Genomic DNA, 115,343 nt, shown 5'->3' with positions numbered 1-115,343 from the left:
GTTTATCGATTTGCGTGATAATTACGGCATAACACAAATTGTCGCCGATCCGGATTCACCGGCGTTTAAAATTGCCGAGATGGTAAGAAGTGAATGGGTTTTGCGAGTTGATGGTGAAGTTCGGGCACGTTCCGATGATACCATCAATACCAATCTTCCGACCGGCGAAGTCGAAGTATTTGCCAACGAAATTGAAATTCTATCAAAATCGGACGAATTGCCCTTACCGGTATTTGGTGAACCGGATTATCCTGAAGATATTCGCTTGAAATATCGTTTTCTGGATTTGCGTCGCGAGACATTACATAAAAATATTCTGCAAAGAACAAAAATAATTGCAGCTATCCGTCGTCGTATGCAGGAAGCCAAATTCACTGAATTTTCGACGCCGATTTTAACTGCCTCATCACCGGAAGGTGCGCGCGACTTTCTTGTGCCGAGTCGCATCCATCCCGGAAAATTTTATGCTCTGCCACAAGCTCCCCAGCAATATAAACAGCTTTTGATGATGTCGGGGTTCGATCGCTATTTTCAGGTTGCACCATGTTTTCGTGACGAAGATCCTCGTGCCGACCGGCTTCCCGGGGAATTTTATCAATTGGATATGGAAATGAGTTTCGTCGAGCAGGAAGACATCTTGCAGGTCATGGAACCCATCATCCGTGGTATTTTCGAGGAATTTTCGAACGGTAAACCGGTAACGCAAAAATTTCCTCGTATTCCATATAACGATGCAATGAGAAAATACGGTTCTGATAAACCGGACTTGCGCAATCCGATTGTTATGGAAGAGGTAAGCGAACATTTCCGTGGTTCAGGGTTCAAGGTATTTGCCAATATATTGGAGAGTGATGCAAAAGCAGAAGTCTGGGGTATACCTGTCAAGACCGGCGGTAGCCGCGCTTTTTGTGATCGCATGAATTCATGGGCACAAGGCGAGGGGCAACCGGGACTGGGCTATATCTTCTGGCGTAAAGAAGGTGATCATATTGAAGGTGCAGGTCCGATCGCTAAAAATATCGGGCCGGAACGGACTGAAGCTATACGCAATCAGCTTAAACTTGCGGATGGTGATGCCTGTTTCTTCGTAGCGGGAGACCCACGTAAATTTGCGCTTTTTGCAGGGGCTGCAAGAACACGGGCGGGCGAAGAGCTTAACCTTGTTGACCGTGACCGGTTTTCACTGGCCTGGATTGTTGACTTCCCGTTCTTTGAATGGAACGAGGATGAAAAGCACATCGAATTTTCCCATAATCCGTTCTCTATGCCACAGGGCGGGAAAAAAGCTTTGGACACCGAGGAGCCGTTGAATATCAAGGCTTATCAATATGACGTGGTTTGCAATGGCTTCGAGCTTGGTTCTGGTGGCATCCGTAACCATTCGCCGGAGACTATGGTGCGTGCTTTCGAGATTGCCGGTCTGGCGAAAGAAACGGTTGAAGAGCGCTTCGGTGCACTCTATCGGGCTTTCCACTATGGCGCTCCGCCACACGGTGGCATGGCCTGTGGAATTGACCGTATGGTCATGTTACTTCTTGGTGTCAAGAACTTGCGCGAGATTTCGCTGTTCCCGATGAACCAGCAGGCGTTGGATCTTTTGATGGGAGCTCCTTCGGAGGTGACAGCTGCACAACTAAGCGAGCTATCGCTTCGTATTGCACCTTTAAAAAAAGATAATTGAATAAAAGACAGTTAAACAAAAAACCCGGCTAAAGTCGGGTTTTTTCGTGAAAGATTTCGACTATTTATTCGCTTTCACTTTCAATTTTAATATAAATTTATTAACTTAACGTCGGATTTCTCACCAATTGCGGCGATAATATCCGCAGGGATTGTTTTTCCCAGTGACACGCTGACGGTCAGTGAAACGGGATTTTCGAGAAAATTACCTAATTGTTCGGAAGTATTTTGGACAAATTCTGGGTCTTTAATTTTTGTTCCCATCAAAGGTAGCCTCGACTTGATTTGTGTTCTCAGCGTCTCGCGTGTCATCCCGTTTTTTCCGCATTATAATCCAAGGCCCTGATCACGAAGCCCCTATCATCATACCGGATAGTCATATCGCCGATTTTTAATTGATCGCCAATAAGATCGAAAACAGGCAACGTAGCAAGCGGATTGACTTCGTTTTGTACAAGAATGAAGTGTTTCATCATAATTTTGGTAATTCCACCGAAATTCATGCGGATCTTGCGGTTTCCAATATCATCAAGCTTGATCCCATTATGATTGCTAACGAATTTACCATTATCGATATCCCCATTTTGCATGGAAATAGAAAGAAGCTGAATGTTATAGGGCAACAACTTGGACGTTGTAAGTTCGTTTCCGGTTTCGTCTTTCGATATATTGACTTTACGGTAAAGTTTTTAAATATTCGTTTTCGCCCGACATTCCCCAAAAAAAATATCCAAGTTAAGAAATAAAATAACTTGGATATGCTGCGAATTTTTCGCCTAAGGCGATTTATTATTTATTAGCGTCTACTTTAATTTTGAACAAATCTATAAATTTTGCACCCGAGGTAACCGCGGCCATATAGGCAATCGGTAATGGAACTGCTGCTTCCGGTGTACCACTAATAGAAAGTGATTTTGGATTATGAAGAAAAATTTCTATTTGTTCCGACGTAGATTTTATAAATTCGGGATCATCAACTTTAGCACCGATCAGCGACCAACTTTGCAGAATTTGTTTTATAAAATCATCACGCGTTACGGTGTTCTGTTTTGCGTAGTAATCAAGTATCCGGTTAACGAGTGAATTATCTTCATAACGTAGGTTTATATTACCAATTTTTAGTTGTTGGATAATTCCTAAGAGAATCAACGTTTCAGCGTTATCATCGTCTGTCTGATTTGAAGTCTTTTGCTGTTTTGCATTTTGCATTTTAGAGACGTTGTTGATAAAATCTTCGGTAATTCCATCCAGATTTATACTGAATTCCAATTTCCCGGCGTTATCGATCGTAATCTCGTTATGGTCGGCAACAAATTTACCGTTATCGCTATCCCAATTTGCATGAAAATTTAAAGAACCGGATAGTTTGTCATATCCAAGGTCTTTTATCCATTTATACTCAACAGGTTTGTAGATCTTATCAGGCTCGTAACTGAACGATTTTACGCTGTGAACGAGATCCATACGTTTTCTGTCGGGTTGCCAAAGATATATTGCCTTGAGAGCTTCGACATTCAGAAATATCTGATCTTGATAGGCCGAATAAATCTGCCCGATAGCCAAGCTTTCATACGGGAAATATAAAAATAAAGGATCTTTGTTTTTTCCCGATACAAGCCTGATTTTATCAATAGAAATATCTTTTAGATTGAATGTAACCTCGGAGATCGTGCCTTTGAGCGCAGGGATCGAAACATTTTCTGCGTAATAATTTCCGTCCTGATCCTCTGTTACATTTTTAAAACGCAAGCTGTCAATTTTATCAAAAACTATGGCAGCAGTAGGGCTCACATTTTCGTCCGGCTCTTTTGATTGTTTGTCCGAAGGAGAAGATTGGTCAGTTTGTTCTCCGATATTACGTTCTCCCTGAACCTTTATTGTTACATCGCGCAAAACAATATCATTGCCGTCTGCTTCAGACTTTGTTGAAGAAATCGATAGACCTTCGGATTTTGCACTCTCTTCTAAACGGGAAGTGAAAGCATTCGGATCGACGGCCCAAGCCGATATCGGAACTGTCGTCATTGTTAAAAGAGCTAATGTCGATAGTGTTAATGCACTTTGAAATCGTCTCATCAGAAGACACCTTTTTTATTCAGTCATTCGGTTTGGCTTTTACCGATCAGTTGGTAATCGTTATCATACTTAAGTAAAAACGAAAACAAGTCCACGGCTTGCGGTGGATTCACCAAATTGCTATTCAACAACTATGTCAAGTAAAGTGATTCGATTATCCGAAAAAGATCATATTGAACCCATAGAACTGCGCTCTGCTTTGCAAGAGCGCTATTTGGCTTATGCACTGTCGACAATTATGGATCGCGCTCTTCCCGACGTACGTGACGGGTTAAAACCTGTTCATCGTCGTATCCTCCACGCAATGCGCCTGTTGAAGCTCAATCCGGATCAAGCTTATGCAAAATGCGCACGCATTGTCGGCGATGTTATGGGCAAGTTCCACCCACATGGCGATTCGTCTATTTATGACGCGCTTGTGCGCTTGGCACAGGATTTTGCGGTTCGTTATCCGCTTGTAGACGGGCAGGGCAATTTCGGCAATATTGATGGCGATAATGCGGCTGCGATGCGTTACACAGAAGCACGTATGACAGCGGTCGCGACATTGCTTCTTGATGGTATAAATGAAAATGCGGTTGATTTTCGTCCCACTTATAATGAAGAGGATGAGGAACCAGTCGTATTACCTTCTGCTTTTCCAAATCTTCTGGCGAATGGTTCTTCAGGTATAGCCGTCGGAATGGCAACGTCCATTCCACCCCATAATGTTGCCGAGCTTTGCGATGCCGCGACATATCTGATTGCACATCCCGATGCGACGAATGACGATCTCGTCAAATATGTAAAGGGTCCGGATTTTCCGACCGGAGGGATTCTCGTCGAGCCTCAAGAAAGCATCCGTGAATCTTATAAGACCGGACGTGGCGTTTTTCGATTGCGCGCGCGTTGGCACAAGGAAGAGGGAAGCCGTGGCACTTATTCTATAGTTGTTACAGAAATTCCCTATCAGGTGCAAAAATCTAGGCTTATCGAAAAGACGGCCGAACTATTGCTTGCCCGTCGCTTGCCGATGCTTGACGATATACGCGATGAATCGACAAAAGATATCCGTATTGTTCTGGAGCCGAAAACAAGAACTGTCGATCCGGAATTATTGATGGAATCCATTTTCAAGCTGACAGATTTCGAAGTGCGTGTGCCGCTTAATCTGAACGTTCTAACTCTCGGAAAAATACCGAATGTCCTTTCTTTGGGGCAGGCACTACAACAGTGGCTTGACCATCGGAAAGACGTTCTCGTTCGTCGGTCCAGATTTCGTCTTGACGAAATTAAGCGGCGTCTCGAAATTTTGGAAGGCTATCTTATTGCTTATCTCAATCTGGATGAGGTTATCCGGATTATTCGCGAAGAAGACGAGCCCAAGAAAAAGTTGATGACGAGCTTCTCGCTAACGGAAAATCAGGCAGAAGCAATCCTGAATATGAGATTACGCTCGTTACGCCGACTTGAAGAAATGGAAATTCGCAAAGAATTTGACGCTTTAAAAGCCGAAGAAAGCGATCTAGATGCTCTCTTGCAATCCAATACAAAGCAGTGGAAAGCAATAGCTGGAGAAATTGCAAAAGTTAAAAAATTCTTCGGTCCTGACACAGCTTTAGGCAAAAGGCGCACCACATTCGAAGATGCTCCCGATCATGATATTAAAGACATAGAACAGGCAATGATCGAAAAAGAGCCGGTAACGATTGTTATTTCCGAGAAGGGCTGGCTAAGAGCACTAAAGGGGCATCTTTCAGATTATTCTACCCTTACCTTCAAAGAAGATGACAGGTTGAAAATTGCATTTCCTGCGATGACAACCGATAAAATTATTGTCATGAGCACCGGCGGGAAATTTTTCACCATTGCTGCCAATTCACTACCAGGTGGACGGGGGCATGGTGAACCTATCCGCATCCTAGTCGATATGGATAATGACGAAGATATCTTGACGGCATTTGTTCACGTGCCCGATCGAAAACTTCTGCTTATTTCTTATCAGGCGAACGGTTTTATCGTTTCTGAAAATGATGTCATTGGAACGACGCGGAAGGGTAAGCAGGTCATGAATGTAAAATTGCCTGACGAGGCAAAATTATGCCTGCCCGTTGACGGTGATCATCTCGCGATCGTTGGCGAGAACAGAAAAATGCTTATCTTTCCTCTTGAACAGATATCGGAAATGACACGCGGTAAGGGAGTGCGCTTACAACGCTATAAAGATGGTGGAGTGAGTGATGCAGTTACCTTTAAATTGGAAGATGGTCTCACATGGCATGATACTGCCGATCGGACCTTTAGCCGTAGTGCAGCAGATTTGATAGAATGGCAAGGAACGCGCGCCGGAGCAGGGCGGATGGTACCGAAGGGCTTCCCGAGATCCGGAAAATTTTCCGGTTAGCTCCAGAATAGTTCCAAACCTTCTATTCATTAAGTGAAGACGGAAAAATGTTATTTTTCTGTCTTCTAGAACGTTTTTTAAAGTTATTTATCAACCACGACCACGATAATTGGAAACGTTCTGCTCGGGAATCCAAACGTCCTCAGGCGTTTTTCCTGTTTGCCAGAAGACATCAATCGGTATGCCACCACGAGGATACCAATACCCTCCGATGCGCAACCAATGGGGTGACAAAAGTTCCACGAGGCGACGTGCTATCGTGACCGTACAATCTTCATGAAAAGCGCCATGATTACGAAAAGACCCCAAATAAAGTTTTAGCGACTTGCTCTCGACCAGCCATTCATGGGGCACATAATCAATCATCAGATAAGCAAAATCCGGTTGGCTTGTGATAGGGCAAAGTGATGTAAATTCAGGTGCTGTAAAGCGGACACAGTATTTTACATCGGCCTGAGGATTGGGAACACGCTCCAGTACCGCTTTTTCAGGAGATTCCGGAAAAGGTGTCTTTTTTCCTAATTGCTTTAGATTCTCGTAAATTGAATGATCGGATGCCATTGAATTGTCCTTGCGACAAAATTAATTTGTAAGGGATGTTAACGAAGCTTTTTCGCTTTGTTGCGATTGACTGCTTCAATCCAGAATGAATTGTCCTCATATATTGTAGGATCGTCTACACCCGCCAAGGCAAACGCCTCCCGTCGTTCAACACATGTTCCGCAACGGCCACAATGATGTTCGCCTCCTTTATAGCATGACCAGGTATCGGCAAAAGGCACGTTATATTTCACTCCATCTTTTACAATTTCCGACTTATCCTGATCAACATAAGGCGTTAGAAGTTGACACTGCCCTTCCAGAGATAATTGTTCCATTTTATTGAATGCATCAATAAAATCCGCACGACAATCGGCGTAAATAAAATGATCTCCACCGTGTACGGCTATCGCGACGCTATCTCCGTGTTTTGCCGCTGCAATAGCAAAAGCTATCGAGAGGAAGACCGCATTTCGATTGGGAACAACAGTCGATTTCATGTTTTCTTCGGCGTAATAACCATCAGGAACGGCGATATCATCCGTCAGTGACGACCCGGAAAGATTTTTTCCAATTGCCGATATATCAATCGGATAATAGTCGGCTCCAAGCCGTGAAGCACATTTTTGAGCGAAAACGAGCTCTTTCTTATGCCGCTGGCCATAGTCGAAGGAGATTACGCCTTTGAGGCTTTGTTCATGGGCAAGGCGATAGGCAAGTGTGACGGAATCCAGTCCGCCTGAACAGATAAGATAGGTTTTCATTTTGTCCCTTGTTTTAAAAAACCGGGTGGGCTGCGACCGGTATATGCCCTTGCTACCAAAGGCGCCGAGAACTGTAAAGCCCGTCAGTTTTTTCCGTTTTTTATTCTTTCCATAAAATGTTCAAACCGCGCATAAACTTTAAGATTTTTCTTTGTATTGACCGAAGGAAAGTAGGTTCTAACCTTCAAAGCGGATTTTTCAGATATACCGTCTATTATAACAACTTCTTCCTTGCCGTTGCGATAAGCCAGAACCAAATTCCAGGGGTTAAGGTCATATAAAACGACATCGGTTTGTTTCACCCAATTCTCGAATTCATCTAAAGCAGTGCGGATCTTACTAACATCTTCAGCGAAAGCCGCAACCGGTTTAGCGTAGTCGTTGTTCTTGTCCTTTTCCGCTTTAACAACCAATCCCCAACCAAGATCGGTTTGCTGGAGTGCGACGACTGTAAACATGTGAGGCTGAATGCTTTCCGCATGGGGATTGATGCGCACAATTTCAAACAATTCATGCATGTTGACAGAATTAGCGCCCAAAGGCTTGAACCGCTTTTTCCATTCCGGTACTTGCTTTGTTTTCGCTATCCATTCCGGCCGCAAAACCTTCACCAGCAAATCGGGGTTGTCGGGATGAATGAAGACCAGGCGTGCATTCCCCTTGAATTTCGGTTCACGCCCCTTCAGTTCAATCATCTCGTTCAGCATATGGAGTTCCTCGCAGGACTAACTTTTCCCTACTCTTTTGTTAACTTCCAGCCGCGAGATGTCAAATGTTCTTGGGGGTGATAATGCGATTTATAGTTCATTTTTCTCGCCCCCTTAACCCAATAGCCAAGATAGACATAAGGAAGACCAAGTCGTTTTGCCCGTTCAATGTGATCCAGAATCATAAACACGCCAAGAGAAGACCGTTTTTCCTCCGGTGAAAAAAATGAATAGACCATTGATAATCCGTCTTCTACTTTATCGGTCAATGCACCGGCTAGTAGTCCGGCCTTGTCATCTTCTCCGTTAGACGGCTTCCGCCTATATTCAATAAGCGATGTTTCGACTTCCGTGTCTTCGACCATCATTTGATAGTCCTGAAATGTCATCTTACTCATTCCACCATCGTCATGGCGTATTTCAAGATAATGTTTGAAAAGCAGATATTGCTCGGCCGTTGCCTTGGGAGGACAGACCTGACCAACCAGTTCACGGTTCTTCTTGATAATTCGTTTCATCGTTTTGTCTTGGATGAAATCTTTCACAACAATACGAACAGACACGCATGCATTACAGCCATCACAAACGGGCCGATAAGCAATATTTTGCGATCGCCGAAACCCGCTTTGCGTCAAGACAGTATTTTTTTCTATCGAATACGGGCCAACAAGATAGGTAAATACTTTTCTCTCCAAACGTTCGGCCAAATACGGGCAGGGCGCCGGAGCTGTCAAAAAAAACTGTGGTTCGTCTTTATCGCTGGTTGTCATGTTTATCGCATTACAAAAACACCACAAAACTTTTTATACTGAAAATTATAAAGCTTGCCTCTATCCTTCATCAAAACAAAAGAGCTTGTCAAATAACAACTCTAGCGTAATTTCTAGACAATCATTCCATAAAGGTCATAATCATCAGACTGTTCGATTTTTACCGTTACCAATTCTCCGGTCCGGATTGGACGACGAGATGTCAAATGTACAACGCCATCCACTTCAGGAGCATCATATTTTGTACGCCCGATGCCTTTATGTCCATCACTTTCGTCGACAAGCACCTGTAACCGTTTACCGATTTTTTTCTTCAGTAGCTGTGCGGAAATTGTTTTTTGATGTGCCATAAAACGTTTCCACCGACTTTCCTTAATTTCCTCAGGAATAATTTCCAATCCTAGGTCGTTAGCCGCTGCACCTTCTACAGCCTCATATTTGAAGCAGCCTGCACGATCTATTTTTACCTCGCTCATCCAGTCCAGAAGCAATTGAAAATCTTCTTCCGTTTCGCCCGGAAAACCAACAATGAATGTTGACCGCAAAGCAATATCCGGACAGATAGAACGCCATTTTTCAATGCGTTTATTAATTTTTTCAAGATGTGCCGGGCGCTTCATATTACGAAGAACCGTAGGAGAAGCATGCTGGAAAGGAATATCGAGATATGGCAGTATCTTGCCCTCGGCCATGAGTTCAATGACATCATCAACATGGGGGTAGGGGTAAACATAGTGCATACGGATCCATACACCCAGCTCTCCAAGTTCTTTGGCAAGATCATAGAAACGAGCCCGCACTGAATGATCTTTCCAGACACTTTCGCTATATTTCAGATCCTGCCCGTAAGCACTGGTATCTTGAGAAATGACCAGTAATTCCTTTACACCAGCTTGAACCAGTCTTTCTGCTTCTCGTAAAATATTAGACGCTGGTCGCGAAACGAGCTTTCCTCGCAATTGGGGAATAATACAGAAGCTACAATGATTGGAACAGCCTTCGGATATTTTTAAATAAGCATAATGACGCGGTGTCAAACGAACGCCTTGCGGCGGAACAAGATCAACAAAAGGATCATGAACGGGTGGAGCGACCTTATGGACCGCTTCCATTACGCTTTCATAAGCTTGTGGTCCGGTTATCGCCAAGACATTCGGATAAGTTTTGGTCACCACTTCCGGCTCTGCACCAAGGCAACCAGTCACTATGACCTTACCATTTTTGTTCAAAGCGTCACCAATATTGGCGAGCGATTCATTACGTGCAGAATCGATAAAGGCGCATGTATTGACGATCACCAGATCAGCCCCATCATGCTTGGGCGCGATCTCGTAACCTTCAGACCGTAATTTTGTTATGATGCGCTCAGAATCGACAAGTGCTTTAGGGCACCCCAAAGATACAAAACTGACACGTGGAGCTGACATATTATTTCCTGCAAGTATCCGAAATTCCAAAATACGTTTTGTGGTGGCCTAATCTCTTTTATCAAAAAGGCAAGCCCCTAACGCTGAAAACACTATAAACATCACGGTCAAAAACAATCAGTCCTTGTTATTGGACATCACGACATCACCGGACTGCCACAAAGACGCATAAATTGGTACCAAATTTCAAGCTTTTTTGCCAAATTTCAAACTTTTTTGTTTGAGCAACCAATTTGTCATAATTCCTGAATGAAACGTCATCCCTGTGTGAAACATCACTGTCAAAACCGGTCATTTTAAACCGCTTTGACAATCCTTGATATAAAACTTCCGACAATCATCAATATTAAACAGTGTGTGCCAGATGGCGTCGTTAATGAGCTGAATTATGATAATCGATGTCGCCTTATCAAACCGTCAATAGCGTCGTATCAACCCGACGAGTTTCCCTTGAATTTTGATACGGTCAGGACCGAATATTCGTGTTTCATAAGCAGGATTGGCTGCTTCAAGAGCAATTGAGGCGCCTTTTCTTCTATAACGTTTCAACGTTGCTTCCTCGTCGTCAACGAGGGCAACAATAATTTCTCCCGGATTTGCGGTGTTTCCACGTTTGATTATCACCGTATCGCCATCAAAAATTCCGGCATTGATCATGGAATCCCCTTTAACTTCAAGAGCGTAATGTTCACCGCTACCAACCATATCCGGAGGCAATGAAAGCATGTTGGTCTGGTTTTGAATGGCCGAGATAGGAACCCCTGCAGCAATACGCCCCATAACCGGAACATTTACATTGGCTGCCGGACCACTTTCGCCGTCATTAAGCTCTTTCGCAATAACATTTTTAAAGGGTTTGTTTTTCGTGCCTTCTATGACATTTGGAGAAAATTTACGCACAGTATTTATAGGAGGAACCATGGATTCAGGCAGTTTCAGAACTTCCAAAGCACGTGCGCGGTTGGGGAGGCGACGAATGAAACCACGTTCTTCCAAAGCTGTAATCAACCGATGAATGCCCGACTTCGATGCTAGATCCAATGCTTCTTTCATCTCGTCATATGAAGGGGGAATACCGGTTTCTTTTAGGCGGTTATGAATAAACAGAAGCAATTCATACTGCTTGCGGGTTAACATAAAACTCTCCAATAACACGAATCAATGAGAAACAAAACCAGAACATACACTATATGTTCTATTAATGTTCTACAAGCATTTAAACATTTTTCACGCGCGATAATTTATAAAGTGGAAGTTTGTCCTGAAATAACTGGCTGGTTTTATCCATAATCCAATTGTTTTAACTTCAAATGGATAGACGATATAAACGGTCATAAATAAGCAAATGCATTAGTGTGCAATAAACTAAAATGTTTGGTCGAAAGTTCTGTTTGAATAGGATTTCGCTCGACGCCGATGAGAATTTCACTCTCCAAAGCGTCTTTCGTTGTGCATTTAGATATCCTCTTAACAAAGATTGCTCAACTGATTGATTTTTCTATAAAATAGAGCCTGATATATCGTGTCGAGCTGCGAGCGATATACGGATTGTCTTTTTATTGAAAAACCTTGCAAGCCCAATTGATCAGAGGCCCGCCTAGGTAATTTCATGCCGACGAGTTTTTACTCCTCAGATCAGTCAATTGAATGTCCTGATGGGCAACTGGCGACGAGCAAGTCTGAAATAATTGCGCCTGAACTACCTAGAATAATAAGTTTTAGCACAGCTTCGGTTTAGTCTCAGCTAATCCGCTTTGTTCATTCCAAACTTCAAAACAAAGTGTTTTCTGCCGATCGGCAATCTTTGTAAGACCAAACCTCGAAAATGGTCGGTTCTTACAGTTATGTAAAATTAGGTTAAATGCTAAAAATTCCTGCCTTCAAACGTCATAATTAAAACTTGATGCGCATGATTTTCGAAAGGTCTAAAGGGAAGGGGGCAAACGTCAGTTCGTATCAAAAGCTCGTCAAACACTCAATTATTAGCACCCCTATCTTCTATTTCCAGCTTTATATATCAAAAAATCATCTGTCTATCGCTCATACCCACCTCATCGAAGGTGGATAGTCTCATTGCCGATTTTCATCGTATTTTTTGCTTGCAAATTTATAATTGTTCGAAATTACGGTCTTCAAGAGTTCGGACATTAATTCACGGATCAAGCCGCATTGATTTGTTATTGGCGTTGCTGCAAATTTTTGAAGAATCTGAAATGTGTTATAGGCAATGAATACCGTGTCCTAATCATAATCGCGGATTTGTAGAGCATCTACCGTTACGTCCTCCAACATTTGGCCCTGGCGGTGCGTTCAAACAGCGATGCCGATAACGCATCGAATTATCTTTGGTTGGTCCAAATTCTGTTACATGTAAAATTCACATAAAGTGCCAATCTGTCTTTGTCGCCCCGGTTTTCGTGAACGTCGAAATCGGCGTTCAACATAATCGGTTATGCCTGATAATCCAAACTTCTCAAAAATTAATGAGAAACAAAATTATCGTGTAATTTGCCTTATTACCGTGCATTTACCTTGTATCTTACATCCCGATTTCTTACACAAAACCTGAAAGAGCTTTGAGACGGGCACAGCGCGTAAATTTGTGGCGAGATGGTAATCAATAAAAAGCTCAATTATTTTCGGGGTTTTTATTGCAGATTTGATCAACAATCAGCTACCCCGGCTCTCGCATCTTATAAAAAAGTTCCATAATATATCTTATGCAATAAACAGACAAACAAGAGAACAATCTTCTGGCACATAGTGATTACAGCACGTTGACAGAAGCCGCGTAGTTATTACGGCTGTTTGATAAGCCAAATAATGGTTCCGACATGTCAATAGCAATTGCCAGATAAATCGGAAAAAGCCACAACGACGTTTCATAACGACGTGATTATGTTGGCATGACAAAAACATCAGAGTACCGAACCTACATTTTTTCTAATATACAATGGTTACTACCGCAACATCCGTATAAGTTCCCTCGGCGATTTTTTTACTAGGCTGAGGTTGCACCTGCCCTGTAAAAATGATCCATTGCGCCAGTGTGTGCCCAGCGAATTTTATCGGCTCTTGCTCAATAAAGATTTCTCCCGCGTCAGAAATTAAAAATAACTCATAGGGTATATTATATCCCGGAGCCGATTTCATTCGGCGCTTTCCATCTAGTCCATTTTGTCCCATGTTGAATGTAAGAGTATAAGATATGGGGGAATTTTGTAGACTATTGAAGTTATTAATAATAATCGACCCATTATATGTAAAAAAATCTATTATCGTAATATAAATAAACGATATGAATATTGACAATTTCTGTTTTTTCGAAAAGAGTAAAACAAATGACAATGCGCCATAATACAAATTCTCGAATGTTGTTTTTTACAATAAAAATTTTAAATGTAATTCATAACAATGAAATCGCGGCACCCTCACCCCATCTTTATCGGAGTATAACTGTAACATTCAATATCTAAAAAACCGGGTAATCTTGAAAACATAAAGTCCGTTTTCGGTCGGTTATATTAGCTAGCAAGGCACTGCTAAATGGCAATTTTCTAAAGGCTTGAGCCTATTGCGTAATGCAGCCGGATTGATGTCGACCATGGAGGTTCGCAAGAAGGAGAGCAAAAATATTCGACAGTCTCCCGAATGAAGATGCAAAATATGACTTAAAATAACCACGAGATCTGAAACAGAATTGGGACGGTGGGTGTTATTTTTCTGCAGAGGTTAATTGGATGACTTTTACTGCTTTTAAATGAATTTACGAAAAACCTTTTCATCAAGCAATCGGTAATAACAATCGAAATATTGCTATCAAGGGACATAACGAAAATATTGGCGTGTCAGTAAAAGCCTTATTTATAGAACAAGACCTTCTTCTGACCGATCTAACAATTTGCAATTTTATTGTTCGCAATTTATATGCGTGCAATCCAACATCGAGATTACGAAAATGACACTTCGATCATTCCAGAGATCGACTCCTATGGCGCTCCTTTCAGCACGTGAAGCGATTATGGAGTATCTCCGGCCGCATTTGAGGAATTTCAATCTAACAGAACAGCAGTGGCGCGTGTTGCGAACCTTAACGGCAGTCGATGAAATTTCTACCACCGACTTGGCTGACGCTACTGTCATTCTGGGTCCTTCGCTCACACGCATTTTACGTGATCTTGAAGACAGGAAACTGATAAAAAGGTGGACTAGCCCAGAAGACGGACGACGTTCAATGGTAATGATAAGCAAAACCGGTTCCGACCTCATCGGGGAAGTCGGGGTTGGTTCCGAAGTGATATATAACGAAATAAGTCGGGCTTTCGGCCGAGAGAATTTGTCAGAATTGCATAAATTGCTTGGTGAATTTATAGAAAAAGCTAAACTGGCTGGTACCATTATCCATAAAATATTGGAAGAAAACGCTGGCCAGCCCGAAGAAAAGTAGCTTACCGATTTTGAGTTTTGTTTTCCGACAAGGAAATATCGTTAATCCAGTCGGTAGTCATCCTCTTTCTCGTATCTGACTGGTTCTTCAACTTCTATTAGTCAAGCGACATAACGGCATTTACCTGCCCTGTTCCGGAAATAGCAAAGAGTTCGGTAACAAACTCCGCTTTCCCTTTGTCGTTTTCTCCACCTAATACACCGAACATCATAGACGCGTCGTGCATAAAACCTTCACCAAAGGAAACAAGAGAACAGTGAGCTGCTTTCGCAATAACTTTAAGATCAACCGGTGAAATCACATCAATAGACTTGAGATTTTTGGTAGCTCTCAAATATTTTTATTTATTTTCGTTCGGAAATTTCATCAAGAATAGAAAGGCTACCCAATATAAGTGCACGAATGCCAATGGCATATTCATCATCTATACCCGGAATGCCGAGGCTTGATTGATAACGGGTTAAATCCTCTTCATCTGTATTATCCGGCAAAACGCTATCAGCTACCGAAAGTGTATGATAACAAATGGTAAAAGCGAGCCAATGCGACTGAATGAACGAAAGATGGTAGGTTTCAGCGAGTTTCTGTTGATGTATAAAAATGCGCTGTTCGATTGCCGGCGTAATCATATCGCGCCGCAGCAGATAAGGCGTTATACCTTGGTGGGTTTCGACGAGTTTCCACAATGAAGAAGCAAGTGTTACAAGATAATCATGCAAACTAACGTTTGACGTTATCTGAGGTAATTTCCACTTCAAGAAAATGGTTTCTGCAGCAAGAGTTTTTAAAGCCTCCAATCCGTTAACGTGATTATAGAGAGCCATATGGCTCACACCTAATTTTTCAGCAACGCCAACAAATGTAATTTTGGGGAGCCCAATTTCAATAGCGGCTTCCAGTATTCTATCTTTGTTGATTGTAGGCGGTCTTCCCCGTGAAAGTTTTTTGGGCGGTTCAGTCATTAGAGCCAATTTTGTTCGAGTTTTAAGAAAGAAATTCGAAAAAATATATCACAAACAATTGAAGGGGACAATTAATAGGTTTTCGAGCCTAACAATTTTTGTCTTTAAATTCTGCATCTTATGTGACGTAAGCAGTTTTAACGAGTGAAAATTTATTGAGGCGAAACTGCCCAACCAATATGCACCCATTATGTATCGTCATCACATTTGTTTTAATGGTCTTGTTACCCGAAACTCTGGGCTAGCTAACTTAATTAGGCAAGCCGCTCAAGCATTTTAGCCAACTCAATGAACCAAAAGAAATAGTGCTACGGTTTATGCTTCCTGTATAATGTTTGGGAACATATATCTCATTCAATAAATGGCTAACAAAAAAGCCATATAGAACGCTATATGGCTTTCTCGTGATTTGACTAGTCAATATGTAATAACGACCATTAAAATTTCATTTTCAAACCAACATCGAATTCACGTGGTTCGGTAACATAAGCTTGAATGCCAGCTATACGATCGCGATTTTTTTCTGTCGGAACACGTTCATCAAACAGATTTTTTGCATAGCCAAATATTTCCATATGATCATTCGGTTTATATGATAGCTGCATATTGGCAATTGCATAGGATCCCACGCGTAAAGCCGGATCATTATCATCTGTTGAATAGTAGTCATCTGTGTAGCGCACATCGCCACTCCAACGAAGGTTTTCGATGATATCCCAATCAGCACCGACATTGAACATGTAACCCGGTGCTTTTGCAAATTTCTTACCATCAAACACATTGCCGCGTGTGTCACCGAATTCACTTGTATCGGTATGGAGAAGCCCGAGGCCTCCGCGCAACAGAAGATTGTCAAGCAATTGATAATCGGCTCCCAATTCCGCACCGTAAGTTTTTGCTTCATCGGCATTGACGATGATTGAACCGAATTGTTTGCCGTTCATGTAATCGGTGACAGAACGTTGGGAATCTGTGTAGCGGGTGTAGAAAATATTCGGAGTAATAGAGAGTTTGCTGTCAAGCACGGTGATACGCGAGAAAATTTCATAGTTCCACGCTTTTTCAGCATCAAAATCATAATACCGCTTACCGGAAAAATTAAGCCCGGTTCCGCCCGGCAAATAACCGCGAGAAGCCATAACACCAACAGTTATATCGTTGCGAATATCGTAAGAGAGTGAAATTTTCGGAAGTACAGCATCAAAACTTTCATCATAAATGTGGCGAACACCCGGAACATAGCTTGCAACACCGTCGTGCCGGATACCGTCATATTGATAACGCAAACCTCCGGTCAACGCCCATTTTTCAGCAAAACGATATGTCAGTTCGCTGAAAACACCGACACTGTCCTGATCGACGGTAAAATCGGTTGATGCAAAGTCGTGCAACATATGGTTGTCCGAATTGCTTTTTGAATAAAACACGCCGCCAAGACCACTTAAAGTCGTTGTTTCGTCGCCAAAATTGACGCGAAATTCGTTCGAAACATTATCATAGTCTTTTGAAGCGGTACCGTTAAACGAACGACCGAAGTTATAATCATAAGTGCCGTTTGAATATTGTAACTCGTTAAACAGAATAACCGTGTTTCCCAGATCGTATTTCATGTCAAAAATACCGGCATCGGTTTTGGTCTGGATATTGTCTGTACTATCACGTGTATCGTGAAGTTGGTCATAAGGGTGTGAGGCAATTTCGAAAGCAGGCCGCCGTGAATCCATGTGTGAATAGGTAAGCTTGCCTTCCAATCCAGGTATTTCGGAAGGTTGCCAAAGCAGCTTTACACGGCCGTTGACATTACGCGGGTCGTTATCCATATCCGAATCCAGAAACTGGGGATTGGTATATTTGATAAACGTATCGCGCCCGCTATAATCCAAAGCGATACGACCAGCGAGTTCTGGTGTTATAGGCCCCGAAGCCATAAGAGAGCCGCGTTTTTGTTGTCTGGTGCCATAGAGAGTTTGTATTTCTGCCTCTGGCGTAAAAGTAGGATCTTTTGTCTTGATAACAATCGCACCGGCGATCGCGTTTGCCCCTTGGGTTGTCGTTTGCGGACCGCGGAATACTTCAACAGATTCGACATCCCAAATCGGTGCAGCGCCAATACCGAATTCGCCCGCACTCAGATAACGTCCATCTACGCTGATTGTCGCACGGGGAATTGGGTTGGCCAAATAGGCATTACCTTTGATCAACGGACCTTTGGTATCAACACCGCGGATAATCGGTGCATCACTGTCATTTGTATAAAGAACGTTCGGCGTTCCTTTGAGAAGATCGGTCAGCGTTGTTACAGCGGGCCGTTCTTCGATACGATCACCGCTGAGCACCGTTACCGAACTTGCGGTGTGTTGAAGCGATCGCAAAGATTTTTCACCGCTAATGACCACTTTTTCCAATACAGTACTATTTGACGTTGTTTGTTTCTGATCCTCTTTTTCCTCGGCAAAAGCAGAAGGAACTGCAGAAGATAATACAATCAAACCACAAATGATCTGATAATGGGCTGACGATAGGAAAAACCGGTTTTTCGATAGCGTTTTTGACATCAGATGAGACCTTTTAGGGAAAACGAAGAAAATATGAGTTTATTACTCATGATATAAATTAAGTCAATAATTATTTTATATAGTGAAACAAAATATCCTCATTTTGTTTTGGCCCATTTTCTCACTTCGCCCAGCGTGTAACGGGCACTCAAAAAACTGGGCGTAAAAACCTTTGAGCCATCAAGATAAATGACACGTCCCTTACGCGCCGGTTTCATATAAGTTGCCCACCCTGGTACCAGTTTATTCAAAGCTTCGTTTGTCGCTTCAACGCTTTTGTCAGGAGCGCCCCAGTTAATGATTACAACAAGAATATCCGGATTAAGGGAACCGAATGTTTCTGCACTGATTGGCAATACTATTTTTGGAGATCCGTCTGAATGGGTCTTGTCGTTCGAAACTTCAAAAGGTTTCATCCCCAAATCATTAAGAGGTTGAGAAACGCCAATCCCCTCTCCCACAATGTTGATCTGATCCATTATGATGACAGGTAAATATGTCTTGTTTTCGAGACTTTCCGGAAGCTGTTTTTTTGTTTCCTGAACATCTTCAAGATATTTTGCTTTTAGAGTTTGGAATGCGGTTTCTTTACCGAAAAGTTTTGCAAGGTTTTCTTCAATGACAAAATTATCAAGATGGCCGGTTGTGTAATGCTGCATATAGACGGGCGCAACGGTGGAAAGCTGTTTGACCTTATCGACATCGAACTCCGTACCAATAATAAGATCCGGTTTCATTGAATAAAGTTTTTCAAGATCAACTTGACGGTTATTCCCTATTCCTTGAGGTTTTTTCTGGTTCGGCCCGAACAGAGTATCAATGAAATCGGCACCAACCTGATATGTGCCGTCATCGGCGCGGCCAAAACTGCCAATCGGATTGACGCCAAGCTCGATCATCGGAATGGCGATTGCTGGCTCACTCATTACAACGACCCTCTCGGGATGATCCGGAATATCGACTGTGCGCCCCATAGTATCAACGACTTCCCGAGCCTCGGCGGTTGCGGAAATTGCCAGTAGAACAGTGCTGATTAACAAAGTTGAATATTTGATATGCATGAAATATTTCCTTATTTTTGAAAATACTGACGAAGGGTTTTTAGGCGTAAAACGATAATGAACAACGGAACACCGATAATGGTGGTTGTTAATCCCAAAGGCATAGCAATGGTTGTTGCGTTTTTCGAAATGATGTCGGCCCCGATGACGAGATTTGCCCCCACAAGACCCGAAAGATAAAGTCTGGCACTTCCGTTCGCACCACTCATGAATTGTGCAAGTTGCGGTGCCAGAATGCCTAAAAAAGCAAGCGGCCCCACAATTGTTACAGAAGCGGCACTTAACAATACAGCGAATAATAATAATAGGGGACGGGAAATGATAACCGGTTCACCGAGCGATTGTGCAAGCTCGTTTCCCAAGTCGTACCGGTTGAGAGAATGTCCTGAGAGAAAAATTCCGACGAGGCTGAACACAAAAAGCGGTAGAAATGCCGAAACGCTTAACCAGTTGGCCTGAAAAAGAGAACCGGCCATCCAGCTCGATGCATTGTAGGAGGCTTCGGTTGGCAGATAAAGTATCAGGAAAGAATTGATTGAAGCAAGGACCGTTGCAACGGCAATCCCCATTAAGAGAATGACCAGACCGCCTGAATGCCGGTTACCAACCAGAGCAAGCAACACCAATGCCGTGCCCAAGCCTCCGGCAAGAGAAGCAAATGTAATGAGAACACGGGAGGCTGTAGGAATGAAAGCAAGCAAAACAATTGTCGTTGTCAAGGAACCGTGACTAATACCGAACAAACCCGGATCAGCCAAAGGATTACGGGCAATCGGTTGTAGAATAGCTCCGGAAACTGCCACACTCCAGCCAATCAAAAATGCCAAAGCCAAACGTGGAAGGCGCACATCCCATAAAGCAAAATAGGATTGGTGATTGATCTCTTCGCCCGAGACAAGTTTCAAGAAATCGTAAAGGCCGGTATCGATTGTCCCCAAATTCAAGGAAATGAGAAAAAGAAAAAATGCGGACAATAAAAGCAAAATCCCGACCAGGAAATTGCGGATGACAAGCTCTTTTCCATTTGCAAAGCGGATCGAAAGCCGTTCGTCAAGTGTGCGCGATATCTTCATATGTCGTTCCTGTTCTTTGGAGAAACATAGAATTTTCGGATCAATAAAATGAAAACGATACCGCCGAACAGATCCAGAATAATTCCGCTGTTGACGACATAGGGTTGAAAAGCATTTTGCGAGATAGTACTCGCCAAAAGACAAAGGGTTGCTCCCGTTAATGCGGAAGCCGGTAAAGTTACTTTAAAATCTTGTCCGACAAGCGGTTTTATCATATGTGGAACAATCAGACCTATAAAACTGATTGGTCCGCAGACCGCTACGGCAGAACATGAGGCGACAATTGCACATGCCAGAGCGAAGCGGGAAACAGCGACCGTTCTTACCCCCATTGAAGAAGCTTTCTCGCTGCCAAGGAGAATGAGGGTTAGTGGCTTCGACAACATAAAAATCAATGCGAGCGCCAAGATACCAATCCACCAGAATTGATACAGCCGATCAATATATGCATGGTTGATATTACCGGCAATCCATGACAGGAATTCGCCTCTTCTATCCGCATAAGACAATAAAAGCGCATTACTCAGGCCGATGAGCAGCATGGATACAAGCGAGCCGGATAGAATAAGCATGAGACCGGTGGTCTTTTCATTGCCACCGGCTATACGTGCAATAATTGTACAGAGAAGAAAACCGAACAGGCCACCACATAAAGCGGCCAACCCCTGCTCTGCCAGATTTGCACCGAAAACGAGCGCGCACCCCACGACAAAAAGCGTCGCTCCCGCATTGATTCCGAGTGAAGAAGCCGAAGCGAGCGGATTACGGATAAGCCCTTGAAATACCAATCCCGAGCTTGCCATAATAAGACCTGCATAAACAGCAATAATGGCGCGTGGGAGGCGCTGGTAAAGGATGGATGCCTGACCATAATTGTTCGGCTCTCGCCATATCAGAACTTGAAAAACATCAGACGGCGAAGAAAATGTACCACCCCAAGCTATTCCAAGATAGAAAACAAATAAAAAAAGAACAACACTCCCGGTCCAGAACTTGGAAAAAATCATTTTATTCTTCCATGTACCGAACAGACTGGGCCGCGTCGGGATAAGGCTGACAAATGAGATGCCCGTTATGGACATACAATTCTGCCGGAATTCCGAAGACTTGCTGTAAATTTTCTTCCGTTACAACGTCTTGCGTTCGGCCGTGAGCATGAATTTTGCCCGCTTTCACCATCACAACATAATCGGCAAAATAGGTCGCCAGATTGATATCGTGCAAAACAACGATGACAGTCTTCTTCAGTTCGCAACTCAATTCGCGAACGAGCTTCAAAATAGCGTACTGATATTTGACATCGAGATGATTGACGGGCTCGTCAAGCAATATCACATCGGTTTTTTGCGCCAATACGAGCGCGAGCCAGGCTCTTTGCTTTTGTCCGCCTGAAAGAGAATTAACTGGTAAATGCGCCTTGTCAGCAAGCCCGACAATCTCGAGAACTTGGTGGAAATATTCGCGATCTTTCGCTGAAGGGCCGGAAAATAAAGAATTACGTGCATAAGAGGAGAGCTCGATAAGTTGTCCCAATGTCAGGTAATCGGGACAAAAACTCTCCTGAGGAAGATAAGAAACGAGTTGCGCAAGTTTTTTCCGATGAAAACTTCTGATATCGCGTCCATCCAAAGTGATCTTGCCACCTTGAAGATCCAAAAACCCCATGATCGCCTTGAGAAGCGTTGATTTGCCACAACCATTTTGACCGATAAGAGCTGTAACTTCACCAGGAACAAAATTGACGGAAATATCATGCAAGATTGTCAACTTGCCATATCCGGCTTTTACGTTGTGCAAGTCCAGTTTCATATCGCCCTCAATTTATTTTAGGGCGTAAACTATATAAAATTTCTCAAGTTTGCAATCTCAAAAAATAAGGGAATATTTCCGGATATTACCTGTTTTCTATAAGATCATACGGATATTAAGTCGAGTAGACACCGTCATGATAAAATTGAGCGCTCCACCTGCCCCTGTTGTGGTTGCGGAAATGCTAACAAGTCCGACATTTTGAACTAATAGATTTCCGTATGTGATGAAGCTAACAAATTATTTTGCTATCCACTTTGGTAACCAGATAGCTAATCAATCAATAATACCCATTCGATATGCCGAATAATGAGTTAAAACCCAATATTCCGAATTTGTCCGGCGCACTCTTCAGTTTTTCAAATTCATGATTTCCGCGGACAAAAAACCGACAAGGAGACCAATTTCAAAGCTGTTTGTTAACTGGAGTCATTGATTAGTCGCCAGGATTTCGGGCTCATTCCAAAACTGGGAAGTTTTCACAGTGCCATGTAATCATCACCGTAATATGTGATTATATTACCCGACATCTTGCAGAAAAAATGCCGACATCTGGATGTTTTTTAACCGAGAATATTGTGCCGGCATTTTTATTCAATGGGCCTATTTTGCATCGACCTCGAAAGTTAGTCCTTGATAGGCTGGTTCGACATTGTCGGGTGTATATTTCGCCACCTCGTCATAATCCAGAGCAATATGCATATGTGTCAAAATAACCCGCTTGGCATTGAGTTTTTTACCCCATTCAACCGCTTGGTCGACGGAAAAATGACTTGGATGAGGGCGATATTGCAGAGCACCGATAATCAACACATCAAGGTTTTCGAGATATTGTGGTGTCTCTTCAGGAAAAGCATTCACATCGGTACAATAGGCGACGTTATCCAACCGGAAACCGAGCGAGTGGATATCCCCGTGTATTTGTAAAACAGGCATAAGGGTTATCGGCCCGCCCGCACCCACTATCGTGAATTTGTTGTAAGGGGTGATTTTTATACGATTTAAAATCGGAGGATAATTCGACCCTTCCGGCGTTTTGAAACAATAGCCGAATGCTTCGTCCAGTCTTTGGTATGTCTCGTCATCGGCATAGATATTCATAAGATGATGTTGGCTTATTGCATAAGTCCTCAAATCATCAATTCCGTGAATATGATCTGCATGAGGATGAGTATAGACGACAGACGTTATTTCATGAACATGATGGTCAACCATCTGCGAACGGAAGTCCGGCCCTGTGTCGACAACAACAGTTGTTCGATCTCCATTTTCCTTGATACGTTCAACCAATATCGATGCCCGATAGCGATAATTTTTCGGATTATCGGGGTTGCATGCCCCCCAATCACCATTAGCACGGGGAACGCCCGGCGAGGAGCCGCAACCAAGTATTGTAAACTTGTAGCGATCTTGCATAAATCTTGTCCTATTTCATCTTGGAGAAAATACGGTAAGCATTCTCCGTGGTGTGCTTGGCTATTTCATCAAACGGGACACCAAGAACATCAGCCAATACTAACGCAGTCTGTTTGACAAAGGAAGGTTCATTTGTCTTGCCCCTGAATGGCACCGGCGCGAGATAAGGTGAATCGGTTTCGACCAACACTCGTTCTATTGGCACGGTTTTGGCAATCTGGCGGACATTTTCAGCATTTTTGAACGTCAATATGCCTGAAAACGAGATATATCCGCCAAGTTCCAGTGCCGTTTGTGCAAGCTCATCTCCGGATGAAAAACTATGAAGGATGAAAGGAAATCTTCCCTTTTTTGTTTCTTCAACTAGAATGTCGCGCGTGTCATTGTCGGCATCGCGTGTATGGATAACGAGTGGCAAAAGGCTTTCGCGGGCTGCAACGATATGTTCGTGAAAATTACGTTTTTGCTCCGCGGGTGTAGCATCGTCATAATGGTAATCGAGCCCCACCTCGCCTATCGCCACGACTTTCGGATTTTTTGCAAATTCCAGAAGTTTTTCGGCTGTCGTGTCATTTTCGTCATGAGAAGAACTCGGATGTGTGCCAACCGAGCAATACACATCCTCGAACCGCTCTGTTATATCGAACAGCTTGTCCATATCCCGAACAAGCGTGGAAATAGTGATCATCCGAGCCACGCCGGCCTGATGAGCACGATCGACGACATCATCGAGCTCTTTGCTGAAAGTCTCGAAATCCAGATGGCAATGTGTATCGACAAGCATGGTCAATCTTCGTCTTCTGTGGGAACGTAACGTGGAAATACCGGCTCTGGTGCCGGCAATTTCGTTTCCGGAACAATTTTCCGGCTAACTATATCATCAAGCATACGTTCGTTTTGATCAATTGCCAGCAAATCAAGGAGTTTTGAAGCTGATTGCGGAATGAAAGGACAAAGCAAAATGCCAACTTCTCTCAGTACTTCAACTGTTACATAAAGAACCGTCGAGAAGCGTTTGAAATCCGTCTTTTTTAGTGCCCACGGTTCTTCGCCAGCAAAATAACGATTCGCATCCGAAATAACTGCGAAAATGGCACTTAAAGCCAAATGCGGTGCTTGCTTTGCCATTGTTTCACGAGCTGTTTGAAGCGCGTTTTTGCATTTATCCAAAAGCTCGCTATCCTGCTTAAGAAATTTGTCAGGAACCGGTACAAGGCCATCACAGTTTTTCATAATCATCGAAAGTGATCTCTGCGCGAGATTACCAAGATCATTGGCGAGATCAGCGTTTGTCCGATTGACAATAGCATCGTGACTATAACTTCCATCCTGCCCGAACGGCACTTCCCGCAGAAAGAAATAGCGCACCTGATCAAGGCCGTAATGTTCAACCATCTTGAACGGATCAATAACATTTCCGACTGATTTCGACATTTTTTCCCCACGGTTCAATAAAAATCCGTGTGCAAAAACACGCTTCGGAAGCGCAATCCCCGCCGACATTAAAAATGCCGGCCAATAGATTGCATGAAAGCGAATAATATCTTTACCGATGATATGGGCATTCGCAGGCCAAAAATCCGACCTTGGCGTATTCTTGTTCGGAAAGCCGGTGGCTGTCAGATAGTTTGTCAGCGCATCGACCCACACATACATGACATGTTTGGGGTTACCCGGTACCGGTATTCCCCAATTGAATGTTGTACGGGATATAGAAAGGTCTTTCAGACCGGATTTCACAAAACTGATAATTTCGTTCCGGCGCTCATTCGGACCAATGAAGTCGGGATTTTTTTCGTAAAATTCCAATAAACGATCTTCATATTTAGACAGACGGAAAAAATAGCTTTCCTCTTCATTCCATTCCACCGGTGAACCGACTTCTTTTTCCCGCCGGACTCCATCTTCCCCTACTTCAGTGTCGCTCTCGTCATAGTAAGCTTCCTGACGCACAGAATACCAGCCCGAATAACGATCAAGATAAATGTCGCCGTTTTCTTCCATCAACTTCCAGATGGCCTGACAGGCATCATAATGGCGCTTTTCGGTTGTGCGAATAAAGTCATCATTCGAGACATTCAATGTCTTGAGCATTTTTTGAAATACGGCGCTGTTACGGTCCGCCAGCTCCAGTGGTGTCAATCCCAGTTTTTCGGCAGTCTGCTGCATTTTTAAACCATGCTCGTCGGTGCCGGAAAGAAAAAACACATCCTTGCCATTGGCTCGTTCAAAACGTGCCATAGCATCTGTTGCAATAGCGTTATAGGCATGACCTATATGGGGATTGCCATTCGGATAAAAAATCGGTGTTGTTATATAAAATTTTTCACGCATCGGATATCCAACTATATCAATATCAGCTTTTCATCTGACATAGCGATAGTTGAGGCACTTGTCACGGAAAAACCAAATAGTCAGACATCTTCCGCAATCAATTTATGAAGTTTATAAAGAACATTAATCACAAATTGTTTTTTATCCAGATTAAATGCTTCTGTTTTTGCGATCTCGTCAGCAACATTTTTCCAAGCATCGGCATAGCGGTTACTTAGCAACGAATTCCCGCCAAGCCCTGCTTTCATCGCTTTTGATGAGATAATAGAAAGCAAATTATCGCAAAACTGGTGAAATTGAATGATAGCGTCGCGCCCCGATAAGGCTTGTGCAATTGTCTGAGCTTTAACGACATCAAAGACCGACCCATTCAATATTTCCCGTTGAACACGGATAATTTCCATTCCGCCATAACATATCAATAGAGCTGCTTTTCTGACACTTCCCTCGGATTCTGCTATGATTGCGTCCAATTCAGATGTCTGTGGTAACTGGTTTACCAGAATATGGTGGAGCGCTTTTTCCATATTATCGTAATCAAGTGGACGAAATTTGACGAGATGACAGCGCGAACGGATTGTCGGTAATAAACGTCCCGACGAATTCGATATAAGAATAAAAAGCGTTTTTTCTGGTGGTTCTTCAAGGGTTTTCAAAACGCCGTTTGCGGCAGCCCTATTCATATCGTCAGCGGTATCGATGATCACGACTCGCCAGCCACCATTATAGGAGGTTTGACCTAAAAACCGGTTGATTTCTCTTATATCGTCAATCGTTATACCGGTATTGAAGCGTTCTGTTTTGTTGTCATATCGCCTTGAAATATGGATAACGGAAGGATGACTGCCCTGCGCAATTTGCCGCCAAATCGGCGAGCTCTCCTCGGGTGCTACAAAATCTCCGGAAGCCGAGGAAAGAATGTTCCATGTTAGATGGTAAGCTAATGTTGCCTTTCCGATACCAAGCGGGCCTTCAAACAACAGGGCGTGATGGAGACGCCCCTCTTTGCGCATGCTGCCGAGCGAGCTTATTACGCCATTATGACCAAAGATATGTGTGTTTTGCGAAGGACGGATAACGCCATCAATGTCATCATATTGTCTTGGCGTTTCAAGTGCTGGCATCTTTTTTCCTGTCCAAAAAAAGCAAAGTTATATTTTCTATTTTTTTCGCGATGTCATTAATATCCCGGGTTGCATCGATAACATAACATCTTTGCGGTTCTGCTTCCGCTATCTTCAGGAAAGCTTGCCTGCGAGCTTCTTGAACCGTAAGAGCATCTTTTTCAAAACGGTCTGCATTCGTGCCCTTTCCACGCCGTTTATCAGCTCTTTCCATACCTGCTTTTGCCGGCAAATCCAGTATAAAGTGATATCGGGCATATGTCCATGAATTGCCGATTTCTCGAGTATGTCGAGATATTGGTTAATATTCTCGCCGTTTGCCCCCTGATAAACTCTCGTCGAATCAATGAACCGGTCACACAAAACAATTTTTCCTTCTTTTAATGCCGGTTCGATGACTTCGTTTACGTGATCAATGCGTGCGGCGGCAAAAAGTGTAGCTTCGAAAAGTTTACCGGCTTTCAAAGCACTTCCCGAAAGAAGGACATGCCTTATCGCCTCACCACCTTCAGTTCCACCGGGTTCACGGGTAACAACCACGTCATAACCCTTTTGTTTAAGGAAATGTCCTAATAGACTGATTTGAGTAGACTTTCCTGCACCCTCTCCACCCTCGAATGTAAAAAAATAGCCACTCACTTTGAAATCCTGAATATTATTTATGACAGATCAAATATATTTTCTTAGCCAACCGATTGTCAGTTCATATAAGGCATCTTTGGCTTTTCCGACAAGTCCTGTCTCATGAACTTCATCAGCAGTAAAAACCGGCTTTTCCAGAAGGACGGTTTTATTCGCCAATATTTGTAATTTACCGACTTCAACATTAGGCGATATAGGCGCGTCCAGTGGTCCATGATAAACAATCCTGGCCGATATGACCGGTTTTTTTTCGACATTCATCAAAATGTCGACAGGTTCCTTGACTGAAAGCGGGACAACCGGCTTCACGCCGCCAAAAACACGTGCGTAACCAACAATCACATCTTTCGGAAAAACCTGTTTGAATTCGAACGCATTCATTCCCCAGTTCAATAATTTCGCGGCTTCGGTTGGCCTATCTTTTTCTTTTTTAATACCGTTTAAAACCAGAAAAAGTTGTCTGTTATTATTCTCGATAACTGAAGATATAGAAAATCCTGAATTGTCGCTATAGGCATTTGCAAAGCCTTGAGCACCAATATCCAAAGCAAAAAGGGGATTTTTATTACGTTGGGTAATTCTGCTCCAGGTTATTTCCGGCTCGGAATAAATTTTGAAATATTTCGGATAATGCGTCGCTATATATCGTGATAATCTTACAATATCGCTGGCGGTGGTATATTGGCCATTTTGCGGTAATCCGGTTGCATTTACAAAATGGCTTGAATTCAGCCCCAATTCTTTGGCTCGTTCATTCATAAGATCAGCAAATTTTTCTTCACTGCCGGAAATACCTTCCGCCAAAGCAATTGCCGCATCATTGCCGTTTACGATGATCATGCCGCGCAGCAAATCAAGAACGCTTATATCACTATTAACCGGAGCAAACATTGTATTTGTCCGCGATGGTGCACCTCCGGTCCTCCACGCGTTAATGCTGATGTGAAAAAGCTGGTCTTCACATAATGCGCCACTATCGAGCAGATGAAAAACCACTTCCGCAGTCATCAGTTTGGCAAGAGATGCAGGTTCAAATTTCGTGTGAGGGCTTTTCTGATAAAGTATCGACCCTGTCTCACCGTCAATCATGATCGCTTGAGTGGCTGAAACTTCAAAATTTTGACCGAAAGATTTCGACGTTACAAAAGCGAAAAGAATGGACAATAACAGTTTGATAAGGGTTGAGCGCATCATTGATCTCCGTGATTTGTTTTCAGCACAAACCAGCGGTTCACTCAAGTGCTTAACGGACACTAGCAAAACTGAAAGCTTCACTCACACCTGTTGCCCAAGCCAGTTCAAGACCATGATCCGGTGTTCCAACGGCTGCTTTTCCACGTCTTGCCGTCGACTTTACCTCGGCTTTCGCAAATCTTTTCCAACAGTTGTTTTTGTGCTCTCTTTCATGTCGTTTTTGTCGGCCGGTTTTCCAGCTTTATTTGCAGAAGAGTCCTTCGAAACAGGAACAGAGTTTAAATTGTCATTGTGATTGAGAACGGTATTGAAAACGTCATCTTTAGAGTTCTTGATCGCCTGATCAGCAAAGGCCACCAATTGGGAGTTTTCCGGCTTGAAAGCAGGAAGAGGTCCAACGTCCGGTAAATTCGGGTAAGTCGTTCCAATTGTCGTCTGCTCATTAAATTGTGGAGCAGCTTCTATGTTGGAATTTTCCGATGCATTCTGTGTCGTCGGCAAATTAAGGTTTACCCCGGCCATAGCGAGCAATGTCTCGGGAGTGATATTGCCTGGCTTGTAAGACGCCATAAGAAACTCGTTATCATTCCCTTCAATGGGAGCCCGCCCGACATATTCCACTTTTACGTCAGCCAAACCGTCATCTTTATAATCGAGCATTGTTGCTGCTTGTTTAGAGAGGTCAATAACCCGATCAGCTGCAAAAGGCCCCCTGTCATTGACGCGAACAATTATAGAAGCGCCATTTTCCAGATTTGTTACGCGTGCGTAACTCGGAAGAGGCATTGTCGGGTGGGCGGCCGTCAAATTATGCATATCATAAATCTCGCCATTCGCCGTCAAACGGCCGTTGAAAGCTGCCCCATACCATGAGGCACGACCGACTTTTTTATATGCCCGTTCGGCTGGTGAAAGATAGGCTACAGGCTTTGCAGTCTTGCCTTCTTTATAGAAGCTATTTTCGGCCTGTACTGCTTTTCTCAAATGCGGTGTTGCCGGTTTTGCAGCAGGTATTACTGTATAAGCTTTGACTTGGCTGCTTTCCGGTTTGACAGGCGTTGTGTCTGCTACTTCTTTTGCGTGATTGGCACACGCTGAAAGCATTATTGCGACGATTGAAACAAAAAAACCATGAGCAAAAACCTTGCTTTTGTTCTTTGTATTCTTTTCAACTTCTAACAGCATCAACTAACCCGTCTGATTTAACCATCAATAAGAGAAGGTGACGTGAGGCGGTCATTAACCTTGACATATTTACCCACGTTCCCGAGCCTTATCGTGTTGGATAAGATTTCATGCCGTTTCGATTAACACATCTTTAATAATTCTTTAAGAAGTGTATACGCGCGTGAGCCGACTTTCTTAAAATATCGTTAACAAACGCGCTTTTCCAATCCGGTCGCCCTTCTTAATTTTGCAATACCGACCAATGTGAAAACGAGGCTGACGGACAAGCGGATAGCGCGTAAAAACAAGAATTTGGAAACCTATCCAGACCGGGTGGATTTAAAGAACTAATTTTGTTAACCGGAAAAGAATGTAAATCAGGCCAGCCATATAAAACAAACTTCATGATGAACTGGTGAGCGCGCAGGGATTCGAACCCTGGACCTACTGATTAAAAGTCAGTTGCTCTACCGGCTGAGCTACGCGCTCTTTCACTAAGGTGATTACCTGATGAAAGTGGGCGGAACATACGGGCGAGATCGCGTCAGGTCAACACCTTTTAGCAAAAAATTTTCAACTCGTTTAAAAATTCTTGCTTTTCCCGACATAAGTACACCAGCTAACTACATATTTTTGCTGATCCCTCAAACGCCAAAAAGCGCGATCTTGTTTGACTTTTTACGGTACTGCCGAACGTTGATTGCCAATAATTGTCTATTGTAACGGAACAAAAAGCCGGTTTAACCGGTTTCCGGTTTATCGTTTCGGTGAATTAAAACCCATATCGTAAATTCGCTGTCGCGATGCAGATTCTAACCATCAATCGTTCATCGCTTTGTTCAATGTCTATTCTTGCGAATCGCAAACATCTGATTGCGGTGACTTTATGGTTGCGAGCCGATCTGACACAGATTCTAATCGGCAAATGATATAACTGATGGCTAACTGCTTGATATGGAGGGTAAAAAAGGATTACAAGGCACAATCAAAATTTTTGGAAATTTAGGAGCTTGGTATGTCGCTTCCGGATAAAGCTTTTCCCGTAAGCTGGGATCAATTTCATCGTGATGCACGCGCCTTGGCGTGGCGTATTGCTGACCAGAAAAAGGAATGGCGTTCTATGGTTGCCATCACCCGCGGCGGTTTGGTTCCCGCTGCTATTATCTGTCGTGAACTTGGGATTCGCCTTATAGAAACTGTATGTATTGCATCTTATCACGATTACCGACACCAATCGGAAATGGAGATACTTAAGGGAATTAGCGACAACGTCAAAGTCGATGATGGAGAAGGAGTTCTCGTTGTCGACGATTTGACTGACACGGGTAAAACAGCAAAAATCGTCCGTGACATGATTCCGAAGGCCCATTTCGCAACAGTTTATGCAAAACCGAAAGGCCGCGCACTCGTTGACACTTTTGTGACCGAAGTCAGTCAGGATACATGGATCTATTTCCCGTGGGACATGGGATACGCGTTCCAAAAACCGATAGCCGATTCACATGCAGGTTAATGGCAATCTAAAAAAAGATTCATCCTATCTCTTTCTAATCCGATTTGTATTACAAATCACCTTGATGGATTGACCCGACATAGGCTCCAGAAAAAACAAATTCTGGAGCTTAATTTATTTGTGCCTTACGACAACTGTCCTGACAGAGAAGAATAGACATGCAGATCGATTTTAAAACCTGTTTTCTTAACGGGATGGGCTTTTTAGAAAACCGTTAGCGTGTCTTCAATTGGAAGCAAAATCGGCTCAACAAAATCGAGCACATGCCCGCCCCCAAATACTTTTTCACTTTTCGTTGCCACTCCACATTTCCTTGCCAATTGAGCTTTTATTTAATTCAACAATTAGTCGGCGGAGCTTTATACCCGAACCTTCAAGCCGAAAACACTCGATCATTCGACAGCATTTGAGGCTTTGAGGCTTTGAGGCTTTGAGGCTTTGAGGCTTTGAGGCTTTGAGGCTTTGAGGCTTTGAGGCTTTGAGGCTTTGAGGCTTTGAGGCTTTGAGGCTTTGAGGCTTTGAGGCTTTGAGGCTTTGAGGCTTTGAGGCAAACTCGAATTGGTTATCTATTAGTTAAATAATCTATTTTTCAGGCAAAATAAAAGGCCGCAAGCGGCCTTCTATTATTTGAATGAAGAGTGAAGCATCAATTGCCGGACTTGGCTTTTTCCTGTTCGGCGCGCATTTTGTCTTCAAACTGTTTTTCCTTGGCTTGAACGGCTTTCTGGAGCTTCATCTGTTCAGCTTCAAAATCTTTTTCCTGCATACCGGGACCAGTATAGGCAGCGCTGAAACCGTCTAGCGAAATTTCAATCGGGTTAGGAGTGCCGCGGAAGTTGATGGTTGTTACCACCAATTTCTGGCCGGTCTTCATAGCATTGATGAGTTTGTCATCAAATGTATCATTAGCAATACAGCTCGGGCCGTTGCAGATAACATAAGGTATCTTCTTCACAGGGCCATCACCGACCTGAATGTGAACGCCTTCAGGAATAAAACGGCCTGTCGGTACCTGAATACCGATACGCTTTTCGTTCTGCTTTCCTTTGACCTCAACCAAATTTACAGCCGTCAGCGGTTGTCCGGTGTTAGAAACAACGGTATTCATTGTGTTACAAACATCAACATCCTGTTGCTTGCTGCAAACCTTATACCACCCCTGAGGCATGCCCTGAGCATTGGCGATGCTATGTGACGCAACGAGTAGAGCAGCAGCGCCAGCCAATGCGGAAATAGCAGCGTAGGTTCTTTTATGGGACATGATCAGGCAAATCCTTTCAATGCGCAAATAAATAATCCCGAAAGGTAAATATCAACCTCTTTAATAACAGCTCTACGCAGAATTAGGGCAACAGGATGACGTTTCCTTCCTTTACAGCCGCATTTACACAAGATTAATCAAAAAATCCAGCGTTAGAAGCGAACAAATTATAAATTGCACCGATCTTTGTGTTTTTCCAATCACACTCCATTTAATGAACCACGGTTAAAAATGGTATTTTTTATTCTAATTGATTATAAATCACACCCAAATAGTCGCTGACAGGTTAAAACTGGGCGAATCGGAATTATTCGGCTCCCAAGGGTTTCACATGAACATTGTCTATAAACTCGGTCTGTTCTTTATGATTCTCTGTTTGAGTTTCGGGCAAAATTGTCAGGCAAACGAAAACGGAATAGCAATGCACGGAACGCCCGCTTTACGTGCCGGTTTCGATCACTTTCCCTATGCCAATCCCGATGCTCCCAAAGGTGGCAAGATCACATACGGAGTGGTCGGTACATTTGACGGACTCAATCCTTTTGTTATTCGCAGTTTCCGGACAACTGCACGCGGTTTATTTGCCGACGAGCAATTTGGCGGTCTCGTTTACGAAAGTTTGATGGTTCGTACGCGTGATGAACCATTTACGCTTTACGGTTTAATTGCTGATAACGTTATATTGAATGACGATCGTACCGAAATAACATTCCATCTCAATCCCAAGGCCAGATTTTCAGACGGTACTGCAATTACGGCAGACGATGTCTTATTTACAGTCGATCTCTTAAAAAATAAGGGACGACCACCTTTCGACCGCTATATGAAGCGCATCGAACATATTGAAAAGCTCGACGAGCAGACAGTAAAAATGGAATTTCCACATTCGAAAGATCGTGAATTTCCTTTTATTTTGGCAAGCAGCATGCCTGTTCTTCCAAAACATGCAATCGACGTAGAAAATTTCGAAAAAAATGGTCTTACCCCTATTCCGGGAAGCGGCCCCTATATCATCTCCCATATTGATGCAGGCGAGCGCATAATTTACGAACGTGACCCCAATTATTGGGGAAAAGATTTGCCAGTAAACCGCGGTTTGAACAACTTTGATACGGTTCAGATCGAATATTTCCGTAATGACAATACCCGTTTCGAGGCTTTCAAAAAGGGGATTTTGGACGTTTTTCTTGAAGAACCGGCCAATCCGAACCGCTGGCGGTTGTCCTACAATTTTCCGGCTGTGCGTCATGGCGACGTTATCAAAGAAAGTTTTAAAAAAGGAACACCGGCCGATATGATTGGCTTCGTGTTCAATACCAGAAAGCCTATTTTTAAAGATCGTAAAGTAAGGCAGGCACTTTCGCTTGTGTTTGACTTTGAATGGGTCAACCATAATCTCTTTAACGATGTCTATAGCCGCACGGAAGGTTTCTGGTGTGGGTCGACACTTTCTGCCGTTGGACGGCCGGCGTCAGACAAGGAAAAACAACTTTTAAGCCCCTACCCTGACGCCGTTTTACCCGAGGTCATGGACGGAACATGGCATAATATGAAAACCGACGGTTCCGGCATTGATCGTGCCTCTGCCGAAAAAGCCTGGCAGTTATTGCGGGAAGCAGGTTATAAACTGCAAAATCGGCAAGCAATCGGCCCGGACGGTCAACCGCTTCACTTTGAAATTATGACCCAGTCATTGGAAGAAGAAAAAATCGCACTCGCCTATCAGCGTTCACTGGTGAGAATTGGTGTCGGGGTGGACGTGCGAACGGTTGATGATACGCAATATCAAAACCGGTTAACCTCTTTTGACTACGACATGATTGTCGGAAAATTAAAAGCATCACTCTCGCCCGGTAATGAGCAGCTCAATCGTTGGGGCTCTTCTTCCCGCGACCTTGAAGGTAGTTTCAATTTTTCCGGAACATCCGATCCGGCAATTGATGCTATGATTTCAGCTTTGCTCGATGCCCGCTCGAATGAAGATTTTACGGCAGCCGTCAGAGCTCTTGATCGTGTACTCATCTCGGGGAGTTACTATCTTCCGCTTTATCATTTGCCCGACCAATGGGTTGCACATTGGTCGCGTATAGAATATCCGGCCTATACCCCGCTTTATGGATATCGCTTACCGGCCTGGTGGCATCGCTAGAGGAAAAATACAGTGAGTTCTCCAACAATTTATATCAATATGATCTCGGATCTCGTTTGCCCTTGGTGTTTCATTGGACGCAAGAGACTTTTCAAAGCAATAGCAGCACTACCGGAAATCACGATAAAACTATCATGGACGCCATTCCAACTTTATCCGAATATGAAGCCGGAAGGCATTCCCTATCCAATTCATATGAAGAAAGTCCTGGGCAACCAGAATGCAATTGACGAGACCGAGAGGACGTTAATTGAGCTTGGTAAACAGGAAGGTATCGAATTCGATTTTGCTGCTATCAAAACAGAGCCTAATTCTCTTGATGCCCACCGCGTGGTTTATTGGGCTTCTCAGGATAAAAAAGGTATACAGGAGAAGCTCATTGCCGAACTTTTTTCCCGCTTTTTTGAACAAGGGCAGAATATTGGTGATCACGCTATATTGGTTGACGCAGCAAAAAGCGTGGGAATGCGTTCCGACGTTGTAGAAAAATTGCTTGAGACGGATATTGATAAAGATACCATCAAACAGGACAGCGCCCATTCCTATTATATCGGTGTACGTGGTGTGCCATCATTTATTATCGACAAAAAATATGTGGTTATGGGCGCGCAACCAACCGAGGTATTAATCGACACTATTGAACAAATTGCCGACGGCTATGAACCGGGAGCAAGTGAAGATCGCTAACATAGGGTTCAGTTGTAATCCCACAAGTCCTTTTAATTAAATAAAATTCAAAAACATTTTAATGCGGGATCAACAACACCGGTAAATCACGGTTGGAATAGCTTACGAATGAAGACGCAAAGTCTATTTCTTTGCGCCTTCTTTTGAAAGTTTTACGAGTTGGGTCATGACGGTTGCAGCGCCGTTCAAACGCTGATCGGCATTCGGCCAATCACGAATAAAGACCACGCTTTGGTCAGGACGTATTTTGGCCATGCTTCCCTGCTCGCCAATCCATTTGATGAGTCCGACACCGTTAGCAAAGTTGTTTTCTCTGAACTGGATAACAACGCCTTTCGGACCGGCATCCAACTTTTCAACATTGGCTTGCCGACATAGAGCCTTGATATAAACGACTTTGAGCAAGTGCTGTACAGGAACAGGCAAGGGGCCGAACCTGTCAATCAGTTCGGCACCAAAAGCATCAATATCACCCAAATCTTCGATTTCTGCGAGCCGGCGATAAAGCGAAAGGCGCAATGGAAGGTCGGGAACATAATTATCCGGTATCATAACCGCCGTCCCTACCGAGATCTGCGGTGACCATTGGCTTTCACTCACAGCCGTACCGTCTTTCAATTCGGCAACCGCTTCTTCCAACATTTGTTGATAAAGTTCGAAACCGACTTCTTTGATATGCCCTGATTGTTCTTCACCAAGAAGGTTGCCGGCACCCCTTATATCCATGTCGTGACTTGCAAGCTGGAAACCGGCTCCAAGACTATCAAGAGATTGCAAGACTTTCAGCCGCCGATCGGCACCCGGTGTCAAAACTTTCTGGTTGGGAAGCGTGAACAAAGCATAGGCTCTTTGCTTTGAACGCCCTACCCGCCCACGTAATTGATAGAGAGCGGCAAGACCGAACATATCGGCACGATGGACGATCAATGTATTGGCCGAAGGAATATCAAGACCGGATTCAACGATACTGGTTGAAAGTAACACGTCATATTGCCCGTCATAAAAGGCATTCATAATATCATCAAGCTGGCCTGCAGGCATTTGACCATGAGCTGCTGTAACTTTCAGTTCGGGAACGTGGTTGGCAAGAAATTCCTGAACATCTTTCAAATCCGAAATTCGCGGGCAAACATAGAAGCTCTGGCCCCCGCGATAATGTTCACGCATCAACGTTTCGCGCACAATCAGTGGATCAAACGGCGAAACAAAGGTTCTTACCGCCATACGATCAACGGGTGGCGTTGAAATAAGGGATAACTCTCTGACACCGGTCAAAGCCAGTTGTAGAGTACGCGGAATCGGAGTTGCCGAAAGGGTGAGCACATGAATATCTGTCTTCAGTTCTTTCAGACGTTCTTTCTGTTTAACGCCAAAGTTCTGTTCCTCATCGACAACCAACAAGCCAAGCCGTGAAAACTGCATAGTCGACCCAAGAAGTGCGTGCGTTCCGATAACAATATCAACTGTACCTTCACGCACACCATTTTTAACGGCTGCAAGCTCTTTGGCTCCCACTAGCCGCGATGCTTGTCCGATTTTTACAGGTAATCCCTGAAAGCGGGCTTGGAACGTTTTATAGTGTTGGCGCGCCAACAGCGTTGTCGGCACCACAACGGCAACTTGATAACCATTTAATGCAGCAACAAATGCGGCTCTGATTGCAACTTCTGTCTTGCCGAATCCGACATCACCACAAATCAGCCGATCCATCGGTTTTCCGGCTGCAAGATCGCCAAGAACCGCATCAATAGCACGCAATTGGTCATCCGTTTCATCATAGGGAAAACGGGCAACAAATTCGTCATAGCTACCGGTTGGCGGTACAAGAACAGGGGCATTGCGCATCTCGCGCTCGGCCGCGATGTGAATAAGCTGACCGGCAATTTCGAGCAAACGTTTTTTAAGTTTTGCTTTTCTTGCCTGCCATGCAACGCCGCCTAGTTTATCAAGAACAACATTTGTTCCCTCACCGCCATAACGTGACAAAAGTTCGATATTTTCAACAGGAAGAAAAAGCCGGTCTTCATCAGCATAGTGAATTTCCAGACAATCGCGGGGAACTCCGGCTGCTGTAATCGTCTTCAAGCCGACAAAACGACCAATACCATGATCAACGTGAACAACAATATCACCACTATTCAATGTGGTCATATCCGAAATGAAATCGGCATTGCGTTTGCGCCGACGTGCAGAGCGCACAAGCCGGTCGCCTAATATATCCTGCTCGGCAACAACAACCAGATCGTCTGCAACAAATCCGTGTTCGACAGTTACCACCGCTGCAGTGATATGATCGCGGGGAGTGACTTTTACGGAATGAAGAGATGTAACCTTTTCTATTCCTTTAAGGCCATGTTCATCAAGCACCTGTAACAGGCGCTCCAACGATCCTTCACTCCAGCCGGTAAGGAGAACCTTGTGACCCTTCGAGCGGAGTTCCGCAACATGATCGACAACGCTTTCAAATAAATTCTTGTTTTCGGAGGTGCGTTCTTCAACAAAATCCCGCCCGATCGTAACATTGCTATGAAGGACCAGATGACCTGACGATTCCGGTTTGTTAAACGGCGTAAGGTCAATCCGGTGTCGCACTTTTTCAGACAATGAAGCAATATCTTCAGGCGTCAGATAGAGCTCTGCCGGTTTTACCGGATTATATGGTGTCGAAGAGTCTTTCGGGTCGTGTTGTTCCAAGCGGGCCTCATAATAATCTTCGATAAGCTTATTACGCTCGACCATTGCCTCTTCGGCAAGATGATCAAACACCACTGGAATATCACCAATATAATCAAATATCGTATCAAGATGATCGTAAAAAAGGGGCAGCCAATGTTCCATTCCGGAAAACCTTCGGCCTTCCGAAATTGCTTCATAAAGCGCATCATTCGGACTGGCTGCGCCGAAAGATCTGATATAATTTGTGCGGAATTTGCTAATCAATTCGGGCGTTAAAGTTATCTCGCTCATCGGCTCCAGCGAGAATTCTTTGAGCGTTTGTGTTGTTCTTTGGCTTGCCGGATCAAACGCACGTACTGTTTCAAGCGTATCACCAAAAAAATCCAGTCTTACTGGTGCATCACTTCCCGGTGCAAACAAATCGACAATTCCGCCTCTCACAGCAAAATCGCCAATTTCACGCACGCTCGATACCCGTTCGAAACCGTTATGCTCGAGGTGATGAACAAGTTTGTCCATGTCGAGATTTTGTCCGGGCCGCGCGGTAATCGATTGGCCTTCAACCATTGAACGCGGAGGCAGCTTCTGCATAATTGCATTGGCAGTAGTCAGGATAATTGCCGGATGAGGGTTTCTTAACAGAGCAGAAATATTTGTAAGCGCCGACATCCTCTTTGCCGAAATTGCAGGATTTGGCGAAACACGGTCATAGGGAAGACAATCCCATGAAGGCAATTGCACCACCGGCATCTGTGGCTCGACAAAACTCAAAGCATGCGTCAGATCATCAAGTTTCTGCCCGTCGCGCGCAATATAAAGAATTGGCCCCTTTTTGCCGATTTCCGCCGCTATTTTATATATCGCAAATGGTTCGTATCCGGAGACGACGCCATCAAAACTCAGATATTGTGGTAAATTTTCAGTAGCGAAGTTTTTCTTAAATATCGACATAACTTAAGCGTTAAAATCCATGCGCGTGCGGTAATCGAGAATATCGCGGAAAAGCGGCGAATCGACATCATAAGGCACAGGCACTTCACCTGTTACCCAGGTCAATAAATCCCTGTCTTCAAAGGACATGATATATTCAAGCTCATCCATGGCTTTTTCATCAAGTTTCATAATATGGGCATCAACATATTGTCCGAAGACCAGATCCATTTCACGAATTCCGCGATGCCATGCACGAAACACAAGCCGGCGTTGCCTTGCATTGAGCTTACTGTTATCGACTTTCGAGCCTGTCATCACATCCTCCGGTTCAACACAATATGGGAATTTGTTCTATATTACGCTTGCGATCAGCTTTCAATAATTCGTTGTTTGACAATAGTCCAAATATGTAACATGTATATGAAGACGTCATTTCAAAAGACGTTGAATATGAATTGAGTCTTTGAACGATGGATAAAAGCCACTGGCGTCTTTTCAAACAGGGTGTCGTTGCCTGCATTCCGACCTTGCTCGGATATTGGGCAATCGGTTTTGCTTGCGGCGCTATCGGCGCAGTGTCCGGCTTTACGATTTTACAGATTTCCTGTTTAAGTACATTTGTCTATGCGGGTTCCGCGCAATTTCTGTTTTATTCAATGGCGTCCACAGGTGCGGGATTAGTGCAAATCGCATTAGGTGTATTATTCATCAATATGCGTTATCTTTTAATCAACACCTATATGGCGCAATATTTTTCTCACGCCAATCGGCTTGAAAAGCTAGTTGGCGGCTTTCTGATGACCGACGAAACCTTTGGCGTTGCGTCACAATACGCACGTACTCACGATAATGTTCTCCCGTTTTCATGGTTATTGGGACTTAATATCACAGCATGGCTAAGCTGGATTGTTGCAACACTTGTCGGAAGCATATTTGCAGCATCCCTGCCCGATTGGTTAAAAGACAGCTTGAGTTTTAGTCTTGTCGGTATGTTTATCGGTCTTCTATTGCTTGGATGGTATGCAAGCCAGACCAAAAAATTCGATATTGTTGTGATTATTGTTGCAATGGCAATTGTTACCTTTTCACACGGCATAATTGCGGCAAATCCATCGTCAATTATCGCTACCCTCATTGCGGCAACAATTGGCATGTTTATGCTTCTCAAGTCGGGGAGTAACAAAATATAATGATGGAAAATATCGGATTGGGAATTGCAGTCGCAACAGCAGTTACCGCGCTCATCAAAATTGTGCCGATCATGGCATTAGCTCACAGGCCATTTCCCAGACTCTTTCGTTATTGGCTGAATTTTGTTCCGGCGGCTGTGCTATCTGCTATTATCGTTGCCGAAATTCTTGAAAAACCGGAAACGACCAGTTTCGGTATTTCGGTCGCTCTTTTGAGCACAATTTTTTCGCTCATTGCGGGTATGCTAACACGAAGCCTTTTTGTGACAGTCGTCGTCAGTATATTAGCTTATCTCTTATTCCAAAACATTTAACGATATTTCAGTTTCAAAAAATATATAGATATTATGAGCTTATGAAGATAACTTCAAGGAAGCTCGATAATCTTGCCGGCTTTAAGAGTTATGCGCCGGTCCATTTGTTTTGCAAGTGACAGATTGTGCGTCGCAATAAGAGCAGCGAGCCCAGATTGGCGAACCAAAGCAGCCAGTGCTTGAAAAACATATGCCGAGGTAACAGGATCGAGGTTTCCTGTCGGTTCATCTGCCAAGAGAACTGACGGTGCATTGGCAACTGCTCGGGCAATAGCCACACGTTGCTGCTCGCCACCGGAAAGCTCCGATGGCCGGTGTTTGGCACGATGCCCCACGCGCAGGTAGGTCAATAATTTCAATCCCCGGTCAGCCGCTTCGGAACGCTTAAGTCCGGCGATCATCTGCGGTATCATCACATTTTCCAAAGCTGTAAATTCCGGCAACAAGTGATGGAACTGATAAACAAAACCGATGTCGTTACGACGTATTGCAGTACGATCGTTATCAGACAAATTGGAACAGGAATGCCCACGTAAAACGACATCCCCGCCATTAGGCCGCTCAAGAAGTCCGGCGATATGCAACAAAGTGGATTTACCGGCACCGGACGGTGCAACCAATGCAACAGTCTGCCCCTGCTCGAGTGAAAAATTGGCTTTATCCAGAATGACAAGGGGTTTGTCACTATCCAGATAACGTCTATCAATATTCACGAGTTGTAATAACGAGGCCATTATTCATACCTCAACGCTTGCACCGGATCCAGTTTGGCAGCGCGCCAGGCCGGTATCAATGTCGCAAGGAAAGAGAGAAACAGCGCCATAAAGACAACAATCAACGTCTGTCCCCATTCCAGACGAGCCGGCAATTTGGTAAGAAAGTAAAGTTGGGGATTGAAGACATCGACATTAAATAGCCATGAAATAAAATCCTGAATATGTCCTATATTCTCGCATGTCAGAACACCTAACAAAAGCCCGAGAACCGTACCGATCACACCGATTACCATACCGGTCATAATGAATATACGCATAACTGCACTTTGTTTGGCACCCATAGTACGCAAAATGGCAATATCATGCCCCTTATCCTTGACCAACATGATCAATCCGGAAATGATATTCAGAGCTGCTACCAACACAATAAGCGACAATATGAAAAACATGACGTTGCGTTCAACTTGTAACGCAGAAAAAAACGCCTGATTTCTTGAACGCCAATCAATAGAATAAACTTGCCGCCCGACAGCTTTTTCGATTTCCGGACTTATTTTGTCAACTGCATCGGGATCGTTCAAAAATATCTCGAGTGATTGGACTTTATTGCCTAAATTGAAAAATGCCTGAGCTTCTTTTAAAGGCATAAAGACGAAAATCGTATCATATTCCGACATTCCCACGGTGAAGATAGCAGCGACTTTGTAAGCTTTGACACGCGGGGTTACGCCAAAAGGTGTCACATCCCCATCGGGAGTAACAATGCGGATATCGCTCCCCACAGAAAGGCCTAATTTTTCAGCCATACCGCTACCAATCGCTACGCCATCCTGCTTGTCGAAGTCGTCAAGACTACCGGATTTGATATTTTTTGTAACGGTTGTGAGTTTATCCAGATCTTGCTTACGAAGTCCACGAACCAGTGCTCCGGTCCCGCCTGCGGCTTCTCCTTGTGCCATAGCTTGCCCTTCAATTACAGGAAGCGCAAATTTGACACCGTCGACACCTTCAATACGTGGAATGAGCGTATTGTAATCGGTAAAATCGCTATCAATCGCCTGAATTACGAGATGGCCGTTCATACCCAAAATGCGATCAAGCAATTCAGTTCTGAAACCGTTCATAACGGCCATCACTACGATTAATGCAAAAACGCCAAGCATAATGCCAATCAGCGATATGATCGATATCACCGATGTAAACATCTGTTTCCGGTTGGGAAGCATATAACGAAATGCGATCATCCATTCATAGGACGAAAATCTTAACCGGCTTACACCCTTGGCTCTCGTACTCATCAGGCCTCCGTCAGACGCCTTAAAGCCGCATCGAATGGAAGTATTTCTTTATGACCGGTTTTACGATCTTTTATTTCGACTTCGTTTTGAGCGGCGTTTTTGGGACCAATGATAATTTGTGTCGGAAGTCCGATAAGATCCATTGTCGCAAATTTCGAACCCGCACGTTCTTGTGTATCGTCAAGCAGTGGATCAAAACCGGCATTAATGAGTGATTGATACAATTTTTCACTCAAATCATCACACTTCTGATCGCCGGGCTTCATATTTATGATGCCAAAATCGAATGGCGACATTGCACGTGGCCAAATGATCCCGTTTTCATCATGAGAAGCTTCGATAGCTGCGGCTACCAAACGTGACGGGCCAATGCCATAAGATCCCATCGACACCGGATGTTCCTGCCCGTCAGGGCCCATAACTGTCGCATGCATCGGCAGCGAATATTTTGTACCGAAATGGAAGATATGACCAACTTCAATTCCTCTTGCCGCTATCTGGTCGGATTGTGGAACTTTCGCCCAAAGCTCTTCATCATACATTTCGTCGGTTGCGGCATAGGGTGTGGTCCATTGTTTGACAATGTCAGCCATAGCGGCATCGTCAGAAAAATCGACATCAGCCGGAGGAATGGTCATGTCCAGAAAATGCTTATCGCAATAAACGGCACTTTCGCCGGTATCGGCCAGAATGATAAACTCGTGGCTTAAATTACCACCAATCGGCCCTGTATCAGCGCGCATAGGAATTGCTCTAAGCCCTGTGCGGGCGAAGGTGCGTAAATAGGAAACAAACACACGATTATAAGCGGCTTTTGCGCCTTCATAATCAATGTCGAAAGAATAGCCGTCTTTCATCAAAAATTCGCGTGATCGCATAACGCCAAAACGTGGCCTTATCTCGTCACGGAATTTCCATTGAATATGATAAAGATTTAACGGAAGATTTTTGTATGACTTTACATGAGCCCTGAAAATATCCGTAATCACTTCCTCATTGGTCGGACCATAAAGAAGCTCACGTTCCTGACGGTCCTTGATACGCAACATTTCCAGCCCGTAAGCGTCATAACGCCCGCTTTCACGCCATAAATCGGCCGATTGTATGGTTGGCATCCAAATTTCAAGGGCGCCCGCGCGGTTTTGCTCCTCACGAATAATGGCACAAACTTTGTCAAGAACCTTTTTGCCAAGCGGTAGCCAGGCATATATTCCCGCAGCCTGTTGGCGGATCATACCGGCACGCAACATGAGACGGTGAGAAGCAATTTCAGCTTCTTTCGGGTTTTCCTTCAATATAGGCAAAAAATAACGAGATAGACGCATCGACCATTAAAATCCAACTAAAGCTCTTCGAATCGGAGCAGAATTATCAATATTTATTAACCATAGCGGCTAAACTAACGCTTGAAAATAGAAACAATCCACGATCAAAAAGTTTTCGCAAGAAATATGTTTTCTGTTTTCTCTGGCGCCAATTGAAGCGACCTTTCAATATCGCACATATTTTATTCAAGTGTCATAAAACGGTTGCACAATTCAAATCATTGACGAAAACAATCAATGACCGTCAAAAGTTGACTTCAATTATTACGAATCAGTTTACTTCGAATGATGTATAAACACGGTACAAACCGGCTTTTTACCCCATTTTTCATTAATTGTAGCTCTGATTGAACGACGGACAGCCTCATGAATGACTTCGTCGTCTTTACGTCTTGCACGCGGGATACTGTCAATCGTCGTTTCAATCGTATTCGAAATAATATCGTCAAAAAGCTCACCCTCATCGTCTGTCTCGGGTAAACCGAAAGTAACGACTTCGGGCATTTCCACCAGATTATAATGTTTGTCGAGAAGAAATGACACAGCTACATGCCCTACATAGCTTAATTTGCGGCGTTCGCTAATGCCCATCTCATCCTCATTGCCAATGAGATTTCCGTCTTTATAAATTTGCCCGACAGGAACTTCGTCGATGATTTCGGCCGGCTCGGGGGCAAGTTTAAGCATGTCACCATTGCGGATTTCTGCCACCGTTTTGATCCCTGCCTGCCGTCCTAAAACGGTTTGTGCCGCCAAATGAAGCGCTTCACCATGAACCGGAACCAATATTTTCGGCCTAACCCATTCATACATTTTTTTAAGGTCATTGCGCCGCGGATGACCTGAAACATGAACAAGTGCATCATGATCGGTGATAATTTTCACGCCCATATCAATCAAGCGATTTTGTGTATCAATGATCGACCGTTCATTACCAGGTATACTCCGCGATGAATAGATGACAGTATCGCCGGCGGTCAAAGCGAGTGAACGCATTTCATCACGTGACAATTTGGCTAGAGCTGCTCTTTGTTCGCCCTGACTTCCGGTCAAAACCATGACAATTTTATCACGTGGAATATAGGGATAATCTTCTTCATTCAGAAATGGATCTATACCTTCAAGATATCCTAGTTCTTCCGCTACAGTAACACTGCGTTTTATCGACCGGCCAACCAATAACACTTGTCTTCCGGCTTCTTTTGCTGCACGAGCTATCGAAATAATTCTTCCAACATTCGAGGAAAAGGTTGTAATTGCAACACGCCCCCTCTCGTTCGCGATTATTTCTGTCAGACTTTTTAAAACGTCATGCTCCGTGGGCGAAACCCCTTCCCGCATAGAATTGGTCGAGTCACAGACAAGAGCAAGTACACCCTCATCACCCAATTCGCTAAACCGCTTCTCGTCAGTCGGTGCGCCTAAAGATGGTTCATTGTCTATTTTCCAATCACCAGTGTGAATGACAGTGCCAAGTGAGGTTTTGATTGCCAACGAAACCGGTTCAGGAATGGAGTGTGCAACGGCTATAGCTTCGATTGCAAACGGCCCCAGTTCGAATTGATCACCCGCTTTAAAAAGTGTGACTGGAACATCATAAGAACTGTAATCCAATTCACGTTTTGTTTCCAGCAATCCGGCAGTAAAAGCAGTACAGTAAACGGGTATCTTAAGCTTCGGCCACAAATCCAGTATAGCGCCGAAATGATCTTCGTGGGCATGTGTGACAACCAATCCCAATATATTCGGTCTTTCATTTTCCAAAAATCTTATATCCGGCATTACAAGATCTACACCGGGCAATTCGGGGCCTGCAAAACTGACACCAAGATCAACCATCAACCATTGTCGGTTACCTTCCGGACCAAAGCCATAGACGCCGAGATTCATACCAATTTCGCCTACGCCTCCAAGTGGTAGAAAAACCAGCTCATTATTTTTGCCTGATGCCATTAAAGACTCCCTGATAAACGACTTTTAGGGCCGTAATTGTCTGAATTTAATTCTTTTATCGACCTGCACTTGAAGATGCAACGTTACCGAAATGTACGTCGCCCGCGGAAACCGTTATTTCATCACCTCGATCATTGGTAATAATGCAATTGAATTTGTCGTCGAGGCCTGAAAAGATTCCCGAGATCGTTTGATTATTACCGGTGATTGTCAGCTCTTCGCCAAGATGGGCAGCATAATCGAGCCATTTTTTTCTAATGATTTCCGGTCCTTCGGGAGAAAGAAACAAATCATAATTCAACGCCCAATATTCACTAAGTAACTTGAAAATTGTTGCACTATCAACGGCTATTCCCATGTTTATGAGTGCTTCAGTCGGATAAGGAGCGTCTCGAAACGGGTGAATAATATTAACACCGATGCCAATCACCAATGCATAACTGTTTTCGCTCATCCGCTCCAGTTCAAGCAATATTCCGGAAGCTTTTGCGCCCTTTAACAGCATGTCGTTTGGCCATTTAAGGCGAATAACATCCTCGGTAATTCCATTTTTTCTCAAAAAAGCTGTTACTGCATCGGCAAGAGAAACACCGGCAACAAAACCCAACTGCGCAGCATTCATGGGATTGATATTCCGGGTTAAAAGAAGGCTCGAATAAAGATCACCTTTCGGGCTATTCCATTGGCGCCCGCGTCGGGCCCTTCCCGAAGTTTGTTCTTCGGCAACGACCCAAAGTCGATCCTTGCCTTCATGAGCTTGTGCCAAAGCAACGCGATTGGTGGAGTCCACGCTCACGTAGGACTCCAGCTTATAATGATGTTCCTGAGCAAGAAGAGAAAGTGAAAAATCCATCTCGCTCAGAAGAGTGATGCAGCAGCCTTCTCTGCCAATTGAAAGAGACAACTGCCAAAGAACACATAAAACAAAACAAAAATGCCGCTAATGGTCAATACGAACTTCAGCTCACCTGTGAGTGGCAGAAAGAGCGATTGCTGGGCTTCATCGAACCACATAATTTTTATCACACGAAGGTAATAAAAAGCACTGATAACCGAGGCGATCATACCAACAACCACAAGCGGTACCAATCCGGCATAAACTGCGGCAGAAAAAGCGTACCATTTGGCAAAGAAGCCGGCCATTGGCGGAACGCTTGCCAAAGAAAATAACATAATTGTCATTATCGACGCCATAAATGGTCTGCTTTTTGCTAATCCTGCGAGATCATAGATATTTTCTACATTGCCATCACGTGTCCGCATTCCGAGGATGAATGCAAAAGACCCCAAAATCATTGCGACGTAAACCGTCATATAAAGGATCACTCCGGTAATGCCGAATGATGTTCCGGCGGAAAGACCAACAAGCGCATAACCCATATGGCTGATTGATGAATAAGCCATAAGCCGTTTTATGTTTGTCTGGCCGATCGCGGCGAATGCCCCCAAAACCATAGAAGCAATCGACATGAAAACCAGAATCTGCTGCCAAGCAGCCAGAGCGCCGTGCATACCCGATAGTGGAAGAAAAGCTTCAACAATGACACGAATAATAAGTGCCATGGCTGCAACTTTCGGAGCACTCGCAAAAAATGCTGTAATTGGAGTCGGAGCACCTTCATAAACATCGGGTGTCCACATATGAAACGGAACGACCGAAATTTTGAACGCAAGACCTGCAAGGACAAAGACAATGCCGAAAATGATACCGAGCTGCGGAACCTGACCATTAAGAACCGATGCCAATTCATGAAAACCGATTTGACCGGTAAAGCCATAAATCAAACTAATTCCATAAAGAAGCATGCCTGAAGACAAAGCGCCGAGCACAAAATATTTCAATCCGGCTTCCGATGATTTTACGTTATCCCGATTGAAAGCAGCAAGCACATAAAGAGCCAAGGAATGAAGTTCCAAGCCCATATAAAGTGTGAGCATATTTCCGGCTGAAATCATGAGCATCATGCCGAGAACGGCAAAAAGCATCAGAATTGGATATTCAAATTTGGCAAGCTTATCCGAACGAGCAAATCCGACCGACATAATCAAGGTAAATATTGCGCCGGCGAGCATGAGAACTTTCATGAACCGGGCAAAATCATCAATGATAAGAGCATTGGTAGCAAATGCGCTATCTTTCGGTGACAGAATTATTACAAAAATTGTCGCGATTAAAAGTGCAATGGATAAGCCGGTGATCGTTACATAGGAACGTGCGCCGGAATATACACCGATCAAAAGCAGCACCAAAGCTCCTATAACAATGAGGAGTTCGGGAAATATCAGCGGCAATTGAGCCATTAAATCAGTATGCATGGACCTTCGCCTCTTTAGTGCAGCTGGTTAACAAGAGCTTCTACTGCCGCAGCCGTAGTATTGAGAACCGGCGTCGGATAGAAACCGAAAAATACGGTAAGAACAATCATCGGATATAAGATGAATTTCTCCCGCGGTGACAAATCAAGAAGAGCCTTCAAACTTTCCTTGTCGAGTTTTCCAAAGATAACACGGCGGTAAAGATAAAGCGCATAAGACGCAGACAAAATAACGCCGGTCGTAGCAATGATAGCAACCCAGCTATTGACCTGAAATACGCCGATCAAGGTCAGGAATTCACCGAGGAATCCCGATGTACCGGGAAGAGCTATATTAGCCATTGTGAAAACCATGAAAGCAACAGCATATTTCGGCATATTGTTAGCAAGACCACCAAATGCTGCAATCTCTCTGGTATGGAGCCTGTCGTAAATAACACCGACACACAGGAACAGAGCAGCGGAAACGATACCATGAGATAGCATCTGATAGATCGCGCCTTGAATACCTTGTTCATTGGCCGCAAAAATACCCATTGTCACATATCCCATATGGGCGACAGACGAATAGGCAATCAGCTTTTTCATATCTTCCTGAACGAGTGCAACCAGAGAAGTATAAATAATAGCTATCAATGACAAAGTGAAAACAAAGGGCGCCAGATCGGCCGAAGCAACCGGAAACATTGGCAATGAAAAACGTATGAAACCGTAACCGCCCAGCTTCAACAGGATACCGGCCAAAATTACCGATCCGGCTGTAGGAGCTTCAACGTGGGCATCCGGCAACCATGTGTGAACCGGCCACATTGGCATTTTTACAGCGAAAGATGCAAAGAATGCGAACCATAACCAGAATTGCATATGAGCTGGAAATTTATAGTGCAGAAGCGTCGGAATATCGAGTGTACCAGCTTGCCAGAACATCACCATAATGGCGACCAGCATGAGCACCGATCCCAAAAATGTATACAAGAAGAACTTCAAGCTTGCATAGACGCGCCGCGGACCGCCCCAGACACCGATGATAATGAACATCGGTATCAGGCTTCCCTCGAAGAATACGTAGAACAAGACAGCATCAAGAGCGCAGAAAACGCCAATAACCGCAACTTCAAGAAGAAGAAATGCAATCATATAAGCTTTTAAACGGTCTTTAACTGTTTCCCAGCTTGCCAGAACGCAAAGCGGCATAAGAAAACCGGAAAGGACAACGAACAAAACCGAAATTCCGTCAACGCCCATATGGTAGTTTATGCCACCACCAAGCCAACCGATCCGCTCTTCCATCTGGAATCCGGAGTTATTGTTATCAAATCCAGCCCAGATGATGAGGGACAATACAAATACGAACAAAGTCGTAAAAAGTGCCACATTACGAATATTGCGTTTTGCTGTTTCACCATCGTCCTTGATCAAAAGGATCAGAACAACGCCAACAAGCGGCAAAAATGTGACCGTAGAAAGAATAGGCCAGTCGGTCATCAGTTTAAGCTCCCGATCATCATCCAGGTGATGAGCGCAGCGATACCGATCAGCATCGCGAATGCGTAATGATACAGATACCCAGTCTGCATACGAACCACCTTATTGGTTATGTCTACAACGCGGGCCGCAACGCCATTCGGGCCAAGGCCATCAATAATCTTTCCGTCTCCCACCTTCCAGAAGAAGCGACCAATTACAAAAGCCGAGCGGACAAACACTACGTTATAAAGTTCATCAAAATACCATTTGTTGAGTAGAAAACGGTAAAGGAAGGGAAATGCATTGGCCAATGCCTTTGGAATGGCAGTTCCAACAATGTAAAAGAGATATGCCAATACAAACCCGACAACCATTACTACGAATGGCGACCATTTCACCCATACCGGAACGCCATGAGCGTCATGAAGGATATGATTTTCAGCACCGGTAAATATCGCGCCTTTCCAAAAAGCATCGTATAACTCGCCGGAAAAATATGGCTGGAAAATAACACCGGCAAAAACTGCACCGATCGCCAAAACAATCAACGGCACGATCATCACCGATCCCGATTCATGCACATGGTGCATAATGTCTGCTGTTGCACGTGGCTTGCCGTGGAATGTCAGGAAAATCAGACGCCACGAATAGAAGCTCGTAAACAACGCAGCGATAACAAGCAACCAGAATGCATAGCCGCTAGCGACATTATGAGAAGCAAATGCCGATTCAATAATACCATCTTTTGAGAAGAAGCCGGCTGTACCGAAGACCGTTCCTGGGATACCGACACCGGTCAAAGCGAGCGTTCCGATAATCATCATCCAATAGGTAGTCGGAATAAACTTACGCAAACCACCCATTTTCCGCATATCTTGTTCGTCAGAAACTGCGTGAATGACCGAACCTGCACCGAGAAAGAGCAATGCTTTGAAAAATGCGTGAGTGAACAAATGGAAGACACCAGCACTGTAAGCACCGACACCAAGTGCCACAAACATATAACCCAATTGAGAACAGGTAGAATAAGCAATGACACGCTTGATATCGTTTTGTACCAAACCGACAGTGGCGGCAAAAAATGCGGTTGTCGCGCCGATAATCACAATAACTGTCTGAGCGGTCGGAGCAAGCTCGAAAATCGGCGACATACGCGTAACCATGAATATGCCGGCGGTAACCATCGTAGCGGCGTGAATAAGCGCCGAAACCGGTGTTGGCCCCTCCATAGCATCAGGCAACCATGTATGCAGGAAGAATTGTGCCGACTTGGCCATTGCACCGACAAAGAGAAATAGACATGCAACTGTTATTGCTTTGTTGCCATCAACTTGCCAGCTGAGGAAAGTCATTTGTTCAACGAAACTCGGATCAGCGGCTCGTGAAAAAATCGTATTGAAACTGACCGATTTGAACAGAACGAAAACGCTGAATACACCTATCAGGAATCCGAAGTCCCCTACCCGGTTTACGACGAACGCTTTGATTGCCGCAGCACATGCCGAAGGACGTTGATACCAAAAACCGATCAACAGATATGATGCCAGACCGACACCTTCCCATCCGAAGAAGAGTTGAACCAGATTGTTCGATGTGACCAGCATCAACATCATGAATGTAAAAAACGACAGGTAAGCAAAGAATCTTGGTCGCGACGGATCGTTATGCATATAGCCGATAGAATAAATATGAACCAATGCAGAAACTGTGTTGACAACGATCAGCATCACCGCCGTTAGAGCATCGATGTGCAAAGCCCAATCAAATTGCAAGCCTCCCACTCTAATCCAATGGAATATTGGAACATCAACAGTTTGCCCGCTTCCAATAGCAATATCGAAAAATGCTATCCATGAAAGAACAGCGACAATTACCATAAAGGTACAGGTCACCAGTTCGGCGGCGCGGGCTCCCAGCGTTTTTCCACCCAATCCGGCAATAAAAAAGCCTAAAATAGGTAGGAAGACAATAGCGTAAAACATAACGCGTCAGCCTTTCATCACGTTAACATCTTCGACCGCAATCGAACCGCGATTACGATAGAACACAACCAGAATAGCCAAGCCGATTGCAGCTTCTGCTGCAGCAACGGTCAACACAAAGAGCGCGAATACTTGCCCTACGAGATCGTGCAAGACCGAAGAAAAGGCCACAAAATTTAAATTGACTGAAAGCAATATGAGCTCAATCGACATCAGTATAATAATGACGTTTTTTCTGTTCAGAAAAATGCCAAAGACACCAATTGTGAACAACAATGCAGAAACGGTCAGATAGTGAGCAATTTCAATGTGCATATTATTCTTCCCGTTAAATACCCTTACCAGATTCAACTTTTTTAATTTCCATCGTGTCTTCAGGCATTCTGGCAACCTGTTTCGAGATTGATTGCCTTTTTACGCCTGCACGATGTTGCAATGTCAAAACGATCGCCCCAATCATCGCCACCAGCAATACCAAGCCGGCGAGCTGGAAGTAGAAAACATAATCAGTGTAGAGAATGTCACCCAATGCCTGTGTATTTGTACGCTGTGCCAGACTTGGCATTGGCTCGGTAACATGTTCTGCCAATGTTGGAGAGAAATACGAACTTCCAAAAACGACAATAAGTTCTACAGCTATAATTATTCCGACAAGAGCGCCGATGGGAGCATATTTCAACGCGCCACTTTTCAATTCGGCGAAATCGACATCAAGCATCATCACGACGAACAAGAACAACACAGCGACCGCGCCGACATAAACAACCAATAAGATGAGGCCCAGAAATTCTGCTCCGGTTAAAATGAACAATGCTGCCGCGTTAAAGAACGCAAGAATAAGAAACAACACCGAATGCACCGGATTACGCGCGGCAACAACCATAACTGCGCTAGCCAGCATAATGAAAGCGAACAAATAAAAGAATGCCGCTGCTATACCTGTTAACATTGGTTTCCCCTAAGTTAAACCAAACGATGACGCAAAAAATTACGCCGATTTATCTTCTGCCGCGTCAATAAACGCGACCACACGATTTCTCTAAACTCACCGATAAGGTGCATCCATAGCAATATTTCGTGCTATTTCACGTTCCCAACGGTCTCCGTTCGAAAGCAGTTTTTCTTTGTCATAATAAAGTTCCTCCCGTGTTTCGGTAGCAAACTCGAAGTTCGGACCTTCAACAATTGCTTCAACCGGACAGGCTTCCTGACAAAAGCCACAATAAATACATTTAACCATATCAATGTCGTAACGAACCGTCCGACGGGTGCCGTCATTACGACGAGGTCCTGCTTCGATGGTAATAGCTTGTGCCGGACAAATAGCCTCGCATAGTTTACATGCTATACAACGTTCCTCGCCATTCGGATAACGGCGCAATGCGTGTTCACCACGAAAGCGGGGAGAGACAACTCCCTTCTCATAAGGATAGTTGATCGTCGGTTTTGGAGCGACAAACTGGCGCATCGACAGCCAAAACGCACTCCAGAACTCTAACAGAAGAAGTGACTTGGCAGCTCTAAAAAGACCAGACATATTCTTCACCTTCAACTTACAAGTTTCAAATAAGCTGCCGTAATAACAACCATTGCGAGTGAAATAGGCAGGAATACCTTCCAACCCAATCTCATTAGCTGGTCATAGCGGTAGCGAGGAACGAATGCTTTCACCATGGCAAACCAGAAGAAAACAAAGCATACTTTGAGCACAAACCAGATAATCCCGGGCACCCAGTTAAGCCACCAGACATCGAGAGGCGGTAGCCATCCACCCATGAAAAGAATGGTTGTCAGCGCGCACATAAGGACGATTGCGACATATTCCCCAAGGAAAAACAACATGTAAGGCGTTGAAGAATATTCAATCATATGGCCGGCAACAAGCTCGGATTCCGCTTCTACCAAATCGAACGGTGGACGATTTGTTTCGGCTAAGGCAGAAATAAAGAAGATGATAAACATCGGAAATAGCGCCAACCAATTCCAATCAAGGAACGTATTGAATGGCAGTCCGATATTTGTACCCAGCCCCGCTTTCTGTCCATTAACAATTGTTGTCAGGTCAAGCGAACCGCTCACCAGAATAACAGTTACCAGAACGAAACCTATCGAAACTTCATAAGAGACCATTTGGGCGGTAGAACGTAGAGCACCCAAGAAAGGATATTTCGAGTTGGAAGCCCATCCCCCCATGATCACGCCATAAACTTCAAGTGAAGATATAGCGAGAATATAAAGTAGTCCGATATTGATGCTTGCAACTGCCCAACCTTCACTCACGGGCACAACAGCCCATGCCGATAACGCCAATGTAGAAGAAATAAACGGCGCGAGCAAAAACACGCCCTTATTTGCTCCTGCCGGAATGATCGGTTCTTTAACAACGAATTTGATCAAATCCGCAAAAGATTGGAACAAGCCCCAAGGCCCTACAACATTTGGCCCACGCCGCAATTGAACGGCGGCCCAAATCTTTCTATCGGCATAAAGCAGATATGCGATAATAATCAACAAAACTACCAAAAGCAGTACCGCTTTGCCGACGATAATCAGCAGGGGAAGCAGCCAGGTCATAAAGAAATCACCCATCGTCTTTATTTTTCCTCTCTACCTTCATTCTGCCGCTTCTGTCAGTCGGGCTTTTGCAAGGGCTGAACATTCAGCCATTACAGCCGACGCACGGGCAATCGGGTTTGTCAAATAGAAGTCTTTTATCAAAGAAGAAAAGGTTTGCTTGCCAAGTTTGGCAGTCTGCGAACCGAGCTTTTCAATGTCTTTGATATCCCCGGTTTTAACTGCGTTTATATTGGCCATATGCGGGAAATTTTCGAACAAGTTACGGCGCAATTCTGCCAATGTATCAAACGGCAACTTATGCCCCAAAACTTCCGACAGGGCCCTTATAATCGCCCAATCTTCTTTGGCTTCTCCCGGTGCAAAGGCTGCACGTGCAGTCATTTGAACGCGCCCCTCTGTATTGACATAAATACCGGATTTTTCGGTATAGGCCGATGCTGGCAAAATGACATCCGCATTGAGTGCGCCATTGTCTCCATGGCTACCAATGTAGACGGTAAATCCTCTTTTTTTACCAAGATCGATTTCGTCAGCTCCAAGAAGGAACAATACATCAGAGTTTTGAACAATGTTTTCTGCACCAAGCTGCGAAGAAAAACCGATATCCAACCCGCCTACACGTGACGCTGCTGTTTGGAGAACGCCCAAACCGTTCCATGTCTCCGAGAGTGCGCCGACTTCAACACAAAGCTTGGCAACCGACTTCAACACGGCTTCGCCAGTTTCTCCAACCAAAGCGGCCTGCCCCACGATAATCAACGGTTTTTCCGCTTTTTTCAAAACTTCAAAAAATTCGTTTTTACCGTTGACCACTTGTGCAAGAGTATCGGCACCTGCACCGAGATAAGTATAAGGATAACGTAGTTCCAATTTATCTCCGATAACGCCGATCGGGAAATTCCCCTGACGTTCGCGTTTGCGAATTCTTGCGTTCATTACCGCCGCTTCAAAGCGTGGATTGGAGCCGATAATCAAGAGCGCATCGGCTTCTTCAATTCCGATGATCTTAGGATTGAACATATAGGACGAACGCCCGTTTTCAGCCGAAGGGAAGCTCCCGTCCTGCCGACAATCCACCGCGGTAGAACCAAGAGATTTCAGCAACATTTTTAGTGCATACATCTCTTCTACAGTAGCAAAATCACCGGCAACAGCACCGATCTTGTCAGCCGAAGCAAATTCTACGGCCGATTTGATAGCTCTGAATGCTTCTGCCCAGCTTGCTTCGACCAATTTGCCTTCTTTCCGGACATATGGCCGATCAAGTCTTTGGGTGCGCAAACCATCCCAGATAAAACGCGTTTTATCAGAAATCCATTCTTCGTTAATATCGTCGTTGACACGTGGCATGATACGCATAACTTCCCGCCCGCGTGTATCAACGCGAATGGCACTCCCCAACGCATCCATCACATCGATCGTTTCAGTCTTTGTAAGTTCCCACGGACGAGCGTGGAAAGCATAAGGCTTCGACGTCAAAGCTCCAACGGGGCAAAGGTCAATGACATTGCCTTGCAATTCAGATGTCATGGCTTGCTGAAGATAAGTGGTAATCTCTGCGTCTTCACCACGTCCAATCAATCCAAGCTCCGATATTCCGGCTACTTCCGTTGTAAAACGCACACATCTTGTACAATGGATACAACGGTTCATCACCGTCTTTACCAATGGCCCGATATACTTGTTTTCAACAGCACGCTTGTCTTCTGTATAACGCGAGAAATCGTGACCATAAGCCATTGCTTGATCCTGAAGGTCGCATTCACCCCCCTGATCACAAATCGGACAGTCAAGCGGGTGATTGATGAGGAGGAATTCCATCACACCTTCACGTGCCTTTTTGACCATCGGAGTGTTGGTAAACATCTCCGGCGGCTCACCATTGGGACCAGGACGCAAATCGCGCACGCCCATTGCACATGATGCTGTCGGCTTGGGGGGACCACCCTTCACTTCAACAAGGCACATGCGGCAGTTACCAGCGATCGATAACCGCTCATGGAAGCAGAAACGCGGAACCTCGGCTCCCGCTGCCTCGGCAGCCTGAAGAAGCGTATAGTGATCCGGTACTTCGATCTCTTTTCCGTTAATTTTGATCTTCGCCATTGTTATTCCAGTCCGCGGATAAACCGCCTAACCTTTAAAACTCTAAATTCTCAAACACTGCCGTCTTTATTCTGCTGCTTCCAAAGCAATATTCTTACTCTGAACCGCATTGCGCGTATAATCGTCAATACGTTTTTCTATTTCAGGACGGAAATTTCTGATAAGGGCCTGAACAGGCCAAGCGGCCGCATCCCCCAATGCGCAAATTGTATGTCCTTCAACGTGTTTTGAAACGTCAAACAAAAGATCTATTTCACGCTTTTGTGCCCGTCCTTCGACCATGCGTCCCAAAAGACGCATCATCCAGCCGGTGCCTTCACGACAAGGGGTACATTGTCCGCAACTTTCATGTTTGAAAAACGCAGAAATACGCCAAATAGCTTTGATGATATCTGTCGACTTATCCATTACAATTGCACCGCCCGTGCCGAATGAAGAACCGATTGCCTTCATGCCATCAAAGTCCATTATCGCATCCGGCATTTTTTCTCCCGGTACGACCGGACAGGAAGCACCACCCGGAATAACGGCCAGAAGATTATCCCAGCCGCCGCGAATTCCGCCGGCATGTTTCTCGATCAATTCCCGAAACGTAAGTCCCAAACTTTCTTCAACAACACAAGGTGTGTTAACGTGTCCGGAAAACATAAAGAGTTTCGTGCCCACATTATTCGGCCGGCCAATAGACGAAAACCACGACGCCCCACGCCGCAAGATCGTCGGAGAAACAGCAATTGACTCGACATTATTAACTGTCGTTGGGCAACCATAAACCCCCATATTGGCAGGGAAAGGCGGCTTTAACCGCGGTTGACCTTTTTTACCTTCCAGGCTTTCCAAAAGGGCCGTTTCTTCACCGCAAATATATGCGCCTGCACCATGGTGAACGATGATATCGCATGCATGACCGTGTTTTGTCTTTTTACCGAGAAGACCGGCGTCGTAACATTCGTCAATCGCTGCCTGCAAAGCCTCACGTTCACGAATATATTCTCCGCGAACATAGATAAAAGCGGTATGCGCGCCCATAGCAAAAGTCGCAATAACACATCCTTCGATCAGCGTATGAGGATCGTGGCGTAATATTTCACGGTCTTTACAAGTTCCCGGTTCCGATTCATCAGCGTTGACAACCAGATAATGCGGACGCCCATCATTCTGTTTAGGCATGAAAGACCACTTCATACCGGTCGAAAATCCCGCGCCACCTCTTCCGCGCAAACCGGACGCTTTCATCTCGTTGATGATCCAGTCACGGCCCTTCTCAAGAATGGCTTTGGTTCCGTCCCAACAACCGCGAGACATCGCGCCTTTGAGAGACTTATCTTTTAAACCGTATATATTGGTGAAGATGCGATCACTATCTGCCAGCATTTCTCACCTTTTCCTTCGTTTCAATACCTTATTCAGCTACTTCAGACTGCTTTACCGAAAATCTTCCAACCTTGATTAAACAGTCCAACCTCAACCAATGCCTCATTCTTCTGCCTTCTTTGCGGAAGACTTTTTCTTGGTTGTTTTTTGTTCTCCATCCAGCAATGACGTAAGACCGGTAATCGGTTCCGACGTCTTACGCCCATTTTGTGGGCCTACCGGAATGGTATCACCCTTACCTGCTTCGAATGCGTCAATAATTTCTTCCAAACGCTCTGGCGTAAGATCCTCATAAGTATCTTTAAAGATCATAACCATCGGCGCATTTGTACATGCCCCCAGGCATTCGACTTCTTCCCAAGAAAGAGTTCCATCCTTATTGGTCACAAAAGGAGCTTCATTAATTTTGTTTTTGCAAACTTTAATAAGGTCCCCCGCGCCCCTCAACATACAAGGAGTGGTACCGCATACCTGAACATGAGCTTTTGTCCCGACCGGCTTTAATTGGAATTGAGTATAGAATGTCGCAATTTCCAGCACCCTAATATAGGCCATCGAAAGCATGTCTGCGACATATTCTATTGCCGCACGGGTAACCCATCCCTCCTGTTCCTGAGCGCGCATAAGCAATGGAATGACAGCAGACCTTTGCCGCCCTTCCGGATATTTAGCAATAGTCTTTTCTGCCCATTTTAAATTCTCCTTATTAAAGGAAAATGAGCTGGGTTGTATGGCTTCATTGGCAAGACGGCGCACAGACATCAGCGATCAACCTCTCCAAAAACAATATCAATAGAACCCAGTATAGCGGTAACATCAGCCAGCAAATGACCCCGCGCAAGAAAATCCATTGCCTGCAAATGTGCATAACCGGGAGCACGCAACTTTACACGGTAAGGCTTATTTTTACCTTCCGAAACCAGATAAACCCCAAACTCACCTTTTGGCGCTTCAACAGCAGCGTAAACTTCTCCGGCAGGAACATGAAACCCTTCCGAATAGAGTTTGAAATGATGAATAAGAGATTCCATCGAACTTTTCATCGCAGCTCTTCTGGGCGGAGTGACTTTATGGTCAACGGCCAGAACAGGTCCACTTTTTTCAGTGCTCAATAAGCGTTCTACGCATTGACGCATAATTTTGGCAGATTGACGCATCTCTTCCATACGGATGAGATAACGATCGTAACAATCACCGTTTTTACCGATCGGTATATCAAAGTCCATTTCGTCATAGCATTCATAGGGCTGGCTCTTACGCAAGTCCCATGGAACGCCTGCACCGCGAATCATTACACCGGAAAAACCGCGAATCCATGCATCTTCGATTTTGACAACACCAATGTCGACATTGCGTTGCTTGAAAATACGGTTCGGTGTGACAAGCTCATCAAGTTTATCAAGCGCAACCAAAAATGGATCAATAAATTCACCGATATCTTCTACCAGCTTTTCCGGTAAATCCTGATGAACGCCACCTGGTCTGAAATAATTTGCGTGTAGCCGAGCACCACAAGCACGCTCGTAAAAAATCATCAGTTTTTCACGTTGTTCAAATCCCCACAACGGCGGTGTAAGTGCACCAACATCCATTGCCTGTGTCGTAACGTTCAACAAATGATTGAGAATACGACCAATCTCGGAAAACAGAACACGAATAAGCTGTGCCCGTTTGGGAACTTCCAATCCCAACAATTTTTCGACTGCAAGAACAAACGCATGTTCCTGATTCATCGGGGCAACATAATCCAACCTGTCGAGATAAGGGGTAGCCTGCAAATAGGTCTTCGTTTCCATGAGCTTTTCGGTGCCACGGTGAAGCAGACCAATGTGCGGATCAACACGTTCGACGACCTCGCCATCAAGCTCGAGAACCATACGCAAAACACCGTGTGCAGCAGGATGTTGCGGACCAAAGTTTATATTGAAATTACGGACATTGACCTCAGCCACGATCAACTCCTCTGTCTCGAAATGGTATGAATGTAATGATCTGAGCGTTCACAACGTTAAGCAATGATTGAAAACCGGAATTCGTAACGCTCGACTTTAAACGGGCTGGATAGCAACTCATTTTGCACCCCCAGCTTTTTCGTCACCCGGCAGAACATATTCGGTTCCCTCCCATGGAGACATAAAATCAAAATTACGCATTTCCTGACGAAGCACAACCGGTTCGTAAACAACCCGTTTCACTTCATTATCATATCGGCATTCGACAAACCCAGAAGTCGGAAAATCTTTACGTAAAGGATGACCTTCAAAGCCGTAATCCGTCAAAATACGGCGTAAATCCGGATGACCGGAAAAAAGAACACCGTACATATCGTAGGTCTCGCGTTCATACCATTCCGCACCTGGATATATACTGCATACAGAAGGAACCGGCGTATCTTCGTCCGTACGAACCTTCACACGTATCCGAAGATTGTGACGGGGCGACAAAAGATGATAGACAACATCGAAGCGCTTTTCCCGTTCCGGATAATCGACACCGCATATATCAATCAGACCAACAAATTGACAATGTGAATCATCTTTCAAAAACGACAGAACATCGACAATTGCATCAAGTTTCGATACGAGCGTGAGCTCATTATAGGCAAAAGTTGAATCCTCAATCACCGTTTCCAAGCGTTCGGTAACATAGGATTGCAATTCCTTTAGCGCTTCAGTAGTCATCAACCGCTCTCCCCTCACCGCTCGATCGAACCGGTGCGACGTATCTTTTTCTGTAACAGAAGCACACCATAAAGCAAAGCTTCAGCCGTTGGCGGGCAGCCAGGAATGTAGATATCTACAGGCACTATCCGATCACATCCTCTGACAACAGAATAGGAATAATGATAATAGCCACCACCATTTGCGCATGACCCCATCGAAATCACATAACGGGGTTCCGGCATTTGGTCATAAACTTTTCTCAGCGCAGGTGCCATTTTGTTTGTCAATGTGCCAGCGACCATCATCACATCCGATTGACGCGGTGAAGCACGCGGTGCATAGCCAAAACGCTCATTGTCATAATGAGGCATAGAACATTGCATTAATTCAATGGCGCAGCATGCCAGACCAAAACTCATCCACATTAGCGAACCGGTTCTTGCCCAAGTTACAAGCGCATCTACTGATGTCACTAAAAAACCTTTATCGGAAAGCTCGCCACTTATATTTTGAAAAAATTCGTCATCGGATCCAATCAGCTTTCCAGTATTCGGATCAATTATGCCCTTAGGCTTAGGAGCTACCAATGCCGAATTGTCATGTATCAATCCCATTCTAGTGCTCCTTTTTTCCATTCATAGATAAAGCCGACAGTCAGCACAGCAAGAAACACCATCATCGAGAGAAATCCAAAACAGCCAATCGCGTCGAAAGAAACAGCCCATGGAAAAAGAAAGGCTACTTCCAGATCGAAAATAATAAATAGAATTGAAACCAGATAAAATCTGATATCGAATTTCATACGTGCATCATCAAACGAGTTAAAACCACATTCATATGCAGATAATTTTTCCGGATCTGGGGAACGATAAGCCACAATGTAAGGCATTATCAAAAGTACGCCAGCGATCAACGCCGATACTATGATAAAAATCAATACTGGCAAATAAGAACTAATAAGATCAGCCATGGTTCACTTCTGCCTTTAATTAGGTGCCGAACTAACACAACCAACGTCGGTTAAATCGACGACTTTGCTGGTTGATAAGTTAATCCCGCCCGTGCAGCTTAAAGGGCATGCCGTGCGACAAATCTGCGCTAAGCGTTACCCCACCAAACGCTCCTGCGCAATAGCTAACGCTATCATAAAATCACAAGCTGTGCAAAAATCCAGTATGTTAAAAAAAGCATCAATGTGTAAAACATTCTTGATTATTCAAAAAAACAATTAGAAAACAATGTATTGGTAGGATTTTTACGTATATTATTCGAGATAAAATATAGAAAATTTCCCATTTTATTCATCTGGTCACGTTTTGGCGAGCAACGATATTTACGTCATTGTTGAGCCAAAACGACACATTTTTCCTTTTTTATCGGAAATTTCGAGCATAGCGACGCTTGATCAGATTCTATCATGAAACTTTAAAACGCCGCTGGAGAGCACGAAGGAACAGATTTTACCGGACGGATTCCCGACGGAATATAGAGAGATCTTTTATTATCGGGAGATTTAAAAAATAATGGATATTTTAGGAAAAATGCCAATTCCAACGAGCTTTTAAAAGCTGTTTGAAAATGGCGCGAGTGACGGGACTCGAACCCGCGACCTCCGGCGTGACAGGCCGGCGCTCTAACCAACTGAGCTACACCCGCGCACTTTTCAGTTCAGTCATTGTGACTGTGTGCGGTCGTTTAAGGTGTTCGTCTGCATCTGTCAAGCGACAAGAGTTGAGTTTTTTTATAAAAATTGTTTTTTTCACGAAAAATGGCGGAAAACCGCGATTTTTAATTTTTTCGGTAAAAAAAACTAATTGGACGCGATCTTTCTCTTGCGTTTAGGAAAACTTTTGCCTAAAGAGAGCTGCAGTTGTTACCGACCAAGGTAACGGCGGGCGATTAGCTCAGCTGGTAGAGCGCCTCGTTTACACCGAGGATGTCGGGAGTTCGAGTCTCTCATCGCCTACCATCCTCCTCTTTTGCCATTATAAATAATTGATTTGAATGATTATTTTTTCGGTAAGGGCGAACTATCAAAAGGTGGGGGCATAGAAAACCGTTTTCAACTCTTTTGTAGCTTTGTGATTGCTTCTCTTGCCAAGCGGCGGCGATCATCTGTTTTTGTCTAACGAGACGCCATATTATCCGCTTCCCAACCGAACAGTGATTTCACTTGTGCTGCCGTTGCTGCTTCTTTTGCAGCACGGGTAGCACTGATTTTTCTTACTCCATGAGCCGACTTATTGATTCCTGGTTCATTACAAGCGCGCCTAAAATAATTGCCGAACTTCTCTTTCGTTGATGATTGAACTCGGTCACCACATATAAATGTCGGTTCTCCAGTTCATCCTTTATCAAGTGTCTTCTAAAGAGCTGGATATCCTCTCTTAAGTGATTGAGGATATCTGGAAAGAGCAAATGTGCTTACAAGAATACGTCAGTCGTGAATTCGTAAAAATAGACTCCGACTTTGTAAAAATTGCATCCAACAAAGAATATCAATTAAATAATATAAAGTTTTTGCGTTATATGTTGCTAACGATCACTTGTTCATTGTCTAAAGCCCCCGATTGAATAGTTTCTTCATTTCATTAAATAGGATTTAAAGCCATTAATCTTCTCTATTTAACTTAGGGAAATTGCTCTTTGGAAATTAATAACGGCTGATTAAACGAAATTATAAAATGTATCGGTTTTATCGATATCGGCTTATCGATGAAGGCATAAAACACCCGATAAGCCCACACGCTAAAATTATTTAGCTTGAAATTGATCCCGATCGATCATGATTCTTTGCCGGCTTTTCACGAAACTGGACTATCGGCCATAGGATCAGCGTGCCACCGAAGACAGTGATCAGGCACCTGGTCATTTAACCTGGTCATTTACTTGAATCAATTTTTTCTTGTCACCGACAAAAAGCCATAAAAAGCGCGATAAAGATCTTTTCAATATCAAAGTTTTTCCTATCTGCACCTTTATGGTGTTTTTATATGGAGATGATTTTATGCAAGCGGCTTATCTCAAAAACGACTCTCATTCCCTCAAACTGCCCTTTATTTTTCTACTATTTTCATTTCTTCTGCCCGTCCTGTCCGGATGCGGATTTAATACGATTCCAACCAACGAAGAAAAAGCTCACGCCGCTTGGAGTGAAGTTCTCAACCAATATCAGCGGCGATCAGATCTGATACCGAATCTCGTTGAAACGGTGAAGGGATATGCTCAGCATGAACAGGCTGTATTGACCGGCGTTGTCGAGGCACGTGCAAAGGCAACGCAGACAAACATTAACGCCGATATGCTCAATAATCCCGAGGCAATGCAACAATTTATCAACAACCAGTCCAATCTCACCGGAGCCCTCTCGCGCTTGATGGCAGTGGCTGAAAATTATCCAGATTTGAAAGCGAATCAAAATTTTCTCGCTCTACAATCGCAACTGGAAGGAACAGAAAATCGGATTGCTGTTGCAAGACGTGATTATATAGAAGCGGTTCGTATCTACAACACTGCACTCAAAACCATGCCAACTATGATTTGGACTTGGTTGTGGTATCGCGACGCAAAGCCCATGCCGACATTTTCAATCGACGAAGCAGCCGAGAAAGCACCTAAGGTCGAGTTCAACAAATGAGTCGTTTCCGTTGGCCAATCAACAGAGCACTATTTTTTTCGGATTGGCCTTCATCCTCATCACGCCATTTGTGTGTGCTAACACGTTAGCAGAAGATTCTCTGCCTGCCCTTTCTGGCCGAGTTGTTGATAATGCCAATCTGTTAAGTCCAACGGCAAGAGCCTCTTTAACTGAGAAGCTCGCTTCTCTGGAGGACAAAACAGGCGACCAAATCGTCGTTGCTACATTACCTACCCTATTGGGACACGATATTGAGACCTTTGCAAATTCCTTATTCAGACGCTGGGCACTAGGGCAAAAGCAGATGAATAATGGCGTGTTGCTGCTCATAGCTCCAAGCGAGAGACAAGTTAGAATCGAGGTCGGCTATGGTCTGGAAGGAGTTCTGACTGACGCTCTCTCTTCGACCATTATTAACGCAATTATTTTACCAAATTTCAGGCAAGATAATTTTGAAAAAGGTATTGTTGAAGGAGTTGCCGCGATCGCCGATGTTCTGACAGGTAGCAAAGCAGATTTTGATGCACGCGTTCACAACTACCAACAGATTGAACAGGAAAGAGTTAGGCAACAACAAAAACAGGATATGATTGCGAATACCGTTGCCGTTCTAATATTTGTATTCTTCGTTGTACTTCCCGTACTTGCATCTATCTTCGGTACAAAAGTCGGACCAAGACGTTACCGTTGGCTTGGCATCGTGTTTGTTCTCTGGTTCTTGGGGTCCGGCAGAGGCGGAGGATTCGGTGGAGGCGGATTCGGCGGTGGATTTGGAGGAGGTTCCGGCGGCTTTGGCGGTGGCTTTGGCGGCGGCGGTGGTTCATCGGGAGGCGGTGGAGCTTCAGGGCGATGGTAATGCAAACAAACTCTGCAAATCATACAAATATTCTTCAACGTGATCAAATTGGTGCAGCTATTCACGCTGCAGAAAAGTCGACGAACGGAGAAATTTTCGCGGTTTTTGCAAAAGAAAGTGACAATTATTTTTTCATTTCATTTTTCATTTGGACTGTAGCGATTTTTTTTACTTCAATCATTGCGGCCTATGGAATTCATTGGTTTTGGCATGATGTTCCCCTACATTATTTTACCTCCACCGTCCTTGCCATCCACCTTCTGGGCTTATTTTATTTGTCGATTCTACCGCAGTTACGGCTTCTCATAACACCGGCCGCAATTAAAAATCGCATTTGTCATGCGAATGCAGTGCGGCAATTTCTTGCACAAGATATCAATCATACAAAGAAACGGACAGGTATCCTGCTTTTCATTTCGCAAGCTGAACATTACGCGGAAGTTATATCGGATATCAAAATTGTCGAAAAAGTACCTGCAGAAATCTGGAATGATATCGTCAAAGGAATGATGACCAAGGCAAGGGAAGGTCATTTGACCGAAGCTTATGTAGATGCCATAAAAAAGTCGGGCGAAGTACTGACACACTATTTTCCACGGAACGCAACTACCGAAAACGAATTACCCGATCATATCATCGAAATATAAACGATAAAAATATCCATTATCTTTATAATCCCCCTATCACTAAAAATTATTATAAAACAATTGTATTAAATTGTAATGTGAAATTATTTTTATAACTATGGATAAGGTGTTTATTTTTGTTTGTTTGATAATTTTATCCATTTTAAGAAATTAATTTAATTTATAAAATTTTAAATTAACAATTTTCTTTTTATATCAATGATATATTTTTTAACTAAAATCTTAGCTTTCCCAAGCTTCGTCTTTTCACATAGCCCGACTATTTTTGGCATTCAAGACTGTTTTGGCATTCAAATTTGGCACTAAAATTGGCCGTCGATCCCTGCGCGTTGGCGTGGCGATTGGACTAAGGCTTTACCTTGATTTAATTGAATGAAGCTTATAAATTGCGCAAGTTGAAGTTTTTTCTTCTCAGGATATGATGAATAATAACATACGTCAAAATCTCGATCATATTTTTTTGCCGAGCGTTTCCCCTTCCCATCCGGTTGAATGGGTGGTTAGTGATGGATTGACACCTTACCCCTACGCTCTTCATGAAATGGAAGAACGCATTGCTAAAATTGCTTCAGGTGAAGCGGATGAACGCATCTGGTTGTTGGAACATCCACCTATTTATACCGCTGGAACCAGTGCAAAAAAAAGCGATCTACTCGCCCCCGACCGTTTTCCTGTTTACCAAACGGGTAGAGGTGGCGAGTTTACCTATCATGGCCCTGGACAGCGTGTCATTTATGTCATGCTTGACTTAAAGAGACGAAAGCAAGACGTTCGCGCATTTATCGGAGCTTTGGAAGAGTGGATTATACAGACTCTTGCCGCATTCAACATTAAGGGTGAACGTCGGGAAGACAGGGTTGGCGTATGGGTCGTAAGACCAGAAAAACCATCGACAATAAAAAACGAACCGGCTGAAGACAAAATTGCAGCCATTGGTATCCGTTTACGTAAATGGGTTAGTTTTCATGGAATTGCTCTCAATGTGGAGCCAGATTTATCGCATTATAGTGGTATAGTTCCGTGCGGAATTTCCGACCATGGAGTAACCAGTTTGGTTGATCTCGGCTTGCCTGTCACGATGGCGGATGTTGACGTTGTCCTTAAAAAAACTTTTGAAAAAATATTTGGCCCAACACGTTCTCTAAACCATTAGGTTCAAAATTATGATCTGCGACAATACAGACCAAAAAAAGTTTTTAATTACCACCTCTATTGCTACTGTTTTATTTTATTTCCCACTTGTCATCGGGAGCTATTACTACCGTGATGATTTTGAACGTCTTATCTCACAAAAACCGGGATGGGGCGAATTAGGAAGACCATTCGCAGATATACTCGCATATTTTCTTCGGCTGACTGGCAGTGGGTGCCCGACTCGTCACCCTTTTTCCTGTTGGTTGCTTTGTTTCTAACAATAATCTCAACATGTTTGAGTTTAAAAATACGTGCGATCCCGTTCAATGCGACAACCGCAGTTCTGGTCATCACCTATCTTTTTAATCCTTTTCTTTTGTCGGCTTTTTTCTATCGTTTCGATTGCGTCATTATGGCGATGGGCGTTGCCTGTGGTCTGCTGGGATGGGCCTACTACAATCAATCGAAACTAAAATCAGCGTTGTTGTGCTTTGTCTCAATGGGATTTTACCAATCCTATATTAACATGTTTATTGTTCTTATCGTAATCGAAGCATTATATGCGATTTATAGCGGAAAACCCGTCTATTCCACTGTAAAATTTTTAATCAAAGCATTCGTTTTCGCAGCCCTTATTTGTATCGCTACCTATTTCTTCGACAAATTGTTCATTAATGAATACGCGACCGGAAAAAGCCAGTTTATTTTTTTCGGTGAAAAAGGTGTTTGGAAATATTTTGCAGTTATGATGGAAAACGTTTTTTCTCGCTATTTCGGTTTTCTATCCACTACCGGTAAAATATTGTATTCAGTGTCTATCTGTCTGGCATTTATCCAAATTCAGCTTCACTTTTATAGACATACAAACTTTGATCATCCGGTTTTGAGAGCCACGATTTGTTCAATTGTTTTTTTATTCATGTTACCCATTTCACTCGGTGTATTATACGGAATTGTTGGCGATGGCGTTATTCCCCCGAGAGTTATGCCAGCATCAATTTTCTTTTCTGTGTTGATCGTTTTTCTGCTATCCCGGTTTATCACGGTTTTCCAGCAACCTGAGCTCGTTGAAAAAATCGGAACATTTGCCAATACAAAATTAATTTGGGTGACTTTACTCCTCTTGCTTCTATGTCCGCTTGTGTTCAGTTATATCGTCAACAGCGCAACCCGAATTCAAAATGATTTAAACCGCTTTTATCTGCAACGCATTGCAACTTCCTTGGAACGCTATCCTGCTGATAAACCTGTTGTGATCATCGGCGGGTTAGGAAAATCACTATTTGTTGCACCGACAACGGAAAGAATGCGGCTCGTTGCCGCTATAATTCCTTTTGCCAATTCCTGGGAGCTTTCATCTGAGTTAAAAGAGTTCGGTTATAATAACATTATCAATCTGTCGGATACGCCGAAGGCTCATGAATTAGTAACACAACTATGTGCTAACCGCGCTTTACCAGATACAACTACCCCTTATTACAGGATATTCGATTTAGGAGATTATCTGTTTATATCTCTAGGGAAAAAAAATATGTGCCTTGGGCATTATAATGACAATTACACCGCCGAGACAAAATAATTGGAGGACGGCAATAGCTGTCCGTAGTATCAAATTCTACCAAAGACATAAGACGATTCTGTGGTTTTTATGTTCGGGTGCAATCGCCTTTTGGATTGATTTTTTGACATTCTGGATTTTGCAAACCGCGGGGTTAAACCTTTGGCTCGCACGAGCAGCAGCTTTTATTATTGCTGCTACCTTCACTTGGGTCTTCAACACCAAAATATCATTTCGCGGACGTGAAGCACGTTTTAAGAACCTGAAAGGCTGGTGTACCTATATTGCATTGGCTACAATCGGCGGCAGTTTTAATTATTGCGCAAGTATGGCTGTCATAAAGAGCGTTAGCGAAGTTAATCCTGTAACTATGTTTCTAGCTGTTGCAGCCGGATCTATTGCGGGGTTGTTTGCCAATTTTTTTCTCAATCACATCGTTTTTTTTAAGAAATTATGAAAGTAATTAACAATTTAATTGCTCACATCTCCGAAAACAGCGTTATGATTTTTCATAATTTGGATAAGTTCGTCAGATAACAACAGGTCCAGTTCGTCTAGCCGTTCCTGAGTTATGTGAGCCGAGCGATAAAGGCTATCCTTATAAAAACTACCCTCGGAAAAGCCTTTAACAACGGGATGTATCATTATTTCGATTGTTGCATCTTTCCCACCGGCTTGGCGTGATATCATTGCCAAACTTCTATCGATATCGTCCAAAGTTAGCCGGCAACTCGCGGTCGCCCCCAAAAAGAAATCGGCTGTCTCAAGATGATATTGTTGGGCCAAAGTTTTCATATCATTTGCCCACCACCCCAGCAATTGCCGCCGCAAATTACCTTTCATATTTTCAATTGAAAAAGGACTATAGCGATATCCGATTTCATAAGGGGTGCGAATGTAGCAAACAGAATATTTATTCAGGAGCTTTTCGATAACCCCTTTTAACGGCGGTAAAGTATGGATATGTAAATGCCCATCAATCCTTATCTGCTTATTGTCAAAATGCTTGTAAACGGACTCGATCTGGCAACAGAATTCGTTAAAAATCCACTCCTGAAGCAACTTTGTTTTGGCGAAAACCACAGTTTTCTCAACAAGCCTCCCAAAGATAAACAAAAGAAGTCATCGTCAGTTGTTAATCCGAATTCGCTTCCTCCCTCCGTCAAGGCTTTCCTTCGAGAAGGTTGAGATGTGCGTTTATGAAAACATCGCCCGCCTCGTTCAGTGCGTTGTAACTTACCTGATCTTCACCTCCAGCGAGAACACTTGTCGCTTGAAGTCTTCCCTCTTTTACCGCAGTGATAATGCCATTCGAACAAGATGCGTTCAGTGCAAAATCATCCGCATTCATAAGGCAATATAGCGTCATTCTTCAATTTTTCTTTTTTGGGGCCGTATTCTGCGTCCACACCAATTTGATCACTAATGAGATAACGCGGACGATTTTTGACCTCGTAAAATATTTGGCGCACATAGGCTGAAAGAACGCAAAAACAGGAGAGAATTGCCACGCCTGTTATAAGCACAACCAAAATCAAAGTAGAAAACCCGCCAACCGACTTTCCCATAATTTTAGAAATTAAGGCTTCTCCACCAATCACCGTTGCAAAGATCATGAAGAGAAATGTTAAAAGCCAGATAACAATTAATGGTTTTGCTGAAAAACCCGTTAGAGAATCCACTGCCAGTCTAATTTTTTTCCAAAATGAATAACTACTTTTTCCATTTTGTCGATCAGCTGGTATGAATGAAAGGCTTTTTTGCTTGAAACCAATCCATTGAACAACTCCACGATAAAAAAAGAGTTTTTCTGGCAAAGCGTTCAGCGCAGTGACGACTTTGCGGTCCAGAAGTATAAAATCGCAAGATCCATCGATATCATTTTCAGTAATCCAATGGAAAATTTTATAAAAAAACTTGGCTGCCAACCGGTTGAAAACGATTCTTTCTGACGCTCCTGTTTTACAGCTAAAACAATCTCAGCCCCCTCTTCCCAAAATTTGAGCATCGATTCCATCAATTCTGGAGGGTGTTGCAAATCACAATCAATCGTAATCACTACATCGCTATCAGCCAATGAAAGTCCGGCAGCAATGGCGGCTTCTTTCCCGAAGTTTTTGGCCAAACGTATGCCTAAAAGTTTGAAATTTTCCGGAACAATTTCTTTTAAGCTTGACCAGCTATTATCTTTTGAACCGTCATCAACCATTATGATCGTCAAATCATAATCCAGACCGGCAAAAACATGCGCAACTTTTTCAACAAACAGTTGAAGACCGCGTCCTTCATTATAAAATGGGCTTATCACAGAAACTGTTGTCATTGCTCTATTCCGGAAATATTATAGCCGTGTATATCCTTTCGCACGAATTGATCACAAAGAAAAGTGTCGCGAACATAACACGAACATTCTCGCTTTTTTCGTTAAATGTGTAAAATTCATACGAATCGCATGAACTGACCTTCTGTTAATTATTGGATATATAATCGGGACCGATGGACGAGAAACATAATGACCTTTTTGGCAACTTGCAAAGCCAAACCGAAACCGTAAAAGAACTTGTCAATTCACCTTCGAAAACCGCAAATTCGGGTAAAAAAGATAGGCAAACTTCGAAGTCTCTGAATATCACCACCGACGCCGAAGATAGCTATGATGCGTCTTCGATTCGTGTGTTGGAAGGTCTCGAGCCTGTGCGTTTGCGGCCCGGTATGTATATTGGCGGCACAGATAGCAAAGCGCTCCATCATTTGTTTGCCGAAGTTATCGATAATTCAATGGATGAAGCCGTCGCCGGTTACGCCAATTTCATCGATGTCACGCTGGATAATGAAGGTTACCTCACAGTTACTGATAACGGGCGCGGCATACCGGTTGAAAACCATCCGCAAATGCCAGACAAATCGACACTCGAAGTCATTATGACCCAGCTTCATTCTGGCGGCAAATTCGACGGAAAAGCTTATGAAACGTCGGGGGGCTTGCATGGTGTCGGTATATCGGTCGTTAATGCTTTATCCGATGATATGGAAGTTGAAGTAGCACGTGGACGTCGACTTTACCGCCAGCGTTTTTCACGTGGAATTCCGCAAACAGGGCTTGAGGATTTAGGCGAAGTTCATAATCGTCGCGGCACGCGCGTGCGTTTTCACCCCGATGCAGAAATATTTGGTCCAAAAGCCGCTTTTGACCCCGAATTGATATATAAAATGGCACGTTCCAAGGCCTATCTCTTCGGTGGTGTCGAAATCCGTTGGAATTGCGCTCCGGAAAAGCTCGTAGGGAAAAATGATATCCCCGAAAAAGCTGTTTTTCATTTTCCGGGTGGCTTGAAAGATTTTTTAAGTTCATCTCTCAATGGAGAATACCAAGTTACTTCCGATATTTTTGCAGGGAAAACTGAGCAACGCGGTGGCCATGGCTCGGTTGAATGGGCCATTACATGGTATGGTGGTGACGGCTTTGTCCATTCTTATTGCAACACCATTCCTACCGGTGAAGGCGGAACCCACGAAGCCGGTTTGAGACAGGCGCTGTTGCGGGGATTGAAGGCCTATGCCGAGTTGGTCGGTAATAAACGTGCATCGGTTATTACAACAGATGATGTTATGATATCTGCTGCCGTTATGCTTTCTGTGTTTATTCGAGAACCGGAATTTGTCGGGCAGACTAAAGACCGTTTAGCAACAGCGGAAGCACAAAAGATTGTTGAAAACGCTATTCGCGACCCCTTTGATCACTGGCTAGCCAATTCGCCACAAGAAGCGACCAAACTTCTTGATTGGGTTGTGGATAGAGCCGAAGAACGGCTCAAAAGACGTCAGGAAAAAGAAGTAAGTCGCAAAACAGCGGTTCGCAAATTGCGCCTTCCCGGAAAGCTTGCAGATTGTACACATAATTCTGCTGCCGGAGCCGAGCTGTTCCTTGTGGAAGGTGATTCTGCAGGTGGTTCGGCGAAACAGGCTCGCAATCGCGCGACACAGGCTGTTTTGCCGTTAAGAGGAAAAATCCTGAATGTTGCCAGTGCCGGTCGCGATAAGCTCAGCAATAATCAGATTATTTCCGATCTCATTCTGGCACTGGGATGCGGTACCCACTCGAAATACAAAGAAAGCGACCTGCGTTATGATCGCATCATCATCATGACAGATGCGGACGTTGATGGCGCGCATATTGCTTCTTTGCTGATTACTTTTTTCTATCAGGAGATGCCTGACCTCATTCGTAAAGGACACCTGTTTTTAGCCGTTCCTCCTTTATATCGCATTTCACAAGGCGGAATTGTTGCTTATGCACGTGACGATGCTCATAAAGATGAATTATTGAAAACAAAATTCACCGGACGGGGAAAAATTGAAATCGGTCGCTTTAAAGGCTTGGGAGAAATGCGTTCCGATCAGCTCAAAGAGACAACAATGGACCCTAAAAATCGTACTTTGTTGAGAGTTGATATTGATAGCGAAAGTAATCAGGAAACAAAAAAGGTTGTCGAGGATCTTATGGGCTCAAAACCTGAAGCGCGTTTCCATTTCATACAAGACAATGCCGAATTTGCCGACAATCTTGATATCTGAATAGACAGATTGAAATGTAACGGTCTTTAATTGTCGTTATGGCTTTTTAATTCCCTCTCACGAACAACATCGTTTTTGCAATGGAAATTCCATCTATATAAATTAGTGTTTATTTTGTTCACATATTGAATAAAAATAGATATTTATATTGTTGGTTTTAAAAAGTTTTTTATTTTCGATATAAAGCAGTTTTTAATTATTCAACAAAGTTCCAATAATATATTTTGACAAATTCAGGTGATAAAATATTTCGTCATCGGTGGAAGCTGCACCAAACATTATTTTAGATTGGTTATCACACAAAATGCATGAAAATATCTGCTAATGCCGATATTATTACTTAAATGATCTTTATTATCGGAAAAGAGAATGTTGTTGTTAGATTATAAGACGTTGTCGGCAAGGCCCGATGAACAATATATGTCCCTTTCAACTGAAATTTATGAAAATCATAATAGCTCAATAATTTATTAATTAGGTTCGGCGGCATCGATAACACGTAATTGGGGTAAAGCTTGCCCGTTCCAATAATTGAGGCTCAAGTTACCCGCGATATGGATGTTTTTCCCAAGATGAGCCATTAAAAAATCCCCCAACTCTGTTCCAACTGCGCGGAATGCTATTGCTTTCAACTTTTTGCCTTCAACATTCGAAATGGACATAAGCAAATGACCGTTTCCTACTTCCCTCACATCACTCAAGCGGTGGGAAGGCAATACAAATACCGGCAAAGGGTTCTCTGCTCCGAAAGGTCCTGCTTTTTCAATCATTTCGTAGAGTTCTTTTGTAGCACCGGACGCAGAAATGACACCGTCAATCAAAAGTGTTTCATGGGCATGAATATCGTTAACGCGAGCTGATAATTTGTGCTCGAGCCATGTCCGGAATTCTTGAATTTTACTTTTTGACACCGTAATGCCTGCTGCCATTGCATGCCCGCCCCCCTTCTCGAGAAGCCCGAGTTCAACCGCCTCACGTACGAGCTCTCCAAGATTAATTCCGTTAATTGAACGACCGGAGCCGGTAGCAGACCCATCTTCTTTGATTGCTATTGCAAAGGTGGGGCAACGAAATTTTTCTTTGAGTCTTGCTGCGAGAATACCGACAATTCCCGGATGCCAACCTTCATGTGCCACAACAATTACACCCGGGTTTTGATCAATTTTCATTGACTGTAAATCGCCTTCGGCCTCCAGAAGTTGTCGAGCTTCAATATCCTGTCTTTCTTGGTTGAGAACATTCAGCTCTTCTGCAATAGAGTTGGCATCTCCCTCTGTTTTCGTCGTTAACAAACGTGCGCCAAGCGCCTGATCTCCGATGCGGCCTCCCGCATTAATTCGAGGCCCCAGTAAAAAACCGAAATGGAAAACATTGAGCGGCTCGCCTATTCTGGCAACGCGTGAAAGCGCAGCAATACCGGGATTGGACATCATCCTTGCTACTTGAAGTCCTTTGACAACAAATGCCCGATTGATGCCTCTCAATGGCACAACGTCGCAAACTGTTGCGAGTGCCACAAGGTCAAGATAACAAAGAATGTCCGGATATTCTTTATATCTTCCTTGTTGTTTAAGGTGTTTAAGTGTCCAGGCAACAGCAATAAAAACAAGTCCGGCAGCACAAAGATGCCCCTGCCCCGACAAATCATCAGGACGATTGGGATTCACAAGGGCATAAGCTTCCCGATGGATTTCAGACATTTGGTGGTGATCTAGAACAACGACATCGACACCTTTTTCACGCGCCGCTTTTATCGCCTCCGGACTATTTGCTCCGCAATCCGTTGTTATGATCAAACTGGCACCATCATCGGCAAGCATCTTCATCGCTTGCGGATTTGGTCCATATCCCTCAACGATGCGATCAGGTATATAAATCGTCACGTCGAGACCGAAAAATGTCAGAAATCGAAAAAGAATGGCCGACGAACAAGCACCATCAACGTCATAATCGCCAAAAATAGCGACTTTTTCCTTTCGATTGATTGCTTTGACAATGCGTTGGCTTGCTTTTTCCATATCGACAAAAGTCGTCGGATCAGGTGTCAAAGCTTTCAAAGTCGGGTCGAGATAATTTATAACTTCATCTTCGGAAACCGAACGTGCAGCGAGAACACGTGCCAAAGGTTCGGCAAGACCGAACTTTTGCGACAGAGTACGGGCATTGTTTAGCCCTTCTCTGTCAAGGCTATCAATCCACGTCTGTCCAAGTGCGGAATGCGCCACACCCAGAAAATTTTGTTTTGTCTGTTTCATGATTGATTTGATACAACAAAACAGCACTGAAAGCGAAGGACAAAAATCGGATTAAACTAATCCTGACAGAGTGCAAGATTACCATTTTTGCAAAATTGCTTCGAGCCTTCAGCCCTTTTTATTTATTTACGGTTGAAGGCTAGAATATTCGTAATTGACAGAATTTTCCTGTCAAATCTTATTCAAAGCCTGTTCGATGTCGCCAATAATATCTTTTATATCTTCAATTCCAATTGACAGGCGAACAACATCCGGCCCTGCTCCGGCAGCAATTTTTTGACTATCAGTGAGCTGACGATGTGTGGTGGAAGCGGGATGGATAACAAGGGACCGTGTGTCGCCAATATTTGCAAGAAGCGAAAATAACTTCAGTGACGAAGCAAATTTTACACCGGCTTCATAGCCGCCTTTTACTCCGAACGTGAAGACAGAACCGGCACCTTTAGGAGCGTAGTGCTGCTGCAATTTATGATATTTATTACCGGTCAAACCTGCATAGTTAACCCAGGAAACCTTGTTATGTTTTTCAAGATATTGGGCTACAGCTAAAGCGTTATCACTGTGTTTTTGCATACGTAGCGGTAAAGTTTCCGCACCCGTCAAAATAAGGAATGCATTGAACGGCGAAATCGTCGGACCAAAATCACGCATTCCCAAAACGCGGGCGGCAGTTGCAAAAGCAGCGTTACCAGTTGCTTCGTAAATAACAAGACCGGCATAATCCGGACGCGGTTCTGTCAATTTTTTATAATGTCCCGATTTACCCCAATCGAATGTACCGCCGTCGATGAGAAGACCGCCCATCGAATTGCCATGGCCACCGATAAATTTTGTGAGAGAATGAACAACAATATCTGCTCCGTGTTCTATCGGGCGCAAAAGATAAGGTGTTGCAAGTGTATTATCCACTATGAGAGGAACACCATGAGCATGGGCAATCTTTGCAATAGCCTCAATATCAACAACGATTCCACCCGGATTGGCAAAGCTTTCAATAAAAATCGCACGCGTCTTGTCGTCAATCTGCTTTTCGAAGGATTCCGGATCTTCGCTGTCTGCCCAACGGACCTGCCAGTCAAATGATTTGAAAGCATTTGCAAACTGGTTGATCGAACCGCCATATAATTGACGTCCTGCAACAAAATTTTCACCCGGTTCCATGAGGGTGTGGAATGTGAGAAACTCGGCAGCATGACCGGATGCCGTCGCCAAGGCTGCTGTGCCCCTTCGAGTGCTGCTACTTTTTCCTCAAGAACTGCCTGTGTCGGATTGGTGATACGGCCATAGATGTTTCCCGGTTCTGTCAAAGCAAAACGGTTTGCTGCCTGATCAGCGTCCTTGAACACATAAGCTGTCGTCTGATAAATTGGTGTAATCCGCGCTCCGGTTGTCGGATCAGGAGCAGTTCCCGCATGAACCGCCAATGTTTCTATTCCCGGTGTAACTTTTGTCATTTTCATCTCCATAGAGCGTCGCGCAATATTTTATTTAAAATGAGGCTAGAGGACACCGGGAATGAGTACAAGAAAACAATTTCTTTAATCCCTTAATTATTACTCGTTTCATCTCATAATACCCAGACTTTGGATATTTGTTTTCTCTTCAATTTGTTCCGGCCAAATAGACAAGATTTTAGAAAAATAGAACCGTATCCTAATTTTAGCAAAACCCATCATTCTCGCTCTTTCTCGAAGACAATTATGCATTTCATAATATCAATGAGGCGTATATGATTTATCGGGAAAAATTATTTGTTGCGTGATAAATCATTTTTTGTCTGTGTTTTGCGACGTGAAATTAAAAACCCACGGTCAAGGCTGAAGTTTTCTCTTTTTCCAACCTGACGCGCTTTACTCTGCACTTATGGTCATAAACAAAAACCGCCCCTCCATTTTATTATTTATGGCAATGATGCTGAACTTTTCCGATTAATCTTTTAAGGAAAAAACAGTAATCGGCACCGCTTTGTAGAAAAAGAGGTCAATTTTGTAAAAGCCAGCTAAATGTTAGCTTATTCCATAGTTTGACAACTTGTTAGCGGTTGAACTTCATGCACTCTTCTTCAAGTTAAGATTCAGAGAAATTCTATAAAAACATAAAAACAACCGATAATGATAACAGCCTTTATCTTTTGTTTGTCATGGATCCCCACGCCGCGTCTTTCATAGCGGTTTGAGAATTCATTATTGAATTTCAAGTTCACAACCTCGCCTTCCGTGAAGGCAAAAAGTATTTTACCTAGCTATATCAGTCGGTTTAGCTTTAAATCCATAACAATTGTCTCCTTACAGAATTTACTCCATTGGAAAGCAATCATTTAAAACAGTGGGTCAGCAACGATGGTCATTGATTTCTCTTTGGCCCAATTTCAATCTATCAGCCGCTACACCGAAGCGGGTGCAGACAAATTGACTCAATTACAATATTTCGTAAAAAACCGTTTCAAAATATGGGTTGGTGACTAAACTTACGCCAAAACGAACGCGTTCAATAAGTGCTTAACTACACTCTACTGATCGAACATTCATATTCAGCCGGAATTCAACACCGACCTTGATTGCGGATCTAAACCAATTGTTTTAACCCCGCTTATTTGTTCTGGTCATTAAATTACCCACTCCTTTGATTTCCCGACATATTTCGGATTTTATTGATGATATTTTTTAAAAGTTTTCATTCTTATGACAAAGTTCGAGAAGTAGAGGTAAATCCTTGGTGTGATCGTCGTAATCAACAACCAGACAATAGTGGTATTATATTACCGTTATTGCAAAATATTGGAAATATTGGCTTATTTTTCGATTGACGTAATAGTTGTAAGCCTATAAGAAGCTCGCACGTGTCGTATTCGGCACAATTGTTGCGATATCATATCACAACGCCAAGCAACAAAAAACGCCCTTGTTTAACAAGGGATTTTAAAAAGGAAAGCTTCAATGGCAACTTTTTCACAAAAGCCCGCTGAAGTGGCCAAGAAATGGGTCATTATTGACGCAGAGAACCTTGTTTTAGGTCGTCTTGCCACACTGGTAGCCAACCGGTTACGCGGTAAACACAAACCAACTTATACACCTCATGTTGATGATGGTGACAATGTTATCGTAATCAATGCCGACAAAGTCGTATTGACCGGCAAAAAATTTCATAACAAAAAGTATTACTGGCATACCGGATATATTGGTAGCGTCAAAGAACGTACAGCCCGCCAAATTCTTGAAGGACGTTTTCCTGAAAGAGTTATCGAGAAAGCTGTTGAACGTATGATTCCGCGTGGTCCTCTTGGCCGTCGGCAGATGAAAAATTTGCGCGTCTATGCTGGAACAAAACATCCTCATGAAGCCCAGCAGCCTGAAGTTATCAATGTTGGTGCACTCAACCGTAAAAATAAAAGGATTGCTTAATTATGGCCGAGATTAGTTCTTTTTCTGAGCTTGGTGCGGCAACCGAAACGGTTGTAGCTCCTGCAGCACCGGAAGCTCCTGTTCATGAACGTAAACTTGACGCTCAAGGACGTTCCTATGCTACAGGTAAACGTAAAGACGCTATTGCACGCGTTTGGATAAAACCCGGTAGCGGCAAAATTGTCGTCAACGGTAAAGATTTTGACAAATATTTTGCACGCCCTGTTTTGCAGATGATTTTGCGTCAGCCAATTCTTGCTGCAAATCGCGACGGTCAGTTCGACATTATTGCTTCTGTTGCCGGTGGTGGTCTTTCCGGTCAGGCAGGTGCAGTTCGTCACGGCATTTCCAAAGCTTTGACCTATTTCGAACCCGGTCTGCGTTCGGTACTAAAAAAGGGTGGCTTCCTTACTCGTGATAGCCGCGTTGTTGAACGTAAGAAATATGGTAAGGCAAAAGCCCGCCGTTCTTTCCAGTTCTCCAAACGTTAATTTCTATTTTGTTTTCCGAAAAGCCCCGTTTTTGCGGGGCTTTTTTATTTATTATTGCAGATTGAATAACCGGATTAAGTCGATTTACCCCAAGAACCGTTTAACCATGGACATGAAATTAACGACTGATATCGGCTTTGACATATAATCTTCACAGCCGCTCGCCCTTATTCTTTCTTCATCACCCTTCATGGCAAAAGCGGTAACTGCAACAACCGGAATCGATTTTAATTCATCGTCTGCTTTCAATTGTTTGATGACATCAATTCCGGAAACCTCCGGTAATTGGATATCCATTAAAATGAGACCGGGTTTGCTTTGCCGCGCCAAATCCAACGCTGCTAAACCGCTACGCGTTTCTACTGTTTCATAGCCACTCGCTTCGACGAGATCGCGGAACAATTTCATATTAAGTTCATTATCTTCCACGATCATAACTTTTTTTGTCATTATATAATCTCCGCTCTTCCAGCTTTGCGCTTTGGAGAGTAAACTCGCTGTAGTTACTACTTGGCTAAATGATATGAAAAAACAAATAACAAATCGCGAAGAAGCTGAAGAATTGGCTGTGGCAGCGCTGTTATTCATTGCAAACGATGCCGAACTTATGCCACGTTTTTTAAATATCACAGGTATAAATGCTTCCGATATTCGCCAAGCCGCCTCAACCAAGGGGTTTCTCGCCGGTGTTTTACAATTCATAATGGCTCATGAACCAACACTTATAGCCTTTTCAACCGAATCTGGCTATCCTCCGCAATCAGTCGGTGAAGCCATCAACTTTCTTCCTGGTGGAGAACAACCTATATGGCTCTGACCCCGTTTAACCAACCTGAATTTGGTTTTTGTCGGGATTGTTTATCCATTCAACATAAGTTCAATAAACGCTGCGAAAAATGTGGTTCGCCGCGCCTTATCCGCCATCCGGAACTTTATTCTCTCACATTGGCCCATATTGATTGTGACGCCTTTTACGCCTCCGTTGAAAAGCGCGACCATCCGGAGCTGCGCAATAAACCGGTTATCGTCGGAGGTAGCAAACGTGGAGTTGTTTCCACAGCCTGCTATATCGCACGGATTTCGGGGGTACACTCGGCAATGCCGATGTTCAAGGCACTGGAACTGTGCCCCGATGCGATAGTTATTCCCCCCGATATTACAAAATATGCCCGTATTGGACGGGAAATCCGTCAGCTCATGTTCGAACTGACGCCGCTTGTCGAGCCAATTTCGATTGATGAGGCGTTTCTTGATATGCGTGGTACTGAAAAACTCCATAAGGCACCGGCTTCTTATATACTTGCAGGTTTTGCAAAACGTATCGAGCAAGAAATTGGCGTTACAGTCTCGATCGGTCTATCATATTGCAAGTTCCTCGCAAAAATTGCCTCCGATCTTGATAAACCGCGTGGCTTTTCGATCATCGGCGAACATGAAGCACTCGCGTTTCTTGCAAAACAACCGGTTACAAAAATATGGGGTGTCGGCTCCGCATTGGCGCAGAAATTGTCGCATGACGGAATTACCACAGTGGGCGAACTCCAACAATTGGATGAAGCATTACTCATCAAACGGTATGGACAAATGGGGCAGCGTCTTTATCGGTTGTCGCGCGGGCAAGATAACCGGCCGGTTCAACCCGAACGAGAAATGAAGAGCATATCTTCCGAAACGACCTTTATGAGCGATTTATCAAATGCGGAAGACCTGATACCGGTTTTACGAATGTTGTCTGAGAAAGTTTCAGCACGACTGAAGACAAGTGAAATTGCCGGGCAAACTGTTGTTTTGAAGTTAAAGACCAAAGATTTCAAAACGCGAACACGTAACCTAAGCCTTGACGACCCGACACAGACTGCTGACCGCATTTTTCGCGTAGGGCTAAGATTATTACAAAAGGAACTTGATGGAACAAAATTTCGTTTGCTCGGAATAGGTGTCCAGCAATTATCGAAAGCGTCTCATTTACATGATAATGATCTTCTCGACCCATTCCAGCACAAACGGGCAGTCGCTGAAACCGCGATGGATAAACTTCGTGCCAAATTCGGAAATAAATCAATCGAAACCGGTTACACATTCGGAAAAAATATTTCCTTGCGCAAAACACCGGATGACAAGTCTTGATAAAGCGGAAATATCTCCATTTTCCGAATAATACAAAGTTTTGAAATTTCGCTCGAAAGGAAAAGCTATGTCGGTTTTACCGGTTAAAACTCCGTCTTTTCCACGCTTTTACCCTTAATGCTTAAATCGCATTTTTCTATATCCAAACGATATAGCATGACGAATGTCGGCTTTATTGAACTTTTGATTATAAAGAGCCCTCTTCTTCCGGCTTCAATTCTGGAAGAACAACCTTATTTTCAATCACATCGCCGAAACTGAATATATCTCAAAAATTCAATATATTCTTATCCGGCAGCAATTAAGATCAAGACGGAAATGGTTAATACCAGCCAAGTGCAATCTGGGCTTCTTCAGACATTCTATCCGGCGTCCAAGGTGGATCAAATGTCATATTGACCTCGACATGCGAAACGCCCTCTACCGCGCCGACGGCATTTTCTACCCAGCTCGGCATATCACCTGCGACCGGACATCCCGGAGCAGTCAAAGTCATGTCGATTTTTACAGTGCGATCGTCTTCAATATCGATTTTGTAGACTAGACCCAACTCATAAATATCGGCGGGAATTTCAGGGTCAAAGACCGTTTTCAAAGCATTGATGATATCGTCTGTCATACGATCAAGTTCGGCAGGGGGAATCGTTGAAGTGTTTGCTGCAACAACATGATCTTCCCAATCACCTACCGGCTCGGCAGTATGAATTTTGTTGTCAGATTCACTCATTAAAAAACCTCCTTGCCTTTTCCAACGCTTCGGCAAGCTGATCGACATCATCACGATCATTATACATTGCAAAAGATGCACGACATGTTGATGTGACGTGAAAGCGATTAAGGAGCGGTTGGGCACAATGCGTTCCAGCTCTCACTGCTACTCCCTGACGGTCAATATACATCGAAACATCGTGAGGATGAATTCCCTCTAGTTGGAACGAGATAATGCCACCTTTATCAGGAGCACGCCCGAAGATACGCAATGAATTGATCGCCTCAAGCCGTTCATGAGCATAGGCCGTCAACGCTTTCTCGTGAGCCTCGAGAGCTTTACGATCTTTCGACATAATATATTCGAGAGCAACCCCCAATCCGATAGCTTGCACAATCGGCGGAGTTCCAGCTTCAAAGCGATGAGGCGGTTCGTTATAAGTGATCTTGTCGACGCTCACATCTTCAATCATCTCGCCACCGCCCTGAAACGGGTGCATTTCTTGCAATCGGTCTTTTTTGCCGTAGAGAACGCCGATACCTGTCGGGCCGTAAAGCTTGTGTCCAGTCATTACATACCAGTCACAATCGAGATCTTGCACGTCGACCGTCAAATGAACCGACCCTTGCGCCCCGTCGATCAAAACCGGAATATTCCGCTCATGAGCGGCCTTTATCATCTCCTTTACCGGTGGAACTGTGCCGAGGGTGTTAGACATATGCGTAACTGCTACAAGTCTCGTCTTTTCGGTCAATGCCTTTTCGAAATCCTCCAAATGGAGAACTCCATCGTCGTCAACCGGCACGAAAACAAGTTTTACGCCCTTGACTTCGCGTATAAAATGCCAGGGAACGATATTGGAATGGTGTTCCATAATCGTCAAAACAATTTCGTCCCCTTCCGAAAAACGCGGCATTCCATATCCATATGCAACAGTATTGATGGCTTCAGTCGCGTTTTTGGTAAAGACAATTTCTTCATGAGATGAAGCATTCACGAATTTACGAACGCTTTCTCTGGCTTTTTCATAAAGCTCGGTTGCAGTGTTCGACAAAAAATGAAGACCGCGATGAACATTGGCATAGCTTGTCCGATAGACCTCGTCCATAGCCTCCAGCACCTGCCTCGGCTTCTGGGCCGAAGCAGCATTATCAAGATAGGCGAGACGCTTACCGTAGATTTTCCGATCAAGGATCGGAAAATCACGCCGTATTTGATTGATATCGAAAGACGAAGACGTTTGGTCAGTCATCATTATTCCTTCTTAAAGGTGCTTTTCCAACCATTGATTAATGAGAGCAACAATGACGTCTTTCATTTGATCGTTTTCCACGTCATCAATCAATTGCGAGACAAAAGCCTTTACCAACAAGCCGCGAGCGACAGATTCTTCGATACCGCGTGCCATCAGATAAAAGAGTTGTTCGCGATCGATCTCCGCAACTGTGGAACCGTGTCCGCAAGCAACATCATCGGCAAAAATTTCAAGTTCGGGTTTCGAATCGAATTCTGCGTCATCCGACAAGATAAGACTGTTGCACGTCATCCGGGCGTCGGTTTTCTGGGCTTCTCTGGAAACCTTGATCATGCCCTGAAACGCACCTCTTGCCTTATCAGCTACGACATTGCGGACAATTTCGGTCGAAACAGTATCTTCGCCAATGTGACGGACAAACATTGTAACGTCGCTATGACTGGCGCCTGCAAGGAGATTGATCGTCCTCAATTGGAAGTTCCCTCCCTCGCCCGGCATCTCGATGTCTATTTCCTGCCGGTTCAACTCACTTGCGATATTAACGATGTAAAGGGTCAGTTTTGCTTTCTTATCAAGATTTGCGAGAAACTTGGAAAACTGCGTCGCATCGAAACCACGATCACGAATGATAATCCAGGTTACATCTGCGCCCTCGCCTATTTTGAGGTCTTGCACGGAAGTTACAAATGTGGACTTTTCTCCGCCCAATTGCCTTTCAATGAAAGTAACCGAGCTGTTATTTCCTACTTTGATTTGAGAATAGGCGTGCGCCTGACCACCCGGATTGATCATTTGTAATTCAATCGGATCAGCGATCTTCGCGCCATCTTCAACGTCAAGGATCCAGCCATCAGTAACAAAAGCAGTATTGACCTGACCAACAAAATCATCGTCTGCAATATCCGGCTTCAGAGTGAAATGCTCGTTAGCAAGTTCATCGGCCACGCGCTTTGTCGTTATCGATTGCACTTGTGGAGCATCAAGTGTTTTGCCGTTAAATATGGCAAATACAGAATCCTTTGGCAGAAGTGGGTCGCGAGATAATCCGTCACCTTCATCACTGAAGTTCGGAATTGTCTTCAACAAGGTACGCAAATCGGTGTAATGCCAATATTCACGTTTTCTGGACGGTATGCCCACACGTTTGAACTGTTCTACCACGCTATCTCGCGTTGACATAACCTCGCTATTTCCAGGAAAATCACCCAATTTTTGACCAAAAATATCGACTATTGCCTGTTCTGCAGCAGTCATTTCCGGTTTTTTATCGACTTTGGAGGTTTCACTCATGTCCTTCCTCCGCTTCTGCCTTGTCGATAATGTCGGCATAACCCGTTTGTTCGAGCTGCATCGCCAATGTCTTATCGCCAGTCTTGACGATTTTACCTTTATAGAGAACGTGCACGGTATCCGGCACAATGTAGTCCAGAAGTCTTTGATAGTGGGTGATAACCATGAACGAACGGTCCGGAGAACGCAAAGCATTGACACCGTTTGCCACGATTTTTAACGCATCAATATCAAGGCCTGAATCTGTCTCGTCAAGAATACAGAGCTTCGGTTCCAGCAAAAGCATCTGGAGTATTTCTGCCCGTTTCTTTTCACCACCGGAAAAACCGACATTGAGAGGACGCTTGAGCATGCTCATATCCATCTCGAGTTCAGCAACGCCCGCTTTTACTTTTTTCAAGAATTCGGGCACTTTCAATTCTTCTTCGCCGCGCGCTTTTCTCTGGCAATTCATTGCGACTTTCAAGAATTCCATTGTCGCAACGCCCGGTATTTCCATCGGATACTGGAAAGCCAGAAAAACGCCGGTTGCCGCGCGTTCTGCCGGATCCATATCAAGAAGCGACTTGCCGTTAAAGAGTACTTCTCCGTCCGTCACTTCATAATCGTCACGGCCGGCAAGAATATAGGAAAGCGTTGATTTACCGGAACCATTCGGTCCCATAATTGCTGCAACTTCGCCATCGTGGATTGTCAAATCCAGACCATGCAGAATTTCTGTCTTGGTTTCGGCTATACGTGCATGGAGATTTTTAATTTCTAACATTTTTAAATCCTATTTTGTGGACACTGATAAGGCCCCCAACAAAAAACAACAGCTTCAGTTAGCCGACACTACCTTCAAGACTGATGCCGATAAGCTTTTGCGCTTCAACCGCAAATTCCATCGGTAATTCCTGAATAACTTCTTTGACAAAGCCATTTACAATAAGAGCAATAGCTTCTTCTTCCGGAATGCCCCGCTGCATAACGTAGAAAAGCTGATCTTCGGAAATCTTCGACGTAGTGGCTTCGTGCTCGAATTTCGCCGTCGCGTTTTTCGCTTCAATGTAAGGAGCCGTGTGGGCGCCACAATTATTGCCGATCAACAGGCTGTCACATTGGGTGAAGTTACGGGCATTGGTGGCTTTGCGATGGGCCGAGATTTGTCCACGATAAGTATTATTGGAAAATCCGGCAGAAATGCCTTTGGAAATAACACGGCTTGATGTGTTTTTTCCAAGATGGATCATCTTTGTGCCTGAATCGATCTGCTGGTGTCCATTGGAAACTGCAATGGAATAGAATTCACCACGTGTATTATCACCACGCAACAGACAGGACGGATATTTCCAGGTTATCGCCGAGCCGGTTTCAACCTGTGTCCAGGAAATTTTTGAATTGTCACCGCGACAATCACCACGCTTGGTAACGAAATTGAAAATTCCGCCTTTGCCGTCTTTATCACCCGGATACCAGTTCTGAACTGTTGAATATTTTATTTCTGCATCCTTCTCGGCAATAAGTTCGACAACCGCCGCATGAAGCTGGTTCTCGTCACGTTGCGGCGCTGTACAACCTTCAAGATAGGATACATAGGCGCCTTCATCGGCTATAATCAATGTGCGTTCGAATTGGCCGGTATTGCGCTCGTTAATACGGAAATAAGTCGACAGCTCCATTGGACAACGAACGCCTTTAGGAACGTAAATAAATGACCCGTCCGTGAAAACCGCCGCATTGAGTGCCGCATAAAAGTTGTCACCGGCAGGAACAACCGAACCGAGATACTGCTTTATGAGATCAGGATGCTCACGTATCGCTTCCGATATTGAGCAGAATATAACACCTGAACGGATCAATTCTTTCTTGAATGTGGTGACCACAGAAACCGAATCGAACACTGCATCGACCGCAACGCGACCGGACGCATAAACATTATCGTCCAGTTTTGAAGGTTCTGCTTGCTTGCGTACGCCTGCGAGAATTTCCTGTTCTTTTAAAGGAATACCAAGCTTCTCATAAGTGTTCAGCAATGCAGGATCAACTTCATCGAGAGACTTTGGTGCATTCTGGCTTTTAGGAGCCGAATAATATGAAATCGCCTGAAAATCTATTTTCGGGATTTCCAATCTTGCCCAATGAGGCTCTTCCATCGTCAACCAATGCCGAAATGCTTTCAGTCGCAATTCCAGCATCCACTCCGGCTCCTGCTTTTTAGCCGAAATCAAACGAATAATATCTTCGTTAAGACCTAGCGGAGCTTTATCTGCCTCGATCTTGGTCTCAAAACCATATTTATATTGGTCCACGTCAATTTCACGGACCTGACTTATAGTTTCCTGCACTGCAGGCATGGGCTTCTCCCTCCTGGCCGGGTCAAAAACCGGCAGTTGTCGATTATACCAAAATAAGCACAACTTGATTTAGTGTCTCGGTCGCCGGACTTCAATGAAAAACATGATAAATCCAGTCAAGCTTATTTGACCTTGTTTAAAACAGTTCTAAAGAAGATTTCAAGTGCTGTTTTTTAATTTTTTGAATTGCGAATGATTTTTTCGAAAGCCGAGAGAAAATCATCAATGTTTTTCAGGCTTGTGTGTTTGCCTGTAGAAACCCGAATTGCCCCGTCGGGTACATGACACCCCATTGCGGCAAGAACACCACTTTGTTTCACTTTTCCCGAGGAACAGGCCGATCCCGCCGAAACCGCAAACCCGGCAAGATCAAAACCGATTTGCAGCGTTTCCGCCTTTAAACCTTCAACAGCAAAATAGGTTGTATTCGATAAACGCGGCGATTTTTCTCCGAAAATAACAAGATTGTTACTCAATTGATGCAACCCGTGTTCCAGACGCATTTGAAGCGCTTTAGAATGGTCTAAATCCTGAGTGGTGGGTTTTTGTTCCATCGCTGCACCGAAAGCGGCGATGAGCGGAACTGACTCGGTGCCCGAACGGAAACCTTTTTCCTGCCCCCCGCCCAATATAAGCGGTTGTGGCATAAGAGCACTTCCTGTCGCTACAAACGCGCCGATGCCTTTTGGCCCGCCGATCTTATGTGCTGCAACAATATAGAAATCTCCTCCGAAGCTACCAATAGTGACAGGGAGTTTACCAATATATTGGACAATATCGACAATCAAAACACCGCCCGCCTTTTTGACAATATCGGCAATGTTTCCTACAGGCTGGATGACGCCGGTTTCGCCGTTGGCCGCCTGAATTGCAACCATTGGCAGACCTTCGGATTTATCATGAGCCGAGAGTTTTCGTTCAAGCTCGTCCAGTTTGATGATGCCATTTTCATCAACATCAATAATTTCCTGCCGGTCTTTTTCAAATCGGCCGGCTTTTCCAATGCAGGGATGTTCGGTTGCTCCTATGTAGACTTTGGAAAAGTGAACATCCGAACGTCCCATTTTGTAATCGGGTGTGAGGAGCGTCATTGCAGCTTCCGTTGCACCGGAGGTAAAAACAACGTGATCCGGCTCGGTATGAAGACGGTTGGCGACCTGCCGCCGTGCTTTTTCCAGCAGGGCTTTCGCGGCTCGCCCTTCCTGATGGACTGAGGAAGGATTGCCATATACGTCAAGTGCGCTCACCAAAGCGTTGCGAGCAGCATCTGACAAGGGCGTTGTAGCATTATAATCGAGATAGCATCTTGAAGATGACATATGGAGGCCTCGTAATTTTTATTATTTCAAACGCATCCATAACGCAATTTCCTTGAAAAGTGCACCCATTACAGACTATCTAACGCTTGGAATAAATTTTAAACATGCGAAAACAGTTTGAATTTACCGATATCCATTTATGTCACAACGGAAATTCAAGCTGATGAAGTAAGGAGTACTTGATGCCTGAAGTCATTTTCAATGGTCCTGCGGGTCGCCTTGAAGGCCGTTATCAACCCTCGCCGGAAAAAAATGCTCCTATAGCCATTATTCTCCATCCACATCCCCAATTTGGCGGTACGATGAATAACAAGATCGTTTATGATCTTTTCTATATGTTCCAGCAACGCGGATTTACTACATTGCGTTTCAACTTCCGCAGTATCGGACGCAGTCAAGGTGAATTCGATCATGGAGCCGGCGAGTTGTCCGATGCCGCAGCAGCACTCGATTGGGTACAGGCACTGCATCCGGATTCGAAAAATTGTTGGGTGGCCGGTTATTCTTTCGGCGCATGGATCGGCATGCAGCTCTTGATGCGTCGACCTGAAATCGAAGGGTTTATATCGGTTGCTCCCCAGCCCAATATATATGATTTTTCTTTTCTTGCTCCCTGTCCTTCGTCGGGCCTCATCATTCATGGCGACGCTGATCGTGTTGCTCCGGTAAAAGACGTTCAGGGCCTCGTGGACAAGCTTAAAACACAAAAAGGAATTACGATAACCCAGCAAATTCTTGAAGGTGCAAACCACTTTTTTGCTGGTCAAGTCGACGAACTGATTGATGATTGCGCCAATTATCTTGACCGGCGCCTTAATGGCGAATTGTCCGAGCCTCGTATGAAACGGTTAAGATAAAACTTTTCGCTATTTGCTACTATTTTCCTCCAAAATAGGTTCATGCGAGAGTTTCCGCATGGACCTTTTTTAATGAGCGCAATCGGTTTCAGAACAAACTTTCACTGCCTATATCAAAATCCGAAACTTCATAATTGAAACATCCGATAAAACAGTCTTTCGATTACGGTCGAAATGGCGAATTTCGCCGCTTGCCTACCCCAATTTTAAAATTTGTTTTGTTCAATTTGCGGTTATATTGCGATCCGGTGTCGTATTCTGGTGTCGGGCAAGACGCCCGCCCGATTGCGGAGAGAGACAACCGGTCGTGGTTGGAAATGTTATCGGCAAGTTATAAATTGACCTGATCGCAAGATAAGCCCATGCCTCAGCTTCTATGAAATCCGAAGAAAGACCAAGTGACTGCGCCGTTAATGTGATGATTCCGTATTTTTGCGTAAGTTCCTGTAATGAATTGATAATCGATCTATTATAAGCCCCGCCTCCAGAGAGGACGAGTGTTTTTGGATAGGTCGGCAAATGTCTGAAAGAATTGACGATTCCATAGGCAGTTACGAAGCTCAGCGAAGCTGCTCCATCTTCAACAGAAACAGCTTTATCCGTTAAAGGTTTAAAACTACGCCAATCGAGAGAACCCGGTTTTTTCTGATTAAAAAACGGGTATTGAGAATAGGAATTAACAATCTCCTCATTAACAGTTCCGCGTAGACCGGCTTCACCATTGTGATCCATCGGGCTTCCGGTTTTCAAATACATCCATTGGTCGATCAAACCATTCCCCGGTCCACAATCAAAAGCATAAAGTTCGTCATTTTTACCAACGAACGTCAAATTGGAAATTCCACCAATATTAATAAAAGCAACTGGAAAATCGAGTTTATCCGTCAATTTGAGAGCCAAAGCCCGGTGATAAACAGGAACCAACGGCGCCCCTTGTCCGCCATGTTTCATATCGTTTGATCTCAGGTCGAAAACAACATCAATGCCACACTGTTGTGCAAGCATTGCCCCGTTGCCTATCTGGATAGTTAATCCTATATCGGGTTTATGGAGTATAGTCTGACCATGGAATCCGATTAAATCCACCTTGTTCGGAGAAATAGAATATTTTTTCAATAATTGATTGACCGCAAATGCGTGTTTGATTGTCAACTCGTCTCCGACATTCAAAACCGATCTTGGAAGCTCATCAGCCTTCACAACATTAGTCACTTCATCAAGCGTTGACTTCAATTTTTTACGAAAAGCGACATCATATTCACAAGACGAATGGCCGATGTTGTTGACGATTTTTTCGCCATCACTTTCAATCAATGCGGCATCAATGCCATCCATAGAGGTACCACTCATGAGGCCGATCGCCGTTTTTAGCGTGCGCATAGCTTGTTTCCCGTACTATGTTTCCTTGTGAATCACATATATTCTATGATAAAGCCCACGAAACAGTTGAATATTCTTTTCCAAATATAAAATTTCAGGGAAAAAGTCCGATGTCCGGTTTTAAATCCGATTTCCTAAATGTGATGAGCGAACGTGGTTTTATCCACCAAATGTCCGACGAAAAAGGTCTGGACGATCTCCTTTCGAAGGAAATCGTGACGGGATATATCGGTTTTGATCCAACGGCCGCAAGCCTTCATGCCGGCAGTTTGATCCAGATTATGATGCTTCACTGGCTGCAACAGACCGGCCATCGTCCGATCGCGCTCATGGGTGGCGGTACCGGCATGATCGGTGACCCGTCGTTTAAAGACGAGGCGCGTAAGCTCCTCACCGTCGACAAAATCGATTCCAATATCGCCGGCATTAAAAAAGTTTTTTCCAACTATATCAAATTTGGTGACGGAGCCACAGACGCCATTATGGTCAACAATGCCGACTGGCTTCGGGATTTGAATTATATTGAATTTTTGCGCGATGTCGGCCGATTTTTCTCGGTAAACAAGATGCTCTCTTTTGACTCTGTCAAATTGCGCATGGATAGAGAGCATTCGCTATCGTTTCTTGAATTCAATTATATGATCTTGCAAGCCTATGACTTTGTTCAACTCAACAAACGTTACGGCTTGCGTATGCAGATGGGAGGTTCCGATCAATGGGGAAATATCGTAAACGGCATTGATCTTGGCCATCGTATGGATACACCACAGCTTTTTGCTTTGACTTCGCCATTATTGACGACAGCGTCAGGCGCTAAAATGGGGAAATCGCTTAATGGTGCTCTCTGGCTCAATGCCGACATGCTTTCTCCCTATGATTTTTGGCAATATTGGCGCAATACAGAAGACGCTGACGTTTCGCGCTTTTTGAAACTTTATACAACTTTGCCAATGGACGAAATAAAACGTCTTTCTGCCCTCCAAGGCTCGGAAATCAACGATGTGAAAAAGATATTGGCAACAGAAATAACCGCCATGCTCCATGGACGCGACGCGGCTGAAAAAGCTGCCGAAACCGCGCGTAAAACATTCGAACAAGGTGAAGTCAGTCATGACCTTCCTAAAATCGAAGTTCCGGCAACCGAGCTTAAAGATGGTATTGGCTTACTTACCCTGTTGGTGAAGGCAGGACTTGCCAAATCAAATGGCGAAGCGCGGCGTCATGTTCAAGGCGGTGGTATACGGGTGAATGATGCATCTGTGGACGACGAAAAGCGTATAATCAATGAAAATGATGTCAACGCCGACGGCGTCATCAAATTGTCTTTCGGTAAAAAGAAGCACGTTCTCGTCAAGCCAATGTGATGCGTTTGCATTCCCGCTCAGCCATAATTCTGATCAGTCATAATAATGGTCTTCCGGTAGATCTTGCCGGAAGATTTTTTATAGAAAGATCCGTTTGCAATAAACTTTAGGTATTCTTGATAAAGCTTTTCAAAACAGCTCTATAATCCGGATATGAGAAGGTGACTTATGGAATTGGTCTCTTCAGAGCTTACCGTATGTGCCAACAGTTATAATTCACATTGTTAATGTGATTGATGTGGCAGCATTAAAATCCGTTTTTCTCTGCTTCGATCCTGTTCATTCAGTAACATTAGAAAACCGGAAACAGAACCACTCCGTTACCAAAACACGCTGATAACGCATTATCGCTCTTCAATTAAAAGGCTTATTGGAATTCGAATATCGACCTGAAAATACCGGGTGCGATCACCGAAATCGGATTGACCATAACTTGCGGATGCTTCGCCTTGCCTTCAATCTTAAAAGTAATTCCGATCAATCCACGGTCGCGGCCATTTCCTAATACTTGCCCTATAATTGGCAAATCTCCAAACAAACGGTTCAGACCATAAGCCGGCATAAAAGTACCGGTGATCGACATATTTCCCGCGACATCGTAAAGAACTCCCTGAAAAGTAGCACCGACTGTCGGTCCTCTCAGAACACCTTTATCAAGAACCAAATAATTGTCACCCTTTGCAATATGGGCATAAGTAAGATCAAAACCGATACTCGAACTGTTGATTTTACCTCTTACGGCTTCATTCAAACTTTTACCGCCGCCACTTGGTCGTGAGGAGACAATCGCAGCCAATCTGGGTTCATCAACCACCGCAAAGTTTCTGATACTGACCCGACCGGATAACGGTTGGCCGGAAGATGACGATAAATCGGCTTTCAGATCACCACCGCGAATCTTGTCATAATAATTCATAAATCGCATCAATGCTCCGGCGTCATTGCTTCTTGCCGAGATCGTTTGTCTCCCTTGACTTTTTTGTGTCTCGACATTGACAGATCTGCGACTATGGGTTGTTCCACTCAATGAAAACTGCACAGCTTTTTGCTCGGTTATTTCGTAAGTTGCCTTAACGTTATCAAGCTCTTCCCCATAGAAACCTGCAAGGCTTCCTATAGATGCATTCAACGATATGGCTGTTTTATCATTGGAATTCGAATTTTGTGTTTTTCCCAATTGCTGGATCAAGGCGCGTCCATCGTAACTTTTTCCGGTTGCCTCTATATGATAGGTTTTTCCGGAACTGATAATTTTCAATCCCAAATCGTCGTTTCGACTTAAATTGGCTTTGTTGAATTCAGCACTTGCCAGTTGTTTGTCCTTGATATGGATTTGACCAGCTACATCCAAATTCTGACCGGATAAAGAGAAATTTTCTATCGTATAGTCAGGTTTATCCTTTATATTTGATGGCATATCAAATTGGGCACGTGCCGCCATGCCTTTGCCTTTTTTCCAGCCTGCCCATGAAAATTCCAGCTCTGCATTGGTGAGATCTGCATTAAAATGGCGTTTTCCATTATTATCCTGCCCGACCTCTATATTAACCGGCCCTGACAGGAAATTATTGAGGAACGAAAAATGTTTTGCCCGAATTGAATCATCAATATTGAGCGTAATTTTCTCGCTTTTTTGTAAATTCGAGTTATCAAACGGCTGTACAAGCTTGATTTGGGCAGGAAAGTCATTGAGCAGGCCGCTCGCTTCCAGAACAATACCCGATCTCGTGACATTAGCTGTACCGGAAGCATTGCTGACCAGATTGTTTTCAATCGGGTCCGGAATAGAAAAATTATTGAAATTGACATTAGCGTTATAAGTTATCTCACCTCGTGGATTATCATGCGTTACCGGAAAGCGGAGATCGAGATCAACTTCGACATTGCCCTCAGCATGATCAGGGTTGAACGGCAAACGATGGCGGGCATTGATCGGTGCATAGCCAATCATCTCTCCGGCTGCATCAATCTCGCTACGTGCTGTCAAGTTCATATCGGCATAAACCGGCCGTTGGGGGCCCCAAGGAATAACCATTGTTCCGTCCGTCGCTTCAATTTTACGTCCGTCGGATAAATAGCTTATCCCCTTGTCAAGCTTGATAGTCGTCGTCATCCCGTCAATGGCGATATTACCGGACGCATCCCGCAAAGCCGGTAATTCTCCAACAAGATCAGAACGCGTATTCAGGATTTCAGTCCTGATTTTTATTTCATTTCCTGAAAGTGTTCCCGTCGGTATTCCCGATTGAAAATATCCTTGCGGCAAGGCTATTTCGATAGAACCGTTTTTTAACTGACCGCCGAAAATATGGGAAACAACCCATCGCCTTGCGCCCGGAGATAGATTGACAGGCCAAAGTTGTTTTGCTTCAGCCACATCCATTTGAGGAACACGAAGAACAAAGATCGTTTCGGGGGTACCGTTCCCGAATTTGAGACTACCCTGCCCCATCATATTACCATGTGGCGTATTGATGGTTATTTCATCCATCATTACTTTTTTGTCGCCAATATTGTACTGGCCAGCGAGCTTCATCTCGAATCTGAGTGCTATATCGGGAACCTCGTTCGAGGCGCTGACGGCATGTTGGGCGACAATTTCGAAACGATAATCGTTAACCGGCTTTCCTGTTTCTTTATCATTGGGTGTAATTCCCAATGCACCGTTGAACGGCAAAGTGAACCCGCCAATTGTCAATAATGACGTTTCGACTTCGATTTTACCGCTGTGAGGTGTGTGCAGCAGATTTAAATCGATTTTTGAAGGAATATTTTGTTCTGTACCAAAATCCATAACCCCATCAGGCATCACAAGTGATGTGCGCACCACCGGTTCATTTTCTAATGAAACACGATGAGCCTCGACATTGAGATTGGCCTTTCCCTTCAATCTGAAATGCCCATTATTTGTGTGACCGTTCGGTAAAAATGGTGAAACATCATCGGCTGCGCCCAAATGGAGGGGGAAAGATTTGACCTTGAGCGTTATGTCGGTCGCATGCCGGCTGACGTAGTTCGCATTTGCTGTAACGCCAATTTTTTCACCATTCCACGTCAGAGAAGATAAAAGTGCGGCTGTTCTCCAACGTGTGCGCAAATCAAAATCTTTTATTCCCAATATTGTGCCATTATCGCCTGGCATATGAAGCGAAATATTCTTCAAAACGAGTACATTAATTGACATTGAACGCAATTTATCGGCACCGCTATCGAAAGCAGAAAACAGTGCTTTGGACGTTGCGTCAGGGTCAATGCGCCCATATTCATCTTTTGGTAATTGCTCAAACAAGCCCGGTCCGCCAGTTTGCGGCAAAAGGACGTTGGCATCGTGAAGTTCTATCTGGGCTATCTGCAATTTGCCTAAAAGAAGAGCCCATGAGGAAAAGCCAACGCGAAAAACCCCGATCTGGTCTACTTTTACACCATCCTTGATATCATCCAACATGACGTTTTGTGTTTCCAATGCCAGATGATAATCCTCGTCCAATGAAAGACGCGCATCGGTAATTTTTACACGTGCGTAATCGCCTAATTGCTGGGTAAGCGTTGCCTGCATTTTCTGCGTCAAATATTTGCCGCTAATGCCTACTTTCAATAGAGAAAAGATCAGCCCCAACAATAATATGACGATAATAATAGCCCACAAAACGATATGGAAAAGGCGCCTTGCCAATGTTTTGCGTCGACGTGGTGTATCAACCGTCACGCCATTGCTATCCTGTGCTGACGGAAATTGGTCGAGGCTCTTTATCTCGCTTTTTTTAAAGCGAATCTCTTCATGTGGATCTGACAAATTGCAATCAACCCCATTTATCTCTGTAATCACATTTTACGATGTAGGATTAATATCGTAAGACTCTTTATAGCACCGAATAATGTTGATTCTTATGGTTTCTAATTTAATTTTCGTTCTACCCACAGAAGAAAGGTAATTATAATGGCAGGTTTACAAAAAGGCGATGTTGCACCTGATTTCAATTTGCCTCGCGATAGTGGAAAGACACAAACTTTATCCGAATTGCGAGGTCATCCTGTTGTACTTTATTTCTATCCGAAAGATGATACCAGTGGCTGCACACTGGAAGCACATGACTTTACGGAACTTCGACCCGAATTCGACAAAATTGGCGTAACAATTATCGGAATGTCACCGGACAAGGCTGAAAAGCACGATAAATTCATAAGCAAACACGATCTTCAGCTTATCCTTGTCTCCGACGAGGAAAAAACGACGCTTCAGAAATATGGTGTATGGGTGGAAAAGTCGATGTATGGACGCAAATATATGGGCGTCGAACGCAGCACATTTCTAATCGACAAAAACGGTAAAATTGCTGAAATCTGGCGGAAAGTTAAAGTTCCAGGCCACGCCAAAACTGTATTGGAGAAGGCAACAACAATCGCCTGAAAATAACAATCGTTAGGACTTTGTTAACTTTTTAGTGTGTTAATTAAGACAGAATAGGGAAGATAAAAATATGCACTATTTTGCAAAGATACTGGTTCTAACGTCGGTTTTGTTTGCAGCAATGTCGGTTGCTACAACAGCAAAAGAGCTGACAAAAGAAACAGATGCAAAAAAGCCCTATTTTCATCAATCTCTTCCGGCGATGCCCAAAGTTTCGGTTCCGAAAACCGAAAATATTGCCCTAAAACCTTATGCCGGCATTGACCCTATAATAACAGGTCCACGTGGATAACCTGTTTTATCCCGCCTTAATGATTTCTATAGCCGATGGTTAGCAATCCGGTGGATGTCTGATAGACAAATCAGGTGCAAAATATACTTCAATCCGCGAACTTATATAAAAATTCGTCGCATTGAAGCATAATGTCCCAACTTATAAAACGGGGTCGGCTCAACTCTTGTTAAATTCATGTTGAAGAGGTCAGGTAACATCTTCAACATGCTCGACACCACCTTTGATCTTTTGTGCTAGCGCCGCTTCCATGAATTCATCAAGGTCACCATCAAGCACTGCTTGTGGATCGGTGTTTTCCACACCTGTGCGCAAATCTTTTACAAGCTGATAAGGCTGTAAAACGTAAGAACGGATTTGATGGCCCCAGCCAATTTCTGTTTTGGATGCTTCCAGCGCGTTGGCTTCGTCTTCACGACGTTTCAACTCTTCTTCATAAAGGCGCGCTCTTAACATAGCCCACGCTGTAGCACGGTTTTTATGTTGGGAGCGTTCGGCTTGACACTGTACAACAATACCGGTTTTAAGGTGTGTGATCCGCACCGCAGAATCCGTCGTGTTAATGTGCTGGCCACCAGCACCTGACGAACGATATGTGTCAATGCGTACATCAGCTTCCGAAACATCCACTTCTATATTGTCATCAATAACCGGATAGACCCAGACGCTAGCAAAGGACGTGTGACGCCTTGCATTGGAATCATATGGAGAAATACGAACCAGACGATGCACGCCAGACTCGGTTTTAAGCATACCGTAAGCGTTATGGCCTTTCACAAGTATGGTTGCCGATTTTATCCCTGCTTCTTCGCCATCATGAACTTCCAGCACTTCAACTTTCATTGAGTGTTTTTCCGCCCATCTGGTATACATGCGAAGGAGCATAGAAGCCCAATCCTGACTTTCTGTACCACCGGCACCAGCATGAATTTCCAGATAAGTGTCATTGGCATCCACTTCGCCGGATAACAACATTTCGATCTGGCGTTTATCAAGTTCACCTTTAAGGGCATGTATTGATGATTCGGCATCTCTAACAATGTCGTCATCGCCCTCTTCTTCCCCCATGGAGATCAATTCAATGTTGTCGTTCAGTGTTTGCGTCAGATGTTTGATATTATTAATACCGTCGTCCAACCGCTGCCGTTCGCGCATAAGTTCCTGCGCTTTTGCCGCATCGTCCCACAAACTGGGATCTTCAGCTTTTTCGTTGAGATATTCCAGGCGTTTTACAGACTGATCCCAGTCAAAGATGCCTCCTCAGCAAGCCGATAGCCTGCTTGATTTCTTCAACCAAAGTTTCGATTTCTGCTCGCATTGTTATGTCTTTTTCCTGATCATTTATTTTGTTGTTCGTTGCCGGGCTTATTGCTCCGTTACAATAGCGAATTCAACTTTTCCGCTTTGAACGTCGTTTATCCGACAACAGTTGTGCAGCAATATCCACAAGATGTCTTTTTTGTCAAAAGACAATTTTCAATAAAGCCCATCGGCGCCACTTTGAATAGCTTTATTGACTTGAGGAGACGTCGGCGCAACCGGCACCCCTTCTTTAAAGGATGTCGTTCCGCCAATAACCTGATAAACATCGGCCGGACCAGTACCCGGTTTGAAGGCTTCAACAATGACATTGCTATTTCCGGGTTCCGCACGCATACCGGTTTTCCGATCAATAGCAATTTGCATCATGCCATCCGGTATTTTAAAATCAACGTCGGGAACGCCTTTCATAGCGTTCTCCATAAATTCACCAAATACGGGAACTGCAAGAGAACTTCCGGTACCACCATATCCGAGTGTTGAAGGCTGGTCATAGCCGATAAACACACCAACGACGATATTGGGAGTAAAGCCCATAAACCATGCGTCTTTCGAGTCGTTCGTGGTTCCGGTTTTACCGGCAATATGGCGATTAAGATATGCAAGGCGTGCAGCCGTACCGCGTTGAACCACACCTTCCATCATTGAGGTAATCTGATAGGCTGTCATAGGATCGAGCACCTGATCCCGCTCATCTATCAATGTCGGTTCGGGCTGGTTATCCCAGCTCTTTACGTTGCATGCCTCGCATTTACGTTGGTCATGTCGATAGATCGTAGCCCCATATCGATCCTGAATGCGGTCTATAAGGGATGGTGAAATGGAGCGGCCACCATTCGCGATAACCGAATAAGCGGTAACCATGCGCAATACCGTTGTTTCCCCTGCCCCTAATGCCATCGGAAGATAAGGTTGCAATTTGTCATAAATTCCGAAACGTTCCGCATATTCCGACACAATCGGCATACCGAGATCGTTTGCCAAGCGGACTGTCATCAAATTACGAGAGTGTTCGATACCGTAACGTAGTGTCGAAGGGCCGGCAAATGTCCCGCCATAATTCTTTGGTCGCCACACTTCGCCATTCGGCTGTTTGATTTCCACAGGCCCGTCGAGCACAACCGAAGCCGGCGTATAACCATTATCAAGAGCTGCGGCATAAACAAAGGGTTTAAAAGAAGAGCCGGGTTGCCGATAGGCCTGGGTTGCACGGTTGAACTCGGACTCAGCAAACGAGAACCCGCCAACCATCGCCAGAACACGTCCTGTCCTTGGCTCCATAACAACCATTGCACCTTCAATTTTAGGTGGTTGCCGGAGCAAATAACCGTCCTCGCTTCCGGGCTTTTTCTCGACAAAAATCACATCGCCAACCTGCAGAACGCCACCTGGATTTGAAGCTGAAGACCGGCGGTCGTTCTTACCGACCATTCGGTAAGCCCATTTCATATCGCTTGCGTTAATTGTGGCCACGTCGCGCTCGGCCGAAAGTGCGCCGGATACTTCTCTCTTTGGTTGCAAACCGATTTTTACTTTATCCGGCGAAACGGAAAGAACAACAGCCAAACGCCATTCCGGAACATCGCTAAAGCCGCTAACATCTCCCAAAGCGACGCCCCAATCATCTGAAATGTCGATGTGTTTATATGCTCCGCGCCAACCATGGTTCTGATCGTATTTGACAAGACCGTCCTGCAATGCCCGACGAGCCTGAACTTGTAAATTCGGATCCAGAGTTGTGCGAACGGATAAGCCACCCTCATAAAGGGTTTTTGAACCATAACGGTTGATCAATTGCCGACGGACTTCTTCGGTGAAATAGTCTGCCGCGAAAATATATGAATCGTCACCACGCAGCGAGATGCCCAAAGGTTTCAGTTTTGCCTGCTCGCCTTGTGCCTGCGTCGCGTAGCCATTTTCAACCATACGATCAATTACCCAGTTTCTACGGTCGAGAGCACGCTGGGTATGTTTGAAAGGATCGTAATTGCTCGGCCCCTTTGGAAGAGATGCAAGATAGGCACATTCTTCCAATGTAAGCTCGTTCACCGATTTATTGAAATATGTAAGTGCAGCAGCGGCAATACCATAAGCGCCACGTCCCAGATAAATTTCGTTCAGATAAAGTTCGAGAATACGGTCTTTGGAATAAGCCCTTTCGATGCGCATAGCCAATATGGCTTCCTTGATTTTACGTTCCATCGTGGCATCGGAACTTAAAAGGAAGTTTTTTGCGACCTGTTGAGTGATTGTCGAAGCACCTTCAGGTCTGCGACCGGAACCGATATTTTTGACGTTGCTTACCAAGGCTCGTGCAAGCCCTTCCGGATCAAGACCGAAATGGGTGTAAAAATTTTTGTCTTCAGCAGATATAAAGGCAAATTTCACTAAATCGGGAACCGATTGGATTGGCAGATAAAGTCGACGATTCGTCGCAAATTCTGCCATGAGGCCACCATCTGCAGCGTGAACGCGGGTCATAACAGGAGGCTCGTAATCGGCAAGCACCTGATAATCCGGAAGCTCGTCGCCTTGCTGTTCATTCTCGGCGCTTGCCAAGCCGATTAGATATGTGCCCAGACTGAGAGTAACTCCAGCGGCAAGAAAAATTCTAAAAAACTTCATCATAATAACCGGATGTCGCTTTCTCCCGTACCCGCTTTATGCGAGACCTTTATTGGTAAAACCCGATGCGTGTGCACTGGAATTTCGTTAGAAACAAGGCTAAATGCACTATTTAGTATTTTAATGTCAAAGTTAAGACTATCGCTTCCGTTTTTCTCAAGCATTTTTATCATGGCTGTGGATTATTCCCGTTACGGGTCCTATAATTTGCAAATTGTTGCACAGCTGTTGCAATTGCGCTTGCTGCTTGTCTTCTCCAAACGGGATCCGAAATGAGCTTCTCGTCATCCTTATTCGATAAATATCCGATTTCAATGAGAACCGATGGAATGTCGGGGGCTTTTAGAACCTGAAAACCGGCATAGCGATGCGGATTTTTTATAAGGTTTATATTATCTTCCAAGAGACTTGAAACTACACGATCGGCAAAATTCACCGAAAAAGACAATGTCTCCCGTCTCGCAAGATCGATCAGAATATCGGTCACCTCGGGAGATTCGTCAGCCGGTAATCCGTCAAGCAGATCAGCTTTATTCTCTCTTTCTGCCAAAGCTTTTGCCAAATCGTCAGATGCGCGATCCGAAATCGTATAAACTGTTGCGCCACGCATCGATGTCATATTTATTGTATCGGCATGGATAGAAATGAACAGATCGGCACCATAATCACGTGCTTTTTGAACCCGCTCGTTAAGTCTCAGAAAAATATCAGAATCACGTGTCAAAAATACCTGCAAATTGACGTTTTTTTCCAGTTCATCGCGTAACGTGCGCGCAAACGCCAATGTAACGTTTTTTTCAAGCACACCCGAGACACTTTCAGCCCCGCTATCAATTCCTCCATGCCCGGCATCTATTACGACGCGAAAAGGCTTTTGTTGAGCTTTTCTATCGTCACGTGCCTGCGCATTATTTCCTGTTTGCTGTTTTTGGATTAACTTTTTGAAGTTTTCCTCACTATCCTTGGTCAAATCTATGACCAATTGCCAAAGTCCACTATCAAGTTGCTCGATATTATCTTTTTCGATCACGAAAGGGGCATTGGTTGTCAATATAATTCTTGATGAATTTGGCCCGGACGTTCCGTAACGCAAATCGGTAACCATACCAAACTTTAACGGAGGCTGTTTTTGTGAGGAAAAGTCCGTTCTGGGAAGATTGACAACGAGCCGGTTCGGATGATCAAGAAATTGTAAGGAGTAGTCGGGATTGCCCGAGAATACCGCAATAAGTCTAGTTCTCGTTAGATCTCCTACCGCTCTTATGTTCACAAGTTCCAATTGTTCATTACCGGCATTGCCCTTACCTGGAAAACTCATGAGACTTAAGAAAAATGCGACAATAAAAACAAGCCATTTTGATTGTCCGATATTGCCAATAAAATTTGCTTGTTGTCCGGCATGATCCATTGCGGCGTGGCCCTCGTTTCTCTACTTCCAGTTTTTGTTCTAAAGCATTTAAATAAAAACTAGCAAATCGCGCGAACGATAATCAGGGTCTTTGGCGATTTTAAGATAATATTTGCTTAAAATAACATCTCGACCTGTGGACACGAGCGTTACGCAAGCCGTCAAATTTATGCTTTTCCAGCAAATAAAGTAGACGACTTTATAAAGTTACTTGTGTTCGGCCAGATATCGACTTAAAAGCGTAAATGTCTTGAACGGCTGGAAAAACAATAAATGAACCTTCGGTTAACCGGTTCATTCAAACCATTTTCAGCCAAAAAGTCTACAAACTTTAGCTGTCCTAGGTCATTTGACGCTATGTTTTCAATGAATAAGGAGCAAGTTTGTAATGATTAAGTTTCGCTGGTTCGGTTGCTCCGAACTATTTTAAAAACGTTTTGCCGGAGACTCGCTGGATATGAGTCGAACACAACTGGTAGTAGAAGTAGTTTTTAGCGCGGCACATGCAAGCGGGGATATGCACGCCCATTCTCACTATAGTTTGTTGGCAAATCTTCTTTCCATCGGCAGACAGTATGCATCGGCTTTGATCGGTTTTTCAAAGACCTCTATCCGTTGTTCCATACGTGTCGCCTGCAGGATTTTCTATAATGTCAAACAAAATGCTTATCGATGCCTCCCACCCGGAGGAAACTCGCGTAGTTGTTGTTCGTGGTAACAGGATTGAAGAATTCGATTTTGAATCCGAACACAAAAAACTGATAAAAGGAAATATCTATCTGGCTCGCGTAACGCGGGTTGAACCTTCTCTGCAAGCTGCATTCGTTGAATATGGCGGTAATCGCCACGGATTTCTTGCGTTTTCTGAAATTCATCCTGACTATTATCAAATTCCTGTTGCCGACCGACAAGCGCTTCTTGAAGAAGAAGAAAAGGCAGCCCGTGTTGACGATGAGGATGAACAGGAAAACGAAAAGCCTTCAAGAGCGAATAACAGGAAAAAAAGTCGTTCGTCCGAAGCAAGCAATGAAAGCGAGACAGTTTCTGTTTCCAGTGAGGAAAACGACGATACCGAACAAACAGCAGACGACACAGAAGATAGTGTAGAACTTGTCGGAGCAGAAGACGCTTTGGAAGAGGTGCCAACCCGCGAGCGCACCCCGCGTCGACAATATAAAATTCAGGAAGTTATCAAACGCCGCCAAATTCTGTTGGTCCAGGTTGTAAAAGAAGAACGTGGCAACAAGGGCGCTGCCATGACCACCTATCTTTCTTTAGCAGGACGATATTCTGTTTTGATGCCGAATACCGCACGTGGCGGTGGCATTTCCCGCAAAATCACCAATGTGCAGGATCGTAAACGTCTCAAGGAGGTTGTTAAGGATCTTCACGTGCCGAAGGGAATGGGGGTCATTTTACGGACAGCCGGCGCCAATAGGACAAAGACCGAAATCAAACGCGATTACGAATATCTGATGCGCCTATGGGAAAATGTACGTGCATTGACACTTGAATCTGTTGCTCCTTGTCTTGTCTATGAAGAAGGTAGCCTTATCAAACGGTCGATCCGTGACCTTTATAACAAAGACATCAGTGAGATACTTGTTTCGGGCGAACAAGGCTATCGTGAAGCAAAAGATTTCATGCGCATGTTAATGCCGAGCCATGCAAAAGCTGTTCAACCATATCGTGAACAGCTTCCAATTTTTGCACATAACGGAATTGAAGCACAGCTTGATGGTATGCTGCAACCGGAAGTAACGCTAAAATCCGGCGGATATCTGGTTATCAATCAAACCGAAGCTCTCGTCGCAATTGACGTAAATTCGGGTCGTTCCACGAAAGAACATTCTATCGAGGAAACGGCTTGCCAAACAAATCTCGAAGCTGCCGAAGAAGTTGCCAGACAGTTGCGACTGCGCGACCTCGCAGGACTCGTTGTTATTGATTTCATTGATATGGAAGAAAAACGCAATAATCGTCTTGTCGAGAAAAAACTCAAAGATTGCCTGAAAGATGACCGGGCCCGCATTCAAGTCGGGCGCATTTCGCATTTTGGTCTTATGGAAATGAGCCGTCAACGTATTCGGGCATCGGTGCTGGAAAGCACGATGCAGCCCTGCCCACATTGCAATGGCACCGGCTATATACGTTCTGATTCGTCCTTGGCTCTGCACGTTATCCGCTCGATTGAGGAATATCTTCTGCGCAATCCGCACTTTAATATTATCGTCCGTACATCGGTCGCTACTGCCCTTTATGTTCTTAATCATAAAAGACAAGCTCTATCCGATTTGGAAAACCGTTTTGGTCTGACGATCAATATCGAAGCAGATGACGAGGTTGGTGCTCAGAATTTGGCTATATATAAAGGTACACCTGCCGAAGGAACGCCTGCCGTGGTACCCCAGCTTCCAGCAGACGATGAAGCGGATGATGACAATGAGGTCGAAGAAACCGCAATCGAGGTCGAGAGCGAAGAAAAAGATAGTGACAATACCGATAATAACCAAAGGCGCAAACGTCGCAATCGCGGAAAATCGAACGATCGCAATGAAGGAAAAAATCAACGCGTCCGGAATGAAGATGATGTTGTACGCAGTGACGAAGACAATAAACGTCGTCGCCGGCGTGGGCGTCGCGGTGGAAGGCGCTACCGTGACGGCGACTTCGAACGTCGTAGAATTCCTTATGCGGAACCGGTAGGCGATTTTGCTGAAAAAGCGCTTGCAGAGGTTATTGCTGCAAGACGCCAACGCCGAGTTCCTCATGCAGAACCGGTTGGTTTTTCGGCAACGGAAGTTGCAGTTCAGGTTACACCCGTTGCTGTAAAAGAGCCGCAGGAGCTAAAAGCTTCTTCGGAAACGGAAGTTTCTAAGGAAGAACAAAAGACAGAGCAAAAAAAGCCGACAAAAACGCGCAGGAGACGGACGCAAAAAACCTCAGCAGAAGAAGAAAAAGTAGTTTCCGAAACGAATGTTGAAGCAATTGTTGAAAGTGAAGAAGATAAAAAACCTGCTTCTCGCGGACGCAAACGGAAGACAAAAACGAAAGAAACAACAAGTGAAACAATTTCGGATGAAACTGCAAATGCTGTGACGTCGAAAGAAACCGAGTTAGCACAAGAAACTGAAAAACCTGCTAAAAAGACTGCTAGACGTTCACGGAAAGCTAAAGCCGAAGCACAATCAAATGAGACAGCGATTGATGATGTGAAGGTCCAAACAGAAAAACCGGCAAGAAAATCTTCGCGCAAAACGGCCAGAGCGAAGACAACTACAGCTGAAAACAACGAAACGGTTACAACAGAACCGGTCGTAACGTCATCGGATGAAAATGAAGATAAAAAACCGAAACGCGTCGGCTGGTGGCAGAGAAAAGGTTTTTTCTGATTTAAGAAATCTGAAGGACTTTGATCGTTTTTCGACCTGAATTATCAGCCTCACAAAACTTGAAATTTTTCAAGCTTTGTGAGGCTATTTGATTCCCCCTTCTCCTACAAAGACTTGGGCTTATTCATTACGAGCGCTGCTATCCAATTAACCGTAAATAGTTGTATGTTGTATAGAGCTCGTCCCCGATTACCTGAAAAGCAAAACACAAGGCACTATAAACGGCAGAAAGAACATTGCTTGTTTTAAGATTGCAGATGACCGGGTTGATTTCGAGTTGATTGATTATGAATTGTGCAATTTCCGGATTGATAATGGGCAGGATCATTTGTCAGCAGTCAACTTATATAAACATGAATAGACAGCTAATGGAGATTGGCAAAGCCCAGGCCAACAAAACCTCATTTTTTCCTATCAATATCTTGCATGTGCATCTGACAAGTTGAGGATTGAGAAAATACCACCGGTACTCCGATATCTAAAAGTTTAGACATGATCTGACAGTTTGGACTTTTCAAAGTGAGAGTTGCCCTCTTTGGATGTTGTGACAAAACAAACATTCAAAAAACGGCAACTCACATGATTCATGAATATGTTTTTTCCGAATTGTATTTCCATCACAAAATTTCGAAAGAATGGTCTTCGACCGTGTTTTTCAAGATAACGGCTTGTTAGAACCTCTATGCATTCAAACTCGGTTCTTAACATTTTAGCCATAAATAATGGATGATTGAAAATCGTCTTTCAACTTTAAAACGCATTGAAACGAGGAAATGGCGCACCCGAAGAGATTCGAACTCTTGACCTCTGCCTTCGGAGAATCATATGCTCGCTTTTAAACACCTCAACTCATTGATCCAATTACCTTGTGATTTTTTGAAGATGTTCATTTCTAGATTTTACTCACAAAGATAATAATTTACCCGCGCGTACCCTCAAGCTATACAATTAAAAGAGTTATTTAATAAATCATCACCTTGAGGAACACTTATAAATTGGACAGTAACAACTTTTATTCTTGTCATCCTAAAAGGATATAAAATGATCAGCTTTTAATCCAACCTGCACTGATGATCATTGCTCTTATTTGTTCATTTATTGGTAAAAAATACATTCAAAAATATTTAAATAACTTGGAAATGATGAAATATCCAAAAAGAATAAATTACGATCCCAGCTTAGTTAAAATGTAAACGCTGATACGGACGTGTCACCGTTCTCACTATAGGAACAAAAAGACGAAATCGTTGAAACATCAGTTGAGAAGATTAGCAAGGCCATGACACAGACAGCAATGAATATTGAAGCATCCGATAACATGGAAATATCAGAAAAAAATAGAACTGCTCATAACAAAAATTGAACGATCTGAATGGATATCTAATTTTCAGAAAAAGTATTAAAAGAATCACAAAAGGCATGGGAAAAATACGAAAAAGCTCAAGCTAGCTTTGCCGCATTAAAAGTCGAAAGTAGTACAATGTATCATTTAATTTACACTTCAGAGATGAACACATTAATCAATCAACGTATAACGGAATTAACAGCTATCATCAATGAGTTATGAGAAAATTAAGGTACATAAAAATATTTATAAATAGACGATAGGTCAGTATAAATGAATTCCGAACCACATAATCTACTATTTAAAAATGTAAATAGAAAAATAAGGAATTTGATAATAAACATAAATATGGATATTATATCGATTTCTTCTTATATGGAGGATAATGACGAATACGTATCTGAGCTTCATTATTATATATTAGCCCTTGAAGATCGAAATTTTTTTAGGCATTGTGGGGTTGATTTTAAAGCTATTCTTCGTGAATTTAAAAATATGCTTATAGGTAAAAAATATGGCGGCGCTAGTACTATTGATATGCAACTTGTGAGAACAATTACTAATTACAGAGAACGAACAATCTCACGAAAAATATATGAAATGACTCTAGCTATTTTACTGAATTTTAAATTTTCAAAAAAGCAAATTTTAAATTGTTATATGCGCAACGCATTTTTAGGCAGCCACATAATAGGTTTTGAAGCTGCGATCGAAAAACGTTTCAAAGATAAACCAGTGTTGAATGAGTTAGAGATGGCGTCTTTAGCTGCAATGCTTTTAAAGCCTATGCCCTTAAACCCCACAAAAGAATGGTTTTTTGCAAATGAATCAAGAGCGAGGTACGCGCAAAAGGTTCGGGTTTTGTAAAAGAGAGCAAATAATAAGTTTAATAGACTGGCTTTATCTAGATTTTCAATACTCAACGGATCGGTGTCACCATATTTTATATTAGACTGAATTAGATTGACCTCACGCGTCAAACGCCGTGTAATTTCACTTTGCATATTATATATACTATCTAATATAGATATTGCTTCATAATATTTCGATATATTTTTTTTGATTTTAATGTCTACTATTAAATGATGACATTCAACAAAAGCTTTATGTATAACTCGTTCTATATAAAAGGCATTAAAATGATAAATCCTTTCACTTCCAAGATTTCCAAGCTCTAGGAATATAGAATTTATACCATAATTCCATTTGTCTTTTGCTAAAATGTATTCATCTCGCACGTCTTTAAGGTACGCTTCTTTATCAATTCCCTGATAACAATCTAGTATTCTTCTTGAAGCAACGACTCTATGAATGATTAGTTTATTAATATACTTTTAATATCATTTATCTTATCAATCCTCTTTCTTTCTCTTGCCAAAAAGACTGATACTCAATATTTCGCTTTTGATATTTGAATGTGATGTAACTGCCAATCAAACCAGTTAATACAAAGCTAAATACTAGTTGCCACATCTCGCTGCTCTTTTATCAAATCAGAACCGAAAGGTAATAGAACATTGTACAGAATGAAACAAAAAATTAAAGGGTTTGGCTAATTGTGTAGAGTTAATCTGGCATGTTATAGAAAATTTTTGTTTTGTTGGAAAATCAGTTATTACCACTCAATCACATTTTGACATACAAGTTCGATAGACTAATGCTGGCATGAAGTGGCTCGGTGCATCCAAAAAATAATCTAAAGATAGGAATACATCAAAACTATTAAAAAATAGCTTTTAATAACTGAAAGCTATTGCGTTAGAGGTTGTGTTCTTATTCTGTCATTACAATGCACCTGAGATCAAAGTGATCTTCACAAGTATGATTTGTAATTTGATAACAGTTCAAGCGGTAGTTCAGCCGACACATAAGTGATCCATCATTCTCCACGTTTATCCATTAATGGCAATACTTCATCCAGTCATCAAATGAGGATATCTTTTTTACTTTTCATGTGGAGCCCCTTGTCTTTTGAGGGCCAGATAATTATTGGCTGTTGCTTGCTTACACCGTTATCAGCCCATGGCCTTTAGTTATTTATTGCAGCTAGAATGCTCTTTAGACTCTCCCCCTAAGAATTAACGGATTTATAAAACGACACTCCCTCGCAGCAAGCCGTAAAATCATCTATTGGAGGCAATTCAACATAATAACTTTCAGGCTTTACCAACCGTCACTCAAGATTGTCATCGACCTTTGTCGGTTTTTAGCCAAAATGATCTTCATAACCCGGATCAGAATCAATCAGGAAGCCGCCCCTATCAATAAATAGGGTTAGTTCAGTTATTTTGTGTATCCTTGTCCCTGTATTTAAGCACTCATCACATCAATGTCCGATTTTCCCGAGTACCTGATGCAATCTCTTTTGCGACAATATTATAGATTGGAGAGTTCTGTTTGTCATAACGAGCTAATGATTGATAACTTTTGGCTTTCCATTGGCTCATGGTCTAGGTATTTGTTATTTGAACTTTGTTGATCCGGAACGACAGGAATAAGATGTAGACTTATCCCTGACGGTGCTCCCCAAACAGTCCACGGATCGAATCCGATATTTAAAAATGGCGCACCCGAAGAGATTCGAACTCTTGACCTCTGCCTTCGGAGGGCAGCGCTCTATCCAGCTGAGCTACGGGTGCAAAACCGAAAATTGTTTTTCGAAAATTCGATTTGTTCGACGTTTTTCTATCCGATCATAGTGAATGGTTCAATGGTGAAAAACGTTCTCTATGTCAATAAGTTGAAAAATATTAAAAATAACGAAAACGAACGTCCCGAGAATCCCGCGAAACTATTTAACTATCCGCTCAAAGCCCTTCGAATTGAGTGAGACAAAGCCGAGAGATTATCATTCTAACAGATAGCTCGTACTACCTTCCTTTTTAACAACAAAGACGTCACTGATTACGATTTCCGGATTTAATCATGAGGTGGATTTGAAAACCTTTATCTGCTTGAACTTGAGATCAATATCAACTTCACGAACAGGTTTTGGTCGGAAATAATATCGTAAAGATATTTACCCCTTCTCGCGCTGTATTTCCCAAAAGCTCCTAAAAAAATATCTTCTGATAAGGAAAGCCTTTGAAATGAGCTTCGCCGAATGATCACCCCCCCCCCGAAGTTGTCATTTCCGTCAGCAAATGGCAATTTTCGTAACATTCGAATATCTTACTTTACTTAAATCGTGTAGAAACAATACATTTCTAAATAGTCTCCCCTGCCCTCAAAAACTGGTTATCTATCTATTTCTGGATTTGAAAAACAAAGAAGTTTCTAACCTGAACGTCAGTTCAGATGTTTTGGATTATAGATGTCGTTGACGGGTGAAAAAAATCGCAAAACAAAACTTGTTTGATTAGCGATTCAATTCGTCTTGCGCCTCTTTCAACTCCTGTTTTGCCTTTTCCAGTTTTTCCATTTTTTTTGTTATTTTTTTCCGATTACCCTGTGCTTTTGCATCGTTGAGTTCAGCCTCCCTTTCAGAGACTTTTCTCGTTTTTTCGGATATTTTGGCTTTCCGTTCTGCTCTCAGTTTCTCGTCAGTGCAATTTTCAGAAACATCCTTCAGCGCTTTTTCCAACCCGATTATCTGATGGCTATTGTTGTATTTACGGGCATAATCAAGCTGCGTTTCAATAGCTTGTTTTTTAGCTGCACAACCTTTCAATGCCGGTTCAGCATGAGCAAATGAAAAAGTTAAAAATACGATAGGAAGGGCCAAGAACAATTTCGTTTTCATAAGCGATACCTTTCACTAAACGCGCCGCTATCGATTCAATGGTTAATCTGCACGAATAAGCAATCACTAAAACTTGCCATTATTCTCGAACTTTGTCAGCAAAATTTGTGTATTGTTGAAAAAGCTGTCGTGTCAGATTAGATATCGTATCAGATGAGATATTGGATGCTTTGGTTCATAAAAAAATTGGGCACGAGCACATCCAATTCATTTACTTGAAAAAACGAGCAATCTTGATGGAAAAACCTATAGAGCGATTTCATTTATCGCGTCTAAAACCGAACAGGCGCGCAACTCTCTTCAAGCGTTGGAAGAGCGTTACGGTCAATCGAGCGTGGATGATGCTGATGTCATTGTTGTTTTGGGCGGCGACGGGACAATGTTGGAAGTTCTGCGCAATTTCATGAATTCCGGAAAGCCTATTTATGGAATGAATCGCGGTTCTGTCGGATTTCTTATGAATGAATATCGGATAGCCAATCTGCCACAACGGATTGCGAAAGCACATAAAGAAGATATAAAGCCGCTCAGAATGATTGCTGATTCAAGCTCCGAAGGCCATGTTGAAGCATTGGCAATCAATGAAGTATCTTTATTTCGCCAATCTTACCAAGCTGCGAAAATAAAAATCAGCATTGATGGCAAAATCCGTATGGACGAGCTCAATTGCGACGGCGTGATGGTTGCAACACCAGCGGGATCGACAGCTTACAATCTTTCCGCTCAAGGGCCAATTTTACCATTACTTGCTCCATTGCTCGCGCTAACGCCTGTTAGCCCATTTCGTCCGCGCAGATGGCATGGCGCACTTTTACCAAATTCTGTTACAGTCCGTTTTGATATGCTTGAACTAGATAAACGGCCGGTTAATGCTGCTGCTGACAATGTAGAAGTAAAGTCGGTCAGTTCGGTGGTCATTTCTCTGGCAAAGGGTGTAAAAGCGTCAATTTTATTTGATTCCAACCATTCGTGGGACGAACGTATATTATCCGAACAATTTCGTTATTGAGAAGAATACACGTTAAAACGCATTGCAAACGATCGTTTTTGTTGACTTTTTTATCAATGCACCTTAACGCGTTTGTTGATAATGTAGAATAGTTGAACCATTTTGACTATTGTCACCTAAGTTAGGCGAAAAAGAGAAAGAGTGATAGCGCCTTTGACCAGTTTCAATGATTTGGGCCTTTCAGAAAAGGTTCTCAAAGCAGTAAAATCTATTGGATATGAAGAACCAACACCAATTCAGCTTGGAGCTATTCCTCATGTCTTGAAACGCGAAGATGTATTGGGTATTGCACAGACGGGAACAGGTAAGACCGCTTCTTTTGTGCTTCCTATGTTGACGCTCCTTGAAAAAGGACGTGCACGGGCGCGGATGCCACGTACACTCATTTTAGAGCCCACCCGTGAACTTGCAGCGCAGGTGAAAGAAAATTTCGATCAATACGGCATTAATCATCATTTGAGCGTAGCGCTACTCATTGGTGGCGTTTCATTCGATGATCAGGACCGTAAACTTGACCGTGGTGCAGATGTTCTGATTGCGACGCCAGGGCGGCTTTTAGACCATTTCGAACGTGGAAAACTTTTGCTGACCGGTGTAGAAATTCTGGTTATTGATGAAGCTGACCGTATGCTTGATATGGGCTTTATTCCGGATATCGAACGTATTTGCAAACTTATTCCCTTTACCCGCCAAACTTTGTTCTTTTCGGCTACAATGGCACCGGAAATTACAAAATTGACCGAACAATTTCTACATACACCTGTTCGTATCGAAATCGCGAAAGCGTCTTCTACCGCCGAGACGATTACACAAAAGCTCGTCGCTTCCGGTCGCAAACCATGGGAAAAACGAGCAGTTTTGCGTGATCTTATCCATAATGAAGGTGATGAATTAAAAAACGCGATTATCTTCTGTAATCGTAAAAAAGACATTTCGGAACTTTTCCGCTCTCTCGTTCGGCATGAATTCAGTGTTGGTGCTCTTCATGGAGATATGGACCAACGTTCGCGCATGTCTATGCTGGCAAACTTCAAAGATGGGAAAATTGCTTTATTGGTAGCATCTGATGTCGCAGCCCGCGGGCTTGATATTCCTGACGTCAGTCACGTGTTCAACTATGACGTTCCAACACATGCAGAAGATTACGTTCATCGTATCGGTCGCACAGGACGTGCCGGAAAATCCGGTAAAGCTTTCACCATTGTTACCAAGGCCGACAAAAAATATGTCGACGCCATAGAAAAGATGAGCGATCAAAAAATCGAATGGTATGATGGCGACTTATCTTCTCTGGTTCCGGAAGAAAACGGTAAAGACTCCGATCAGAAACGTACGAAATCATCGGAGTCAAAATCTCCCGCGAGTGGAAAGCAGACCGAAACCCCCGAACCTAAACGCCGGAAAAAACAGACAAAGGCCAATGGCGAAAAAACCGACAGTTCTGGCGACAAACAGACTGCTATGCCGGTCAACCAACAGCAGATACGGTCTCAAAGACACAATCAAGACAAATACTCGTCAAAAGAGCCCCCCTCACCCAAGGGATTTGGGAACGATATTCCCGCATTTATGCTTATTGATACAAAAAGGTGAATTCTTTTCGTCTGCTGTGCTTAAAATCGTTAGGAAATAGCGCAAACACAACGCTTACTACAGCGCGTAAATGTTGATTAGCGGATAATAAGACTTACACGCCGTTTAACTCTTAATGAATAAATATAAAAAGGCAGCTCATAAAACGAGCTGCCTTTTTCATGAATATTCGAAGGATATAATATTCAAGCCTTCAGGCGTTGAAGAACCCTGTTTTTACCCAAAAGGGGCAGCAAAACAGCCATTTCCGGCCCGTGGTCCAATCCTGTCAATGCTTGCCGCAATGGCATAAAAAGCGCTCTTCCCTTGCGGCCCGTCTGTTTTTTCAAGGCATCCGTCCAGACTTTCCAGCTATTTTCATCAAGTTCGCCATTTGGCAAAAGTGAAGCTGATTGATGAACATATTCACGGTCTTCCGGTGAAACTGCATCGAACGTTTTGTTCACCTCCAAATTGTCCCACCAGTTTTTTGCTTCACACACTTTATCGATATTACCCCGAACGGCATACCAGAACCGCTTGGCGTCTTCACCTTTGATGCCAATCTTTTCCAGTCTCGCTTTTACTTCATCAAATTCAAGCTCATGCACAATGTGCTTATTGAGCGTCAACAAATCAGCCGGGTCAAATTTCGCTGACGACTTTGATGCGGACGTGAGATCAAAATGTTCAAGCAGTTCCTTTTGATTTCGACAAGCAGTCACATTTTCCGAAGTACCGATAAGAACTGCCAGAGATTCGACCGCTAAAGGCTCGAATCCCTCTTCTCGCAACGAGCGGATAGACAGATCACCTTTGCGTTTAGACAGCCCCTCACCCGAAATCGTCGTCAAAAGATTGATGTGACCGAATGTCGGCGCTTTTGCACCAAGTGCTTCAAAGATAGCAATTTGTACACCGGTGTTTGTGACATGATCGTCGCCGCGTATAATATGGGTTATCCCCATATCGATGTCGTCCACGACCGATGGCAGTGTATAAAGATAACTGCCATCTTCACGAATAAGTATCGGATCGGACATCGAGGCAAGATCTATCGTTTGTGGACCGCGGACCACATCGTCCCAGTGCACATCTGTCCTTCTGGTCTTGAAAGGGTCCGATTCGAAATTAGGCAATTTGAAACGCCAATGCGGTTTTCTCCCCTCCTCTTCGTAAGCCTTGACCTCCTCCGGTTTAAGTTTCAAGGATTCACGTCCGTAAATGGGCGGGAGTTTACGCGACAAACGGATTTTACGCCGTCTTTCCAGCTCTTCCGGTGTTTCGTAACAAGGATAAAGGAGACCTTTTTCTTTGAGCTGTGCTACAACTTCATTATATCGATCAAATCGCTTGGATTGATAATAAATTTCGTCAGGTTTTATCCCCAACCAATCAAGATCGACGCCAATACCGTCAATATATTCCTGTTTCGAACGTTCAAGATCGGTATCGTCAAAACGTAAAACATATTTACCTTGCTTGGCTTTTGCAAAAGCCAATTAAACAAGGCAATTCGGGTGTTTCCAATATGAATATAACCGGTTGGAGATGGTGCAAAACGAACTTTAATCATAAATATAACTCAATTTTTATCGCGAAAACGATTGGTAATAGGGTAACGCCGATCGCGGCCGAAATTCTTGTGACTGATTTTCACACCGGGAGCCGATTGGCGTCTTTTGTATTCGGATATGTATAACAAATGCTCGACTTTTTCGACTATCTCGCGTGAATGCCCCCGTTGAACAATTTCCGAAACACTCATTTCTTCATCCACGAGACAACGAAGAATATCGTCCAATACCGGATAAGGTGGAAGCGAATCTTCATCTTTCTGGTTCTCACGGAGCTCGGCAGTCGGAGCCTTTTCAATAATATTCTGGGGTATGACGGCTGCTTTAGGCCCTAAGCCATTTATCGGAAAATGGTTGTTACGCCAGTTGGATAGTGCATAAACCTGCATTTTATAAATATCTTTGATCGGATTGAAACCGCCATTCATATCGCCGTAAAGAGTGGCATATCCGACAGAAATTTCCGATTTGTTGCCGGTCGTTACCACCATCGAGCCAAATTTGTTGGATATAGCCATCAAAACCGTACCACGCGTACGGCTTTGCAAATTTTCTTCGGTAATATCCGGTTTGCGCCCCTGAAAAAGCGGTGTCAAAATATCTTCAAATGCCTCGACCGGTTTTGCAATTGGTACGGTATCATAACGACAGCCCAACATTTTGGCGCATTCCTCGGCATCCGTTATCGACTCTGAAGATGTATAGCGATAGGGAAGCATAACTGCATGAACACGCTCCGCACCTAAAGCATCTGTCGCAATAGCTGCCGAAAGAGCCGAATCGATACCGCCCGAAAGCCCTAACACTACGCTTTTGAATCTGTTTTTATTGA

The 115,343-nt window shown here is 43.8% G+C and carries 90 protein-coding genes, 4 tRNA genes and 5 pseudogenes (2 of these 99 cut by a window edge); 29 read left to right on the top strand and 70 right to left on the bottom strand.

The features are described 5' to 3' along the window. Window positions 1-1,681, top strand: partial view of an aspartate--tRNA ligase gene (gene aspS / locus BBC0178_RS05940; RefSeq protein ID WP_078039530.1) — the 3' portion only. The gene continues 110 nt to the left of window position 1, outside the view; 1,681 of the gene's 1,791 nt are visible here — the last part of the coding sequence; its start codon lies off the left edge, out of view; it ends in the stop codon at window positions 1,679-1,681. Window positions 1,682-1,767: 86 nt separating this feature from the next. On the opposite strand, the gene BBC0178_RS05935 is transcribed toward aspS, so the two are convergent. The 3 genes from BBC0178_RS05935 to BBC0178_RS05925 all read right to left on the bottom strand — a co-directional run bounded on the left by BBC0178_RS05935 (window position 1,768) and on the right by BBC0178_RS05925 (window position 3,756). Then, the gene (locus tag BBC0178_RS05935; protein ID WP_078039529.1) at window positions 1,768-1,992 is read right to left on the bottom strand and encodes a hypothetical protein; all 225 of its coding nucleotides are present in this window, start codon (window positions 1,990-1,992) and stop codon (window positions 1,768-1,770) included. Then, window positions 1,989-2,303 (bottom strand): hypothetical protein, encoded by a 315-nt coding sequence (locus tag BBC0178_RS05930; RefSeq protein WP_149867430.1) that lies wholly within the window; start codon window positions 2,301-2,303, stop codon window positions 1,989-1,991. The genes BBC0178_RS05935 and BBC0178_RS05930 overlap by 4 nt, the downstream gene beginning before the upstream one ends. A gap of 166 nt (window positions 2,304-2,469) precedes the next feature. Continuing rightward, window positions 2,470-3,756, bottom strand: a complete 1,287-nt coding sequence (locus tag BBC0178_RS05925; protein ID WP_149867429.1) for a hypothetical protein — start codon at window positions 3,754-3,756, stop codon at window positions 2,470-2,472. Window positions 3,757-3,889: 133 nt separating this feature from the next. Between BBC0178_RS05925 and parC the strand changes: the two genes are divergently transcribed. Further along, on the top strand, window positions 3,890-6,139 hold the full coding sequence (gene parC, locus BBC0178_RS05920; protein WP_078039526.1) for a DNA topoisomerase IV subunit A: 2,250 nt from the start codon (window positions 3,890-3,892) through the stop codon (window positions 6,137-6,139). A gap of 90 nt (window positions 6,140-6,229) precedes the next feature. Here parC and queF read toward each other — a convergent pair whose 3' ends face one another. From queF to BBC0178_RS12200, 7 genes are all read right to left on the bottom strand, one after another. Beyond that, window positions 6,230-6,700, bottom strand: a complete 471-nt coding sequence (queF, locus tag BBC0178_RS05915; RefSeq protein ID WP_078039525.1) for a preQ(1) synthase — start codon at window positions 6,698-6,700, stop codon at window positions 6,230-6,232. 38 nt (window positions 6,701-6,738) lie between these two features. Beyond that, a complete protein-coding gene (gene queC, locus BBC0178_RS05910; protein ID WP_078039524.1) occupies window positions 6,739-7,443 on the bottom strand; it encodes a 7-cyano-7-deazaguanine synthase QueC in 705 nt (234 codons plus the stop codon). A gap of 83 nt (window positions 7,444-7,526) precedes the next feature. Next, complete coding sequence (locus tag BBC0178_RS05905) at window positions 7,527-8,150, bottom strand: YrbL family protein (protein ID WP_078039523.1); 624 nt, start codon at window positions 8,148-8,150, stop codon at window positions 7,527-7,529. A gap of 29 nt (window positions 8,151-8,179) precedes the next feature. Beyond that, complete coding sequence (locus tag BBC0178_RS05900) at window positions 8,180-8,920, bottom strand: arginyltransferase (RefSeq protein ID WP_078039522.1); 741 nt, start codon at window positions 8,918-8,920, stop codon at window positions 8,180-8,182. Window positions 8,921-9,033: 113 nt separating this feature from the next. Beyond that, window positions 9,034-10,347 (bottom strand): 30S ribosomal protein S12 methylthiotransferase RimO, encoded by a 1,314-nt coding sequence (gene rimO, locus BBC0178_RS05895; protein WP_077971519.1) that lies wholly within the window; start codon window positions 10,345-10,347, stop codon window positions 9,034-9,036. Between the two features lie 417 nt (window positions 10,348-10,764). After that, complete coding sequence (gene lexA / locus BBC0178_RS05890; protein WP_078039521.1) at window positions 10,765-11,484, bottom strand: transcriptional repressor LexA; 720 nt, start codon at window positions 11,482-11,484, stop codon at window positions 10,765-10,767. 1,806 nt (window positions 11,485-13,290) lie between these two features. Continuing rightward, window positions 13,291-13,659 carry a spore coat protein U domain-containing protein gene (locus BBC0178_RS12200; RefSeq protein WP_225868285.1) on the bottom strand — a complete coding sequence of 123 codons (369 nt, stop codon included), beginning with the start codon at window positions 13,657-13,659 and terminating at the stop codon, window positions 13,291-13,293. A gap of 646 nt (window positions 13,660-14,305) precedes the next feature. On the opposite strand from BBC0178_RS12200, the gene hpaR reads away from it, so the two are divergent. Next, window positions 14,306-14,794: a homoprotocatechuate degradation operon regulator HpaR gene (gene hpaR, locus BBC0178_RS05880; RefSeq protein WP_078040382.1), complete on the top strand. Its 489-nt coding sequence runs from the start codon at window positions 14,306-14,308 to the stop codon at window positions 14,792-14,794. Window positions 14,795-14,891: 97 nt separating this feature from the next. On the opposite strand, the gene BBC0178_RS05875 is transcribed toward hpaR, so the two are convergent. The 15 genes from BBC0178_RS05875 to BBC0178_RS05805 all read right to left on the bottom strand — a co-directional run bounded on the left by BBC0178_RS05875 (window position 14,892) and on the right by BBC0178_RS05805 (window position 30,620). Continuing rightward, window positions 14,892-15,128 (bottom strand): hypothetical protein, encoded by a 237-nt coding sequence (locus BBC0178_RS05875; RefSeq protein ID WP_078039519.1) that lies wholly within the window; start codon window positions 15,126-15,128, stop codon window positions 14,892-14,894. 10 nt (window positions 15,129-15,138) lie between these two features. Then, on the bottom strand, window positions 15,139-15,756 hold the full coding sequence (locus BBC0178_RS05870) for a TetR/AcrR family transcriptional regulator (protein WP_078039518.1): 618 nt from the start codon (window positions 15,754-15,756) through the stop codon (window positions 15,139-15,141). Between the two features lie 437 nt (window positions 15,757-16,193). Next, window positions 16,194-18,311: a TonB-dependent receptor gene (locus tag BBC0178_RS05865; RefSeq protein WP_078039517.1), complete on the bottom strand. Its 2,118-nt coding sequence runs from the start codon at window positions 18,309-18,311 to the stop codon at window positions 16,194-16,196. 98 nt (window positions 18,312-18,409) lie between these two features. Next, on the bottom strand, window positions 18,410-19,372 hold the full coding sequence (locus BBC0178_RS05860; protein WP_078039516.1) for an ABC transporter substrate-binding protein: 963 nt from the start codon (window positions 19,370-19,372) through the stop codon (window positions 18,410-18,412). 11 nt (window positions 19,373-19,383) lie between these two features. Further along, window positions 19,384-20,445, bottom strand: coding sequence for a FecCD family ABC transporter permease (locus BBC0178_RS05855; protein WP_078039515.1), 1,062 nt, complete (start codon window positions 20,443-20,445; stop codon window positions 19,384-19,386). After that, window positions 20,442-21,452, bottom strand: coding sequence for a FecCD family ABC transporter permease (locus BBC0178_RS05850; protein WP_078039514.1), 1,011 nt, complete (start codon window positions 21,450-21,452; stop codon window positions 20,442-20,444). The genes BBC0178_RS05855 and BBC0178_RS05850 overlap by 4 nt, the downstream gene beginning before the upstream one ends. A 1-nt stretch (window position 21,453) precedes the next feature. Then, window positions 21,454-22,254: an ABC transporter ATP-binding protein gene (locus tag BBC0178_RS05845; protein ID WP_078039513.1), complete on the bottom strand. Its 801-nt coding sequence runs from the start codon at window positions 22,252-22,254 to the stop codon at window positions 21,454-21,456. A gap of 603 nt (window positions 22,255-22,857) precedes the next feature. After that, the gene (locus tag BBC0178_RS05840; RefSeq protein ID WP_078039512.1) at window positions 22,858-23,670 is read right to left on the bottom strand and encodes an MBL fold metallo-hydrolase; all 813 of its coding nucleotides are present in this window, start codon (window positions 23,668-23,670) and stop codon (window positions 22,858-22,860) included. Window positions 23,671-23,680: 10 nt separating this feature from the next. Continuing rightward, window positions 23,681-24,454 carry a TatD family hydrolase gene (locus BBC0178_RS05835; protein WP_078039511.1) on the bottom strand — a complete coding sequence of 258 codons (774 nt, stop codon included), beginning with the start codon at window positions 24,452-24,454 and terminating at the stop codon, window positions 23,681-23,683. Between the two features lie 2 nt (window positions 24,455-24,456). Next, a complete protein-coding gene (gene metG, locus BBC0178_RS05830) occupies window positions 24,457-26,004 on the bottom strand; it encodes a methionine--tRNA ligase (protein ID WP_078039510.1) in 1,548 nt (515 codons plus the stop codon). 80 nt (window positions 26,005-26,084) lie between these two features. Then, a complete protein-coding gene (locus BBC0178_RS05825; protein ID WP_078039509.1) occupies window positions 26,085-27,128 on the bottom strand; it encodes a DNA polymerase III subunit delta' in 1,044 nt (347 codons plus the stop codon). Between the two features lie 114 nt (window positions 27,129-27,242). Beyond that, complete coding sequence (tmk, locus tag BBC0178_RS05820) at window positions 27,243-27,767, bottom strand: dTMP kinase (RefSeq protein ID WP_250638113.1); 525 nt, start codon at window positions 27,765-27,767, stop codon at window positions 27,243-27,245. Window positions 27,768-27,797: 30 nt separating this feature from the next. Next, the gene (locus BBC0178_RS05815) at window positions 27,798-28,964 is read right to left on the bottom strand and encodes a D-alanyl-D-alanine carboxypeptidase family protein (protein WP_335617872.1); all 1,167 of its coding nucleotides are present in this window, start codon (window positions 28,962-28,964) and stop codon (window positions 27,798-27,800) included. Between the two features lie 159 nt (window positions 28,965-29,123). Next, window positions 29,124-30,149 (bottom strand): septal ring lytic transglycosylase RlpA family protein, encoded by a 1,026-nt coding sequence (locus BBC0178_RS05810; protein ID WP_149867426.1) that lies wholly within the window; start codon window positions 30,147-30,149, stop codon window positions 29,124-29,126. A 395-nt stretch (window positions 30,150-30,544) separates the two neighbouring features. Continuing rightward, a tRNA-Lys gene (locus tag BBC0178_RS05805) sits at window positions 30,545-30,620 on the bottom strand. Window positions 30,621-31,146: 526 nt separating this feature from the next. Between BBC0178_RS05805 and gpt the strand changes: the two genes are divergently transcribed. Beyond that, window positions 31,147-31,644 (top strand): xanthine phosphoribosyltransferase, encoded by a 498-nt coding sequence (gpt, locus tag BBC0178_RS05800; RefSeq protein ID WP_078039507.1) that lies wholly within the window; start codon window positions 31,147-31,149, stop codon window positions 31,642-31,644. A gap of 646 nt (window positions 31,645-32,290) precedes the next feature. On the opposite strand, the gene BBC0178_RS05795 is transcribed toward gpt, so the two are convergent. Next, window positions 32,291-32,905, bottom strand: coding sequence for an invasion associated locus B family protein (locus BBC0178_RS05795; RefSeq protein ID WP_077971483.1), 615 nt, complete (start codon window positions 32,903-32,905; stop codon window positions 32,291-32,293). Between the two features lie 364 nt (window positions 32,906-33,269). Between BBC0178_RS05795 and BBC0178_RS05790 the strand changes: the two genes are divergently transcribed. Together BBC0178_RS05790 and BBC0178_RS05785 are read left to right on the top strand one after the other, a co-directional pair. Beyond that, window positions 33,270-35,054 (top strand): extracellular solute-binding protein, encoded by a 1,785-nt coding sequence (locus BBC0178_RS05790; RefSeq protein WP_418214915.1) that lies wholly within the window; start codon window positions 33,270-33,272, stop codon window positions 35,052-35,054. 12 nt (window positions 35,055-35,066) lie between these two features. Further along, a complete protein-coding gene (locus BBC0178_RS05785; protein ID WP_188317777.1) occupies window positions 35,067-35,741 on the top strand; it encodes a DsbA family oxidoreductase in 675 nt (224 codons plus the stop codon). Window positions 35,742-35,864: 123 nt separating this feature from the next. On the opposite strand, the gene mfd is transcribed toward BBC0178_RS05785, so the two are convergent. Both mfd and BBC0178_RS05775 read right to left on the bottom strand, forming a co-directional pair. Continuing rightward, entirely contained in the window at window positions 35,865-39,368 is a 3,504-nt protein-coding gene (mfd, locus tag BBC0178_RS05780; protein ID WP_078039505.1) for a transcription-repair coupling factor, read from the bottom strand. Window positions 39,369-39,371: 3 nt separating this feature from the next. Beyond that, a complete protein-coding gene (locus BBC0178_RS05775) occupies window positions 39,372-39,665 on the bottom strand; it encodes an FAD assembly factor SdhE (protein ID WP_075870685.1) in 294 nt (97 codons plus the stop codon). 155 nt (window positions 39,666-39,820) lie between these two features. Between BBC0178_RS05775 and BBC0178_RS05770 the strand changes: the two genes are divergently transcribed. Together BBC0178_RS05770 and BBC0178_RS05765 are read left to right on the top strand one after the other, a co-directional pair. Beyond that, a complete protein-coding gene (locus BBC0178_RS05770) occupies window positions 39,821-40,540 on the top strand; it encodes an AzlC family ABC transporter permease (RefSeq protein ID WP_078039504.1) in 720 nt (239 codons plus the stop codon). Beyond that, window positions 40,540-40,854 (top strand): AzlD domain-containing protein, encoded by a 315-nt coding sequence (locus tag BBC0178_RS05765; RefSeq protein WP_078039503.1) that lies wholly within the window; start codon window positions 40,540-40,542, stop codon window positions 40,852-40,854. Before BBC0178_RS05770 ends, BBC0178_RS05765 begins: the two co-directional genes overlap by 1 nt. 53 nt (window positions 40,855-40,907) lie before the next feature. Here BBC0178_RS05765 and BBC0178_RS05760 read toward each other — a convergent pair whose 3' ends face one another. From BBC0178_RS05760 to BBC0178_RS05665, 20 genes are all read right to left on the bottom strand, one after another. Next, complete coding sequence (locus tag BBC0178_RS05760; protein ID WP_078039502.1) at window positions 40,908-41,588, bottom strand: ABC transporter ATP-binding protein; 681 nt, start codon at window positions 41,586-41,588, stop codon at window positions 40,908-40,910. Then, entirely contained in the window at window positions 41,588-42,868 is a 1,281-nt protein-coding gene (locus tag BBC0178_RS05755; RefSeq protein ID WP_078039501.1) for a lipoprotein-releasing ABC transporter permease subunit, read from the bottom strand. Before BBC0178_RS05755 ends, BBC0178_RS05760 begins: the two co-directional genes overlap by 1 nt. After that, window positions 42,868-44,193, bottom strand: coding sequence for a proline--tRNA ligase (gene proS / locus BBC0178_RS05750; RefSeq protein ID WP_078039500.1), 1,326 nt, complete (start codon window positions 44,191-44,193; stop codon window positions 42,868-42,870). The genes BBC0178_RS05755 and proS overlap by 1 nt, the downstream gene beginning before the upstream one ends. 276 nt (window positions 44,194-44,469) lie before the next feature. After that, window positions 44,470-46,146: a ribonuclease J gene (locus BBC0178_RS05745; RefSeq protein WP_078039499.1), complete on the bottom strand. Its 1,677-nt coding sequence runs from the start codon at window positions 46,144-46,146 to the stop codon at window positions 44,470-44,472. A gap of 55 nt (window positions 46,147-46,201) precedes the next feature. Further along, the gene (locus BBC0178_RS05740) at window positions 46,202-46,942 is read right to left on the bottom strand and encodes a biotin--[acetyl-CoA-carboxylase] ligase (protein WP_335617871.1); all 741 of its coding nucleotides are present in this window, start codon (window positions 46,940-46,942) and stop codon (window positions 46,202-46,204) included. Window positions 46,943-47,004: 62 nt separating this feature from the next. Continuing rightward, window positions 47,005-48,462 (bottom strand): NADH-quinone oxidoreductase subunit NuoN, encoded by a 1,458-nt coding sequence (nuoN, locus tag BBC0178_RS05735; protein WP_077971464.1) that lies wholly within the window; start codon window positions 48,460-48,462, stop codon window positions 47,005-47,007. A 14-nt stretch (window positions 48,463-48,476) separates the two neighbouring features. Further along, window positions 48,477-49,946, bottom strand: coding sequence for an NADH-quinone oxidoreductase subunit M (locus BBC0178_RS05730; protein WP_077971462.1), 1,470 nt, complete (start codon window positions 49,944-49,946; stop codon window positions 48,477-48,479). Beyond that, window positions 49,946-51,910 (bottom strand): NADH-quinone oxidoreductase subunit L, encoded by a 1,965-nt coding sequence (gene nuoL / locus BBC0178_RS05725; RefSeq protein ID WP_078039497.1) that lies wholly within the window; start codon window positions 51,908-51,910, stop codon window positions 49,946-49,948. The genes BBC0178_RS05730 and nuoL overlap by 1 nt, the downstream gene beginning before the upstream one ends. A 6-nt stretch (window positions 51,911-51,916) precedes the next feature. Next, window positions 51,917-52,225 carry an NADH-quinone oxidoreductase subunit NuoK gene (nuoK, locus tag BBC0178_RS05720; protein WP_075870696.1) on the bottom strand — a complete coding sequence of 103 codons (309 nt, stop codon included), beginning with the start codon at window positions 52,223-52,225 and terminating at the stop codon, window positions 51,917-51,919. A gap of 13 nt (window positions 52,226-52,238) precedes the next feature. After that, the gene (locus BBC0178_RS05715; protein WP_078039496.1) at window positions 52,239-52,859 is read right to left on the bottom strand and encodes an NADH-quinone oxidoreductase subunit J; all 621 of its coding nucleotides are present in this window, start codon (window positions 52,857-52,859) and stop codon (window positions 52,239-52,241) included. Between the two features lie 96 nt (window positions 52,860-52,955). Then, window positions 52,956-53,447 carry an NADH-quinone oxidoreductase subunit NuoI gene (nuoI, locus tag BBC0178_RS05710; protein WP_077971458.1) on the bottom strand — a complete coding sequence of 164 codons (492 nt, stop codon included), beginning with the start codon at window positions 53,445-53,447 and terminating at the stop codon, window positions 52,956-52,958. Between the two features lie 11 nt (window positions 53,448-53,458). Beyond that, entirely contained in the window at window positions 53,459-54,499 is a 1,041-nt protein-coding gene (gene nuoH, locus BBC0178_RS05705) for an NADH-quinone oxidoreductase subunit NuoH (RefSeq protein ID WP_077971457.1), read from the bottom strand. A gap of 24 nt (window positions 54,500-54,523) precedes the next feature. Then, window positions 54,524-56,593, bottom strand: a complete 2,070-nt coding sequence (gene nuoG, locus BBC0178_RS05700; protein ID WP_078039495.1) for an NADH-quinone oxidoreductase subunit NuoG — start codon at window positions 56,591-56,593, stop codon at window positions 54,524-54,526. A gap of 66 nt (window positions 56,594-56,659) precedes the next feature. Beyond that, window positions 56,660-57,967, bottom strand: coding sequence for an NADH-quinone oxidoreductase subunit NuoF (gene nuoF / locus BBC0178_RS05695; RefSeq protein WP_077971455.1), 1,308 nt, complete (start codon window positions 57,965-57,967; stop codon window positions 56,660-56,662). A 102-nt stretch (window positions 57,968-58,069) separates the two neighbouring features. Continuing rightward, window positions 58,070-58,729 (bottom strand): NADH-quinone oxidoreductase subunit NuoE, encoded by a 660-nt coding sequence (gene nuoE / locus BBC0178_RS05690; RefSeq protein WP_077971454.1) that lies wholly within the window; start codon window positions 58,727-58,729, stop codon window positions 58,070-58,072. Next, window positions 58,729-59,919 (bottom strand): NADH-quinone oxidoreductase subunit D, encoded by a 1,191-nt coding sequence (locus BBC0178_RS05685; RefSeq protein ID WP_077971452.1) that lies wholly within the window; start codon window positions 59,917-59,919, stop codon window positions 58,729-58,731. The genes nuoE and BBC0178_RS05685 overlap by 1 nt, the downstream gene beginning before the upstream one ends. Before the next feature lie 117 nt (window positions 59,920-60,036). Continuing rightward, window positions 60,037-60,648, bottom strand: a complete 612-nt coding sequence (locus BBC0178_RS05680) for an NADH-quinone oxidoreductase subunit C (protein ID WP_078039494.1) — start codon at window positions 60,646-60,648, stop codon at window positions 60,037-60,039. A gap of 14 nt (window positions 60,649-60,662) precedes the next feature. Then, window positions 60,663-61,244, bottom strand: coding sequence for a NuoB/complex I 20 kDa subunit family protein (locus BBC0178_RS05675; RefSeq protein WP_077971448.1), 582 nt, complete (start codon window positions 61,242-61,244; stop codon window positions 60,663-60,665). Next, window positions 61,235-61,600, bottom strand: a complete 366-nt coding sequence (locus BBC0178_RS05670; protein WP_077971446.1) for an NADH-quinone oxidoreductase subunit A — start codon at window positions 61,598-61,600, stop codon at window positions 61,235-61,237. Before BBC0178_RS05670 ends, BBC0178_RS05675 begins: the two co-directional genes overlap by 10 nt. A gap of 609 nt (window positions 61,601-62,209) precedes the next feature. After that, window positions 62,210-62,286: transfer RNA gene (locus BBC0178_RS05665), tRNA-Asp, on the bottom strand. Window positions 62,287-62,523: 237 nt separating this feature from the next. Here BBC0178_RS05665 and BBC0178_RS05660 point away from each other — a divergent pair. The 7 genes from BBC0178_RS05660 to BBC0178_RS05630 all read left to right on the top strand — a co-directional run bounded on the left by BBC0178_RS05660 (window position 62,524) and on the right by BBC0178_RS05630 (window position 68,919). Continuing rightward, window positions 62,524-62,599 (top strand) — tRNA-Val (locus BBC0178_RS05660). 1,038 nt (window positions 62,600-63,637) lie between these two features. Continuing rightward, on the top strand, window positions 63,638-64,267 hold the full coding sequence (locus BBC0178_RS05655) for a LemA family protein (protein WP_078040378.1): 630 nt from the start codon (window positions 63,638-63,640) through the stop codon (window positions 64,265-64,267). 10 nt (window positions 64,268-64,277) lie between these two features. Next, window positions 64,278-65,123 carry a TPM domain-containing protein gene (locus BBC0178_RS05650; RefSeq protein ID WP_078039493.1) on the top strand — a complete coding sequence of 282 codons (846 nt, stop codon included), beginning with the start codon at window positions 64,278-64,280 and terminating at the stop codon, window positions 65,121-65,123. Continuing rightward, window positions 65,123-65,770 (top strand): TPM domain-containing protein, encoded by a 648-nt coding sequence (locus tag BBC0178_RS05645; RefSeq protein ID WP_078039492.1) that lies wholly within the window; start codon window positions 65,123-65,125, stop codon window positions 65,768-65,770. Before BBC0178_RS05650 ends, BBC0178_RS05645 begins: the two co-directional genes overlap by 1 nt. A 418-nt stretch (window positions 65,771-66,188) precedes the next feature. Beyond that, window positions 66,189-66,923: a lipoyl(octanoyl) transferase LipB gene (gene lipB, locus BBC0178_RS05640; RefSeq protein ID WP_418214912.1), complete on the top strand. Its 735-nt coding sequence runs from the start codon at window positions 66,189-66,191 to the stop codon at window positions 66,921-66,923. A 213-nt stretch (window positions 66,924-67,136) separates the two neighbouring features. After that, window positions 67,137-68,483 carry a glucosyltransferase domain-containing protein gene (locus tag BBC0178_RS05635; protein WP_149867425.1) on the top strand — a complete coding sequence of 449 codons (1,347 nt, stop codon included), beginning with the start codon at window positions 67,137-67,139 and terminating at the stop codon, window positions 68,481-68,483. After that, entirely contained in the window at window positions 68,455-68,919 is a 465-nt protein-coding gene (locus BBC0178_RS05630; protein WP_078039489.1) for a GtrA family protein, read from the top strand. Before BBC0178_RS05635 ends, BBC0178_RS05630 begins: the two co-directional genes overlap by 29 nt. Window positions 68,920-68,933: 14 nt before the next feature. On the opposite strand, the gene BBC0178_RS05625 is transcribed toward BBC0178_RS05630, so the two are convergent. The 4 genes from BBC0178_RS05625 to BBC0178_RS11975 all read right to left on the bottom strand — a co-directional run bounded on the left by BBC0178_RS05625 (window position 68,934) and on the right by BBC0178_RS11975 (window position 70,785). Beyond that, window positions 68,934-69,545, bottom strand: a complete 612-nt coding sequence (locus BBC0178_RS05625; RefSeq protein WP_250638112.1) for a ChbG/HpnK family deacetylase — start codon at window positions 69,543-69,545, stop codon at window positions 68,934-68,936. Window positions 69,546-69,624: 79 nt separating this feature from the next. Then, window positions 69,625-69,831, bottom strand: coding sequence for a ChbG/HpnK family deacetylase (locus BBC0178_RS12125; protein ID WP_250638111.1), 207 nt, complete (start codon window positions 69,829-69,831; stop codon window positions 69,625-69,627). Beyond that, window positions 69,800-70,279, bottom strand: coding sequence for a hypothetical protein (locus tag BBC0178_RS11980; protein WP_225868351.1), 480 nt, complete (start codon window positions 70,277-70,279; stop codon window positions 69,800-69,802). Before BBC0178_RS11980 ends, BBC0178_RS12125 begins: the two co-directional genes overlap by 32 nt. A 5-nt stretch (window positions 70,280-70,284) precedes the next feature. Continuing rightward, window positions 70,285-70,785, bottom strand: a complete 501-nt coding sequence (locus tag BBC0178_RS11975) for a glycosyltransferase family 2 protein (RefSeq protein ID WP_225868350.1) — start codon at window positions 70,783-70,785, stop codon at window positions 70,285-70,287. A gap of 323 nt (window positions 70,786-71,108) precedes the next feature. On the opposite strand from BBC0178_RS11975, the pseudogene parE reads away from it, so the two are divergent. Beyond that, window positions 71,109-73,037 (top strand): annotated as a pseudogene (gene parE / locus BBC0178_RS05615) (DNA topoisomerase IV subunit B); the annotation flags it as partial. A 470-nt stretch (window positions 73,038-73,507) separates the two neighbouring features. Here the strand turns inward: parE and recJ are convergent. Together recJ and BBC0178_RS05605 are read right to left on the bottom strand one after the other, a co-directional pair. Beyond that, window positions 73,508-75,292 (bottom strand): single-stranded-DNA-specific exonuclease RecJ, encoded by a 1,785-nt coding sequence (recJ, locus tag BBC0178_RS05610; protein ID WP_078039487.1) that lies wholly within the window; start codon window positions 75,290-75,292, stop codon window positions 73,508-73,510. Between the two features lie 171 nt (window positions 75,293-75,463). Further along, a pseudogene (locus tag BBC0178_RS05605) lies at window positions 75,464-76,746 on the bottom strand (O-acetylhomoserine aminocarboxypropyltransferase). Window positions 76,747-78,228: 1,482 nt separating this feature from the next. On the opposite strand from BBC0178_RS05605, the gene rplM reads away from it, so the two are divergent. Next, window positions 78,229-78,693: a 50S ribosomal protein L13 gene (rplM, locus tag BBC0178_RS05600; RefSeq protein WP_077971428.1), complete on the top strand. Its 465-nt coding sequence runs from the start codon at window positions 78,229-78,231 to the stop codon at window positions 78,691-78,693. Between the two features lie 2 nt (window positions 78,694-78,695). Next, entirely contained in the window at window positions 78,696-79,184 is a 489-nt protein-coding gene (gene rpsI / locus BBC0178_RS05595; RefSeq protein ID WP_075870719.1) for a 30S ribosomal protein S9, read from the top strand. 84 nt (window positions 79,185-79,268) lie between these two features. On the opposite strand, the gene BBC0178_RS05590 is transcribed toward rpsI, so the two are convergent. Beyond that, complete coding sequence (locus tag BBC0178_RS05590; RefSeq protein WP_078039486.1) at window positions 79,269-79,634, bottom strand: response regulator; 366 nt, start codon at window positions 79,632-79,634, stop codon at window positions 79,269-79,271. A 73-nt stretch (window positions 79,635-79,707) separates the two neighbouring features. Between BBC0178_RS05590 and BBC0178_RS05585 the strand changes: the two genes are divergently transcribed. Beyond that, window positions 79,708-80,001, top strand: a complete 294-nt coding sequence (locus BBC0178_RS05585; RefSeq protein ID WP_077971424.1) for a DUF3572 domain-containing protein — start codon at window positions 79,708-79,710, stop codon at window positions 79,999-80,001. Continuing rightward, a complete protein-coding gene (locus tag BBC0178_RS05580; RefSeq protein WP_078039485.1) occupies window positions 79,992-81,311 on the top strand; it encodes a DNA polymerase IV in 1,320 nt (439 codons plus the stop codon). Before BBC0178_RS05585 ends, BBC0178_RS05580 begins: the two co-directional genes overlap by 10 nt. A gap of 322 nt (window positions 81,312-81,633) precedes the next feature. On the opposite strand, the gene BBC0178_RS05575 is transcribed toward BBC0178_RS05580, so the two are convergent. From BBC0178_RS05575 to BBC0178_RS05550, 6 genes are all read right to left on the bottom strand, one after another. Beyond that, window positions 81,634-82,038, bottom strand: a complete 405-nt coding sequence (locus tag BBC0178_RS05575) for an SUF system Fe-S cluster assembly protein (protein WP_077971415.1) — start codon at window positions 82,036-82,038, stop codon at window positions 81,634-81,636. Continuing rightward, window positions 82,031-83,275, bottom strand: a complete 1,245-nt coding sequence (locus tag BBC0178_RS05570; RefSeq protein WP_078039484.1) for a cysteine desulfurase — start codon at window positions 83,273-83,275, stop codon at window positions 82,031-82,033. Before BBC0178_RS05570 ends, BBC0178_RS05575 begins: the two co-directional genes overlap by 8 nt. Window positions 83,276-83,284: 9 nt before the next feature. Further along, a complete protein-coding gene (sufD, locus tag BBC0178_RS05565; protein WP_078039483.1) occupies window positions 83,285-84,565 on the bottom strand; it encodes a Fe-S cluster assembly protein SufD in 1,281 nt (426 codons plus the stop codon). Next, entirely contained in the window at window positions 84,558-85,331 is a 774-nt protein-coding gene (sufC, locus tag BBC0178_RS05560; protein ID WP_078039482.1) for a Fe-S cluster assembly ATPase SufC, read from the bottom strand. The genes sufD and sufC overlap by 8 nt, the downstream gene beginning before the upstream one ends. A 58-nt stretch (window positions 85,332-85,389) precedes the next feature. Then, the gene (gene sufB, locus BBC0178_RS05555; protein ID WP_078039481.1) at window positions 85,390-86,901 is read right to left on the bottom strand and encodes a Fe-S cluster assembly protein SufB; all 1,512 of its coding nucleotides are present in this window, start codon (window positions 86,899-86,901) and stop codon (window positions 85,390-85,392) included. A gap of 173 nt (window positions 86,902-87,074) precedes the next feature. Then, a complete protein-coding gene (locus BBC0178_RS05550) occupies window positions 87,075-88,220 on the bottom strand; it encodes a cysteine desulfurase family protein (protein ID WP_078039480.1) in 1,146 nt (381 codons plus the stop codon). Window positions 88,221-88,402: 182 nt separating this feature from the next. On the opposite strand from BBC0178_RS05550, the gene BBC0178_RS05545 reads away from it, so the two are divergent. Continuing rightward, complete coding sequence (locus BBC0178_RS05545; RefSeq protein ID WP_077971403.1) at window positions 88,403-89,077, top strand: alpha/beta hydrolase; 675 nt, start codon at window positions 88,403-88,405, stop codon at window positions 89,075-89,077. 222 nt (window positions 89,078-89,299) lie between these two features. Here the strand turns inward: BBC0178_RS05545 and BBC0178_RS05540 are convergent, their stop codons facing one another. Then, window positions 89,300-90,457 carry an anhydro-N-acetylmuramic acid kinase gene (locus BBC0178_RS05540; protein WP_078039479.1) on the bottom strand — a complete coding sequence of 386 codons (1,158 nt, stop codon included), beginning with the start codon at window positions 90,455-90,457 and terminating at the stop codon, window positions 89,300-89,302. A gap of 110 nt (window positions 90,458-90,567) precedes the next feature. Between BBC0178_RS05540 and tyrS the strand changes: the two genes are divergently transcribed. Next, window positions 90,568-91,821, top strand: coding sequence for a tyrosine--tRNA ligase (gene tyrS, locus BBC0178_RS05535; RefSeq protein ID WP_078040377.1), 1,254 nt, complete (start codon window positions 90,568-90,570; stop codon window positions 91,819-91,821). A 367-nt stretch (window positions 91,822-92,188) separates the two neighbouring features. On the opposite strand, the gene BBC0178_RS05530 is transcribed toward tyrS, so the two are convergent. Beyond that, the gene (locus tag BBC0178_RS05530; protein ID WP_078039478.1) at window positions 92,189-95,614 is read right to left on the bottom strand and encodes an AsmA family protein; all 3,426 of its coding nucleotides are present in this window, start codon (window positions 95,612-95,614) and stop codon (window positions 92,189-92,191) included. 144 nt (window positions 95,615-95,758) lie between these two features. Here BBC0178_RS05530 and bcp point away from each other — a divergent pair, with 144 nt between their 5' ends. Further along, window positions 95,759-96,229, top strand: a complete 471-nt coding sequence (bcp, locus tag BBC0178_RS05525; protein WP_077971396.1) for a thioredoxin-dependent thiol peroxidase — start codon at window positions 95,759-95,761, stop codon at window positions 96,227-96,229. 70 nt (window positions 96,230-96,299) lie between these two features. Beyond that, a complete protein-coding gene (locus BBC0178_RS05520) occupies window positions 96,300-96,521 on the top strand; it encodes a hypothetical protein (RefSeq protein WP_078039477.1) in 222 nt (73 codons plus the stop codon). Window positions 96,522-96,710: 189 nt separating this feature from the next. Here the strand turns inward: BBC0178_RS05520 and prfB are convergent. The 3 genes from prfB to BBC0178_RS05505 all read right to left on the bottom strand — a co-directional run bounded on the left by prfB (window position 96,711) and on the right by BBC0178_RS05505 (window position 101,784). Next, window positions 96,711-97,839, bottom strand: a protein-coding gene (gene prfB, locus BBC0178_RS05515) for a peptide chain release factor 2 (RefSeq protein WP_149867424.1) whose coding sequence is annotated in 2 segments (ribosomal slippage) — window positions 96,711-97,769 and window positions 97,771-97,839 — 1,128 coding nt in all. Because the reading frame shifts where the segments join, the coding sequence is not laid out codon by codon here. Window positions 97,840-97,997: 158 nt separating this feature from the next. Then, window positions 97,998-100,469, bottom strand: coding sequence for a penicillin-binding protein 1A (locus tag BBC0178_RS05510; RefSeq protein ID WP_078039476.1), 2,472 nt, complete (start codon window positions 100,467-100,469; stop codon window positions 97,998-98,000). Window positions 100,470-100,635: 166 nt separating this feature from the next. Then, window positions 100,636-101,784: an N-acetylmuramoyl-L-alanine amidase gene (locus BBC0178_RS05505; protein ID WP_149867507.1), complete on the bottom strand. Its 1,149-nt coding sequence runs from the start codon at window positions 101,782-101,784 to the stop codon at window positions 100,636-100,638. 740 nt (window positions 101,785-102,524) lie between these two features. On the opposite strand from BBC0178_RS05505, the pseudogene BBC0178_RS12375 reads away from it, so the two are divergent. The 3 genes and pseudogenes from BBC0178_RS12375 to BBC0178_RS05485 all read left to right on the top strand — a co-directional run. Further along, window positions 102,525-104,256: pseudogene (locus tag BBC0178_RS12375) on the top strand (Rne/Rng family ribonuclease); the annotation flags it as partial. Between the two features lie 2,418 nt (window positions 104,257-106,674). After that, window positions 106,675-106,833 (top strand): annotated as a pseudogene (locus BBC0178_RS12315) (lysozyme inhibitor LprI family protein); the annotation flags it as partial. 51 nt (window positions 106,834-106,884) lie between these two features. Next, the gene (locus BBC0178_RS05485; protein ID WP_078039472.1) at window positions 106,885-107,478 is read left to right on the top strand and encodes a biosynthetic peptidoglycan transglycosylase; all 594 of its coding nucleotides are present in this window, start codon (window positions 106,885-106,887) and stop codon (window positions 107,476-107,478) included. Window positions 107,479-109,173: 1,695 nt separating this feature from the next. Here the strand turns inward: BBC0178_RS05485 and BBC0178_RS05480 are convergent. Next, window positions 109,174-109,250, bottom strand: a tRNA-Arg gene (locus tag BBC0178_RS05480). A gap of 719 nt (window positions 109,251-109,969) precedes the next feature. Next, a complete protein-coding gene (locus BBC0178_RS05475; RefSeq protein WP_078039471.1) occupies window positions 109,970-110,353 on the bottom strand; it encodes a DUF1090 domain-containing protein in 384 nt (127 codons plus the stop codon). Window positions 110,354-110,609: 256 nt separating this feature from the next. Between BBC0178_RS05475 and BBC0178_RS05470 the strand changes: the two genes are divergently transcribed. Further along, window positions 110,610-111,362: an NAD kinase gene (locus BBC0178_RS05470; protein WP_078039470.1), complete on the top strand. Its 753-nt coding sequence runs from the start codon at window positions 110,610-110,612 to the stop codon at window positions 111,360-111,362. Between the two features lie 141 nt (window positions 111,363-111,503). Further along, on the top strand, window positions 111,504-112,955 hold the full coding sequence (locus BBC0178_RS05465; RefSeq protein WP_077971348.1) for a DEAD/DEAH box helicase: 1,452 nt from the start codon (window positions 111,504-111,506) through the stop codon (window positions 112,953-112,955). Window positions 112,956-113,140: 185 nt separating this feature from the next. Here BBC0178_RS05465 and gltX read toward each other — a convergent pair. Next, window positions 113,141-114,510 (bottom strand): annotated as a pseudogene (gene gltX / locus BBC0178_RS05460) (glutamate--tRNA ligase). 9 nt (window positions 114,511-114,519) lie between these two features. Then, window positions 114,520-115,343, bottom strand: the 3' end of a protein-coding gene (locus BBC0178_RS05455; protein ID WP_078039469.1) for an NAD+ synthase. Its footprint extends 853 nt past the window's final position; the window shows 824 of its 1,677 coding nt (coding positions 854-1,677); the start codon falls outside the window, past its right edge; its stop codon occupies window positions 114,520-114,522.

The sequence above is a fragment of the Ditibartonella apihabitans genome (assembly GCF_002007485.1).
In the GTDB taxonomy this organism is placed as follows: Bacteria; Pseudomonadota; Alphaproteobacteria; order Rhizobiales; family Rhizobiaceae; genus Bartonella; species Bartonella apihabitans.
This window is presented reverse-complemented; position numbering and strand designations above follow the sequence as displayed.

Excerpts from the sequence above, each read along its gene's own strand:
- BBC0178_RS05590 (WP_078039486.1), bottom strand. The coding sequence starts at position 79,634 with ATGACAAAAAAAGTTATGATCGTGGAAGATAATGAACTTAATATGAAA.
- rplM (WP_077971428.1), top strand. The coding sequence starts at position 78,229 with ATGGCAACTTTTTCACAAAAGCCCGCTGAAGTGGCCAAGAAATGGGTC.
- BBC0178_RS05765 (WP_078039503.1), top strand. The coding sequence starts at position 40,540 with ATGATGGAAAATATCGGATTGGGAATTGCAGTCGCAACAGCAGTTACC.
- BBC0178_RS05855 (WP_078039515.1), bottom strand. The coding sequence starts at position 20,445 with ATGAAGATATCGCGCACACTTGACGAACGGCTTTCGATCCGCTTTGCA.
- tyrS (WP_078040377.1), top strand. The coding sequence starts at position 90,568 with ATGTCCGGTTTTAAATCCGATTTCCTAAATGTGATGAGCGAACGTGGT.
- nuoK (WP_075870696.1), bottom strand. The coding sequence starts at position 52,225 with ATGCACATTGAAATTGCTCACTATCTGACCGTTTCTGCATTGTTGTTC.
- queC (WP_078039524.1), bottom strand. The coding sequence starts at position 7,443 with ATGAAAACCTATCTTATCTGTTCAGGCGGACTGGATTCCGTCACACTT.
- BBC0178_RS05585 (WP_077971424.1), top strand. The coding sequence starts at position 79,708 with ATGAAAAAACAAATAACAAATCGCGAAGAAGCTGAAGAATTGGCTGTG.
- BBC0178_RS05935 (WP_078039529.1), bottom strand. The coding sequence starts at position 1,992 with ATGACACGCGAGACGCTGAGAACACAAATCAAGTCGAGGCTACCTTTG.
- BBC0178_RS05505 (WP_149867507.1), bottom strand. The coding sequence starts at position 101,784 with ATGAGTTTTCCAGGTAAGGGCAATGCCGGTAATGAACAATTGGAACTT.
- nuoG (WP_078039495.1), bottom strand. The coding sequence starts at position 56,593 with ATGGCGAAGATCAAAATTAACGGAAAAGAGATCGAAGTACCGGATCAC.
- nuoE (WP_077971454.1), bottom strand. The coding sequence starts at position 58,729 with ATGTCTGTGCGCCGTCTTGCCAATGAAGCCATACAACCCAGCTCATTT.
- BBC0178_RS05745 (WP_078039499.1), bottom strand. The coding sequence starts at position 46,146 with ATGGCATCAGGCAAAAATAATGAGCTGGTTTTTCTACCACTTGGAGGC.
- BBC0178_RS05715 (WP_078039496.1), bottom strand. The coding sequence starts at position 52,859 with ATGTTAACAGGTATAGCAGCGGCATTCTTTTATTTGTTCGCTTTCATT.
- BBC0178_RS05570 (WP_078039484.1), bottom strand. The coding sequence starts at position 83,275 with ATGATGACTGACCAAACGTCTTCGTCTTTCGATATCAATCAAATACGG.
- gpt (WP_078039507.1), top strand. The coding sequence starts at position 31,147 with ATGTCGCTTCCGGATAAAGCTTTTCCCGTAAGCTGGGATCAATTTCAT.
- BBC0178_RS05775 (WP_075870685.1), bottom strand. The coding sequence starts at position 39,665 with ATGACAGGCTCGAAAGTCGATAACAGTAAGCTCAATGCAAGGCAACGC.
- BBC0178_RS05755 (WP_078039501.1), bottom strand. The coding sequence starts at position 42,868 with ATGAGTACGAGAGCCAAGGGTGTAAGCCGGTTAAGATTTTCGTCCTAT.
- BBC0178_RS05840 (WP_078039512.1), bottom strand. The coding sequence starts at position 23,670 with ATGCAAGATCGCTACAAGTTTACAATACTTGGTTGCGGCTCCTCGCCG.
- proS (WP_078039500.1), bottom strand. The coding sequence starts at position 44,193 with ATGCGTCTATCTCGTTATTTTTTGCCTATATTGAAGGAAAACCCGAAA.
- BBC0178_RS05790 (WP_418214915.1), top strand. The coding sequence starts at position 33,270 with ATGATTCTCTGTTTGAGTTTCGGGCAAAATTGTCAGGCAAACGAAAAC.
- BBC0178_RS11975 (WP_225868350.1), bottom strand. The coding sequence starts at position 70,785 with ATGACAACAGTTTCTGTGATAAGCCCATTTTATAATGAAGGACGCGGT.
- BBC0178_RS05475 (WP_078039471.1), bottom strand. The coding sequence starts at position 110,353 with ATGAAAACGAAATTGTTCTTGGCCCTTCCTATCGTATTTTTAACTTTT.
- hpaR (WP_078040382.1), top strand. The coding sequence starts at position 14,306 with ATGACACTTCGATCATTCCAGAGATCGACTCCTATGGCGCTCCTTTCA.
- lipB (WP_418214912.1), top strand. The coding sequence starts at position 66,189 with ATGATGAATAATAACATACGTCAAAATCTCGATCATATTTTTTTGCCG.
- queF (WP_078039525.1), bottom strand. The coding sequence starts at position 6,700 with ATGGCATCCGATCATTCAATTTACGAGAATCTAAAGCAATTAGGAAAA.
- BBC0178_RS05865 (WP_078039517.1), bottom strand. The coding sequence starts at position 18,311 with ATGTCAAAAACGCTATCGAAAAACCGGTTTTTCCTATCGTCAGCCCAT.
- rimO (WP_077971519.1), bottom strand. The coding sequence starts at position 10,347 with ATGTCAGCTCCACGTGTCAGTTTTGTATCTTTGGGGTGCCCTAAAGCA.
- sufD (WP_078039483.1), bottom strand. The coding sequence starts at position 84,565 with ATGAGTGAAACCTCCAAAGTCGATAAAAAACCGGAAATGACTGCTGCA.
- BBC0178_RS05795 (WP_077971483.1), bottom strand. The coding sequence starts at position 32,905 with ATGTCCCATAAAAGAACCTACGCTGCTATTTCCGCATTGGCTGGCGCT.
- BBC0178_RS05860 (WP_078039516.1), bottom strand. The coding sequence starts at position 19,372 with ATGCATATCAAATATTCAACTTTGTTAATCAGCACTGTTCTACTGGCA.
- mfd (WP_078039505.1), bottom strand. The coding sequence starts at position 39,368 with ATGTCGATATTTAAGAAAAACTTCGCTACTGAAAATTTACCACAATAT.
- nuoH (WP_077971457.1), bottom strand. The coding sequence starts at position 54,499 with ATGGGTGATTTCTTTATGACCTGGCTGCTTCCCCTGCTGATTATCGTC.
- BBC0178_RS05730 (WP_077971462.1), bottom strand. The coding sequence starts at position 49,946 with ATGACCGACTGGCCTATTCTTTCTACGGTCACATTTTTGCCGCTTGTT.
- BBC0178_RS05680 (WP_078039494.1), bottom strand. The coding sequence starts at position 60,648 with ATGACTACTGAAGCGCTAAAGGAATTGCAATCCTATGTTACCGAACGC.
- BBC0178_RS05850 (WP_078039514.1), bottom strand. The coding sequence starts at position 21,452 with ATGATTTTTTCCAAGTTCTGGACCGGGAGTGTTGTTCTTTTTTTATTT.
- sufB (WP_078039481.1), bottom strand. The coding sequence starts at position 86,901 with ATGCCTGCAGTGCAGGAAACTATAAGTCAGGTCCGTGAAATTGACGTG.
- nuoN (WP_077971464.1), bottom strand. The coding sequence starts at position 48,462 with ATGCATACTGATTTAATGGCTCAATTGCCGCTGATATTTCCCGAACTC.
- BBC0178_RS05815 (WP_335617872.1), bottom strand. The coding sequence starts at position 28,964 with ATGATGCGCTCAACCCTTATCAAACTGTTATTGTCCATTCTTTTCGCT.
- BBC0178_RS05675 (WP_077971448.1), bottom strand. The coding sequence starts at position 61,244 with ATGGGATTGATACATGACAATTCGGCATTGGTAGCTCCTAAGCCTAAG.
- BBC0178_RS05580 (WP_078039485.1), top strand. The coding sequence starts at position 79,992 with ATGGCTCTGACCCCGTTTAACCAACCTGAATTTGGTTTTTGTCGGGAT.
- BBC0178_RS05810 (WP_149867426.1), bottom strand. The coding sequence starts at position 30,149 with ATGCTGTTAGAAGTTGAAAAGAATACAAAGAACAAAAGCAAGGTTTTT.
- BBC0178_RS05510 (WP_078039476.1), bottom strand. The coding sequence starts at position 100,469 with ATGATGAAGTTTTTTAGAATTTTTCTTGCCGCTGGAGTTACTCTCAGT.
- bcp (WP_077971396.1), top strand. The coding sequence starts at position 95,759 with ATGGCAGGTTTACAAAAAGGCGATGTTGCACCTGATTTCAATTTGCCT.
- sufC (WP_078039482.1), bottom strand. The coding sequence starts at position 85,331 with ATGTTAGAAATTAAAAATCTCCATGCACGTATAGCCGAAACCAAGACA.
- nuoL (WP_078039497.1), bottom strand. The coding sequence starts at position 51,910 with ATGTTTTACGCTATTGTCTTCCTACCTATTTTAGGCTTTTTTATTGCC.
- BBC0178_RS05630 (WP_078039489.1), top strand. The coding sequence starts at position 68,455 with ATGACAATTACACCGCCGAGACAAAATAATTGGAGGACGGCAATAGCT.
- BBC0178_RS05545 (WP_077971403.1), top strand. The coding sequence starts at position 88,403 with ATGCCTGAAGTCATTTTCAATGGTCCTGCGGGTCGCCTTGAAGGCCGT.
- nuoF (WP_077971455.1), bottom strand. The coding sequence starts at position 57,967 with ATGCTGGCAGATAGTGATCGCATCTTCACCAATATATACGGTTTAAAA.
- BBC0178_RS05540 (WP_078039479.1), bottom strand. The coding sequence starts at position 90,457 with ATGCGCACGCTAAAAACGGCGATCGGCCTCATGAGTGGTACCTCTATG.
- lexA (WP_078039521.1), bottom strand. The coding sequence starts at position 11,484 with ATGTTAACCCGCAAGCAGTATGAATTGCTTCTGTTTATTCATAACCGC.
- BBC0178_RS05520 (WP_078039477.1), top strand. The coding sequence starts at position 96,300 with ATGCACTATTTTGCAAAGATACTGGTTCTAACGTCGGTTTTGTTTGCA.
- metG (WP_078039510.1), bottom strand. The coding sequence starts at position 26,004 with ATGCGTGAAAAATTTTATATAACAACACCGATTTTTTATCCGAATGGC.
- BBC0178_RS05670 (WP_077971446.1), bottom strand. The coding sequence starts at position 61,600 with ATGGCTGATCTTATTAGTTCTTATTTGCCAGTATTGATTTTTATCATA.
- BBC0178_RS05900 (WP_078039522.1), bottom strand. The coding sequence starts at position 8,920 with ATGACAACCAGCGATAAAGACGAACCACAGTTTTTTTTGACAGCTCCG.
- BBC0178_RS05655 (WP_078040378.1), top strand. The coding sequence starts at position 63,638 with ATGCAAGCGGCTTATCTCAAAAACGACTCTCATTCCCTCAAACTGCCC.
- parC (WP_078039526.1), top strand. The coding sequence starts at position 3,890 with ATGTCAAGTAAAGTGATTCGATTATCCGAAAAAGATCATATTGAACCC.
- BBC0178_RS05845 (WP_078039513.1), bottom strand. The coding sequence starts at position 22,254 with ATGAAACTGGACTTGCACAACGTAAAAGCCGGATATGGCAAGTTGACA.
- BBC0178_RS05925 (WP_149867429.1), bottom strand. The coding sequence starts at position 3,756 with ATGAGACGATTTCAAAGTGCATTAACACTATCGACATTAGCTCTTTTA.
- BBC0178_RS05905 (WP_078039523.1), bottom strand. The coding sequence starts at position 8,150 with ATGCTGAACGAGATGATTGAACTGAAGGGGCGTGAACCGAAATTCAAG.
- recJ (WP_078039487.1), bottom strand. The coding sequence starts at position 75,292 with ATGAAACAGACAAAACAAAATTTTCTGGGTGTGGCGCATTCCGCACTT.
- BBC0178_RS05760 (WP_078039502.1), bottom strand. The coding sequence starts at position 41,588 with ATGGCCTCGTTATTACAACTCGTGAATATTGATAGACGTTATCTGGAT.
- BBC0178_RS05575 (WP_077971415.1), bottom strand. The coding sequence starts at position 82,038 with ATGAGTGAATCTGACAACAAAATTCATACTGCCGAGCCGGTAGGTGAT.
- BBC0178_RS05485 (WP_078039472.1), top strand. The coding sequence starts at position 106,885 with ATGAATTCCGAACCACATAATCTACTATTTAAAAATGTAAATAGAAAA.
- BBC0178_RS05770 (WP_078039504.1), top strand. The coding sequence starts at position 39,821 with ATGGATAAAAGCCACTGGCGTCTTTTCAAACAGGGTGTCGTTGCCTGC.
- nuoI (WP_077971458.1), bottom strand. The coding sequence starts at position 53,447 with ATGTCTGGTCTTTTTAGAGCTGCCAAGTCACTTCTTCTGTTAGAGTTC.
- BBC0178_RS12125 (WP_250638111.1), bottom strand. The coding sequence starts at position 69,831 with ATGACGCTATATTGCCTTATGAATGCGGATGATTTTGCACTGAACGCA.
- BBC0178_RS05645 (WP_078039492.1), top strand. The coding sequence starts at position 65,123 with ATGCAAACAAACTCTGCAAATCATACAAATATTCTTCAACGTGATCAA.
- BBC0178_RS05550 (WP_078039480.1), bottom strand. The coding sequence starts at position 88,220 with ATGTCATCTTCAAGATGCTATCTCGATTATAATGCTACAACGCCCTTG.
- BBC0178_RS05870 (WP_078039518.1), bottom strand. The coding sequence starts at position 15,756 with ATGACTGAACCGCCCAAAAAACTTTCACGGGGAAGACCGCCTACAATC.
- rpsI (WP_075870719.1), top strand. The coding sequence starts at position 78,696 with ATGGCCGAGATTAGTTCTTTTTCTGAGCTTGGTGCGGCAACCGAAACG.
- BBC0178_RS05835 (WP_078039511.1), bottom strand. The coding sequence starts at position 24,454 with ATGCTTGTCGATACACATTGCCATCTGGATTTCGAGACTTTCAGCAAA.
- BBC0178_RS05825 (WP_078039509.1), bottom strand. The coding sequence starts at position 27,128 with ATGCCAGCACTTGAAACGCCAAGACAATATGATGACATTGATGGCGTT.